This window comes from Rhodococcus sp. 15-649-2-2, from assembly GCF_002258645.1.
GTDB lineage: Bacteria > Actinomycetota > Actinomycetes > Mycobacteriales > Mycobacteriaceae > Rhodococcoides.
The window spans coordinates 1-115,343 of the sequence record NZ_NPFM01000030.1; the positions used below are offsets into that span (position 1 = coordinate 1).

Consider the following 115,343-nt stretch of genomic DNA (forward strand, 5'->3'; position numbering starts at 1 on the left):
TCACCTCAAAGAAGAGATGTTTCATCACATCCGATATCTCGACCTGGGCACCTTGCAGACCGCGATCGAGGACTACATCGACTGGTTCAACAACGACCGGATCTCGCTACGCCTAAAGGGCCTGAGCCCGGTGCGATACCGAGCTCAGGCCCTCGCGGCCTAGGCTTTGCATGAACAGTCCAACCCACGGGGTCCAGTGCAATTGAAGTACCTTGCCGTTCAATCGACCATCTGCTACCGATCGGCTGGAGTGGCTGACGTCAACAGGTGCTCTCATCTGGGTGTGGCGGCCGACGAAGCTGGCACCCTTCTTCAACACCACTCCTATTGTAATCGGAGTTTCCGCACGATCTGCTGCGCCCGGTGTTCGTCGGGCAGTCGGTCGCCTCTGTCGAAGAGCTTGTGGCGCAATGTGCCCGGCGTGTATTCGGTGCGATAGACACCCCGCCGCTGCAATTCGGGGACGACATACTGCACGACGTCTTCGAAGGTGCCCGGGGTGATGGCGTAGGCGAGATTGAAGCCGTCGACGTCGGTCTCGTCCACCCACTCCTGCAATTGGTCGGCGACATCGCCGGGGGAGCCGACGATGCGCGGACCGGCACCGCCGATGCCGCCCCACTCGGCGATATCGCGCACCGTCCATTCCTTGCCGTCGGCCCCGATCGACTGGAACGACGCGACGAACGACTGAATCGCGTTGCTCTCGACGTTGCCGAGCGGCTCGTCCAGTGCATACCGCGACAGGTCGACGCCCATCCAGCCCGACATGAACACCAACGCACCCTCGGCACTCGCATACGACCGATACTCGTCGTGCTTGGCATGGGCGAGTTCGGATGTCTCATCGGTGACGATGGTGAGCAGCTGATAGATCCGTGCCGAATACGGATCGCGGCCGGCATCGCGCAAGGCTCGACGGATACTCGAAACCGTCTGCGCCAGAATCTCCTTGGTGGGTGCGCCGACGAAGATCGCTTCGGCATTCTGCGCCGCGAACCGTACGCCACGCGGCGACGCGCCGGCCTGGAAGATCACCGGCGTCCGCTGCAGTGACGGCTCGGCCAGATGGATACCCGGCACCGTGAAGTGTTTGCCGCGGTGGCTGATTCGATGCACCTTGGCCGGATCGGTGAACACACCGGTCTCACGATCGCGGATCACCGCGTCGTCGTCCCACGATGCCTCCCACAACTTGTAGAGCACCTCGAGGTACTCGTCGGCGTGGTCGTAGCGATCGTCGTGTTTCAGCTGATCGTCGTGTCCCATGTTCTGCGCCGCTGACGGCAGGTAACCGGTGACGACGTTCCACCCGATGCGGCCGTTGGTCAGATGGTCGAGCGTGGAGAGCCGACGTGCGAACGGATACGGGTGCTCGAAACCGGTACCTGCAGTGATGCCGAAGCCCAGATGCTCGGTAACCGCGGCCTGGGCACTGACGAGCAGGAGTGGGTCCGACACCGGAATCTGCGCGCCGTGCCGAATGGCCGCGTCGTGGTTCCCGCCGTACACGTCGTACGTGCCGAGGACATCGGCGATGAACAAACCGTCGAACAGTCCTCGTTCCAACAGCTTCGCCAGATCGGTCCAGTAGCCGAGTTCCTTGTAGCGCCACGACTGATCGAGCGGATGACGCCACAGACCGGGGGACTGATGCGCGACGCAGTTCATGTCGAAGGCATTGAAACGAATCTCGCGTGACACGGGGGAACTCCTTCGGCAGGACGACCTGTCTTCGATATCGACAGCGGTGCGACGCTACCGACGGCCAAGGCCGGTGGGAACAGTTCGGATCGTGATGAGTCGATAGCTGGTCAGCAGCGCCCCGATACCTCAGTGTTGCGCCGTCACATCAGCGAAAAGAGCGTCGGAGCATGATCGAAATAGCGCAATTGACCAAGACGTACGGGACGGGGGAGAACACGACCGTCGTCCTCGACCGGCTGGATTTCACGGTGCAGTCCGGCGAGATCCTGGCCGTCGTCGGCCCCAGTGGTGCCGGCAAAAGCACGCTGGCCCAATGCATCAACCTCTTGACGCGTCCCACCTCGGGCTCGGTGATCGTCAACGGGGACGATCTCGCGCAGTTGAATGCCAAGCAGCTTCGAGTCGCGCGTCGCCGCATCGGCACGGTGTTTCAGTCGTCGAGCCTGCTCTCGCGTCGAACGGTGGCGGAGAACGTCGCCTTGCCGCTGGAGTTCCTCGGGGTCACGAAGGCTGAGACGGCCAGGCGTGTGGGAGAGCTTCTCGACCGAGTAGGTCTGTCCGACAAAGCCGCTCGGTATCCGTTTCAGCTCTCGGGCGGACAGCGTCAACGAGTGGGAATTGCGCGAGCGTTGGCGCTGCGGCCGTCGGTGCTGCTCTCCGACGAGGCAACCTCCGGCCTGGATCCGCAGACCACCGAATCGGTGGTCGAATTGCTGCGCGAACTTCGTCGCGACCTCGACCTCGCCATCGTGTTCATCACCCACGAGATGGATACCGTTCTGCGAGCCGCCGATTCGGTGGCCAGGCTCGATCACGGCCGCATCGTCGAATCCGGGAAGCTGGTCGATCTGTTGACCGACCACACGTCGGCGCTCGGCAACGAGCTGCGCCCCAGGCGAGACGACGCACAGGCGGCAGCCGGCGACGTGCAATGGAACGTCACCTACGACTCGCCCGATGTTCCGCAGGACTGGATCGGGCGGCTGGGCCAGGATCTCGGTGCGCCCGTCGCGCTGTTGGGAGCCTCCGTGCAGGTAGTGGCCGGAGTGGCTGTCGGCAGCGCGTCGATCGGCATAGGTGGCCACTTGAGTCCACGCGTCCCCGGTGCGCTCACGGCTCTCGGATTGTCCGGATCTACGAATACCGAGCAGCCGATCCTTGAGGTCGCGTCGTGATCGCGGTACTCGCGGCAGGCAACAAGGTTCCGGTAGACGAACTGCCGGCTCTGCTGTTGCCCGCGTTGGGCGACACCCTCACGATGGTCGGGATCGTGATGTTCATCGTGGTTCTCGTGGGTGTGCCCCTCGGTGCGGTGTTGTTCAACCTCGGCCCCGGCGGGTTGTTCGAGAACCCGGTACTCCATGCGCCGATCAGCTGGATCGTCAGTATCGGTCGGTCGTTGCCGTTTCTGATCTTGATGGCTGCACTGGTTCCGGTCACGCGGTGGATCACCGGAACCAACATCGGTATCGCGGCCGCTGTGGTGCCGATGTCGTTGGCGGGTATTGCATTCTTCACCCGCATAGTCGAGAACTCCCTGCGCTCGGTTCCGACGTCGGTGGTCGACGTTGCCCGGGCGTCGGGTGGCTCCACACTGCAGGTCACCACCACACAGTTGTCCGAGGCGGTGCCGTCGATCATCGGTGGACTGACCATCAACGTCATTGCCATGATCGAGTACTCGGCTATCGCCGGAACCATCGGTGCAGGCGGAATCGGTTATGTTGCAGTTACATACGGCTATCAACGATTCGATCACACCGTCATGATCGCCACGATCGTCATCCTGATTCTCACCGTCGCCGCCGTCCAGCTCGTCGGCGATGCACTTGTTCGCTACACCACACCTCATCAGCGTGCCTTGCGCACTGCCTGATCCGCATTCGAAAGGTCCCATCCATCATGACAACGTCCACCGAAGCGCACGGCTTCGAGCTGAAGAACCGTCGAAAAGCGCCCTGGATCATCGGTGCCGTCGTGGTGCTGATCGCACTCGCCGTGGTTGTCCGCATCGCGTTCTTCGGCGACACGGCATCGGCCAACGACACCGAGGGTGCAACGCTCGTCGTTGCCACGGCCGAGGGGAACGCGTCCGAGCAGGCCCTCGTGAATTTCGTTGCAGAGCAGGTCGCTCCAAAGTACGGCATCTCGGTCGAGTTCCGCGGACTCGCAGACAGCAACACCATCAACCGCGCCGTCAGCGAAGGGGAAGTCGCGGCAACCGTCTACCAGCACAAGCTGTGGCTCGGCCAGGTACTCGAATCCAACCCCGACTTTCAGGAAGAAGCCGCAACCCCGGTGTTTCGTTGGGGCTTCGGATTGTGGTCCGAAAAGTACTCGGACCCAGCTCAACTGCCGGACGGCGCAACGGTCTCGCTCTACTCCGATCCGGCCAACGAGGCGCAGGGTCTGTGGGTACTCGAACGGGCAGGTCTGATCACCCTCGACCCCGCCGTCGACAAGTCGACGGCCACGCAGAAGGACATCGTCGGGAACCCGAAGAACCTGAAGTTCACGCTGCTGGACTTCGCTGCGCAGTCACGGGCATTGCCGGATCTCGATGCAGCAGTGGGCTATACCGAGTACTACCTCGCGGCCGGCATCCCCGTCGAGAAGCAGATCTTTGCACCGCCGGCACCGGACGAGTTTGCCGGACAACTCACGATCGGTAGCCGTTGGGCAGATACCGACAACATCAAGAACCTCGTCGCTGCGTTCAAGGACCCTGCGGTGCAGGAATTTCTGGCGACCGACCCTCGGGTGAAGGACATCCTGCTTCCTCTGCAGTGAGCAGTGCCCGCCCGACGGTCCAGCGCATGACCGTCGGGCGTGGCCGTGGTGTTACCTTCGATCCGCACCCGACAGCACTGACACGAGGCGGACGACGTGACCCGGTACGAAGCGCTGACAGAATTACTCGACGAGAGATATTCGTGCCGGCAGTTCCTGCCGAAGCAGGTATCTCGGGAAGTGCTCGAGCAGTTGTTGGCGGCCGCTCAGCGCACTCCATCGTGGTCGAACACTCAGTCGTGGCAGGTCATCGTCACCGAGGGCGATGCCACCCGGAAGTTTTCCGAGGCACTGGTCGAGCACGTCGCATCCGGCGTCCCGCAACCGGACTTTCCGTTCCCGGCCAGCTACAACGCCCTGCACCGCGCGCGGCGACGCGAATGCGGCGGTGCACTGTACGAGAGCATCGGTGTGGTCAAGTCCGACACCGAGGCGACGACGCGTCAGTTCATTCGCAACTACGAGCTGTTCGACGCCCCGCACGCGGCCATCATCACCACCGATGCCGATCTCGGTGTCTACGGGGCTGTCGATTGCGGGTTGTATCTGCAGACCTTTCTGCTCGCGGCGCAGAGCCTGGGTCTCGGGGCGATCGCGCAGGCAGCATTGGCGGCCTACTCACCGTTTCTGCACGAGTGGTTCGACATCCCGGACACCAGGCGAGTGGTGGCCGGCATTTCCTTCGGCTACCCGGACGAGACCCACTCGATCAACGGATTTCGTACCAACCGAGCGCCTTTGGACGAGACGGTGAGATTCGTCAGCAGCTAGGGCGCAAGGTGTGGCCCGAACTTGACTTCGATCTCGGCGAAGTAGGCGTCGGCCAACTCAACGAACCGCTCCTCGTCGAGCGCGATTCGATCGCCGACGGCGTATCCCAGAATGCTCTTGGCAGGATCCAAGTTTATGGTCGGATCGCTGGTCATGATGTCCTCAGCTGCTGTCATCGAGGCGGCGAGCACGCGGACCTCGTTGAGCGGATTGCCGTTCTTCTTCTCCTGCCCACGCATCCGGTGCAAGAAATACACCTCGAGCGTCAGCACGAGATTGTTGAAGAATGCGACGTCGAACGCCTCGTCCGCGTCGGTGGTCGTCGTTCGATTCGATGCGACCGCACGATAGGCGGCAAGCTGAGAATCCAGGCGCGCACGGCAGGCGTCGATGTATTCGCGTGGGTACGACTTGACGGACAGCACGGGGGAGATGTTAATCGGCGTCGTAGGTGGACGCAGGGCAAAAGTCATCCCTGAAGGCGACGAACCAGCTCGGTACCGACATCCGTGCCCGAACGCCATGCGCTTTCCACCCGGGGCGCTCCGGATGCACACCATTGATCGCCGGCGAACCCGACGAGTCGTCCGTCGCGCTGCTCGAGCGCAAAGGTGGAATCGTGCTGCGACGCAGGCTTTGCGAACGTCCATCGATGGGCGTGCGTCCAGCTGGGTGCCGTAGAGACGACCGACAGTTCGCGCAGCGCGTCGAGAACCGGGGCAATCACCGCGTCGGGATCGGCGAGATGCTGCTGTGCACGCTCCGAGGTCGTGTGCACCACCAGCACGGGTGCAGCGTCACCCCGCCGGGCACCGTCGTCGACGACGAACGCGATATCGGGATGATCGTTGACGAAGGCCGCGTCGCGGAACGGCGCATTCAACCCCTCGAATCCGCACGCGACCGCGATGACCGGTTCGTACTCGACGGCGTCGGGGACCGCGGTCAGTCGCGTCGCCTGAGGATCGGGCATCGCCACCACGACGTGGCCGTCAGGTAGGTCGGTCAACTCGGAGGATCCCTCGATGTCGAAGTCTCCCAGCAAGTCTCGTACCAGAGAACGAAGCCCGTTCGGGGTGGCCCAACGAACCGGGCCGGTGGTGGTGCACGGTGCCGTCTCGGGCTTGAGAATGCCGAACGTATTGGCCCACTGGCGCGCCAGCCCCCTCGACTCCCAGTCGGCTACCACCGTCGAGAATTCCTGATCCCGAACGGTGAAGTAGCCGGCACCCAGATCGACGCGTCGTCCGTGCAACTCGGGGGAGGACATCCGTCCGCCGGGAGCGCGTCCTCTGTCGACGATGCGAAACGGCACTGCTGCGTCGTGGAGAACCCGGGCACATGCCGCGCCGGCCATTCCGGCACCGACGATGGTGATCGAGTTCGTGGAGCGCTCAGCGTCGACATTCATGTCGTCAGTATGCCCGGAGGCGGCTTTTCATAAGCTGACCGTATGTACCACTAACTGTCTGGACAATTCGGTCACCCGCTGCGGTATGCCGGACCTTGTGTTGGACTATCTGGATGGCAATTACCGATAAGCCAGATACCGGAGAGCACGGACTCGGCACCAGTCTCAAACCGCGGCACGTAACGATGATCTCGATAGCCGGAGTGATCGGCGCCGGATTGTTCGTCGGCTCCGCCAACGCCATCGCAACCGCAGGACCTGCGGTGCTGTTGGCCTACTTCTTCGCCGGACTCCTGGTGATCCTAGTGATGCGCATGCTCGGGGAAATGGCCACCGCCAACCCCGACACAGGATCGTTCTCCACGTATGCCACACGCGCACTGGGGCATTGGGCCGGCTTCTCCGTCGGCTGGCTGTACTGGTGGTTCTGGGTACTGGTGATCCCCGTCGAGGCGACCGCCGCAGCCGCCATCCTGACCAACTGGTTGGGCGGCGCGCAATGGATGTGGGCACTGATCATCGTCGTTGCCCTCACCGCGACCAATCTGATCAGCGTCGGCAACTACGGTGAATTCGAGTTCTGGTTCGCGCTGGTGAAGGTGGTGGCCATCATCGCCTTCATCGGCCTCGGCATCGCAGCCATCCTGGGATGGCTGCCGAACTCCGAAGTCAGTGGCGTGGACCAACTCTGGGCTTCGGGCGGCTTCATGCCGCTCGGCTTCGGCGCGGTGATAGCCGCAATGCTCACCACGATGTTCTCGTTCATGGGATCGGAGATCGTCACCATTGCCGCGGCAGAATCCAAGGACCCGGCGAAGGGAATCACCCGCGCGACGAACTCGGTGATCTGGCGTATCTCGATCTTCTACTTCGGGTCCATCTTCATCATCGTCGCGTTGGTGCCGTGGAACGAACTGGATCCAGCAACGGGCTCGTACCAGTACGTACTGTCCAAGATGGGAATTCCCCATGCAGAGACCATCATGGACATCGTCATCCTGACCGCCGTCGCGTCCTGCCTGAATTCGGCGCTCTACACCGCGTCGCGCATGTTGTATTCGCTCGGTGATCGAGGGGATGCACCTCGGGCGGTCAAGAAGATCACGTCCAACGGAGTGCCGTGGATCGCAGTGATTGCATCGATGGTGCTCGGGTTCCTCGCCGTTGTCGGTAACTACATCCTGCCCGAGAAGCTCTTCACCTATCTGCTGGCAACCACCGGTGCCGTCGCACTGTTCGTCTACCTCGCCATCGCCAGCAGTCAATTGGTGCTGCGACGTCAACTCGACCGCGACGGAGAACGCCCTGCCGTTCGAATGTGGCTGTACCCGTGGCTCACCTACTTGGCCATCGGGTTCATCGTCTTCGTCCTGGTCATGATGGTGGTGCGGCCGGAGCAGCGTTCTTCGATCCTGCTGTCGGCCGTGCTTGCAGCAGTGACGGTGATCGGTGGAGTCCTCGTTCAACGCCGAAACACGCGGCGCGACACTGTGGCCGCCCGCGTGCCCGGTGACTCGGCCTAGATCCCGGCGTACACCTGGCGGTACAGATCGACGATCTGCTCCGCCGTCGGGACGACCGGATTGTTACCTGGGCTGCCGGAGGCGAGAGCCTGCTCGGCCATCAGTGGCAACAGGTCGTCCCACTTCGACTTGTCGATCCCGAACGTTTCCGGTGTGGGAACCTCGACCTCACGGCACAGGGTGACGATCGCGTCCTGCAACTTGCCCCCGGCGACCTGATCCGAATCGCCTTCCGACGCCGCACCGAGCGCGCGAGCACAGTCGGCGTAGCGAGCCGGTGCCCCCGTGATCGAGAACGCCGTGACGGCGGGCAACAGCATTGCGTTCGACAGCCCGTGTGCCACATGAAAATGGGCACCGATCGGCCGGCTCATACCGTGCACCAGACAGACGCTTGCGTTGGAGAACGCCATGCCCGCTTGGGTCGAGGCGTGCATCATCGATTCCCGCGCTTGTCTGTCGTCACCGTCTCGATACGCCCGCAGCAACGACGTGCCGATCGTGCGAATCGCACTGAGCGCCAAACCGTCGGAGATGGGGTTGGCCTTCTTGCTGACGTATGCCTCGATGGCATGCGTCAGTGCGTCGACGCCGGTATCGGCGGTCAGGCGTGCCGGCATCGACATCGTCAGCTCGAAGTCGATGATCGATGCGATCGGCAGAAAGGACAGGCCTGGGCACAACATCTTCTCGTCCGAGGCGACATCGGTGATGATGGTGAACTGGGTTGCCTCCGAACCACTTCCGGCTGTGGTGGGAATGGCGATGATCGGCAGGGCCGGGCCGGTCGAGAGTACGGGGGCTTTGAAGTCCCGCATCGTCCCGCCCTGCACCGCGAGAATGGCCAGCGCCTTGGCTGTGTCCATGGGACTGCCACCACCGAACCCGATGATCGAGTCGGCCGAATGCTGCCGCACCGCCTCGAGGCCGGCGACCAACGAGTCGGTGGTCGGATCCGGGACGGTGCCCGAGAACAGTGCCGGCGTCTTCCCGGCCTCGGTCATGATCTGCATCAAGCGATCCGCCGATCCGTTGCCCGCCATGAACGCGTCGGTGACGAGCAGGGGCCGCGATACGGCGAGATCGCTCAGGACCGTGCCCAGCTCTTCGACTGCACCGCCGCCCAGCTTGAGAAACCGAGGAAACGAAATATTGGCAACCATGGTGTGCTCCTTCCGCTCAGCTGTTTTCAGGGCTCAGCTATTTTCAGGGAAACCGAGATTGATGCCGCCGTGGCTGGGGTCGAGCCAGCGGCTGGTGACGGCCTTTCCTCGGGTGAAGAAGTGCACTCCTTCGGTGCCGTGTGCGTGGCTGTCGCCGAAGAGGGAGTTCTTCCAACCACCGAAGCTGTAGTACGCCATGGGAACCGGGATCGGCACGTTGATGCCGACCATGCCGACCTCCACCTCGTTCTGGAAGCGTCGTGCTGCGCCGCCGTCGTTGGTGAAGATGGCGGTGCCGTTGCCGTAGGGATTGTCGTTGATCAGCTCGAGCGCGTCGGCGTAGGTGTCGACGCGGACGACCGAGAGAACCGGTCCGAAGATCTCGTCGGTGTAGACGCTCATCTCGGGGGTGACGTGGTCGATGAGCGTGGGGCCGAGCCAGAATCCGTTCTCTCCACCATCGGCCTTCACACCGCGGCCGTCGACGACGAGAGTAGCTCCGGCCGCTTCGCCTGCATCGACGTAGGAGGCGACCTTGTCTCGGTGGGCCTTGGTGACGAGCGGTCCCATGTCTGCCCCGCGGGTGCCGTCGCCGGTGACCAGCGGCGTGGTGCGTTCGGCGATCTTGGCTACGAGTTCGTCGGCAATGTTCCCGACGGCGACGAGTGCGGAGATGGCCATGCAGCGTTCGCCTGCGGAGCCGAAGCCGGCGTTGACCATGGCGTCGGCGGCGAGGTCGAGATCGGCATCGGGGAGGACGACGGCGTGGTTCTTGGCACCGCCGAGGGCCTGGACGCGCTTTCCGTTGGAGGTGCCGGTGGAGTACACGTACTGGGCGATGGGGGTCGAACCGACGAAAGAGATCGACTTGATCTTCTTGTTCTCGAGCAGCTCGTCGACGGCCACCTTGTCGCCCTGCAGCACGTTGAACACGCCGTCGGGCAGTCCCGCCTCGGCCCACAGCTTCGCCAACCAGATGCTGGCACTCGGATCCTTCTCGGAGGGCTTGAGGACCACGGTGTTACCGGCCGCGATGGCGATGGGGAAGAACCACATGGGGACCATGGCGGGGAAGTTGAAGGGCGAGATGATGCCGACGGGTCCGAGCGGCTGACGGATCGAGTAGACGTCGACCCCGGTCGACGCGTTCTCGGTGTATCCGCCCTTGAGTAGATGTGCCATGCCGCAAGCGAATTCGACGACTTCCTGGCCACGTGAGATCTCACCGAGGGCATCGGAGAGAACCTTTCCGTGCTCAGCGGTGATGATCTCGGCGAGCTCGTTCTTCTTGGCGTTCAGCAGCTCTCGGAACGAGAACAGGATGGAGGTTCGCTTGGCCAGAGAGGTGTCGCGCCACGCCGGGAATGCGGCGGCGGCAGCGTCGATGGCCGCCCGAGCGTCGCCGGTGTCGGCCAGGGCAAGTGTGCCGGTGACCTCGCCGGTCGCGGGGTTGGTGACGGGGGAAGTCCGGTCGGACTTGCCGGAGTAGGTCTTGCCATCGATCCAGTGCGCAATGACGTCGGTCAACGTTCGATCCTTCCATCGGTGTGTCTCGAGTCTCACTGGTATCGATGCACATGTCAAAGGCCAAAGTCGCAGATTGCCGTGCAGAAATGCACAGAGGGATAAGCTGGACGAGTGTTCAACCCAGACCACCTCCGCTACTTTCTCGAAGTGTCGAGGACGGGACGCCTGACCGACGCGTCTCGCACTCTCGGCGTGGACCACACCACCGTCGGCCGTCGTATCACGGCACTCGAAAAGTCGGCCGGACAGCGGCTTTTCGACCGAACCCCGTCGGGTTGGCGATTGACCGAGGCGGGGCGGCGGCTCGTCGGATACGCCGAAACCGTGGAGTCGACGCTCATCGCGGCGTTCGAGGATCAGACGTCCGACACCGGATCGCTGCGTGGCACCGTCCGTATCGCGGCTCCGGACGGCTTCGGAGCCTTCGTCCTGACACCGAAACTCGGCGTACTGCGAGACAAGCACCCTGATCTCGATATCGAATTGGTCACCGCCACTGAGCACAACTCCTTGGCGACAAGGGAATTCGATATCGCAATCACGCTGGAACGGCCGTCGCCGAGATTTGTCGTCACGCGCAGGTTGGCGACGTACTCGCTCGAGCTCTATGCCGCCGAGGAGTATCTTGCGGCGACGTCGCCGATCCACACCGTCGACGACCTCCGGGGCCACACGCTGATTTCGTACGTCGATGCGCTGCTCGATGTTGCGCCCCTGCGAATCCTGGACTCGATCCTGCCCGAGGGTCGCGCGCAGATTCAGACCAACAACATCACCGGGCAGTGGATCGCGGCGAGATCCGGTGTGGGAATTGCGCCGTTGCCCAGCTACATCGGCGAGCCGGACGTGGCGCTCACGTCGGTGCTGCCCGGCGTCGTCTCGGTCGAGCGGACGTATTGGACGGTGGTGCCGCGAGAGCTGACCGGTTTGGCGCGGGTGAAGGCCGTCGACGAATTTCTGCGCTCGGTCGTGACCGACGAGCAGCATCTCTTTCCTGTGCCGCAGTAACTACGGGAGAACTGCACAGCGCGAGATAGCCGGTGGCCGTTCGATTTTGGACGTTTCGATGAGACGGGCGTCTCGTGACGACCGACACACGTGACGGCCACCTCAAACGAGTAGGAATTGGCCTACTGGCGGGTAACAATCGGGTACAGCCAAGTCCGCACTGCGGATCCACTCGAGATTCTGGGGGAATCATGACAATGTTCGTAATGGCAGCCGTCGGCTTCGTAGGAATGGCAATCGCCCTGCTCAACGACGGAAGCGACATCGACTTCCGCAACCGTCAACTCGCGAGCGCATACCGCCAGCGCTGGGCCTGACACACCGGTTCTCTGCACCGGATGGGCAGTTGGCAAGATTCGTGGGATGTGGACACACCCCCGAGCGATCGGCTTACTGATCGGCTACGGTCTCGATCGCGTGTTCGCAGACCCGAAGCGCTGGCATCCGGTCGCAGGGTTCGGCACGACGGCACTGCACGTGGAACGAGTTCTCTACCGTGACAGCAGAACCGTCGGAGTCATACATGCGTCGACGCTGATCGGTTCGGCGGCCGCTATCGGTATCGCCTCGAGCCGCGCCGCCGCCCGCCTGGGTGCACCTGTCGAGACGGTTCTGGTCGCGGCTGCCACCTGGGCAGCGCTGGGTGGAACGTCGCTGTCCAGGGTGGGTGGGCAGATGGCCGATTGTCTCGACAGCGATGACCTGGCGGGTGCGCGCGCACTGTTGCCGTCGCTGTGCGGGCGCGATCCGGAATCACTCGACTCCGACGGGTTGGCGCGCGCCGCTCTCGAATCCATCGCAGAGAACACATCCGATGCCACCGTGGGTGTCCTGGTGTGGGGCGCGTGTGCCGGCGTGCCCGGTGTTCTGGCCTACCGCGCGAGCAACACGCTCGACGCCATGGTCGGCTATCGGTCCGAGAAGTATCTGCGCTTCGGTTGGGCCGCAGCGCGAATCGACGACGTCCTGAATTTGGTGCCCGCCCGGGCCACCGGACTGGCGACGGTACTGGCAGCACCTCTGGTACACGGCTCGCCCGTCGAGGCAGCAAAGATGTGGCGTCGCGACGCGTCGAAGCATCCCAGCCCCAATGCCGGTGTTGCCGAGGCCTCGGCTGCAGGTGCGCTGGGACTGCAACTCGGAGGCAGAACGCAGTATCGACACGGCGTCGAGAACCGCCCGACCCTGGGGGACGGGGCCTCGCCCACAGCGCGCGACCTTCGCCGTGCGGTCACGCTGTCGACCCGGGTGCAAGAACTGTCGGTGATCGCGTCAGCGATTCTTGCCGTAGCGATCGGCCAGGCGAGGATCCGACGGCACCGTCGGACGTGACGCAGCGCGCGCTCTGGCGCGCTTCTCGCGTCGGGTGGGAAGAGTGAATTCTTCTTCTTCGTCGGGTGCGGGCTCGTTGTCGGGAGCGGGATCCGGTTCGCTGGACATCGCGTCGGCCATCTCGGCACGAGACATGCGACGCTCCCTGATCTCGGCGCGAACGAAGTACGCCAGACCCAGCGGTGCCATGATGCCGAACGCCAGCCACTGCAGACCGTAGGAGAGGTAGGGCCCTGCATCGGTCTGAGGCAATTCGATCAGGCCCAGTCCGCCCGGTTGATCGTCGTCGAGCTGGAGGTACCCGTCGATCGCATCGACGCCGACCGCTGTGCCGATCTGCTCCGGATTGATGTTGTAGACCTGCAGGTGACCGTCTTCCTCGATCGGTTCCCGCGACGTGCCCTCGGCCTGGCGCACACGGGCATTGAGCGTTACCTGTCCCGTAGGTGCGGGCGCGAAGTCGGGTGGTCGTGTGCCCTCCACCGGCAGCACGTACCCGCGGTTGACCAGCACGGTGGGCCCACCGTCGATCTCGAACGGGGTGATGACCTCGTACGCGGGCTGTTCACGAATGCTGCGCAGCCGCACCAGTGCCTCGGAATCGACATCGTAGGAACCCGTCGCGATGACGCGGCGCCATTCGTCGTCGGCCGGGAAGCCGTTGGCGGTGAGGATGTCCGAGATGGGTACCGGATCAGCATCGACCGACCGGGTGATCAGGTCGTTGCGTGCAGAGGTCGAGGTGTTCTTGCCGAGCTGCCACGGAGCGAGCACGCTGAAGCACAGAAATGCGAACGCCAGCGCGACGGCGGCCAGCACCAACCACTTCGGACGCAGCAAGAACCCTAACTTCTCCACCCCACCACGGTAGCCGGGTCAGCCGGGGAGCTGAGACCGTGCCCAGTTCAACAGCCCGGGAACCGCACTTTCGATCTGCTCGCGCACCTCGGTGAACGCTGAGTCGGACGAGTAGTACGGGTCGGCGACCGACGAGTCGTCGGCGTCGGGATCGAACGATCGCAGCAGGGCCACTCGATCGGCCGGCGCGCCGAGCTGCAGCAGCGCCTTCGCGTGGCCGGTGTCGAGCGCGACGATCAGGTCTGCCTCCAGATGGTCCGGTCCGACCTGCGCGGCCTCGTGCTCACCGTCGTAGCCATGGGCAACGAGCTCGGCGACGGTGCGGGGATCGGCACCGTCGCCCACATGCCAGCCGCCGGTGCCCGCACTCGACACCCGCACTTCATCGGCGAGACCGGCATCGCGCAGATGCGCGGCGAAGACCTTTTCTGCCATCGGCGATCGGCAGATGTTGCCGGTGCACACGAATGTCACATGCAGTGGCTCGTTCACTGCCCTGCCACCGTGTTCTGCTCGAGCACCGCAGCCAACTCGTCCATGTTCGATGCGGTGAACGTAGCGTCGTCGCTTTCGCCGTCGATGCCGTAGCCCCACTCCACGTACACCGTGGGAATGCCGAATCGTGCTGCACCGTGCACGTCGTGGTCACGATCACCGATCATGATCACCCCGTCGGTGCCACCGTCCGCGTGTTCCACCGGATCGATGCCGAGATTGGACAACGAGTGCGCGATGACATCGGACTTCGCTCGTCGGGTGCCGTCGTTGCTGGCACCTCCGATGAACTCGAAGTATCGAGACAAACCGAAGTGGTCGAGAATGCGAACGGCGAAGCGCTCCGACTTCGACGTCGCCACACCGAGGCGCACTCCTCGGTCCTGCAATCGAGTCAGCACCGTCTCGATGCCGTCGAACGCGGTGTTCTCGGCCCAGCCCCGCTCGTCGTACCGCTCGAAGTACGCCGCCAACGCGCGCTGTGCGGCGTCCTCGTCCAGACCCAGCCCGCGCAAGGTGTCGATCAACGGCGGCCCGACAACCAGTGACAGCTGCTCTTCGGTCGGCTCGGGGGCGTCCACGGAGGCCAACGCATGGCGAAAACCGGCATGAATTCCCGGTGCGGAATCGGTCAACGTCCCATCGAGATCGAACAGGACAACGGACGCGGGGGTAACGGCAGACATGTTCGAAGCCTATCGGTGCGGCCTGCTCGGGAAAGCCTGCGGCTACGCTCGTCGCGATGTCCGATACAACTGCCGAACCCGACGCGCTCCTCCGTCACAGGCCGGATGAGCTCCTTCGTCACCATGGTGATGTGGAGGTCGAGTCCGGATTCGTCGACTTCGCCGTCAACGTGCGCGGCGACGGCCCGCCGGCATGGCTTCGGGACCGGCTGGCCACGGCACTGAGTTCGCTGGGTTCGTACCCGAGCGCTGCGGCCGAGTACGCCGCACGAGAGCAAGTGGCCGCACACCACGGCCGCTCCCCGGACGAGGTGCTGCTGCTCAGCGGCGGGGCCGAGGGCTTCTCGATGCTGCCGCGCTTGGAGCCCTCCCTCGCGGCAACGATTCATCCGTCCTTCACTGAGCCCGATTGGGTGCTGGAACAGGCGGGTGTACCGGTGCATCGGGTTGTCTTGCCGCCGCCTTTCGAGCTCGATCCGATGCTCGTGCCCGATGCAGCCGACATGGTGATCATCGGCAACCCCACCAATCCGACGTCGGTCCTGCACCCATGCGAAGCGGTCCTGAGCCTGCGTCGGCCCGGCCGAACGGTGGTGGTCGACGAGGCCTTCGCCGACGCAGTGCTCGGTGCCGGAGAATCGGTTTCGTCGCAGCGCTCGGACGACGTGGTGGTCCTGCGCAGCCTGACGAAGACGTGGGCGTTGGCGGGGTTGCGGTGCGGATATGCGCTGGGGCACCCTGACGTTCTCACGCGGATGCAGCACGGACGCGCGCACTGGCCGCTGGGGAGTCTGCAAATCGAAGCGATCCGCGCCTGCACAGAACCGTTTGCCATCGATCAGGCACGTGCCGAATCCGAACGAATCGACCGCGAACGATCTGCGATGATCGGCCGACTGGGCGCTCTCGGTTTGGACGTCACCGGCCCGGCCCGAGCGCCGTTTCTGCTGGTGCGCTTCGAGGGTGCCGATCTGGTTCGAGAACGCCTGCGCACTATGGGTATTGCGGTTCGGCGCGGCGACACCTTCCCAGGGCTGGATCGCCACTTTCTACGCGTGGCGGTACGGGACTCGCAGCAGGTCGACATACTGGTGAATGCGTTGAGCACCGTTCTGTGAGGAGAGCAACGAATATGGCAGTGACACTGGCGGATGTCATCGAGGTTCTCGACAATGCCTACCCACCACGGCTGGCCGAGAGCTGGGACTCGGTGGGTCTGGTGTGTGGAGACCCGAAAGCTGTTGTGCAGCAGGTTCTGTACACCGTCGACGTCACCGAGGCGGTGGTCGACGAGGCCATCGCATGGGGTGCCGATCTGATCGTGGCGCACCACCCGCTCCTGCTCAAAGGCGTCGACACAGTGGCGGCCGACACTGCAAAGGGTTCGGTGATTCATCGGTTGATCAAAGCCGACTGTGCACTGTTCACCGCCCACACCAATGCGGACTCCGCCGATCCGGGTGTATCCGACGCACTCGCAGCCGCGCTCGGCGTGATCGACACCAGACCACTGGACCCCATTCCCGCACCTGCACACGACAAATGGGTGGTCTTCGTACCGACCTCCGACTCGGCCGCGGTACGGCAGGCCCTGTTCGACGCCGGAGCCGGACAGATCGGCGACTACAGCGAAGCCAGCTGGCAGGCGACCGGTCTCGGCCAGTTCCGTCCCGGCCCGAATGCGCACCCGACACTGGGCGTTCTCGGCGAGGTGCACACGGAGACCGAGGATCGCATCGAGGTTGTAGCACCCAAAGTGCTACGCGCGCAGATGCTTTCGGCTCTACGTCACGCCCACCCCTACGAGGAGCCCGCGTTCGACGTCTTCGAGTCCGCGGCTCTGCCATCGTGTACAGGACTGGGGCGCATCGGAAAACTGTCGAGTCCGATGACACTCGCCGAGTTCACCGACGTCGTTCGGGACGCGTTGCCGGCTACCAGCTGGGGCGTGCGGGCCGCCGGTGACCCCGACGCCACGGTCTCGGTGGTCGCGATGTGCGGGGGAGCAGGCGATTCGTTCCTGTCTGCCGTCGCGCGAACCGACGCCGACGTGTACGTCACCTCGGATCTGCGGCACCACCCTGTCGACGAACATCTGCGCGCGGGTGGACCCGCGGTGATCGACACCGCGCACTGGGCGTCGGAGTTCCCGTGGTGTGAACAGGCGCGCACCATCGTCGACGCCGCGTTCGGTGACACGGACGGGTGGAGAAGCAGTGTCACCGATGTGCGCACCGACCCCTGGACGCTGTGATCGGTGACCATCGTGACTTGTGAACCCCTGGCGACAGGCGGTCGGAGTCGATCCGGCTTTCTCGGTTTCGAGCAGCCGGTAGGGTGATCTCTTACCAACTTCCATAGTCGCAGGAGTCATCAAGCGTGAACGTCGATCCCAAAGTCCAGGCCTCGCTGCTCGAATTGGCCGGTGTGGATACCGAACTCTCGCAGATCGCCCACCGCCGCAAAAGCCTCCCCGAGCAGCAGGAGGTGGACAAGCTCGAGACCGAGCGCATCACCCGCAAGGACGCGGCCGTGACGGTACAGATCTCGATGGACGACCTCGATCGGGACATTCGCAAACTCGAGGGCGAGGTCGACGCGGTTCGTCAACGCGAGGCTCGCGACAAGAAGATGCTCGAGAGTGGCACCATCGCACCGAAGCAGATGACGGAGTTGCAGCACGAGCTCGGCAGCCTCGAACGTCGCCAGGGCATCCTCGAGGAGGAATTGCTCGAGGTCATGGAGCAGCGTGAGGCCAGTGAGCGGGACTACGAGCACGCCGGTGCGCAGCTGACGCAGATCGAGGACGAACTCGTCGACGCCGGCCGTCGCCGCGACGACGCCGTTGCAGACCTCGACACCGCCGAGAAGCGAAGCGCCGAGCGCCGCGAGTCCTTGGCTTCGGGGTTGCCTGCGGATCTGCTTGCTGTTTACGAGAAGCAGCGAGCTCTCACCGGGCGCGGTGCGGCGTTGCTGCAGGCTCGCCGCTGCGGTGCTTGCCGGATCGAGCTCGACCGCAACGAGATCGCGAGCATTGCCAACAAGCCGGCAGACGCTCTGATTCGTTGCTCGGAATGCAACGCAATCCTGGTGCGCACCAAGGAATCCGGAATTTGAGCCAGATGTCGCGGGTTGTCGCCGAGGCCGACGGAGGATCGCGAGGGAACCCCGGGCCGGCTGGATACGGCGCAGTGGTGTTCAGCGCCGATCGCTCGCAGGTGCTCGCCGAGCGCCGGGCGTCGCTGGGCGTGGCCACCAACAACGTCGCCGAGTACAACGGCCTGATCGCCGCACTCAGTGCCGCACGTGACGTCGGGGCCCGCGAGGTTGCCGTCCGTATGGACTCCAAACTCGTCGTCGAGCAGATGTCCGGGCGCTGGAAAGTGAAGCACCCGGACATGATTCCGCTTCAGCGGAAAGCAGCCGAACTGGCTCGCGGCTTCGATTCCGTCACCTACGAGTGGATTCCGCGCGCGCAGAACTCGCACGCCGATGCGCTGGCCAACGAGGCGATGGACGCCGCGGCCGAGGGTGTGGACCTGTCGGAACTTCCCGATGCCGAGCCGGCCGCGAAGGAGGCCGAGTCGCCCGGGTGGACCGGTGCGATGGGGGAGCCCACGCGCGTGCTGCTGTTGCGGCACGGGCAGACCCCCATGTCGGTCGATCGACGATACTCCGGCCGCGGCAATCCTGACTTGACGGAACTGGGGCAACGCCAAGCAGCTTCTGCCGCAACGGTTCTCGGTTCACGGACAGACATCGACGCGATCGTGGCCTCGCCGCTCGCGCGCGCCCGACAGACGGCCTCAGCGACAGCCGACCGCCTGGGATTGCCCGTCACCACTGTCGACGGTCTCATCGAAACCGACTTCGGCGACTGGGAAGGACTGACGTTCACCGAGGCCATGGAACGTCACCCCGAGGTTCACAAGGCGTGGCGCGGCGACACCTCCGTGGCACCACCGAACGGGGAGAGTTTCGACGCCGTACGCGTACGCATCGAAGCGACCCGCGACCAGTTGCTCACCGAGTACGCCGGAAAGACCCTTCTGGTGGTCACCCATGTCACCCCGATCAAGATGCTGCTGCAACTTGCTCTCGACGTCGGCCCGTCGCTGCTGTATCGACTGCACCTCGATCTCGCGTCGCTGAGTATTGCCGAGTTCTACCCCGACGGCGGGGCCTCGGTGCGATTGGTGAACGACACCTCGCACCTGGCTTCGCCGGCCTGAACCGAGGCTCGGTTCCGTGCACGGGATCCGGGCGACAACAGTGACAACAGTCTGGACTCATCTCGTGAGCCGGGTGCTGCGGTGTAGACGATCACCCGCACGTCGGAGCCTGCCGGCTGGAACACGTCCCCATCGAGGAGCATCGACCCCACCAGGGGATGGTCGATGTTCTTGCGTGCTCCTCGGTAGACGGCAGGCCGAGCGTGGTGCCAACGATCGGAGAATTCGTCGCTGCGCGCTCGAAGGTCATGGACGAGGTTGTCGAGCTCGGCGTCGTCGGGATGCGAGATTTGTGCCACGCGGAGGTCGCCGACCAACGCGTCTCGATACTGTTCCCGTTGCCCGGGGTCGACCCACATGGTCGACGTGTCCTCGGTCATCTCGAACCAGACCTGGTTGCGTGAATGTCCGGACAGGTCCATCGGATTGCCCATCAGAGCGGACCATGCCGCGTTCCATCTCAGCAGCCACCAATCGGCCGCGTACACGGCCGTAGGCCAGTCGTCGGCTCGGGCCAGCAGCCGGTCGACGCTGTCCGGTACCGATCGATCGACGCCCGGCGACGGTGCCGCGAGTCCGGCAGCTCGATACAACACTCCGGCGTCGGCGAGGTCGAGGCTCAATGCCCGAACGAGAGCAGCGACCACCGCCGCCGACGGATTCGACGCGCGACCCTGCTCCAGCTGGACCAGGTAGTCCACCGAGATTCCGGCGAGTGTGGCGAGTTCCTCGCGGCGTAAGCCCGAAGACCTCCGAGTCCTGACGGCCGAGTCGGAGGGGACGGGTGCGCTGCGGTCACGCCAGCCGCGGAGCACCGACGAGAAACCCGCCGGCCGGCGTCCCTGCTGGTCTACGGTCATCTCACCACTGTGCCACCCCGGCCACGGGCGTCTTCTCGATGAGGACGTGGGTGGTACTGGCAGACCTACCGACAAGCGGCATCTTCTCGAGCGGGCCGCCGCGCCTTAGCGTCGACGTCATGAGCACAATCACGATGATCACCGGCGGCAACAAGGGAATCGGTCACGAGACGGCGCGGCGCTTACAGCGTGCCGGCCACACCGTGGTCATCGGTGCCCGCAACCGTGAGCTGGGTCGTGCTGCTGCCGCCGACCTCGGCGTCACGTTCGTTCAACTCGACGTGACCGATCAGGGCAGCGTCGACGCTGCTGCGCGCCAGGTGCGTGCGGACCATGGACGCCTCGACGTCCTGATCAACAACGCAGGCATCACCGGCGCGTTCGTTCCGCTCGAACAAGGATCGGCGGATGACGCCCGAGACGTCTTCGACACCAACGTCTTCGGCGTCATTCGAGTGACCAACGCATTCGTGCCACTGCTGAAGGTCTCGAACCATCCACGAATCGTCAACATCTCCTCGGGTGTCGGATCCATTCAGGACACCATCGAGCACGACTACTTCGACTGGCAGGTGGTGCCGCCGATCTACGCGTCGTCCAAGACCGCCCTCAACATGCTCACGGTGAAGTACGCGCGCGCCCTCCCGATGATGCGAGTCAATGCCGCCGACCCCGGCTACACCCGCACCGATCTCAACGCAGGCAAGGGTGCACACGACGTCACGCAGGGCACCGACGAAATAGTCCGACTCGCCACGATTGCCGACGACGGACCTACCGGCACCGTAGGAAACAAGCAGGGTCTGCTTCGCTGGTGAATCGTGTACCGAGAACACACAGTGCCGCGGCTCGCCATCACGGTCGTCACCGCGGTAGTGCTTCCGGCGTTGCGGACATCCGCTCTATGGTCGAGGTGTGGGAGATATCGAAATCCGGTTGGCGAGGTCCGACGAAAACGAGACGGTCTCGGCACTCGCACTTCGGTCGAAGGCCTATTGGGGATACTCCGAGGACTTCCTGCAGGCATGTCGTGTGGAGTTGACGTACGACTCGGCGGTGTGCGGATCGGGTCGGATGTGGGTGGCCGTCGTCGGCTCGTCCGAGCCTGAAAGCCCCGTCGTCGGTTTCAGCTTGCTCGGGGGTGAAGCCCCCGCCGGTGAACTGACGGCACTCTTCGTGGACGCGAGTTCCATCGGAACCGGCTGTGGTCGAAAATTGCTCGAGCACACGATCAGTGAGGCTCGTGCGCAGGGATTCGAGCGTCTGACGCTCGACGCGGATCCCGGAGCCGAATCGTTCTATCTCCACTTCGGTGCCGTCCGCATCGGTACTGCTGTGAGTGGGTCGATCCCCGGGCGAGAACTGCCACGGCTCGAGATTGTCTTGTGACGAGGAGCGTGCGGGCACCGTTGGCAACAGTCGAGAATCCTCGGCCGGTCGACAACTGAAGATGTAGGCACGGTGCCCCGGCTCGTTGGGGGCCGGTTCGGTCACATCAGCACACCACCGGGCACCTCGATGCGCTCACCCGTTGCCCAGCGGAACTCGTGGGATACCGAGGCCGAAATTGCGTCGTCGATGTCATCGGGTTGCCGACCCGCGCGAGCGCGGTGTGCTCGGACGACCTGTGCTCCCGGGGATGGCCGGATGGCACGACGAGGCTTAGATCTGCAACGCGAGCCACAGGCCCGCCACTGCGCCGACGATGGTCAGTGGAGTGGTGATGACGCCGAGAACGGTGAAGGTGCGCAGGTCTGCCGGCTCGTCGTTGGCCGATGCGACGCGTCGCCACAGCATGATCGCCAGCGACCCGACGTAGGTGAGGTTGGGGCCGAGGTTCACCCCGATCACCATGGCCAACAACAACGCTGGGGGAGCGTCGGCACCGAACGCGGCCAGTAGCAGCAGGGTCGCGGGCAGGTTGTTGACGATGTTCGACGCCACCGCCGCAATGGCAGCCGCGGCCAGCAGGGACACGAAGGTGGTGTCGGACGGCAGAATTCGCGCCAGCCAGTCGCCGATCGGGCCCGTCGTCACGCCGAGGACGACGATGCCGAGCAGAAAGACGAAGCCACAGAACGGCAGATCGGCACCGCGCAGAATGGCGCGAGGTGTGGTGTGCCGAGCTCGAAGTGCCGGGATCGCGAGCGCAATGGACCCCACCGCAGCCACCCAGAACGGTTCGATGTCGAACAGTCCCGCCACGGCGAAGCCGACGAGTGTCGCACCGAGGATGAGGAGCGTACTGCGAGGTGCGGGCACGTCGTCGGTGCTCTGCGCGGTCGGGGTGTCCGTCGGTGTCGCGGTGCCGGTCAGATCCTTGCGGAAGAAGATCAGGAACACCGCCAGTTCGATGGCGACCGCGAAGATCCACGGCAGTGCCATCAGGGCCGTGAAATGCAGGAAGGTCAGTCCGGTCGCAGCGAAGGCCAGCAGGTTGGTCAGATTGGACACCGGCAGCAGAGTCGACGCCGAATTGGACAGGTGCGCAGTGGCATAACTGTGCGGACGCGGCGACATCCCCAGGATGCGAGCGGCACCGATGATGGCCGGTGTCAGTAGAACCACGGTCGCGTCGAGGCTCAGTACGGCTGTGGTTGCCGCAGCAGCTGCGAACACGAGGGTGAGCAGTCTGCGGGGGCTGCCCTTGGATCCGCGTCGTAGCTTCGCGGCGATCCAGGTGAACACGCCGAGGGCATCCGACAGATGCGCCAGGATCAGGATGAACGCCAGAAAAACGACGGTGGGAGCGAGTTCGAGTACCTGCTCCCGAGCGGCGTCGAGGCTGACGAGCCCGACGAGAAGAACAACTGCTGCCGCTGGAAGTGCGGCGACGATTTCGGGGAGACCACGCGGGCGAACGATGGCGAAGACGAGAACGGCGGCGACCAGTGCCGCAGCGAGAACGGTCACGCGAGAATTTTCACGAGAGTGCGAACGTTCCGTGTGGTGGTCGTGGCCCTGTACTTCGCCTTCGCCGTGGCTTTCCCGAACGTGCTGTCGGTGGTGTTGCCCTTGCGCACCTCCCAGTAGAGCACGCTGTTCCCCTCGGCAATCCTCTCGAGCTCGGGGTCGAGTTTTCCTGCAAGAGCGGACAATTCGGTCAAATGGGTATCGTCGCTACCGAACACCACATAAGGATGCCAGCCTTCCCGTTCGGCGTCGAACGGGTATGACTCCACTATCGCCCCCAGCGCTGGGACGTCGAGTACGACAACCCAGGCTTGGTAGCCGAACACCTCGGCGAGCGTGCTCTCGACTTGTGCCTTCAAAGCGGCAGCGCTCAGCGGCGACTGCAGCAGTACATTGCCGGTCGCCAGAATCGTGCGGACATTCGTGAAGCCGGCCGAGGCCAAAGCAGCACAGAGATCGACCATCTTGATGTTGATACCGCCGACGTTGATGCCGCGCAGCAACACGACCCATTCACTCATGGACAGAACTGTAGTGATGCGCTCGAGAAAACCATTGAAGTCAGTAGTTAGTAACCAGTAACTTGAAGGCATGGCGCAGCGAGGACGGATGACAGGCCCGGACCGACGGCAGCAAATACTGCGGATAGCGGCAGACGAATTCGCTTCGTCCGGACTGCACGGCGGTTCGACCGACAGGATCGCCCGCGAAGCAGGGATCACCCAGGCCTACATCTTTCGAATATTCGGAACCAAGAAGGCACTGTTCTCAGAACTGGTCGTCGCGTCCTTCGATCGGTTGGCGGACGGAATGCGCGAAGCTGCGGGAACGGACACCGGGCAACAGGCGTTGGCCGCGATGGGGGAGCGCTATTACTCCATGCTCGAGGATCGAACCTCACTCCTGCTTCAGCTGCAGGGGATCGCCGCGTGTGGCGACTCCGAGGTGAGGGACGCCGTTCGAGAGGCATTCGGCCGGATGTGGAACACCGTCGTAGAGGTCACCGGTCTCGACGCAGTGACCGTCAAGGCATTTCTGGCGTTCGGCATGCTGCTCAACAGCGGCGCAGCCATGCAGATTCATGAGGTCGACCAACCCTGGGCGAACGGAGTGGGCACTCGCATCCACGCCGGATTGTTCGACCACATCACCAGCGATACGAACCGATGACCGCGGACGCCGACGGCCGCGGAGAGCGCCTGTTGGTACCCGCGCTGGTGTTCGTCGGAGTGGTCGTCGCTGCTGTCGGTAGCCTCGGTGCCCCGCTGATCACCAGTGTCGCAACCACATTCGATGTCTCGCTGTCGAGTGCACAGTGGACGTTGACGCTGGCCTTGTTGACAGGCGCCGTGACCACGCCGCTGCTCGGTCGGCTGGGTTCCGGTCCGTATCGACGTGCGGCCATCCTCGTCACGCTCGCCGTCGTGTCGGTCGGCGGAGTTCTGACTGCACTGCCGCTGTCCTTCGCTTGGTTGCTCCTCGGCCGCGCGGCCCAGGGAGTGGGGCTGGCACTGACCTCGATGCTGATGGGTGTTGCACGAGATCTTTTGTCCAGCAGTCGGTCTGGTTCCACCATCGCGCTGCTGTCGGTTGCATCGACCGCGGGTGTCGGTGTGGGCTACCCGATGTCCGGGTTTCTGACCGACCACGGTGGGATTCGCGCCGCCTACGGATTCGGTGCTGCACTGACGGTCATGGCGCTGGTGGTTGCTCTGAAGGTGATTCCACCCTCGCCGCAGAAGCGCTCGACTGGAATCGACGTTCCAGGTGCACTGCTGCTCGCGGTCGCCCTCTCCCTGGTGCTGATTCTTGTCAGTGAGACTGCGCTGTGGACGAGCCACCCATGGGCGGTGGGGACACTGGCCACAGTCGCGGTCGTCAGTGCGGGAATGTGGGTCCGCGTCGAACTCGAGAGCTCGGCACCGCTCGTCGATCTCCGGTTGCTCCGCCATCGAGCTGTGGTCGGTGCGAATGGAGCGATGTTTCTGGGCGGCATCGGCATGTATCTCCTGCTCACCATCGTGACGCGGTTCGCGCAGACGCCTGCCGGCGCCGGATACGGCTTCGGGCTCGACGCCTTCGCCGCCGGACTGGTCCTGGTTCCGTTCTCGGTGTTCGGGTTTCTCGCGGGCAAGCTGGTTCCCCGCGCATTACGTCGGGTGGGGTCTGCCCACGCTCTGACGTTCAGCGCGCTCGTCGTTGTGGGAGCCCTCGCCCTGTTCGCTGGAACCCGCACCAGCGTCCTGGAACTGTGTGCGGCGATGGCTGTTCTGGGCTTCGGCGTCGGTAGCTTCTCGGCTGCGCTGCCGGCCGTCGTTCTCTCCGTCGTACCTTCCGAGGAGACCTCGAGTGCCATGAGTACCACCCAGGTGGTGCGCAGTGTCGGATTCGCGTTCGGTAGTGCGATCGGTGGGCTCGTTTTGGGCACGGGGACCAGTGCAGGGTCCATCTTTCCCTCGGAGGGGGCCTACACGTCGGCGGCCTGGGTAGGCGCAGCTGTCACCGCTGCCGCGGCCGTCGTGAGTGCCACTGTTCTTCGTGGCCGGGCAGTCGCCGGACATCCGACGTGAGCCGGGTAGAGTACGCAACCGCGAACGAGTTGGCCGGACGGCTGCGGCTCGGAGGACCGGCGGATCAGTTCCGTCGCGCTTCGGGCCGAGGAAAGTCCGGACTCCACAGAGCAGGGCGGTTGTTAACGGCAACCCGAGGTGACTCGCGGGACAGTGCCACAGAAAACAGACCGCCTGCGGATCGGTTCTTCGGAATCGAACTGCAGGTCAGGGTGAAACGGTGCGGTAAGAGCGCACCAGCATCCCAGGTGACTGGGGTGGCTAGGTAAACCCCGCCCGGAGCAAGGTCGAAGGCTGCACCGCGCAAGGGGTGCAGCTGCGCAGGTGCTCGAGGGCTGCTCGCCCGAGCCTGCGGGTGGACTGCTCGAGGTACCCGGCAACGGTGTGCCCAGATGGATGGTCGTCGAAGTCGAACCTGCGAAAGCAGGAACGGCAGACAGGATCCGGCTTACAGGCCGACTCGTTCGCACTCACTTTTCTCGCAGTTCTCCTGCCGCGTCGCTCCATGGGGCACACTGGAAGTCATGACCGACGACGACACCTCCTGGTACTACGACATCAGCACCAAGCAGGTTGTGCAGGGCAAGGAGACCAACGCCCTCGACCGCATGGGCCCGTATCCGGACAAGGCCACTGCAGAGCAGGCGCTGAAGATCGCAGCCGCGCGCAACAAGGCCGCCGACTCCGACGACGACTGGAACAACTGACGGTGCTGCTCACCCGGCTGAGGGCTCCGAACTTCGATTTCGAGGCCATCAGATCCGAGTTCGGTCTGTCCGATGTCTTCGAGGCAGCGGTGTTGCGCGAAGCGCAGGACGCCCGAGATCTGCACGCCGACAACAGGATCGACCGCACCGATATTCCCTTCGTCACCATCGACCCGCCCGGCTCGAAAGACCTCGATCAAGCCGTCCACATCGAGAAGACGTCCAACGGATTGGTGGTGCACTACGCGATCGCCGACGTGGGTGCGCTGGTGATGCCGGGGGGAGCGCTCGACGTGGAAACCCGCCGACGTGGCCAGACGTTCTATCTGCCCGACGGATCTGTTCCGCTGCACCCACGCGAGCTGTCGGAGGGCTCCGGAAGCCTGTTGGAGGGACAGACTCGCTGCGCCGCGCTGTGGACCATCGAACTCGACGACGTCGGCGAAGCAGCTGCCTGGACGGTCACCCGCGCGCTGGTGCGATCTGTCGCCCGGCTGGACTACGCCGGAGTGCAAGCCGACGTCGACGCGGGAACTCCGCATCCCTCGATCGCCGCCTTGGCAGAATTCGGATCGCAACGGGCGAACGCGGCCAGACGCCGCGGAGCAATCGACATCACGCTGCCCGAGCAGGAAGTGGTGCCCGACGGGCCGGGCTGGCGGATCGTCCTGCAACCACGCACTGCGGTGGACGGTTGGAACGCCGAGGTATCGCTGTTGACGGGAATGTGCGCCGCCAGGATCATGCTCGACGCCGGAATCGGCATCGTTCGTACCCTTCCGCCTGCCTCGTCCGAACCCGTGGACACACTGAAGAAGACCGCCAAAGCACTCGGAATCGACTGGCCCTCAGGAGCATCCGCCGGATCTGTGCTGGCCGGCCTGCCCGCCGACGAGCCGTCGACACTGGCGATGATGACCCAGGCGACCGGGTTGCTGCGCGGGGCGGACTACCTCGCGTTCGACCGCTCGACGAACCCCGCCGACAGTGACGCATCGGTCGAGCATTCGGGAATCGGTGCGCCGTACGCCCACGTGACAGCACCGCTGCGACGGCTGTCCGATCGCTTCGCCACCGAGGTATGCCTGGCCGTCGTAGCCGGATCGGCGGTGCCGGAATGGGCGACGCAGGCCCTACCCGAGCTACCGGCGATCATGCGTGGATCCGATTCTGCAGCGTCGAAGGTCGACCGTGCATGCGTCGACCTCACCGAGGCACACGTACTGAAAGATCGAGTGGGCGAGACATTCGATGCGGTCGTACTTCGCGGTGCCGAGGGCAAGCGAGATGCCGAGGTACTCGTGTCGGATCCCATCGTCATCGGCAAGTGCGACGGCGAACCTCCTGCGGGGGAGTCGGTGACGGTCCGGTTGACCCAGGCCGACACCGACTCGCGCAGGATCGCTTTCGGCTACGCGCCCGTCACGGCCTGAAGCGGTCGGTCGCCTCGACGAGGTGGTGCACGATGCCTGGCTCGGCCGCTGAGTGCCCTGCGTCGTCGACGATCACCAGATCTGCACTGGGCCATGCTTTGTGCAGGGCCCACGCACTCGTTGCGGGGCACACGACGTCGTAGCGGCCCTGCACGATGACGCCCGGAATGTCGCCGAGCAGGTGCGCGTCGCGCAGCAATTGATCGTCGTCGAGAAAGGCATGGTTGCGGAAGTAGTGGTTCTCGATGCCGGCGAATGCGCGCGCAAATCGGGGGTCCGAATTGTCCTGCACTGCATCCGGTTTCGGCAGCAAGTAGCTGGTGGCTGCCTCCCAGGAGGACCACGCCACCGCGGCCCTCGTCGCTACCTCTGTGTCCTCGGACATCAGCTGTCGGTGATACGCCTCGACGAGATTGCCGTCGCGCTCGCTCTCCGGAATGGGCGCGAGGAACTGCTCCCACAGATCGGGGAAGATGTTGCCGGCACCGCCGCCGTAGTACCAGTCGATCTCCGACGGCCGTACGAGAAAGATTCCTCGGAGGATCAGTCCGCGCACGCGATCGCGGTGTGACTGGGCGTACGCCAGTGACAGAGTCGAGCCCCACGAACCGCCGAACACCAACCACGTGTCGATGCCCAGATGCTCCCGGAGCTTTTCCATGTCCGAGATCAACCGATCGGTGGTGTTGACCGACAGATCGGCACCGTCGGCGATGTGCGGGGTCGACTGCCCGCAGCCCCGCTGATCGAACAACACGATCCGATAGGCCTTCGGATCGAAGTAGCGCCGCTGCAACGGATTGGTGGCACCGCCCGGACCGCCGTGCACGAATACCACCGGCGCACCGTCGGGATTGCCAGAGGTTTCCCAGTAGATCCGTTGGCCGTCGCCGACATCGAGGTGGCCGGTCTCGGTGGGGTCGATCTCGGGGTAGAGAGAACGCATCCTAGAAGCCCACCAGACCCGACGCCAGGTCCGGAATGTCGAGCGAGCGGATGGCCTCGTCTCGAACGTCCGAACACGTTTCCTTCGTGACGTCGTCGACGATCGCTCGGTTCTGCACCACCTGCAGGTTGATGACGCCACTCTGCGCCGCCCACGTCTGCACCAGAATGTTCAACCCGCCGCGGCCGAGCGTGGGCCCCTGCACGCGCCAATTGGACAGCTGCGCTTCCAGATCGGTGCACAACTGCTGCTTCTGGGCATCGGTGATCACCGCTTCCGCGGGAGTCGTGGTGACCGTGGTGGTCGGCGCGACCGTCGTCGTCGGGGACGACGAACCGGTGTTGGTGGTATCGGTGCTGCAGGCGCCCACGAGAGTGAGCAGCGCAGCCGCACCGGCCAGTGCGACTGCGCTTCTACCTGCGATGGACGTAGTACCCCGTCTGGTTGTCATGGCCTCGAGTGTGCCATCCGAACCGGAAAGATCAGTAGCTGTGTTCGGGTCCGGGGAACACGCCCGAGCGCACCTCGGACAGGTACGTGGTTGCCGCAGTGCGCAGTGAGTCGCCGACGTCGGCGAACTTCTTGACGAACTTCGCGGTCTTGCCGTTGGTGTATCCGGCCATGTCCTGCCACACCAGGACCTGTGCGTCGCATTCGTTGCCCGCGCCGATGCCGACCGTGGGAATCGTCAGCTTTCGGGTGACCTGACCGGCGATGTCTGCGGGAACCATCTCCATGACGACGGCGAACGCACCGGCCTCCTGAACCGCGATTGCGTCGGCCACCAGCTGCTCGGACGCGTCGCCGCGGCCCTGCACCCGGAAGCCGCCGAGGGTGTTGACACTCTGCGGGGTGAAGCCCACGTGGGCCATCACCGGAATACCCGCAGCGGTGATGGCGGCGATCTGCCCGGCGACGCGCTCGCCGCCTTCGAGCTTGACCGCGCCTGCGAGGCCTTCCTTCATGAACCGAACTGCCGTCTCGAGAGCCTGCTGCGGTGAGGCCTCGTAGGTGCCGAAGGGCAGGTCGGCTACAACGAGAGCGTGCGGCGCACCGCGGACGACTCCGCGGACCAGCGGAAGCAGTTCGTCGACCGTGATCGGGACGGTGGTGTCGTAGCCGTAGACGACGTTCGCTGCGGAATCGCCGACGAGGAGCACCGGAACACCGGCTTCCTCGAAAATGCGCGCACTGGAGTAGTCGTACGCGGTGAGCATTCCCCAGCGCTCACCCTCTGCCTTCATCTGCAGCAGGTGATGGGTGCGGGTCTTGCGGGTCAAACCGGTGGCGGGTACGTCCTGAGAAGAGCCGCCGTACACAGCAGTTTCGGACATCTTTGTCCCTTTCTGGTCCTCGAGGCCCGCTCGGCGGGTCCCCGGGATGGGGTGTGATGACATCGAGAAGTCTGCCACCGCGCACGACCTGCCGGAGCGCTCCGGGCAGTGCAATTCGTCACACTCGATCGGCTTCCGCGTAGTCCCGCCATCCGTTGGTGATCGGCATCCGGCGATCGCGCCCGAAGGCGCGCGAGGTGACCTTGCTGCCGATCGGATACTGACGCCGCTTGTACTCCGACGCATCGACCTTGCGGAGAATGTCCGCGACCACCACCGCGTCGAAACCGGCCGCGACGATGTCGTCGAACCCCTGATCGTTGTCGACGTACCTGAACAGGATCGCGTCGAGTTCGTCGTAGTCGGGCAACGAGTCGGTGTCGAGCTGCCCCGGTCTGAGCTCGGCGGACGGCGGCTTGTCGATGCTCGATTCGGGGATCGGAGGAATGTCTCCGCGGTCGGCAGCGGACTTGTTCCGCCACCGCGCCAACTCCCACACGAGCGACTTCGGTACGTCCTTGATCGGCGCGAAGCCGCCGACCGCATCGCCGTAGATGGTCGAATAGCCAACGGCCAGTTCGGATTTGTTGCCGGTGGCCAGAACCAGATGGCCGAATGTGTTCGACAGTGCCATCAGTGTCATGCCGCGGCAGCGCGCCTGAATGTTCTCCTCGGCCAGTCCGGTCAGGTGCAGCTGGTCGACGAAGGAGGCGACCATGTCGGCAATGGGCTCGACGCTGAAGTGGATACCGGTGCGCGACGCAAGATCTTCTGCATCGGTGCGGGAGTGACCCGAGGAGTACGTCGACGGCATCGCGACGGCGTGCACTGCATCGCTACCGAGGGCGTCGACGGCGATGGCCGCAACCACCGCCGAATCGATTCCACCCGACAGTCCCAGAGTCACCGAACGAAAGCCGTTCTTGTGCACATAGTCTCGCAAGCCGGTCACCAGAGCGCCCCACACCTGTTCCTCCGCGCAGGCAACGTCGGAGAGGAACGGCTCGGCTCGCTGCCAGCCGGTGATCGCGACGTCGGGAAGCGGTACCCGATCGATGCTCCAACCGGGTACAGCTTCGGCGTTCGGACGTGGGTCGGTGGGCGCGTCCACGTCTACGATCAGCAGATGCTCGACGAATTGCGGGGAGCGTCCCCACGTGGAACCGTCGGGACCGATGACGAAGCTCGCCCCGTCGAACACCAGCTCGTCCTGTCCGCCGACCACGTTCACGTAGGCGATCGGGACGCCGATCTCGTTGGCCCGGCGCGCGGCGATGGAGTGCCGTACCTCGTTCTTGCCCTGTTCGAAGGGGCTGGCGTTGAGGCAGAGCAACATGTCGACACCCGCTGCCCCGTAGGCCGCTACCGACCCGCCTGACTGCCAGATATCCTCGCAGACAACAACTCCGAGCCTGAGCTCGTTCACCTCGACGATGCTCAAGCGCGATCCGGGAGCGAAATAGCGGGCCTCGTCGAACACTCGGTAGGTGGGGAGGGAGTGCTTGTCGTAGCGAGTTGTCACCCGTCCGTCGACGATCACCGCGGCGCTGTTCCGCGAGCCCTCGGCATCGCGATCGAGGTAGCCCACCACCACGATGCGGTCGCCGCATCCGGCGGCATCGAGCGCAGTGGCCAATTCGGTGAGTGCTCGGGCGGATGCGACGGCGAACGACGGCCGCAGAGCCAGATCCTCGACCGGGTATCCCGTCAGAGCCATCTCGGGAAACAGCACCACGTTGGCACCGTCGTGAGCGGCGCGGACCGTCCACTCGACGATTGCGGCGGAGTTCGCCGCGAGATCGCCGACGACGGAGTTCGTCTGGGCAAGGGCGAGTCGGAGGGCCTGCACCACGTAGACGCTAGTGCTCGGCGGCCGTCCCTGCCGGGCAGCGAGAATGGAGTGTGGTCGGAAAGACCTGGCACGATCGTGCCATGAGAACGCGCACCAGGAACACGGCCGTGGCGCTGTCCGCAGTTGCCGTGTTGCTCGCAGGCTGCTCCGGCTCCGGCTCCGAGCCCACCGCCGCACCGGAGTCCTCCGCCGGGCCCGAGGCATCATCGCCGGCATCGGTTGCCGGTCCGGTTCCCGCAGGTCTCGAGGCGTTCTACAACCAGACTCTCCAGTGGGAGTCCTGCGATCGGTACAACACCGACGGTAGCGAGCTGGGCGACTCCGTCGAGTGCGCGATGGTCACCGTGCCGCTCGACTACGCCGATCCCGCGGGCACGACCATCGAGGTCGCCATATCCCGGACCCGGGCGGGAGGCGAGAAGATCGGATCGATCCTGATGAACCCCGGCGGTCCAGGCTCATCGGGTTTGTATCTGGCCACGCAGGCAGACGGCACCGCCGTTGCGGACCGCTTCGATCGCGTCGGGTTCGATCCTCGCGGAATCGGGGCCTCCGAACCCGAAGTGCGCTGTCTGACGTCCGAGGAGGTCGACGAGGAACGCCGCGAGCCGGACGTCGACGTCAGCCCCGAGGGCATCGCGGCCACCGAGGCCGAGCATCGGGACTATGCGGCCCAGTGCGTCGACCGCACCGGAGCCGATGTGCTCGAGCACGTCGGCACCAGGGAAGTGGTGCGCGACATGGACGTCATCCGGGCAGTTCTGGGGGACGAGAAGCTGACCTACGTCGGCTACTCCTACGGCACCCGCATCGGCACCGCGTACGCCGAGGAATTCCCGTCGAACGTTCGGGCGATGGTGCTCGACGGTGCGCTCGACCCCGATCAGTCACCCGTCGACGAGGCAGTCGCCCAGGGCGCGGCGTTCCAGACCGCGTTCGATCAGTTCGCCGCCGACTGCGCACAGACCGACACCTGCCCGCTCGGAACCGATCCGGCTCGAGCTGTCGCACAGTTTCGATCCCTGGTCGACCCACTGATCGACCAGCCCGCCGAGACGACCGATCCACGTGGCCTCAGTTACGACGACGCGATCACCGGGGCTCAGCAGGCTCTGTACTCGCAGCAGCTGTGGCGGCTGCTGCGGGCGGGATTGAACGAACTACGCGACGGTCGAGGCGATACCTTGCTCCGTCTCGCCGACACATACTCCGGGCGGTTGGAGGACGGTAGCTACACCAACATCGACGACGCGTTCAATGCCGTCCGATGTGTGGACGGACCGCCGACCACGGACCGAGCAGCGGCCGACGAGGCCGACGCCAGGTTCCGCGCCGCCGCGCCGTATCTGGACGACGGCCGAGCCACGGGCAACGCGCCGCTCGACCTGTGCGCGTTCTGGCCGGTGCCGAATACGAGCGACCCGCACATCGTCGATGTCGAGGGCCTGCCGACGCTGGTGGTGGTGTCGACGACCAACGATCCGGCCACTCCGTATCAGGCCGGAGTGGAACTGGCTGCGCAGCTGCGAGGCAATCTCGTGACCTACGACGGCACCCAGCACACGGTGGCGTTCTCGGGCGTGGGCTGCATCGACGATCCGCTGGTGAATTACCTCGTCGATCTGGTCCCGCCGGGTGACGGATTGCGCTGCTGACCTGCTACCTCACCTGCCGCGATGTGGGCAGAGAGTTTCACGAAGTGAGACTGAATTCACGATGTAACACAGATTTAACTCCGTTTGCTTACTCTCGCGTTCATGGATCGTCAAAAGGAATTCGTGCTCCGGACTCTCGAAGAGCGCGACATTCGTTTCGTCCGCCTCTGGTTCACCGACGTCCTCGGGTATCTGAAATCGGTGGCCATCGCCCCAGCCGAGCTCGAAGGGGCGTTCGACGAGGGGATCGGCTTCGACGGTAGTGCCATCGAAGGGTTCGCTCGAGTCTCCGAGGCCGACACCGTCGCCAAGCCCGATCCGTCGACGTTCCAGATCCTGCCGTGGTCCACCAGCAAGGGCCACCAGCACTCGGCGCGGATGTTCTGCGACATCGCCATGCCCGACGGTTCGCCGTCCTGGGCCGACTCTCGCCACGTGCTGCGTCGCCAGTTGAGCAAAGCCGCAGACCTCGGATTCAGCTGCTACGTGCACCCCGAGATCGAGTTCTTTCTGCTCAAGGATGCCCCGCAGGACGGCTCACCGCCGACCCCTGCCGACAACGGCGGTTACTTCGACCAGGCCGTGCACGATTCGGCCCCGAACTTCCGCAGGCACGCCATCGATGCGCTCGAGTCGATGGGCATCTCGGTCGAATTCAGCCACCACGAGGCCGCGCCAGGACAGCAGGAGATCGATCTGCGGTACGCCGACGCGCTGTCGATGGCCGACAACATCATGACCTTCCGCTACGTGGTCAAGGAAGTCGCCATCGAGGAGGGTGTGCGTGCGACGTTCATGCCCAAGCCGTTCAGCGACCAGGCCGGCTCGGCGATGCACACACACATGAGCCTGTTCGAGGGCGACGCCAACGCCTTCCACAACCCGGACGACCCGATGCAGCTCTCGGAAACCGGCAAGTCTTTCATCGCCGGCATCCTCGAGCACGCCAACGAGATCAGCGCCGTGACCAACCAGTGGGTCAACTCCTACAAGCGGCTGGTGCGCGGCGGCGAGGCACCGACCGCCGCATCGTGGGGACCGGCCAACCGCTCGGCCTTGATCCGCGTGCCGATGTACACCCCGAACAAGGCGTCGTCTCGGCGCGTCGAGATTCGCAGCCCCGACTCGGCCTGCAACCCGTACCTCGCCTTCGCGGTGCTGCTCGCGGCCGGTCTTCGCGGAATCGAGAAGGGGTACACCCTGCCGCCCGAGGCCGAGGAAGACGTGTGGGCACTGACGTCCGCCGAGCGTCGCGCCATGGGATACAAGGAACTGCCGGGCAATCTCGATCAGGCGTTGAACGCGATGGAAGGGTCCGAACTGGTCGCAGAAGCGCTGGGCGAGCACGTGTTCGACTTCTTCCTGCGCAACAAGCGTCGTGAGTGGGAGGAATACCGCAGCCACGTCACGCCGTACGAGCTGAAGGCCTACCTGGGTCTGTAGAGCAGCGGGGTCTTTTGACAGACCGGCGTCGTCATGGGCTACGTTCTACTCGATCGTGAATGTAGTTCCGATGCCGGCGCGGGCACCCTCGCGTCGCATTACCGACGACGGGGTAAAACTGTGGCACGCCGAGGTGGACTGTAGATGGTGCGTCCTCCGACTTCCAGATCCGTCGTTCCTGGACCGGGCCGTCTCGGTTTGGTCGAAGAAACTGCGCCGTCCGATCTGCGCACTCTCGGTTGGACCGATGAGGACAGCCTCGAGCTGCTCTGGTCGCTGTCCCGCGCGCCCAATGCCGACCTTGCGCTCCGCACCCTGGTGCGCTTGTACGAGTCGCTCGGTGCCGGTTGGTCGGAGTTCGACACGGCGCTGCGCACGGACAAGGGATTTCGCGGGCGCATCCTCGGGCTCGTCGGCGCATCGAGTGCGCTCGCCGATCACCTCGTTGCAGACGACAGCACCTGGCGTTTGCTGCTGACCAAGGAAGGTCAGGGCACGGGGGTCTCGGCGAAGATCGAACTCCCCAGCAAGGCGACACTGGTTGCGGAGCTCCTCGAGGTGGTCGGGGCCGAGCCCGAGACCGGACCCCATGCCGCACCCGATCTGTACCGGGCGTCGATCACCGGACCGCCCGCCGTGATCGCTCTGCGCAAGAAGTACCGCGACCAGATCATGGTGTTGGCCGCGTACGACCTCGCCGCGACTGTCGAGAACGAGCCCGTCCTGCCGTACACGGTGGTCGGATCGCAGCTCTCCGACATGGCCGACGCGGCCCTCACCGCGGCACTTGCCGTCGCCGTCGCAACCGTGTGCCCCGATGCGCCGTGTCCGACGCGCTTGGCCGTCGTCGCGATGGGCAAATGTGGTGCGCGCGAACTCAATTACGTCTCCGACGTCGATGTCGTGTTCGTCGCCGAGCCGGCAGACTCGCAGGCGAGCCGCATCGCGGGTGAGATGATGCGCATCGGATCCTCGGCCTTCTTCGAGGTGGATGCCGCGCTGCGACCCGAGGGCAAGCGCGGCGAACTTGTCCGCACCTTGGATTCGCATGTGGCGTATTACAAGCGGTGGGCCAAGACCTGGGAGTTCCAGGCTCTGCTCAAGGCCAGGCCGATGACCGGTGACATCGCACTGGGCAACGATTACGTCGACGCGGTCAACCCGATGGTGTGGCTGGCGAGTCAGCGCGAGGACTTCGTTCCGGAAGTGCGCGCAATGCGTCGTCGCGTCGAAGAGATGGTGCCGCCGGAGCTCCGCGAACGCGAGATCAAACTCGGACGCGGCAGTCTGCGAGACGTCGAATTCGCCGTCCAGCTACTGCAATTGGTGCACGGTCGAACTGACGAGTCGCTGCGCGTGCTCGGTACGACCGACGCCCTGACCGCGCTCACCGAGGGCGGGTACGTCGGCCGCGACGATGCCGCGAATCTGACGGCGTCCTACGAGTTCCTCCGACTGATCGAGCACCGCCTGCAGATGCAGCGAATGCGGCGCACACACACCCTGCCTCCGCAGGACGACGAGGAAGCGCTGCGGTGGTTGGCCCGTTCGGCGCACATGCGACCCGACGGCAATCGCGACGCTCTCGGGGTGCTGAACGCCGAGATCAAGAGGAATGCCCAGCGCATCAGGCGGCTGCACGCCAAGCTCTTCTACCGGCCGCTGCTGGACTCGGTGGTCAAGTTCGACTCCGAGACAGTGCGTCTGACACCCGATGCGGCGACGCGTCAGCTCGCGGCCCTCGGCTACGCCACCCCGCAGAACGCACTGGGTCACTTGCGGGCGCTCGTCGGCTCGGGCACTCGTCGCGGCCAGATTCAGGCCGTGCTGCTGCCGACGCTGCTGGAGTGGCTCGCCGATACCCCCGATCCGGACGCCGGTCTCCTCAACTACCGCCGACTGTCGGAATCGGCAGGGGAGCAGACGTGGTTCCTGCGCGTGTTGCGCGACGAAGGCGCAGTTGCTCAGCGGCTGATGATCGTGCTCGGATCCTCGGCGTACGTACCGGATCTGTTGATCAAGGCCCCCGAGGTCATTCGGTTGTTCGCCGACGGCCCCACCGGCCCGCGCCTACTCGATGTCGAGCCCGAAGAGACCTATCGCGCCATCCTGTCTTCCTCGGCTCGCTACGAGGATCCGGTACGGGCGATCAACGCGGCTCGGGCGCTGCGACGCCACGAACTGGCCCGAGTGGCCTCGGCGGACATCCTCGGCATGCTCGACGTGCCTGCGGTGTGCCGGGCGCTGTCTTCGGTCTGGGCCGCCGTCATCAATGCCGCTCTCGCAGCTGCCATCCGGGCCAGCGAGATCGAGCGCGGCGAACCGGCACCGGCAACTCTGGCCGTCATCGGTATGGGAAGACTCGGCGGCGGCGAGCTCGGATACGGCAGCGACGCCGACGTGTTGTTCGTGTGCGAGCCGGTCGACGGGGTCGACGAGACCGTTGCGGTCAAGTGGGCCAACACCATTGCCGACCGCATCCGGAAACTGCTCGGCGCGCCCAGCACCGACCCGCCCCTCGAGGTCGACACCGGACTGCGACCGGAAGGCCGCAGCGGACCGGTGGTGCGCACCCTGTCGTCCTACGCCGCGTACTACTCGCAGTGGGCCCAGGCCTGGGAAGTTCAGGCCCTGCTGCGGGCGCACCAGGTGGCCGGCGACCAGGATCTCGGCATTCGGTTCCTGCTGATGGCAGACAAGGTGCGGTACCCCGAGGGTGGGGTGTCCGCCGACGCGGTCCGCGAGATCAGACGCATCAAGGCGCGCATCGACTCCGAGCGTCTGCCCAAGGGCGCCGACCCCGCCACCCACACCAAGCTCGGGCGCGGGGGATTGGCCGACATCGAGTGGACCGTCCAGCTGATTCAGCTCCGGTATGCGCACAAGGTTCTTTCGCTGCACAACACCTCGACCCTGCAGTCGCTGGACGCGATCGGTGCGGCCGAGCTCATGAGCGAAACCGACGTGGAGTTGCTGCGCGAGGCGTGGATCCTCGCGACGAAGGCCCGCAACGCACTGGTTCTGGTGCGCGGCAAGCCGACCGACCAGCTACCGGCACCGGGCGCGGTGCTCTCCGCCGTGGCGCAGGTCGCGGGCTGGGAAGACGGCGACGCCGGTGCGTTCCTCGACAACTACCTGCGTGTCACGCGTCGGGCAAAGGCAGTGGTGGAGCGGACCTTCGGCGGCAGCTGATCGCTGTCTCACTCTAATCACTTCCGACGGTGACGAATCCCTGCTTCACCATCCAGTCGCGCGCGACATCCGCCGGCTCGCGTCCGTCGATGTCCACCTGCCGGTTGAGCTCGGTGATCTCGTCGTTGGTCAAGGCCGCGGAGATCGGAGCGGTGACCTCGGCGATCTCCGGGTATTGCTCGGCAACGGGCGTGCGAATCACGACCGTGGCGTTGTAGCGGGGAAAGAAGCTCTTGTCATCTTCGATCACGACCAGGTTCAGACCTTTGATACGGCCGTCGGTGGTGAACACCTCACCGAATGTGCATTGCGAACCGTCGGCCGTTGCTTGATAGATGATGCCGCCCTGCAACACCTGCCGCGGAACGACGTTGGGGTCGAAGCCATAGGCAGCGGCCATACCCGGAAACCCGTCCTGTCGTGAATTGAACTCGGTCTCCACGCAGGTCTGTGCCGCTGCCGGGTCGGTCGTGGCGAGCGTGGCGTAGTCCGAGAGCGTCTTGATGCCGGTCGCGTCTGCCGTCGCCTGATTCACCGCGAGTGCGTACGTGTTGTCCATCGGTGCAGGGTTGACCCAGGTGAGTCCGTTGGCTGCGTCCTGGTCGCGCAAGGCTTCGAACTGCCCGGTGGCGTCCGGGATGGCTGTTTCGTTTCCCAGGAAGTTGATCCAGGCCGTACCCGTGTATTCGTAGGTGACGTCCACCTGGCCGGAGACCATGGCTTGGCGGGTGCTGTTCGACCCCGAAATGTTGGTGAGGTCTCGGACGTCCGCTCCGGCCGCCACCAGCCCGAATTCGAGTATGTAACCCAGGATCACCTGCTCGGTGAATTCCTTCGAGCCGACGATCAATTGTGCGCCTTCGAGACCCGGTACAGGTTGGATGCTGCCGGGTCCCACGGACAGCGGCACCGCACTGCCCGACTGCAGACCGCAACTCGTCACTGCCGTCATCATGACGGCGCACAGGGCAATCAACCCTCGTGTCGTCTGCCGCATCAGCTTCGGTCCTCACGGCTCGGTGGAAGAGACGGCTAATCCGCGCCTGCGGTGACGAAACCCTCTTTGACCATCCAGTCACGTGCGACGTCGGCCGGTTCGCGCCCGTCGACGTCGACCTGTTTGTTCAGTTCGGTGATCTCGTCGTTGGTCAGCTTTGCCGAAATCGGCGCCGTCACCTCGGCAATTTCCGGATACTGCTCGGCGACCGACGAGCGGATCACGACGGTGGCGTTGTACCGGGGGAAGAAGCTCTTGTCGTCCTCGAGTACGGCGAGATTCAGACCCTTGATTCGGCCGTCGGTTGTGAACACCTCACCGAACTTGCATTGCGAACCCTCGGCCGTCGCCTGATAGATGATCCCGGTCTGCAGAATCTGACGGGGAACGGCATTGGGGTCGAAACCGTACGTTGCCGCCAGGCCGGGGAATCCGTCCTGCCGAGAATTGAACTCGGTCTCCACGCACAACGCCGACGCGGCCGGGTCGCGGGCCACGAGAGCTGCGTAGTCCGACAGTGTCTTCACTCCGGTCTGGTCCGCAGTCGCCTGGTTCATCGCCAGGGCGTACGTATTGTCCATCGGTGCGGGATTGACCCACGTCAGCCCATTGGCGACATCGGCGTCGCGGACCGCATCGAACTGCTCGGTGGCGTCCGTGATGGGACTTTCGTTGCCCTGGTAGTTGATCCAGCCGGTCCCGGTGTATTCGTAGGTGAGATCGACCTGCCCTGAGACCATGGCTTGACGCGTGCTGTTGGACCCCGAAATGTTCGTCAGGTCGCGAACGTCTGCGCCTGCAGCCGACAACGCGAATTCGAGGATGTAGCCCAATACGATCTGCTCGGTGAAGTCTTTGGAGCCGACGGTCAGTTCCGCGCCCTCGAGACCTGGCATCGCTTCGATGCTGCCGGGCTCCACCGACAGCGGCACTGCGCTGCCCGATTGCAAACCGCAACCTGCCAATGCGATCGTGCTGATCGCGCACAGAGCTATGAGTTGTTGTGTCGAGCGCCGCATCAGCGGAGTCCTTTCGGGCCGAGATAGGCCTCGGCGAGTGCCCCGAGCCAGTCCACGAACAACGCGAGGGCTACGGCGAGAACGCCTCCGACGACGAGGATGAGTGGCTGGTAGAGCTTGTATCCGGTATCGATCAGAACTCCGAGACCGCCCGCTCCCACGAGGAAGCTCAAGGTGGCGGTACCGACGGCGAGCACCAGCGACGTTCGTAGACCGGCCAACATGTACGGCACGGCGAGTGGAAACTCGATACGCCAGAGGATGCCGCTACTCGACATGCCTTGTCCACGTGCAGCATCGATGTAGCTCGGGTCGACCTGCTGGAAGCCGAGCATCGTGTTTCGGAGAACGGGAAGCAGCGAGTAGAACGCGATGGGCAGTACGCCGATCCAGAAACCTGTCTTGCCGGTCGCGAGGAACAGCAACACCAACAGGCCTACCGCCGGAGCGGCCTGACCGATGTTGGCGATACCGATGAAGATCGGTGCCAACCTTCGGTAGCCGTTGCGGGTCAACAGGATTCCCAGAGGAACCGCTATGGCAAGCACGAGCGCCGTGACGACGATCGTGATCAAGACGTGCTCTTTCAACGCCTGGAACAGCGTGGCCGCGTTCAACGTCTCCGCTTGTGTAGCAGTCAGATCGCGGGTGAACGTATAGGCAAGAAGCGCGACAACCACTATCGCGATGAGGGCCGGTTGCACCAGTAGCCGAACACGTTCCGCTCGCTTGGCAGCCTGCTTCGCCGCCTGCACGCCGCTGTCGTCCCCTGCTGCATCGACGACCGAGGAATCCGCAGCGGTCGTCACGACGGACTTCCTGCAGTCACGTCTTCCGCTGAGGTGTCCTTGTCGTGGTCGTGAGCATGCTGCGAACGGATGGTCTTGATGGTGTCGATCAGTTGCTCGATGGTGATCGTGCCGGCGTATTCGCCGCGCTGACCGGTAACTGTGGCGGTCGCGTTGCCCTCGGCGAGAAGCGCTTCGAGTGCGTCCTGCAGCGTCGACTGAGTCGAGACCATTTCGCCCATCGGAACACCGACATCGCGCAGGCTGCCTACCCCCGCGAGATGACGGCGATCGGTCCAACGAATGGGCCGCTTACGCGCATCGAGAATGATTCCCCATGCCTCCGGGTCGTTTCCGAGAGCCGCGTTCATCGACTCGACCGGCTGGTCTTCGCCCATGACAGGAACATCGGACAACTCGATGTCGCGCACTCTCATCAGTGTCAGTTGCTTGAGAGCTGCACCGGCACCGACGAATCCGGCGACCGTCTCGTCGGCTGGGTTGGCCAGCACCGCTTCGGGGGTATCGAACTGCAGGATTCGGGACTGATTGCCCAGCACGGCGATTCGATCACCGAGTTTGACGGCTTCGTCGAAGTCGTGCGTGACGAAGACAATCGTCTTGCCCAGTTCGGCCTGCAGACGCATCAATTCGTCCTGAAGCAAACCGCGTGTGATGGGGTCGACGGCACCGAAAGGCTCGTCCATCAACAGAACCGGCGGATCGGCGGCCAGGGCACGCGCAACACCGACACGTTGCTGCTGACCTCCGGACAGCTGGCGTGGGTAGCGTTCGCGGTACAACGCTGGATCGAGACCGACGAGATCGAGCATTTCGTCCGTGCGGTCCGAGATCCTCTTCTTCTTCCAGCCGATCAGCCCTGGAACCATGCCGACGTTCTCGGCAATGGTCATGTGCGGGAACAGCCCTGCTTGCTGGATGGAGTATCCGATGGTGCGGCGGAGCTCGTTCGGGTTGATCGACAATGCGTCCTTGCCGCCGATGGTGATGCGGCCCGACGTCGGTTCGATCAATCGGTTGATCATTCGCATGGTCGTCGTCTTGCCGCAGCCCGACGGTCCGACCAATACGACCACTTCGCCGGCCGGGATAGTCATCGACACGTTGTCGACGGCGGCGTCCTTCTGGCCCGAGTAACTCTTGGTCACGTTCTCCAGCACGATTTCTGCACCGGATACGGTCGTTTTCTCACTCACGGATACCCCTCGAGGTGGTCAGTTTGCCGATCACGACGTAGATCCCATCGAGGATCAACGCCAGCAGGACGATGAGGATGGTGCCGGTCAGTGCCTGTGGAACGGCGGTGGGGCTGCCGACCCGTGCGAGCCCGGAGAACAGAAGATTGCCCAGGCCAGGGCCTTTGGCGTAAGCAGCGATGGCCAGGATGCCCATGGCCAGCTGTGTACTGACTCGCATCCCGGTCAGAATGGAGGGCCACGCAAGTGGAATCTCGATGCGCCGCAACACGAGAATGCGGCTCATGCCGATTCCGCGGGCGGCATCGGTTACTGCCGGATTGACCGCGTCCAGGCCGACCACCGTGTTTCGGATGATCGGGAGCAGTGAGTACAGGACCAGAGCGGTGACTGTCGGTCGAACACCCAGCCCCAGGATGGGGATCAGCAGACCCAACAGTGCAAACGACGGAATCGTGAGGACGGTGCTCGCCAGGGCCGTGGCGATAGCGGAGCCGGCCGGACTGCGATAGACGAGCACACCGATGGCGACGCCGATGACGGTAGCGATGACGACGCATTGGATGACGGCCGACACGTGTAGATAGGAGTCGATTGCCAACTGCCTTCGCCGTCCGACGATGAATTCCCACAGTGCATCCATGCAGTTGTCGTCCTCTGTTCGCCGGTAGCGGATAAATATCTTTACCCCGCCTACCACTTATCAAACGCCGACCGGTCTGAATTCTTTGCGGATTGCCGCAAAAGTTGCCGATCGGAAACCATGGAGAACGCACAAACGCCCGGCCGAAAAGATTCGGCCGGGCGTTTTGGGTGTGAAATTTATCGACTCACACGTCGTAGTACAGCGAGAACTCGTACGGGTGCGGACGCAGGTTCACCGGAGCGATTTCCTGCTCACGCTTGAGCGAGATCCAGGTCTCGATCAGGTCGGTCGTGAACACGCCACCCTCGGTGAGGTAGTCGTGATCGGCCTCGAGACGGTCGATGACCGCGTTGAGCGAGGTGGGTGCCTGAGGAATGTTCTTGGCTTCCTCGGGCGGCAACTCGTAGAGATCCTTGTCGACCGGAGCCATCGGCTCGATCTTGTTCTTGATTCCGTCCAGGCCCGCCATCATCTGAGCAGCGAAGTTCAGGTACGGGTTGCCCGAGGAGTCCGGCGCGCGGAACTCGAGGCGCTTGGCCTTCGGGTTGTTGCCGGTGATCGGGATGCGCACCGCCGCGGAGCGGTTGCGCTGGCTGTAGACCAGGTTGATGGGGGCTTCGTAGCCCGGCACCAAGCGGTGGTACGAGTTGATCGTCGGGTTGGTGAAGGCCAACAGCGACGGCGCGTGGTGCAGGATGCCGCCGATGTAGTGGCGTGCCAGATCCGACAGTCCGGCGTATCCGGCCTCGTCGTGGAAGAGGGGCTTTCCGTCCTTCCACAGCGACTGGTGCACGTGCATGCCCGAGCCATTGTCGCCGAAGAGCGGCTTCGGCATGAAGGTTGCCGACTTGCCGTTCTGCCATGCGGTGTTCTTGACGATGTACTTGAACAGCTGCAGATCGTCGGCCGCGCGGAGCAGCGTGTTGAACTTGTAGTTGATCTCCTGCTGCCCGCCGGTGCCGACCTCGTGGTGGGCACGCTCGAGCTCGAAGCCCGCGTTCTGCAGGTTGGTGGAGATCTGGTCGCGCAGGTCCACGTAGTGGTCGTACGGAGCGACGGGGAAGTAGCCACCCTTGAATCGAACCTTGTAGCCGAGGTTCGGGCTGCCGTCTGCCTCGGTCTCGGCTCCGGTGTTCCACCAACCCGAGGACGAGTCGACCTCGTAGAACGCGCCGTTGGCCTGCGAATCGAAGCGGACGGAATCGAAGATGTAGAACTCGGCCTCGGCACCGAAGTAAGCGGTGTCGGCGATGCCGGTGCTGGCCAAGTACTCCTCGGCCTTGCGAGCGACGTTGCGCGGATCGCGGCTGTATGCCTCACGCGTGAACGGATCGTGGACGAAGAAGTCGATGTTCAGCGTCTTGGCGTTGCGGAACGGGTCGACCTGAGCGGTGGCGTAGTCCGGAAGCAAGATCATGTCGGACTCGTGGATGGACTGGAAGCCGCGGACGGACGAGCCGTCGAACGCGAGACCGTCTTCCAGGGTATCCGCCGTGAACGCCTTCGCGGCGATCGAGAAGTGCTGCTGTGCACCCGGCAGATCCGTGAATCGGATGTCGACGTATTCGATTCCTTCATCTGCGATGAACTTGATGACCTCTTGGGCCGTGGAAAACGCCACGCTTTTGCTCCTTTGTTGAGTCCGTCGAACTGACGGTATGGACTTGGTGTTGCCCGCCCGTCAAGGTCGTGTTTCGCCCGTGTTACGCGTCCTGGTTCACGAGTGGCACGAACAACAGTACGTCCGCGTGTTTTCCCGTGTGTCCGGTCGCGCCTATCCTGGAAATCATGGCACGAATGACAGGGTCCTGGTTGTCCGGACCGGCGGCCGCGAACCCACGACAACCACAGAACTTTCGCGGCGAAGAACTGGGCCTGCCTCAGCAGGGGGTCGGCGCACTGGCAGGTGCAGGCCGCAGAATTCTGGCCCTGATTCTGGACTGGACCATGGCGACCGGCGTCGCGTCGCTGATACTCGGCGGTTACACCACGAGTGGGTTGATCTCGACGATCGTGCTTGCGGTGTGGTTCGCAGTTGGACTGGTGACCGTCTCGCTGTTCTCGTTCACCCCGGGGCAGTTCGTGGTCGGTATCCAGGTCGGTCGCATCGACGCCCATGCCCGAGTCGGCTTCGTCCGGGCGCTGGTTCGTCAGCTGATTCTGCTGTTCGTCGTGCCGGCCGTCATCACCGACATGGACGGACGCGGAATGCACGACCGCGCAACGGGAACAGCCCTGCTGCGGACCCGCTGAGGGCGCGCACCAGGGCTGCTGCTGTGGAGTGTCGATCGGGATCTAGCGGCGCTTCATGGTCCGCTGGACGCCCTTCATCTTGGCCCCGCCGGGAACGGGTCCCTTCGGCATTGCCGGGCCGCCCTTCGTGCCGAGCGCGGAGAGCCGTGACTCGATGGTGTCCATGCGCTTGCCGTCGATGTTCTTGGGCAACTTCGACAGATACTTCTGGAGACCCGACAGAGGAATCTGGTTCTCTTCGTTTCCGACGATGACGTCGTAGATGGGGGTGTCACCCACCAGGCGGGCGGTCTTCTTCTTCTCTTGTGCCAGCAGTGCTTTCACGCGCTGCGGTGCACCCTCGGCAACGAGGATGACCCCGGGCTTTCCGATCACCCGGTGCACGGCGTCGAGGTGAGTGGTGCCGGCGATCGCGTTGGTCACCCGCCACGAACCCTGCAGGTTGTCCAGGGCCCAAGCTGCAGCACCGGCCTGGCCGTCGGCCTTTTTGTACACCGACTTCTGCACCCGGCGACCGAAGATGATGAAGGCGACCAACACGCCGAGCAGCAAGCCGATGGGGAGCAAGAACCACTGGAAGCCGAAGGCGAGGCCGATGAGGAAGCCGACGAGCCCGAGCCCGACCACCGCCCCGATCATCAGCGGAAGGAGAGCCTTGTCGTCCTTGCGCTGCATCTGGAACGCCTGCCACAGCTGACTGCGGCGTTCCTTCGATGCCTTCTTGCGGGCCGCTTTCGCGGCTGCTTTTGCTTCCTTGCTGGGCTTCCCTGCTTTGCCAGCCTTACTGCCGTTCGCCATACCTCACAGGATACGTCCTGTGCCGACGCTCACGTGCACCCCTCCGGATTGGGAACGAGGATCAGCGAGCGGCCAGACGTGCCATCAACGAACTGGCCTCCTGTGAGGCTTCGCCGCCGTCGGTCAGATGGCTCATGCTCTCGGGCAGTTCGCGACCGTGGTGCGCCATGGCCTGCGCGTACAGGCGCCCGGCACGGTAGGACGAGCGGACCAACGGGCCAGCCAGCACACCGGCGAATCCGACCTCGGTGGCGTAGTCGGAGTGCTCGACGAACTCCTCCGGCTTCACCCACCGCTCGACGGGGTGGTGCCGCGGTGAAGGCCGCAGGTACTGGGTGATGGTCAGGATGTCGCAGCCCGCCTCGTGCAGGTCGCGAATCGCTTCCTGCACCTCTTCGGGCGTCTCGCCCATACCGAGGATGAGGTTGGACTTGGTGACCAAGCCGTCATCGCGCGCCGCAGTGATGACGTCCATCGACCGCTGGTATCGGAACGCAGGACGAATGCGCTTGAAGATGCGCGGCACGGTCTCGACGTTGTGGGCCAGCACCTCCGGTCGCGAGGAGAAGACCTCGGCCAGCTGATCGGGCTTGGCGTTGAAATCGGGGATGAGCAGCTCGACACCGGTGTTCGGGTTCAGCTTCTTGATGAAGCGCACCGTCTCGGCGTACAGCCATGCTCCGCCGTCCTCGAGATCGTCACGGGCGACGCCGGTGATCGTGGAGTAGCGCAGACCCATGGCCTGCACGGACTCCGCCACACGGCGCGGCTCGTCTCGATCGAGGTCGTCCGGCTTGCCGGTGTCGATCTGGCAGAAATCGCAACGGCGGGTGCATTGCTCACCGCCGATGAGGAAGGTCGCTTCGCGATCTTCCCAGCATTCGTAGATATTCGGGCAGCCGGCTTCCTCGCACACCGTGTGCAGACCCTCACGCTTCACAAGACCTTTGAGCTCGGTGTATTCCGGGCCCATCTTGGCTTTGGTCTTGATCCAGTTGGGTTTGCGTTCGATGGGGGTCTCCGCGTTTCGGATCTCGAGGCGGAGCAGCTTGCGTCCTTCTGGGGCCACAGTCACAGATTCGATGCTACGCGCCGAACCGAACGGTGGTGAACTGCGGGTTGAACGACGCGCCGACCGTCGCCGGATGCTCTATGTCGTGGTCCTGCACCGGCATCGAACCGTCGAGGGCAGCCAGTATCGCGGAGGTGACGGCGGCGATGACGTCATCGGTCGTCACGTCACGTCCGAGCTCGAGCGACAGTGACGTGACGCCCGCATCGGCGATACCGCACGGCACGATCGCATCGAACCCGGTCATGGCTGCATTGCAGTTGAGCGAGAAGCCGTGCAGTGTCACCCCGCGCTGGACTCGGACCCCGATCGCGGCGATCTTGCGCTCGGGAAGCCAGATGCCGTCGCGCATTTCGGCTGCAAGCCACACCCCTGAGCGGCCGTCGACGCGTCCGCACACGATGCCGTATCCGGATACGACGGAGATCAGCGCTTCTTCGATACGGCGCACGTACTTGACGACGTCGATGGGCTGCGCGAGCTTCACGATGGGATATCCGACCAATTGGCCAGGACCGTGCCAGGTGATCTTGCCGCCGCGGTCCACCTCGACGACGGGAGTGCCGTCCCGGGGCATGTCTTCCTCGGCGGTGCGCCGTCCCGCGGTGTAGACGGACGGATGCTCGAGCAGCAGCAGTGTGTCGGAGCCGACGCCGTCGGCCCGGGCACCCGCAAGATCGCGCTGCAGAGCCCATGCCTCGGTGTACTCGACGGTGCCCAACTGGCGCACCACGACAGGCTCGGTGCTCGCGCGTGCCGATGCTCGGACCGACGAAGAGTTCGCGTCACTCATGATTCGGAACGGTACGCCGCGTCAGCTACCCACAGCTACTCGCAGTGCCTCTCCCACGGTGTTGTGCTCGAACGAGTACCCCGCGTCCTCCAGAGCCTTCGGAATGGCGCGCGGACCGGTGAGAATGGCTTCCTCGGCGAATTCGCCGATCACGGCCTTGAGGGCGAAGCCGGGGACGACCCACGGGGCTGGGCGGTGCACCGCACGGGACATCGCACTGTTGAACTGCGCGTTCGTCACCGGGGTCGGACCCACCATGTTGACCGGTCCACGCAAGGAATTGCTCTCGATGCCGTGGACGATGGCACCGATCTCGTCCTCCAGAGAAATCCACGGGAAGTACTGACGTCCACTGCCGAGCCGCCCGCCGAGGGCGAACAAATACAGCGGACGAAGCTTGCCCAGCATTCCGCCGCGCTGCGACAGCACGACGCCGCTGCGCAGCATGATCGTGCGTACACCCGCATCGGACGCCGCAGACGTGGCGTTCTCCCAATCACGACACACCTCGGCCAGAAAACCCTCACCGACTTCAGCGGTCTCGTCGACCACTCGGTCGCCCGTGTCGCCGTAGAAGTTGACGCCGCTGGCGTTGATCAATGTCGGTACTCCCGCATCGGCGGCAGCGCCTGCGAGCACCTCGGTGGGAGCGATTCGACTGTCGCGCACCAACTGCTTGTAGGCACCGGACCATCTCTTGTCGCCGATTCCGACACCACACAGGTTGACGATCGCGTCGGCACCGTCGAGGGTGGCCGCGTCGATGCTCCCGCGCGACGGGTCCCACTGCGACTCGTCCGGGCCTGCCGGTGAACGCCGTACGAGGCGGGTGACGTCGTGGCTCCGACCCCGCAGTGCTGCGACCAGGGCTGTGCCGATCAATCCCGATGAACCTGCAATGACTACGCGCATATGAACGAAAGCCTCCTTGACGCAGTCCGGGGCATCATTCGCGAACGAATGATGCCCCGGATGCTCGGTTCGTGCCCCACTTGTCGAGACTCCGATGCGAATGTGTCGCGCTCCTACGAGAATACGTGAGGCGCGAAACTCGCCGGTTGTCTACAGGCCGAGATCGGCCTCGAACGACGCTACTTCGAGACGCTGCTTGATCGTCGTCAGGAAGCGCCCTGCGTCGGCTCCGTCCACCAACCGGTGGTCGTAGGTGAGCGGCAGGTAGCACATCGAGCGAACACCGATCGACTCGTTGCCCGAGTCGTCCTTGACGACCACGGGACGCTTGACGATCGCACCCGTACCCAGCATGGCCGCCTGCGGCGGAACCAGGATCGGGGTGTCGAACAGCGCACCCTGGCTGCCGATGTTGGTGATCGTGAACGTGCCACCGGACAGCTCGTCCGGCTTCAGCCCACCCGAACGTGCGCGGGTCGCGATGTCGTTGATCGCCCGAGCCAACCCGGCCAGCGACAGGTCACCGGCGTTGTGGATGACGGGGGAGAGCAGACCCTGCTCGGTGTCCACGGCAATGCCGAGGTGGACATCGGCGTGGTAGGTGATCTCCTTGGCGTCCTCGTTGATGCTCGCATTGACGTTGGGGTGCGCCTTGAGGGCCTCCACGACGGCCTTCGCGAAGAACGGCAGGTACGTCAGATTGACGCCCTCGTTCTCGGCGAACTTCGCCTTCGCCTTCGTCCGCAGACCGGCGATCTTGGTGACATCCACCTCGAAGGTCTGCGTGAGCTGAGCAGAGGTCTGCAGCGACTCGCGCGTCTTCTTCGCGGTGATCTGACGGATCCGGTTGATCTTCTGCGTGGTGCCACGCAGATGTGCGAGCTCCGGGCGAACACCGGCAGTAGCCGGCGCAGCAGGCTTGGCGGCAGCTGCGGTCGCAGCCTCGGCGGCCGGAGCTGCCGGAGCCTTCTTGGCCTCGGCAGCCGCGAGCACGTCCTGCTTGCGGATGCGTCCACCGACACCGGTGCCCTTGACCGTGGAGAGATCGACGTCGTTGTCCGACGCCAGCTTCCGGACGAGCGGTGTGACGTACGGGCTGGAATCACCCGACGGTGCCGACTCCTTGGCCGGAGCGGCCTTGGGAGCCTCCTGCTTCGGCTCGGGCTTGGGCTCGGCCTTCGGGGCTTCCTGCTTGGGAGCCTCCTTCTTCGGCTCTTCCTTCTTCGGCTCTTCGGCCTTCGGGGCCTCGGGCTCCGGGGTGGCCTCGGGCTCGGGAGCCTTCTCGGCGGGCGATCCGGATCCGATGACGGCGAGCTGGCCACCGACGGCAACCGTGTCGTCTTCCTCGGCGGAGATTTCGAGCAGAGTTCCGGCGACCGGAGACGGGATCTCGGTATCGACCTTGTCGGTGGAGACCTCGAGCAGCGGCTCGTCGACTGCAACCTCGTCGCCGACGGCCTTGAGCCATCGGGTCACGGTGCCCTCGGTGACGGACTCACCCAACTCGGGCATCGTCACGGGCGTACCGGATCCTGACGAGTCGGACGATGCACTCGCTGCGGGTGCCTCCTCCTCTGCCTGGGGCTCGGGCTCGGCTGCGGGAGTGGGCTCCTCGGCAGCTTCCTCGGGTGCCGATTCCTCGGCGGGGGCAGCGTCCTCGGCCGGTGCGTCGGACGAGGGGGCCTCGCCTGCGTCACCGATCTGGGCGAGCTCGCCACCGATCTCGACGGTGTCGTCTTCCTGAGCGACGATCTTGGTGAGAACACCGGCAGCAGGCGACGGGATCTCGGTATCGACCTTGTCCGTGGAGACTTCGAGCAATGGCTCGTCGACTTCGACGGTGTCGCCTTCTTGTTTGAGCCACCTCGTGACAGTTCCCTCGGTGACACTCTCACCGAGAGCTGGCATCTGGACGGAGAAGGCCATGTCTGTTGACTCCTCGACAGTTGTATGCGGGTGATGTAGTTCTTACGACTTGTGGTCGCAGACCATTGTGCTGGCGGAACAGGGTTCATGGACGAGAGTTGGGTGATTCGATTCGACGGAGGCACCGGTGCGATCGACACTCACCGAGCATGTTCGGCTCGATCCAGCGCCCACGTCGACACTCCCTCTCGGCAACTCACTTACTCACTTCACGAGCCTTGGTTCACTATCAAGAGAGCTGAACCCTCTACAGTCATCCTTCCATTGTTGTCGCCTCGCCGTTCCCCTAGGGCGCACAACACGCCTGGCAAACTGGCGGGTAACAACATTTCCGGCATCCGTGCCGGCGATCCATAGGCCGTACGAAAAGGATGTTCTCGTGGGATTGTTCGATCGACTCAAACGAAGCGGCGGGGCCGCCAAACGTGGCCCCGAAGGGTCGGTCGCCCAGTACCTGGCCGATTGGACCGCCGCGCGAATCGGTGTCGAGGCCTACGTCGAGCCCAAGACGACGGTGACCCCGCTGACCGTCGTACTGGTCGCGAACGACGGCGAATGGACCCGGCGGCCGCTGGATGAAAAATATGCACGAAAGATCGGACCCGACCTGAAGATCCCGGTGTACGACGTCCGCAAGACCGGGTATCCCCAGCGAATGCGCGACCACGACGCGCGCCAGAAGATCATCAAGAAGCGCGAACAGCAGCAGCGCGACGTGTGATCGAAGTCCGTGCGCGAGGACGTTGCTCCTCGCGCACGGACGGTCCGAATCAGCCGTTCTCGACTATGTCTTCGAGAACCGCGAACATGGTCCGCACGGGAACTCCGGTGCCGCCCTTGCCGGTGTAGCCGAAGGGGCCTCCGGTGTTGTAGGCCGGGCCCGCGACATCGATGTGTGCCCATTCGACGCCGTCGGCCACGAATTCCTTCAGGAACAGAGCTGCTGCCAGCATTCCTCCGGCCCGGCCGTTGGTGACGTTCGCCAGATCGGCCACCTTGGAGTCGAGTTCGCGTCGAATCTCCTTCGGAAGCGGCATGGCCCAGCCGTTCTCGCCGATGGCCTGGGAGATTTCGGCAACCCGGTCGCGGAAGTTGTCGGTACCCATCACGCCCGGCGTTCTGTTGCCGAGCGCTACGACCTGAGCCCCGGTGAGCGTTGCTGTGTCGATGAGGTAATCCGGATCGTCCTCGCAGGCACGCACTATCGCGTCGGCCAGCACCAGTCGACCTTCGGCGTCGGTGTTGATCACTTCGACGGTGATGCCGCCGTACTGCGTCAACACATCGCCGGGACGCTGCGCGGTGCCCGACGGCATGTTCTCGGCCATCGGCACCGTCGCGATGACATCGAGTGGCAGGCCGACCTTCGCGGCGAGGATCACCGTCGCGATGACCGCAGCCGCGCCGCCCATGTCCGAGGTCATGTTCTCCATGCCCGCAGCGGGTTTGATGGAGATGCCGCCGGTGTCGAACGTGATTCCCTTGCCCACCAGGGCAACCTTCTTGGTGCCACGCTTGCCGCCGGCGTGGGTCAGGCGAACCAATCGCGGCAACCGCGAGGATCCCTTACCGACTCCGTGAATGCCGCCGTAACCACCCTTTTCCAAGGCCTTGTCGTCGAGGATCTCGACTTTCAGTCCTGCTGCGGTGCCGAGCGATTTGGCTCGGTCCGCGAATTCCTCCGGATAGAGGTGGCTCGGTGGGGTGTTCACGAAATCACGTGCCACCGCCACGGATTCGGCAATGGCGACCGAGCGCGCCAGCTCGTTCTTGGCATCCTTCGAGCGAGAGTCGGCAACGAGCAATTCGACGCGGGCGAGGGGAAGACCGTCGGCCTTCGGTGCCGACAGTGCGGACTTGAATTCGGTGAACTGATACGCGCCGAGGAAGAACCCCTCTGCGGCCGCTCCGAGATCGAGTGCGGACAACGTCGTCGCGACCGTATCGACACCCTTGAGCGAGCGTGCCGCGGTACCGGCCGACTGACGAATGCGTTCGCTGTCGATGTCGGCAGCGTTGCCAAGGCCAACTGCCAGGACACTGGAGACGGGCAGTCCGGACGGAGCCGGTATCCGAACGAGCTCGTCGGCTTTGCCGGTGGCACCGACGGATTCGAAGGCGTCGAGGAGTTCGGAAGCAACGGCGTCATCCGAAATGTCGTCGGTGATGGCGAGCTCGAGGCCGTCGTCACTGGTACTCAGCGCGACGACGAGAACGTCGACTTTCTTGCCGAGCTTGCCCGCGAGGACCAGGTCGGGTCCGAGAGTGCGGGATAGCGTCGAAGGGGAAGGCACGTGGCTGCTCCTGTAGGGGTTGACGTGTAGGTACCTCGATCCTAATGACGATCGATGGCGCAGCGGACCGAGGGACGAACTCGGTCCGCAGGGCCCGCACGAGCCGTGATGTGAGCTAGCGTGACCGCCATGACCGACACCGACCTGATCGAGGGACCGCTGCACGCCGTACACACCGAATTGGGTGCGACATTCGCGCCTTTCGGCGGTTGGACCATGCCGGTGTCGTACGCCGGTGTGGTCGTCGAGCACACCGCGGTGCGGGAAACCGTAGGTCTGTTCGACGTCGGCCACCTGGGCAAAGCGTCGGTCACCGGACCCGGCGCTGCCGCCTTCGTCAACTCTGTTCTGACCAACGATCTCGGCCGCATCGAGCCGGGTAAAGCGCAGTACACCCTGTGCTGCACGGAATCCGGCGGGGTGGTCGACGACCTCATCGCGTATTACGTCTCCGACGGCGACGTCTTCCTGGTGCCGAACGCGGCCAACACGGCCGAGGTCGTCGCCGCGATGGCGGCGCAGGCACCCGACGGCGTGTCGGTGGTGAATCAGCACCGCGAGTTCGGAGTGCTGGCCGTGCAGGGGCCGAAAGCGGCCGAGGTGCTGCAGGAACTGGGCCTGCCGACCGACATGGACTACATGGCGTTCGAGGACGCAACCTGGAATTCGGTGGCAGTGCGGGTGTGCCGAACCGGTTACACCGGCGAGCACGGCTACGAACTCGTTCCACCGGCGGGCGATGTGGAACCGCTCTTCCGCGCACTGCTGGCCGCCGTGCGGTCTCGTGGGGGACAGGTGTGCGGGCTCGGAGCACGCGACACTCTGCGCACCGAGATGGGATACCCGCTGCACGGACACGAACTGTCACTGGACATTTCGCCCCTGCAAGCCCGGTGCGGTTGGGCGATCGGCTGGAAGAAGGACGCGTTCTGGGGCAAGGAGGCACTGACCGCGGAGAAGGCCGATGGGCCGGCGCGAACACTGCGCGGACTGAAAGCTCTCGACCGCGGCGTACTCCGCCCCGGTCTCACCGTGCGGGCGTCGGGTCAGGACATCGGGACGACGACCTCTGGAACTTTCTCACCGTCGCTCAAGGTGGGTATCGCCCTGGCCCTGCTCGACGCCGAGGCAGCTCCGGCGGTCGGTTCGGAGGTCGAGGTCGATGTTCGCGGGCGTGCGTTGCGCTGCGAAGTGGTCGCGCCACCGTTCGTCGCTGCCAAGACCAGGTGACCGCGCGAGAGCGGGTGACCTCCACGATAGGATCTCGGGCATGACAGGTGTTTCCGAATTCGCGTACGTGCAGCATCCCTCGCCCGCTACACCGGCGGAGCGCGACGCCGTGCTTGCCGCACCAGGATTCGGAAAGCACTTCACAGATCACATGGTGTACATCGACTACACCCGAGACCGTGGCTGGCACGACGCGACGATCGCTCCGTACGGCCCGATCGAGCTCGACCCGGCGGCGATGGTGCTGCATTACGGACAGGCCATCTTCGAGGGCCTCAAGATCTACCGTCAGCCGAACGGTGACCTCTCGACGTTCCGGGTGGAGTCCAACGCCGAGCGGTTCCGGTCCTCGGCTCGCCGGCTCGCGATGCCGGAACTCTCGGACGAGCTCTTCGTCGGATCGATCGAGAAGCTGCTCGAACTCGACCACGAGTGGGTGCCCGCGGCCGGCGGTGAGGACGCGTTGTACGTCCGTCCGTACATGTTCTCCACCGAAGCCGGCCTGGGCGTGCGCCCCGCCGACTCGTACCGGTACATGCTGATCGCCTCGCCCGCGGGCGCGTACTTCCCCAGGGGAGTCAAGCCGGTGAGCGTCTGGCTGTCCACCGAGTACGTCCGGGCGGCACCGGGCGGTACTGGAGCTGCGAAGTTCGCAGGCAACTATGCCGCGTCACTCCTCGCCCAGGCGCAGGCCAGCGACGAAGGATGCGATCAGGTGGTCTGGCTCGACGCCACCGAGCGCCGCTACGTCGAGGAGATGGGCGGGATGAACCTGTTCTTCGTCTTCGGCTCGGGCTCCGATGCGCGACTGGTGACGCCATCGCTGTCCGGATCGCTCCTCCCCGGCATCACGCGTGACTCGCTGCTGGCGCTGGCGACGGACGCCGGCATCCCCGTCGAAGAACGCCGAATCTCCACCGAGGAGTGGCGCAAGGGTGCCGACTCGGGCGAGATCACCGAGGTGTTCGCCTGTGGCACCGCAGCCGTCATCACCCCAGTGGGCAGCGTCAAGTCCACCGAGGGCGCATTCGAGATCGCAGGCGGCGAGCCCGGCGAGATCACGCTCGCACTGCGAGACACGCTCACCGGCATCCAGCGCGGCACGTTCGCCGATACCCACGGTTGGATGACCACACTCCGCTAGCTCCCGACGAGAATGCCGATCGCGGCCAGGGCGGTGGTGGTCTCGATTCCGGCCCCGAGCACGTCGCCGGAGAGACCGCCGAAGCGTCGGACGCAGTGCCGAGTCAGAACCACGGCAAGGGCGAGCACAACGACGACCACCAGAGGGCCGTGCCACGGGCGGTCGGGCCTGATGTATACGGACATGGCCGTTGCCACGCCTGTCCACAACGCCACGAGTGCGGTCGACTGAGTGCCTGCCACCAGCGCGCCGAAGCCGGTCGGTGCCGCCGCGTCGATCCCTCGGCGGCACGCGAGCACCACCGACACACGTCCGATGACCGAGACGAACACGATGGCCCACCACATGTGCAACTGAGCGAGCTGGCCCACGCTTGCAGCCTGTATCCCCAACACCAGAGCAAGCGCTGCCACTCCGAACGGGCCTGCGCTGCCGGACTTCATGACTTCTCTCGCGCGCTCGGGCGGGCCGTAGCAACCGAGTCCGTCTGCGGTGTCGGCCAGGCCGTCCAGGTGCATCCCCCTGGTCAGCAATGCAGCAGCCGCGACGCCGACCAGTCCGCTGAGCAGCGGCGACAGTCCGACGGTGATCGATGCCCACACCAGCGCCGCGCAGGTGCCGCCGAGAGCGAGACCGACGATCGGAGCACGAGCTATCGCCCGTCCGGCCGCGTGTCGATCGACGTTCTCGGGGCCGCGTACGGGCAGTACGGTCAGCCAGGAGAACGCGAGCAACAGTCCATCGGCTCGCCCGCGCACCGTCAGTGGTCTTCGGTAGTGCTGTCGGCTTCGTTGTCGCCGGTGCTGACACCGGAGTCGGCGAAAGTCGCCATCGAGTTCAACGTGCCGACGCCCGCACGAACCAGAGGCAGTGCCGCGAGGGCACCGGACCCTTCACCCAGTCTCATGGCCAGCTCGACGATCGGTTCGAGACGCAAATGACGCAACGCAAGTGTGTGAGCGGGCTCGGCCGAGCGGTGCCCGGCAACCCACCAGTCCCGTGCCCCGGCCGCGCCGTCCTCTGCCACCAACGCGGCCGCGGTCACCACGAGGCCGTCGAGAATCACCGGGGTGCGACGATGCGCGGCCTGTGCGAGAAATCCGGCCAGCGCCGCGAAGTCGGCACCGCCCGCTACCCGGAGCAGATCGGTCGGGTTCTTGGCGACCGGTCGCGCTCGACGCATGGCGTCCCGGATTGCGGCGGTCTTCCTGATCCACCCGGCGTCGTCGATTCCGGTGCCTCGGCCCACGGCCGCAACAGGTTCGGTGTCGGTAAGGATCGCGGTCAATACTGTTGCGGGAGTGGTGTTTCCGATACCCAGATCGCCCGCGATGAGCAGATCCGCCCCACCGTCGACCTCCTCGTCTGCGATGGCTGCTCCCGCGGCGAGCGCTGCTCGAACCTCGGCTTCGCTCAGTGCATCCTCGCGGTCGATCGATCCGCTGGAACGTCGTATCTTGAACGCCGACACCGACGAATCGGTCTCGGCGTCCACCGCGATATCGACCACCCGCACCGTGGCGCCGGCGATGTCGGCGAGCACATTGACTGCCGCCCCGCCGCCGCGAATGTTCTCGACCATCTGAGCTGTCACCTCCGGCGGGTACGCAGAAACTCCATGCGCTGCGATCCCGTGATCGCCGGCGAAGACGACGACGCGCACCCGATCGAGCGAGCGTGGAGGGCAGCTGTCCTGGCACGCCGCGATCCATTCACCGAGCTTCTCCAGGCGGCCGAGGCTGCCGGCGGGCTTGGTGAGTTCACGTTGGCGATCCTCGGCGGCCGAGCGAGCCGAATCGGACGGAGCGGTCACCGGACGAAACGGCGACGACGCCGAATCTTCTGCCGAAAGAGTTGTCACACTTCGCCTTTCGCGGTGATGAAGTCTGCCGGTGGTTCCTTGAGGGTCATCGCGAGTCCCGCGACGACCAGCAGAACCCTGTCACACACTGCGGCGAGTCGAGAGTTCAGCAGTCCGAGCTCGTCTCGGAAGAGGCGTCCGGAATGCGATTCGGGAACCACGGACAGACCTACCTCGGGACTGACCAGCACAAGGGTGGACGTGCAGTCCGCAACCGCCCCGACAAGATCGTCGACGGCCGGCGTGATCGTGCCGCGCGGTCGCTCCCACGCCCGAGCGTCGTCGAGCATCCCCGTCAGCCATGTTCCGAGGTCGTCGACCAGGGTGGTGCCGTCCCAGGGCTCCGAAATCGATGAGGCCAGCGCGGTCACCGTCTCGACGGTGGACCAATGCTGCGGTCTCGACGCCCGATGGAGGTCGATGCGACGCTGCCAATCATCGTCGGTGTGGTCGCGCCTACCGGTAGCGAGGTAGCGAACCGGCTCCGTGACGGCACACGACTCGGCGTGCGCGGACTTACCGGAGCGGGCACCACCGAGTACGAGGGTTCGAGTCGGTTCACCCACCGACGTCAGACAGCCGCGCCGGCGCTGACTCGCGGCTTGGGTGCGCGCATCTTGCGAATCTGGGACGCGCGGACGAATGCGTACCACCCGATCTTGAAGCCGCCGTCCGTGGTCTCGGGGAATCGGACTCGGATCTTGTTGTTGATCATCTTGCCGAGGTAGATGCCCTCGCCGACCATGAACAGCATCATCACGAACATGCCGAGAGTGACGTACTGCTGCACCGCAGGCTGCAGGAACAGTGCGAAGATCAGGATCAGTGCGAGCGGCATGAACAGTCCGACGAGATTGCGCCGCGCATCGACGATGTCGCGAACGTACGCGCGAACCGGACCCTTGTCGCGGGGGAGTAGGTACTTGTCGTCACCGGCCAGCATGCGCGCACGGCGCTCGGCTGCAGCGGCGCGGCGCTCGTTGGACGCGGCCTTGCGGTCTTCCTTGCTGCCCTTGTTCGCCTTGCGGCGCTCGCGAGCCTCTTTGCTCGTCAGGGGAGCCGGAGCGACCGGACCACGCCGACGGGACTCGGCGTCACGGCGCTTGGGTGTCGGCCGGCCCTTGCCGAGGGACACCGGAGATGCGGCCTCGTTCCCGGACGCAGTCGACTCGGATTCGTTCGAGTTCTGTTCGTCCGAATTGTCGGAGTTTCCACGGCGTAGCAGCTTCACGCATCCAGAGTATGGGATGACGTATCGATCTCGAACACCGGCCAGGTCAGCTAGCAGATCAGCAGATGCCGTTCGCATGGTGCGGCCCTAGACTTTCCACGATGCGAGTGATGATTGCGCCCGATTCCTTCGGAGACACCCTGACCGCCGCGGACGCGGCCCATGCAATCGCGAAGGGATGGGCGTCGGTTCGACAGCAGGACCAACTCGAGCTCGCCCCCCAATCCGACGGCGGGCCCGGATTCGTCGAGGTGCTGGCCTCGCGCATCGGCACTGTGCAGGTCGCCGACGTCGACGGACCGCTCGGCACCCCGGTTCGGGCCCGCTGGCTGCTCGACGGCCAAGCGGCATACATCGAATCAGCGCAGGCGTGCGGGCTGCATCTGCTCGACGGTCCGCCGAGCCCCCTGTCCGCACTGAAAGCCAGCAGTTACGGCGTCGGGCAACTGATCGATGCAGCGATCGGCAGCGGGGCTCGAACGATCTTCGTCGGGCTCGGCGGCAGCAGTTGCACCGACGGCGGCCGTGCGCTGATACGCGCGCTGGGCGGACTGGGATCGGCGGTCGCTCGATTGTCGGGGATCGACCTTGTCGCTGCATCGGATGTGGAAAATCCGCTGTTGGGCGAGTGGGGTGCGGCTCGGGTGTTCGGCCCGCAGAAGGGTGCCGACATCGAGACGGTCGAAAGACTCGAGGAGCTGAACACCGACTGGGCCGCAGTTCTGTCCGCAGCGGGTCACGACGTGGCGAAGCGGCCGGGTGCAGGAGCCGCGGGCGGCCTCGGTGCCGCCTTGTTCGCACTCGGCGGCACCCAGCAGTCGGGGGCCGTCGTGGTGGCCGAGCGAACCGGACAGCAAGAACTGCTCGAGACCGTCGATCTGGTGTTGACGGGTGAGGGAAAGTTCGATTCACAATCGCTGCGCGGCAAGCTGGTGACCAGAATCGCGGCCGCCGGTGGCGCGACCGGGGTGGAGACGATCGTGCTCGCGGGACAGGTCACGTTGACCGAGGACGACCTGGCCTCGGCCGGTATCGAGGCCGCACATTCGATCAGCGAGTTCGCGGGATCGGTGGAGTTGGCGATGTCCGATGCAGCCAACCAGCTCGAACTGCTGGCCGCACGTATCGCCGGCGAGGTTGCCGACTCTGCCGTGAATCCGAGGCGGCGAGCGTGAGGAATAGAGGCACCGAGAGTACGGTTGAGTAGTTCACGGGTTTTGTACGACTGATAGGGAGAGCCCATGACCGTTTCAAGCGAGACCACAACAACCGAAACCACGGCGCACAAGGTCACCATGACCGACACCGCGTCGGCCAAGGCCAAGGCGTTGCTGGATCAAGAAGGCCGCGACGACCTCGCGCTGCGCATCGCGGTGCAGCCGGGTGGTTGTGCAGGATTGCGTTACCAGCTCTTCTTCGACGATCGAAGCCTCGACGGAGACCTCGCGGTCGACTTCAACGGCGTCACCCTCGCAGTGGACCGGATGAGCGCCCCCTACGTCGAGGGTGCATCCATCGACTTCGTGGACACGATCGAGAAGCAGGGCTTCACGATCGACAACCCGAACGCCACGGGTTCGTGCGCGTGCGGCGACTCGTTCAACTGAGCTGACCCGTTTTCGACTGTGACCGATACACGCATGCGTGTATCGGTCACAGTCGTGTCTGCCTGTCAGCAAACCAGCACCTCCATTCGAAAGGCTCTCCTTCGTGACTCTCGCGGTATCCGGCTCGATAGCGACCGACCATCTGATGCGATTCTCCGGACGGTTCGCCGAGCAGATCGTCGCCGACCAGATCTCGAACATCTCGTTGAGCTTTCTGGTCGACGACCTGGTCATCCGCAAAGGAGGAGTAGGCGGCAACATCGCTTACGCGCTCGGGGTCCTCGGCGGCTCACCGCTGCTCGTGGGGGCTGTGGGACCGGACTTCGCCGAATACCGCGGCTGGCTCGAAGAACACGGCGTCGACTGCAGTGGCGTGAGCATCTCCGCAACCGCCCACACTGCGCGTTTCGTCTGCACCACGGACCAGGACATGGCCCAGATCGCATCGTTCTACCCCGGGGCCATGAGTGAGGCTCGCGATATTTCCATCGAAGCGCTGGCGACCCAGCACGACCTGGATCTGGTTCTGATCGGTGCCAACGACCCCGATGCGATGACAGCGCACACCGCCCAGTGCCGCGCTGCGGGCATCCCGTTCGCGGCCGACCCGTCTCAGCAGCTCGCTCGCCTCGATGCTGCACAGGCAATGGAGATGATCGACGGCGCCGCGTATCTGTTCACCAACGAGTACGAATGGGCTCTGCTCAAGCAGAAGACCGGCATGTCCGACGAAGACATCGCCGCGAAGGTGGATCTGCGTGTCACCACATTGGGCAAGCGCGGCGTGGACATCGTCACCAAGGACGGTGCGCATACCCACATCGGTGTCGTACCGGAAACCAGCAAGGTCGATCCGACCGGCGTCGGCGACGGCTTCCGCGCCGGTTTCCTCACCGCGCATCTGGCCGGAGCAAGCATCGAACGTGCAGCGCAACTCGGCTCGCTCGTCGCAGTTCTGGTTCTCGAAACCACCGGAACGCAGGAGTGGAGCCTGAACCGCGACGAAGCGATCAAGCGTCTGAGCGCGGCCTACGGCACCGAGGCAGGCGAGGAGATCGGCGGGCTGCTGCCGGCCTGAGATCGGCCTCCCTCAGCGGGATCAATGCGGCTTTGTTGCAATCTGAGCGACTGGAATCCACATTGATCCCGGGGGAGACGGGTGTACCGGTCAGATATTGACCGGGTATTCCGGTTCGGCGATCTGCGGCACGATGCGCTTCTCGACGAAGATGCCGTGCCACACCATGAAGATCAGCAGCGTCCACAGACGTCGGCTGTGATCGGATTTTCCGGCGCGATGGTCGTTGAGCATCGCGACTATGGCGGGCTTGTTCAGCAGGTGATCGGTCTGCGAATCGGCGATCTGCTGGTGCGCCCAGTCGAAGAGTTCCGTGCCGCGCAGCCAATGGCGCAGTGGCACAGGGAATCCCAGTTTGGCGCGATGCAGTACGTGACCGGGAACGATCCCCTCGAGCGCCTGGCGCAAGGCGTATTTGGTGGTGTCCTTGGTGATCTTCTGCTCGAGCGGCAGCTTCTCGGCGACCCTGTAGACCTCCGAGTCCAGGAACGGGACTCGGAGTTCGAGCGAATTCGCCATGGTGATCTTGTCGGCTTTGACCAGGATGTCGCCGCGCAACCACGTGAACAGGTCCAGGTGCTGCATGCGAGCCACCGGATCCCAGCCCTGCGACTGCGCGTAGATCGGCGCAGTGACGTCCTGGTGGGTCCATTCCGGTCGGAATTCGCGCAGTACGGACCGCAGTTGTGCGTCGTTGAAGCTGCGAGCGTTTCCGTAATACCGCTCTTCGAGAGTCATCGATCCACGGTTCAGCAGACTTTTTCCGCGGGTACCTTCCGGAATCCGCTCGCTCAACGACCCGGCAGCGCGTCTGAGGAATGCCGGAAGCGACTCGAACGGCTTCAGTGACAGCGGCTCACGATAGATTGTGTACCCGCCGAACAATTCGTCCGCGCCCTCGCCGGACAGCACGACCTTCACGTGCTTGCGCGCCTCCTTGGCGACGAAGTACAGCGGTACGAGGGCCGGATCCGCCACCGGGTCGTCCAGGTACCAGACGATCTCGGGGATGGATGCCGCGAACTCTTCCGGCCCGACGACCTTGACGATGTGGCGAGCACCGATGGCAGCCGCCGACTCCGCGGCGACGTCGACCTCGGAGTACCCATCACGCTCGAAACCGGTGGTGAAGGTGATCAGATCAGGATTGTGGCGGATTGCCAGCGCCGCGATGGCCGTCGAATCGATGCCGCCCGACAGGAAGGACCCGACTGTCACATCGGCGCGCATGTGCTTGGCGACCGAATCTTCGAGCGCCTCGGCGATCTCCTGGTAACGAGCCTTCTCGCTGCCGGGCGCGAAAGGTTGGACCGGAAACTTCGGCGTGAAGTATCGGGTGACCTTCGGCGCGGTACCGGGGGAGAGGGTGGCGTAGCAGCCGGATTCGAGCCGACGGATCCCCGCGTGGAGGGTCTCGGGCTCGGGGACGTACTGAAGCACGGTGTAGTGCTCGATGGCGCGCTGATCGAGATCGTCGTCGACCCCGACCAGGTCCATCAACTCGAGCACGCTCTTCTTCTCACTGCCGAATGCGGTGCCTCCCGGGCCGGTGGCCAGGAACAACGGCTTGATGCCGAAGGGATCGCGTGCAATGAACATCTGGCGGGTCTCGGTGTCCCAGACCGCGAACGCGAACATGCCCCGCAGTCGCTGCACTGCGGCAGGACCCCAGTAGTGGAATGCGGCGACGATCGATTCGCTGTCGCCCTCTGTGGCGAACTCTGCTCCATGATCATGCGCCAACTCCGCGCGCAACTCGAGGTAGTTGTAGATCTCGCCGTTGAAGACGAGTGCGTACCGGTTCGGCGACTCGGGCGGACCCCATCGCATCGGCTGATGCGAGTGTTCGATGTCGATGAACGACAACCGGTTGAAGCCGTAGACGACGTCGTCGTCGTGCCACGTGCCGCCGGGCTCGTCCGGGCCTCGGTGTCGCATGCAGTGGGTTGCCGAGCTCACCAGCTCGACTCCGGCGGCGGTCGTTCCGTGAGACGTGAGTACTCCGAGCAGTCCACACACAGCGTCTGCTACCTCTTCTCGCAGTTGGGGACAATGCAGCGGTCCGAGTCTCCGCGAGCGGCGTCAGCGGGACGGCAGATCAGGAACCGAGTATGCCGCAGACACGCGCGAGCGTAGGTAACGACCCAAGGATGGCTATCCGTCGGCTTTGGTCTACGCTGCGTAGTACTCGGGCATCTCCATGTGGAAGCCCTTATTCTTCAGTGGTGGGCAATCAGGAAGGCGTGAACGTGGCGCATAGTCGGATCCTTCGGCGAGCGGGGCTGACAGCATTTCTCGGTGTAGCCGCGTTGATGCTGTCGGGCTGTTCCATCAGCAGCGACAACGTACTCAATTTCGGTTTCGCCTCTGGCGTCACTCCTCAGGGGCGACGCATCGGCGACCTGTGGACCTGGTCGGTTATTGCCGCCTTGGTCATGGGCATCGTCGTGTGGGTCCTGATCTTCTGGGTGGTGCTCTTCCACCGTAAGAAGAAGAGCTCACCGGAGTTCCCCCGCCAGACGGCGTACAACGTTCCGCTCGAGCTGTTCTACACGGCCGTGCCGTTCGTCATCATCGCCGTCCTGTTCTACTTCACCGTCGTGGTGCAGAACTACGTCGACGAGAAGCAGGCCGACCCCGACGTGCAGGTCGACGTCACTGCGTACCAGTGGAACTGGAAGTTCGGCTACCGGACTATCGACCTCAAGGACGGTGCTGCCAAGTACGAGGGCACCGACGAAGAGCAGCAGGCCGCAGCGGAAGCCGCCGCTACTCCCGGCGAAGGTGCCGAGGGAAGCGAGGACGGCGAATTCGTTCCAGGAGCGATCCATGGAGCGATCCCGCAGGACCTGTCCTACCTGCACTACAACAAGATCGAAACGGTCGGATCCAGCGACGAGATCCCGGTACTGGTTCTCCCGACCGGTAAGCGCATCGAGTTCGTGCTCGCGTCCTCGGACGTCATCCACGGCTTCTGGGTACCGGAATTCCTGTTCAAGCGTGACGTTCTTCCTAACCCCGAGGAGAACCACTCCGACAACGTGTTCCAGATCAGCGAGATCGAACGCGAAGGATCGTTCGTCGGTCGGTGCACCGAAATGTGTGGCACCTTCCACTCGATGATGAACTTCGAGGTTCGCGCTGTGTCACCGGACAAGTTCGAGCAGTACATCGAGCTGCGCAAGCCGGTGTCCGAGGGCGGCGAAGCGCTCACCAATGCGCAGGCGCTCGACGCCATCGGTGAGAGCCCGCTCGCAACGAGTACCTCGCCGTTCGAGACCGATCGCACCGTCCGTACCGCCACTGTCGCCGAAGGCAACTGACCAAGGAAGCATGCTGATATGAAAATCGAAGCCAAGATCTTCGAGATCCTCACTGTCTTCTTCCTCCTGGTCGGCATCGTGTACGCGTTGTTCACGGGCCTGAGCCGCACCGGAGTGGAATGGGCCGGCGTCACCGCGATCTTCCTGTCGGTAGGTTTGACGTTGATCGTCGGTACGTACTTCCGGTTCGTCGCCCGACGCCTCGACACCCGCCCCGAAGACTTCGACGATGCCGAGGTCAGTGACGGCGCAGGCGATCTGGGCTTCTTCAGCCCCGGCAGCTTCTGGCCGATCGTGCTCGCCGGCGCTGCGTCCATCACGGCTCTCGGATTCGCTTTCTTCCAGCCGTGGCTCATCGCTGTGGGCGTCGTCTGCGTCATCGCAGCGGCCGCTGGTTTGGTGTTCGAGTACCACGTCGGAGCCGAGCGCCACTGATTGCCTTCGTCAGAAAAGGGCCCCGATCGTTCGCGAGAACGATCGGGGCCCTTTTTTGTACCCGTGTGAGTTCAAGAGCCTCCGCGACGGCACGTGTAGCGATGACGGCCCAAGAAAGGTGCGCGACGAGGGGTGGGGGGCGACCAGGAGTGGGCGTCCGTGACGTCAGGAGGCGTCGGCCTCGGAGTGTCTCGCTATCGAGTCCGAGGTCGAGTCCGCCAAGGCGTCCAACGAGATGCTCAGCGCCTCGCACAGGGCCGCGACGGTAAAGAATGCTGGAGTCGGTATGCGTCCGGTCTCGATCTTTCTGAGCGTCTCGACCGAGATGCCGGCGGCGTCGGCGACATCGGTCATGGTGCGGCTGCCTCGGTAACGACGCAGTGTTGCGCCGAGCCTGGCACCGCGAGCGAGTTCGCCGGGGGTGAGGGGGATTCGGACCATGTGCCGATAGTAATACCGGTGAGGCCGATCTGTTGCGACCCAGTGGTGCGCTCGCACTGAGACGGTCCGCCGACTGTTCGAGCTCGGCGTGTGGGGACGCCGGAGGCCGGGGGAGGGGAGAGGCACGAAGGTCCCTGTCCGTCGGTGTGGACGCTTCGTCTTGTCCAAGTGCAGTGGACGCAAAGAAGGGCGGCACCGTTGCCGGTGCCGCCCTTCTTTCGTGCTGTGTCAGATATCAGTGATCGCTGTCGCTGTCCTGACGACCCGACGTGATCGCCGCGTCTTCGTGCCCGTTGCCATTCGCGTGGCCGTTGCCGTTCCCGTTCGAGTGGCCGTTGCCATTTGCGTGGCCGTTGCCGTTCCCGTTCCCGTTCGAGTGGCCGTTCGAGCCGTTGCCGAGAATTCCCGCCTGGTAGTTGCGGAGCATCGCGAGCTGCTCGTGTTCGCCCTTGTGCAGTGCATCTTCGAGTGCCTTGCTCTGAGCCACAGGGTCCGGGGTGAACAACGATCCCGAGCCGGGCTTACCGGCCGAGCCGAGCTTGTTCATCTTCTTGGGTACCGGTGCGCCCTGGTAGTCGAGAGGAACCGGATGTCCGTGATCGTCGACCGGTCCGAGCGGCTGGTGGATTTCCACGTACTGGCCGTGCGGGAGGCGCTTGATGATTCCGGTTTCGATTCCGTGCTCGAGTACCGCCCGGTCGCTGCGCTGCAGACCGATGCAGAACCGGTAGGCAACGAAGTAGGCGATCGGAGGCAGGATCAGTACGCCGATTCGACCGATCCAGGTCATGGCGTTGAGCGAGATGTCGAACTTGTACGCGATCAGGTCGTTGACGCAGGAGAGCGTCAGGACGACGTAGAACGCGATGGACATCGCGCCGATGGCCGTGCGGACCGGCACATCGCGAGGACGCTGCAGCAGGTTGTGGTGTGCAGTGTCACCGGTGAGGCGCTTCTCGATCCACGGGTAGGCGATCATGACCGTGAATACGAGACCCATGATCACTGCCACCCAGAACACGGCCGGGATGGTGTAGCGACCGGCGATGTAGATGTCCCATGCGGGCCAGAGTCGAGCCAGGCCGTCGGTCCACATCATGTAGAAGTCGGGCTGCGAACCTGCCGAGACCTGCGACGGGTTGTACGGACCCAGATTCCAGATGGGGTTGACCTGAAGCAGACCACCCATTGCTGCGAGGACACCGAACGTCACGGCGAAGAATGCGCCGGACTTGACCGCGAAGACCGGGAGAATACGAACGCCGACGACGTTCTTCTCGGTACGTCCCGGTCCGGGGAACTGCGTGTGCTTCTGGTACCAGACCAGGGCGAGGTGAGCTGCGATCAACGCCAGGATGATTGCCGGCAGCAGCAGGACGTGAGCCACGTACAGGCGAGGAATGATGATGGTGCCCGGGAAGTCGCCGTCGAAGATCAGCCAGTGCATCCACGTTCCGACAATCGGGATGCTCATCGTGATGCCGGAGAAGGCGGCGCGAAGACCGGTGCCCGAGAGCAGGTCGTCGGGAAGGGAGTATCCGAAGAAGCCCTCGAACATCGCCAGGATCAGTAGCAGGCAGCCGATGACCCAGTTGGCCTCGCGGGGGCGACGGAACGCACCCGTGAAGAAGATGCGGGCCATGTGCACGATGATCGACGCGGCGAACATCAGTGCAGCCCAGTGGTGGATCTGTCGCATGAACAGACCACCGCGGACCTCGAACGATATGTCGAGGGCAGTGGCGTACGCACGAGACATCGTCACACCGTTGAGTGGGAGGTACGAACCGTCGTAGACGACCTCGCTGAGCGACGGATCGAAGAACAGGGTGAGGAAAACGCCGGAGATCAGCAGGATCACGAAGCTGTAGAGCGCGATCTCACCGAGCAGGAACGACCAGTGGGTGGGGAACACCTTGTTGATCTGACGGCGCAGTCCCGGCGCCAAGTGGTAACGACTGTCTACGTCGTCGGCCTGCTTGGCTGCGAGAGTTTGCAGTGAAGGACTCATGAATCACGCTCCGGTCGACGTTCCCAGAAGGCGGGGCCCAGTGCTTCGTGGAAATCGGCTTGTGCCACTAGGTATCCCTCCTCGTTGACTGTGATGGGAAGCTGGGGCAGCGCGCGCGCGGCCGGTCCGAAGATCGGCTTGGCGTACTCGAGCGCGTTGAACTGCGACTGATGGCAAGGGCAGAGAATGCGGTTTGTCTGCTGCTCGAACAACGATGTCGGGCAACCCAAGTGCGTGCAGATCTTGGAGTAGGCGTAGTAGTCGCCGTAGTTGTAGCTTTCCTGGCCCTTGCGCTTGACGACCGTGCTCGCATCGTCGGGACGCAGGCGGATGAGCATGACGGCGTTGCGAATTCCGCGTAGAGACACGAGGAGTTCGTGCTCGCTCTCGCGGTCCGATTCGCGGAACGGGAATACAGTCTCCATGGCACCAGCGTCCAAGTCCTCGGGCCGAACGAGAACGACATCTTCCGGTCGCCCGGTGTCTCGTCGGAGGTAGATGGTCTCTCCATCGTAGCGAGGAGTCCAACCGGATACCCACAACGGAGAATCTTCGCCCTTGGCCCAAGGGTTCTTGATCAGGCCGCCGAGCGGGAGAAGTGCCATGATGCCGAGTGCGCCACCGCCGAAGAACAGGGAACGCTTGATCACCTTGCGGCGACCGATGGTCGACGTGTCGAGAGAGTCGCCCAGTTCGGCCACCAACGTCTTGCGGTCCGTCTCCGACGAACTTCCGTCGTGGCGATCCTGGATGGAGACCTCTTCGGGAATGAACTTCTTGGTGAACTGCACCGCACCGACGCCGACGGCGAGGATTGCCAGACCCATCGTGCCGCCGATCAACGGCGTGTACAGCGAGTAGAGGTGGTAGTTCTCGTCGCCGATTCCGGCGTACTGCCAGGGCCAGAACAGGTAGACACCGATGAACGCGACGGCCGAAAGACCGGCGATGGCGAACCAGATCGCCACACTGCGCTCAGCGCGCTTCTCTGCCCGGGTGCCCTCGACAGCCCAGCGGTTTCTGCGGAAAGCGACGTCGACGCCGTCGAGGTTGGTACCGAGCTCGACCAACTGGTCGCGGCTCAGTGAAGCCAGTTCCTCGTCGGTGTACTTCTTGTCGGCATCCACACCACTGGTGTTTGCCGCGTCCTTGCGGCCGGAATCGCCGTCGCTCATGACCTAGCTCCGATCCACAGTGTTGCGCCGACGACTGCGGCGATTCCGACAACCCAGAGTGCAACCATCTCGGTACCGGGACCGAAGCCCGCGAGACCCCAACCGCCCGCGGCCTTGGTTTCCTGAGCCGACTTGACGTACGCGATGATGTCCGACTTCTCCTCGATCGTCAGCTGACGGTCGGAGAACTTGGGCATGTTCTGGGGGCCGGTGACCATCGCGGTGTAGATCTCCTGCTCGTTCGCAGGACCGAGGTCGGGTGCGAACTTGCCTGAGGACAAGGCACCGCCCTGGCCGGTGAAGTTGTGGCAGGACGCACAGTTCAACCGGAACAGCTCACTGCCACGTGCGATGTCGTCGCCGCGCAGAGATTCCTGGGCAACCTCGCCGTTGTCGTCGAGGATGACCGTGGGTCCGCCGCCGTTGGCCTGAATGTAGGCACCGAGGGCGTCGATCTGCTTGTCGTCGAACTTCGGTGGCTTGCGGAGTGCCTGCGCCTCGTTACGCACAGCAGGCATACGGCCACTGGACACCTGGAAGTAGACAGCCGCTTCGCCGACGCCGATGAGGCTCGGTCCGCGATCCTGAACGCCCTGCAGGTTGGCACCGTGGCACGTCACGCACGACGTGTCGTACAGCTGCTTGCCTTCGCGAATGAGCGCAGCCGAGTCGGTGTCGGCGGTAGCGACCTGCGGAGTCGGTGTGAGGGCCGAAGCGAGGAAACCCGCGCTCAGAAGGCCCATCATCAGAACGAGAGCACCTGTGATGCGTCGGCGCGTCTTACGCTGCCGTCGCGTCTTGGCGGCGGCCTTGTCGACGGATGCTGCTGGGGGAGATGTACTCATCTTCTATCCCTTGTCGTGTCGGGACGGACCGAACGTCGGGGGCTGAATCCGTTCGTTCGTTATCTTTGGCGTGCTGACTGTCACTAGCGGATGAAGTAGATAGTCGCGAAGAGGGCAATCCAGACGATGTCGACGAAGTGCCAGTAATACGAGACGACGATGGCGGCGGTGGCCTGCGCCGGAGTGAACTTACTGACCAGGGTTCTGGTGATCAGGAAGACGAACGCGATGAGTCCGCCTATCACGTGCAGTCCGTGGAAGCCGGTCGTGATGTAGAAGACCGATCCGTACACGCTGCTCGACAACGTCGTGCCCTCGTGCACCAGGTGGTAGTACTCGTACGCCTGGCCGGACACGAAGAACGCGCCCATGGCCAGCGTGATGATGTACCACCGTCGAAGGCCGAAGACGTCTCCGCGCTCAGCGGCGAACACGCCCAGCTGGCACGTGAACGACGACGCGATCAGCACGGCCGTCACCGGTACGGCCAGAGTGAGGTTCAACTCGGTCGGTTCCGGCGGCCAATTTCCGTTCGCCTGGGCTCGCGCGACGAAGTACATCGCAAACAGCCCGGCGAAGAACATGAGTTCACTCGACAGCCACACGATCGTGCCGACGCTGACCATATTGGGACGGTTCAGCGAGTGCACGCGTTGGGTGATTGCCGATCCTTGAGTCCCTACAGCGCTCGTCACAGAAAGAAGTATGACCCGTCGTAGTACGGAAGGCATATCCGGGTCCGCTCTGGGCGCGTCGCAACACAACGAATCCAGGAGCGTCCTTGTTCCCACGCTGGTCAGGAGGGCTGTACGGGCCGGTAGGGTCCAGTCGTGCAAGGCTGGCCTCATGGCAAAGAGCACCGAAGGTGGGTGGTTTCGGCGGCTGTTCTCGCGGTCGACCGCAGAACGTCTGGACCCCACGCGCGAGGATCTGGTGATAGTGGCGAGTTGCTTCGACGACGCACAGGCGTGTTCGGCTGTGCTCGAAGACGCAGCCCGAACTCCGCCGGTGTGGACGGCGGCGTCGGATGTGTTGCTTCGGCATCATCTGCTGCTGCCGGCACACGAAGTAGAGGACGCTGCCGCGGTCGCGGCCCAGGACGACTACGAAGTGGGGCCCGCGGCCGAATTGTCGGACATCGATGGATACCGCCCACACGTGGACGACGGCGTTCCTCTGGTTCTGCAGCGCGTGCAGGTGCTCGACGCGCTTCATTGTTCACAGGAGCGATCTCGAATGGCGGGCCTCGCCCAACGCCGGGGTGGCGCTGTGCTCGGGTGGGATGCGCTGCAGCCGGCGCAGGCCGACCCGGCGTCTGGCTAAGCTTCCACCGCACCAAGGCCGCGGCCACGGATCGACGAACGGAACCAGCCATGAACGCACCGACCGCAGACGAGCAGCCACGAACCTGGCGTCGAATTCTCGGCGCGTTGACGACTCGTACCGACCTTTCCAGCGCAGACACCGGCTGGGCGATGGACGAGATCATGGCCGACAACGCGACGGCGGCACAGATCGCAGCGTTCGGAGTGGCCCTCAGGATGAAGGGGCCGACTCCGGCGGAGGTGAGCGGTCTCGCCGAATCCATGCTTTCGCATGCGGTGTTGGTGGACACCGATACCGACGCCGTCGATGTCGTCGGAACCGGCGGTGACGGAGCCGACACCGTCAACATCTCCACCATGGCCGCCATCGTCGTAGCCGCCAGTGGCATCCGGGTGGTCAAGCACGGCAACCGCGCGGCGTCGTCCAAGAGCGGCACGACCGACGTGCTCGAAGCGCTGGGCGTCCGGGTGACTCTGGGAGCCGACGCAGTCGCGGCGAGCGTCGAGCAGGTCGGTATCGGGTTCTGCTTCGCGCCGATGCACCACCCCGCACTGCGCTTCGCCGCGGCACCGCGCAAGGAGATAGGCATCCCGACGGTCTTCAACGTGCTGGGGCCTCTCACCAATCCGGGCCGCCCGCGCGCAGGTCTGATCGGCTGCGCCTTCGAGAGTTTGGCTCCCGTGATGGCCGACGTGTTCGCCGGCCGTGGCAGCTCGGTGCTCGTCGTGCGCGGCGACGACGGACTGGACGAGATCACCCTGTCCACCACGACAACGGTGCACGTGGTGTCCGGCGGCTCGGTGACCATCGAGACGATCGATCCACTCGACTACGGAATCGACCGGGCACCCATCGAGGCCCTCGGAGGCGGCGATGCGGAGTTCAATGCCGCAGTGGCGCATCGTGTGTTCGCCGGCGAACACGGACCGGTCCGTGATGCCGTGCTGCTCAACGCCGCCGCGGCCATTGCCGCGCATCAGGGCGTCTCCGGGAACCTACACGAGCGCATCGAAGCCGGATTGGCAACTGCTGCAACGGTTGTCGACAACGGTTCCGCGTCGCGGCTACTCGCCGACTGGGCTCGCTGCACCACTGCATTGGCAGACTGACGAACTGTGCCCTACTCGCCGATCGAGAACCCTGCATCGACGTCGGCGCTCGAATAAGACTGGAACGCAATGTGAGTCGTGGTGCTCCGAACGCCACGCACACGATTGATGTGTCTGGTGACGACGTCGGCGATCGAGGCATGGTCGCGCACTTTGACGATGGCGATCAGATCGACATCCCCAGCGCACGAATAGACCTCCGTCACACCATCGACATCGGCAACGGCCTGCGCCGCCTCCGGAATCAAATCGGCCTCGGCGTCGATCAAGACGATGGCATTGATCATCTGTGCTCCTCATGCATCTCGAGCCCGATGTACGACGAGCTCCCACCCAACCCTAGTTCCACCGGTCGGTCCGCGGGCTCCACTCCTGCACTACCGGTCGTTCCGCTAGCTCCACTCCTGCACTACCGGTCGTTCCGCGGGCTCCACTCCTGCCGCGCGGCTTCTCTCGCCGTTCGGCACCAGTCCTCCCACGAACCCGCAGCGCGAGCCGGGCTGCAGTAACCACTGCTGGTGCGCACGATGCGAACCCCATCGGTGCGTAGCCAGGATGCGATGAGGCCGACCTCTTCCGGCGGCGCACCTCGCAGCGGTGTCGGATCGGGCATCACCGTCTCGGCGGACGCGGTGATGGCATCGACGACGGGCATCGGGTGCACTCCGCGGGGAGCCACCGCAGCACCGGCCAGACGGCCGAATCGCACCACGATCAACTCCCATCCTCCGTCCGCGGTCCGTCGCGCCGCCACGAGTTCCGCGATGGCGGCCACGGCCGCCGACCGATGCATCCGGCGTAGCGCCTCCACGGTGATCGCGATCCGGTCGCGCAGGCGCGCGGCAGTCTCGTAGAGCTCCCTGTCCGCGAGTTCGGCGACCCGCCGGCGCATGGAATAGAGGATCGCGTCGTCCTGGCCACACACGAGCGCAAGAAACTGCGCAGGTGCGCCGGAGTACTCGTCGGCCGTCATCGGCCCGGAGAGCGCCGCTGGGCAGCCGCCGACGTCGGTTGCCGGGCAGTCGTCACCGTGCCGAACCGAACGAGCCAGCCGGCGGGTGCACGTGCGCAGACGGCAGAACTCCGCCACGAGCGCCGAAGCCTCCGCGGCGTCACCGCGAACCGAGAACGGTCCGAGACTGTTGGGCGTCGGCGTCCGGACTATCGACAGTCGTGGGAACGCCTCGTCGGTGAGGGCGATCCACCAGCCCTTCTTGGGAAACTTCGAGCGGCGGTTGTACGGCGGGATGTGCGCCGAGAGCAGGCGCAGCTCTCTGACACCGGCTTCGAGTGCGTGCGCGCACTCGACGTGGTCGACACGCGTGGCGAGGGAGACCATCTCCTTCATCCGGCCCCTGGTCTCGGACCCGGTGAAGTAGTTGCGTACTCGGCGCTTGAGGTTGTTCGAGGTGCCGACGTACAAGACCTCATCGGACGGGCCGCGGAAGAGATAGACGCCGGGCGTGCCGGGCAGGTGAGCGGCCAGCCCGCGTTTGGCGCGCTGGCCGGCCGACACCGCGGGAAGGTAGTCGACCAACTCGGCATAACTGTGAACGCCCTGATTGCCCACTCGTTCGATGAGGCCGTGCAGAACGTCGACCGTTGCACGGGCGTCGTCGAGTGCCCGGTGAGTCGGCCGGGTGCCGGATCGGAACAGTGTGGACAGCGCGGAGAGTTTGACCGAGGGTGCCTCGTCGCGCGTGAGTACCCGTCGAGCCAGCTTGACGGTGCACAACACCTGGAACCGGGGCCACGCTATGTCGAGACGACTGGCGGCGGCCTTGAGGAACCCGGTGTCGAAGCCCGCGTTGTGGGCCACGAGCACCGAGCCGCGGGCGAACTCGAGGAAACCGGGCAGCACTCGTTCTATCCGAGGCGCGCCGATCAGCATCGCCGACGTGATTCCGGTGAGTTCGACGATGTACGGGGGAATGGACCTGCCCGGATCGACGAGGGTGGCGAATTCGCCGAGAATTTCGCCTCCTCGAACCTTGACCGCACCGATCTCGGTGATGGCCTCCGTGTCTGCGCTGCCGCCGGTGGTCTCGAGGTCGACGACGACGAACGTGGTCTCGTGCAGTGGGGTGTCCAGTTCGTCGAACGTCAGCTGGATGGGCAGGCTCACCGGGACGACGGTAGGTCCGACCTCCGACAAGAACGCGCATGGCGGCGTCGTCGGTGACCGTGTCGTCGCGCCCGGACCGTGAAGTGTCACGAAACCTGTCGGTGGCGCGCGCTACCTTTCGCTCGATCGGCTGATTCGGCCGCCTGAAACAGCAAAGAGACAAGGATCACAATGATCATCGACTGCAGTGACTGCCTGGTCCGTGACATCGCCTGCGCCGACTGCGTCGTGACGGTGCTTCTGGGGCCGCCGGGAATGCCATCGAGGTCGGACGGACGGTGGGTCGGACCACCCTCGCCGATAACGCTCGAGCAGGAGGAACTGGGTGCGATGGGTGTGCTCGCGGATGTCGGTCTCGTCCCTACGCTCAAGCTCGTGACGAACGCGGTCGAGACCGCCGAAGTTCCGTCGTTACCGACTCGTGACGCACCGGGGGATCAGCGCGCTGGTTAGCGAAATTCGGGTCGAATTCGGTTGCGTCGGCGCGTTGGGGTCGACACAGGGGTATGCCATTTCGTAACCTTCCTGAGACCTTGCGGAGTCTCGCCAGTCCAAACCGGAGTGGCGTCGCAAGTCACCGCCTAATCGATCACTCGCGAGAGTGTTCGTACCGGGAACCCGATATCTACTGGGGTGAATCCCGCTGAGCCACCCACGGTGGCCGGTGGGTAGGGCTGCTCTTCCCAGCCCGAACCCGTCAGCTAACTCGGTCGGCGGACGATAGGAAGAAACGGAGCACCATCTTTCGTGGCGTCACAACTTTCCAACCGATCATTGCGGCGAGTTCTCGTAGCCGGAGCGCTCACGGCAGGCGTGGTCATTCTTCCCGCTGCACCCGCGATGGCGGCCCCCCTCACCATCCCCGGCGTCGGAACCTTCGAGATTCCCGACATCCCGGGCCTCCCTCCCCTCAACATTCCGGGTATCCCCGCACCGGGCGCGCCGCTGGCTCCCCAGGTCACGCCCGCAGCGAAGGCCGTTCAGGCTGCTGAGTCCAAGATCGGCGCTCCGTACGTGTACGGCGCCTCGGGTCCGGATTCGTTCGACTGCTCGGGTCTGATCCAGTGGGCGTACAAGCAGGCCGGCGTCAGCCTGCCCCGCACGAGCTACGACCAGGCAGCCGCGGGCACTCCGGTTTCGCGTGACAGCCTGATGCCCGGCGACGTCGTCTCGTTCTACGGCGGCTCGCACTCGGGTATGTACATCGGCGACGGCAACGTCGTGCACGCATCCACGTCCGGCGTGCCGGTCAAGGTTGCTCCTGTGGACTCGATGCCGTTCGACGGTGCTCGTCGTTACTGATTCGAGCCGCAGACGTTCGCTGTGATCGACCGACAGGGTCGAGCCGTACCCCGGCTCGACCCTGTCGTCGTCTCCGGACACGGCATGCGACACGCCGGTCCGGTGGACAGCGGACGCCCCAGTTCGTAATCTGATCGAGACCTGGTCGATGTTTACTTTGTGACCTGTCACCGACGAACCCCATCGATTTCAGACGGTGTTCACCTCCGCGCCCGCAAGAGCATGGGTATGGTTCGTTTCCGGACTGCTAATCCAACCGTCGCCTCGTGTAGGCGACAGATGTAAGGACGGAGAGTCGCTTTCCGTGGCGATATCGAGATCGAACCGAGTGTGGCGGCTGGCCCGTAACTCGGTGGTTGCTGTCGCGTTGGCCGCAAGCATCGCCGTAGTGCCGACGCACACTGCGATCGCTCAACCGGGATTCGACTCGGCGTCCGACGCCCAGACCAAGCTTGCGGAGCTCTCCCGAGATTCCGAGCAGACGAACGAATCTCTGCACAACGCTCAGATCGACCTCGATGCCAAGACTGCGCAGCAGCTCGATGCCCAGGCCGCCGTCGATCGGAGCCGCGCCGCTCTCGACGCAGCGCAGGCGCAGCTGACTCAGCTCAAGCCGGCCATGGACAAGGTAGCCAACGTCAACTACCAGGGCGCGCGTACGAACCGCCTCTTCGCTGTCATGGTCAGCGACTCGCCTCAGCAACTGCTCGACCAGATGTCGGCTCTCGATGTGATCTCGGCCGAGACCGCAGGCCAGGTCGCCCAATTCCAACAGGCGAGTTCGGATGCCGCTGCGGCCGAACAAGCGGCAACGACGGCCGCGGACCAAGCTCGTGTCGCGGCCGAGCAGGCCAAAGCGGTCAGTGACGATCTCCAGGCCAAGCAGAGCGAACTGCAGGGCCAGATAGCCGAGGTGATGGCCGCCTACGGCGCGCTGTCGTCGTCCGAGCAGCTCTCGCTCGCTGGATCGGCATTGCCCGACGGTTTCGATCCCACGACAATTCTGCAGAATCTGACGCCAGGGTCGGGTACCAGCGCGTTGCAAGCCGGTCTGACGCAGATCGGCAAGCCGTACGTCTGGGGTGGAACAGGCCCGGACGGCTTCGACTGTTCGGGGCTGGTGGTGTGGGCGTACAAGCAGGTGGGAAAGACGCTCCCTCGGTCGAGTCAGGCTCAGGCCGAAGGCGGTACACCGGTGGATCAGAAGGATCTGCAGCCGGGAGATGTGGTGCTGTTCTATCCGGACGCCTCGCACGTCGGTATCTATGCAGGTAACGGCAACGTGTTGCACGCGTCGACATTCGGGGTCCCCGTCAAGGTGCAGTCGATGGCATCGTTCCCGTACTACGGGGCGCGTCGATACTGAGGTGTGCCTCGACGATCGACGCCTGCGCGTATGAGCGGGCCGAACCAGCCCGCGGGGATCCGCCTCCTGGTCCGATCGGCGCGGCTTCGGTGGACGGCACTTGTTCTCGTTGCTGCAGTAGCGCTCTCGGTGGTCGTCTTTCACAACGTCTACAGCACTGACGGTGAATCCCGAGCTACGTCGACCGACACGTCCGTCGGCCAGGCCCCGCCGACCTACGATCAGCAGCGCCGCGCCGATGTGACCGTCCTTCTCGACCGATGGGCCGGCGCAGTTCGCGCTGGAGACGTCGACGGTCTGCGGGAATTGATGGATCCGCGGGCCGATCCTGATTTCGTCGAGGCGCAGCTACGTCGGGCCGCGTCGGTTCCGGGCGTACCGTTCTCCGAATTCGGATACGTCCTGGGCGACGAGCCGGAGACACCGGTCCCTCCTTCGATCGCAGAGCCACTGGACGCCACCGACATCTGGGCACCGCCGGTGTATCTGCGCTACGCCGTGGCAGGGCCGGACGCGTCGCCGACGAGTCGCCCGGTCTCGCTCGTCGTAGCCGAGCGAGACGGTCGATGGCGGCTCGTCGACGATGCGGACCTGCCCGAGTATCGACGCCACACCTGGCGTGGGCCGTGGGACTTCGGATCGTTGACGACACGATCGGTTCCCACAACTTCGGGGACATCGGTGGTCATGGGGCATCCGGACCGGGAGCAGTTCGTCGATGCCCTGGCAGCCGAGCTCCCGTCGGCAATCGATGCCGTCACCGACTTCTGGGGAGACGACTGGGCGCGAGACGGTCTGGTATTCGTTGCATCCTCCGCGGAGGAGTTCGCCGAGCTGACCGGATCCGATCCGTCGACGGACGTGGCTGCGGTGACCGTGTCCGACGCGGTGGCGGGGGACGGTTCGCGTCCGACCGGCCAGCGGGTGGTGTTCGGTCCCGATGCCGCGGCCCGATTGACGCCGTTCACCGTTCGCTCGGTTCTGCGGCACGAGTTGACCCACGTGGCGGCCAGGGCGCGGACGGCGGACGGTACGGCCTTGTGGGTGGCGGAGGGGTTCGCCGACTACTCCGGGTACCGCAATTCCGGTGCCGATTTTTCGCAGCTCGCTCCTACCCTCGCCGCGATCGTGGCGTCGGGTGGACCGCCGACGGTGCTGCCGAAGGACGAGGATTTCGGTGCCGGAGGGGCACGGTCGAGTGTGGCCTACGAGTCGGCATGGTCGGTGTTCGCCTTCGTGGCCGATCGGTTCGGCGAGCCGACACTGCGCAGGCTGTACGAGGCGTTGGCGTCTGGACCTGCCTCGGACGGCTCCACCGATGCCGCCTTCGCGTCGGTACTGGGATTGGACCGCACCCAGTTCGTCGCCTCGTGGGGCAACTGGGTGGCTGATCGGGCGCGCTGACCTCGAGCGCTACGGTTGACGCCATGCGTCGTACTCTTCTCGTGACGAACGACTTTCCGCCTCGCCCGGGTGGAATCCAGTCATACCTGCACAGTTTCGCCTCGCAACTACCCGCAGACGAGCTCGTGGTCTATGCACCGCGGTGGCGCGGTGACTCGCACGAGAAGTTCGATGCCAAGCAGCCGTTCGAGGTGATCCGGCATCCGACGACACTGATGCTGCCGACTCCGCTCGTGGCGCGCCGGGCAGCTCGAATCCTGAAGTCGCATCGGTGCGACTCGGTGTGGTTCGGGGCGTCGGCCCCGTTGGCCGTGATGTCGTCGCACCTGCGCAAGGCTGGGGCAGAGCGCATCGTGGCCAGCACGCACGGTCACGAGGTCGGTTGGTCGATGGTGCCGGGCGGACGGGCGACCCTACGCACGATCGGCGAGAACACCGATGTGGTGACCTACGTCAGCAAGTACACCCGGGGTCGGTTCAGCTCGGCGTTCGGTCGGACCGCAGCCCTCGAGCACCTGCCGCCCGGTGTCGATACGGATCGTTTCGTTCCCGATGACGCCGCGCGAGCGGAACTTCGCGCGCGCTACGGCCTCGGCGACCGACCCACCGTTCTGTGTCTCTCGCGGCTCGTACCCCGTAAGGGACAGGACTTCCTGATCCGAGCGCTCCCGGGAATTCGGCGAGCCGTCGACGGTGCCGTTCTCGTGATCGTCGGAGGAGGGCCGTACGAGAAGACTCTGCGCGAGCTCGTTCGATCCACCGGAATGGAGCAGCACGTGGTGTTCACCGGCACGGTGCCGTCCGCGGAGCTTGCCGCCCACCACACCATCGCCGACGTGTTCGCCATGCCGAGCCGCACCCGTGGCGCGGGTCTCGACGTGGAGGGCCTCGGAATCGTCTACCTCGAAGCGTCTTCCTGCGGTGTGCCCGTCGTAGCCGGAACGTCCGGGGGTGCGCCGGAAGCTGTGCAGCACAACAAGACCGGGCTCGTGGTCGACGGAACTTCGGTCTCGTGCATCACCGATGCGATCGTGCGAATCCTGTCCGATCGCGCGCTGGCAACGCAGATGGGCAATGCCGGCCGTGCGTGGGTCGACGCCGAGTGGCGTTGGGACGTGCTGACGGAGAAGTTGCGATCGTTGATCTAGCGTCCGTAGTTAGAGGCCGTTGGCCTCACCGGGCGTAGATCGATTCGATCTCGTCGGCGTACGCCTTGGTGATGACGTTGCGCTTGAGCTTCATCGTCGGGGTCAGCTCGCCGCTTTCCTCCGAGAAATCATGGGGGAGCAGTCGATACTTCTTGATGGACTCCGCGTGCGAGACGGACTTGTTGGCGTCGGCGACGGCAGCATCGATCTCTGCGACGAGATCGGGGTCCTTCTGCAGATCCGCCGCCGTGGCGTCGGCGGCCTTGCCGTGCGCGGACTTCCACCGATCGAACGCCTCCGGGTCGAGAGTGATGAGCGCCCCGATGAACGGTTTCTGATCGCCTACGACAACAGCCTGGCTGATCAGAGCGCCCGCACGAAGTCGGTCCTCCAAACCGGCGGGCGAGACGTTCTTGCCGCCGGCCGTGACGATCAATTCCTTCTTGCGACCCGAAATCGTGATGTACCCGTCGTCGTCGACGCTGCCGAGATCTCCGGTGCGGAACCAACCGTCGTCCAGTGACTCGGCGGTTGCCTCCTCGTTGCGCCAGTAACCGTCGAACACCACCGGCCCGCGCAGTTGAATCTCTCCGTCTTCGGCGATGCGAACGGTGTTGCCGGGCAACGGACGCCCGACGCTGCCCACGCGTTGGAATCCGATGGTGTTGACGGCGAACGCCGCGGTGGTTTCGGTCAGCCCGTAGCCCTCGTAGATCGTCACACCGATGCCCCGGTAGAAGTGGCCGAGACGGGAACCGAGAGGCGCGCCGCCGGAGATGGCGAGTTCGCACTTGCCGCCGAGCGCTGCCCGCAGTTTGCCGTAGACCAACTTGTCGAACACGGTGTGCTTGGCGCGCAACACGATTCCCGGTCCGCCGGTGTCCTGTGCCTCGCTCCATTCCACCGCACATTCGGTGGCCAGATCGAAAATCTTGCCCTTGCCGTCGGCGTGCGCCTTCTGCTTCGCAGTGTTGAAGACCTTCTCGAACACTCGCGGCACCGAGAGGATGAAGTCCGGCTGGAACGTTCCGAACGTCGCGACGAGATTCGGGATGTCGTTGGTGTGACCGAGCGTGACCCCGGCGTCGAACGACGCGATACTCACTGCCCGTGCGAGTACATGGGCCAGGGGGAGGAACATCAGGGTGCTTCGACCCTGCGTCATCAGTGACTTCAGCGACGTCTCGCGAATACCGAGAGACTCCGCGAGCAGATTGGCGTGGGTCAGTTGGACGCCCTTGGGGCGACCGGTGGTGCCCGAGGTGTAGATCAACGTTGCCGGATCGGACGAGCTCGAGGCCGAAACCCGTCGGTGCACAGAGTCCTCGGTGACATCTGCGCCCCCGTCGATCAGTGCCTGCACCGCGGCGGTGTCGGTGTCGGCCGACTCGATCACGAACGTCCGACGCACGGACTGTGCCGCTGCCACAACATCTTTCGTTTCCTGCACGTGCGCGTCGTTCTCGAGCACGAGCAGTACCGGCTCGGCATCTTCGAGAATCCACTCGACCTGCCCGGCGGAGGATGTCTCGTAGATCGGCACGGTCACCCCGCCCGCGGCCCAAATCGCATAGTCGACGACAGACCACTCGAACCGCGTCGACGACATCAATGCAACGCGATCACCCTGTTCGATGCCTGCTGCAATCAGACCTCGCGCCACCCCGACGACCAGTCGCTCGAACTCGGCCGCGGTGACGTCGGTCCAGCTGCCGTCCACGAGCCGTCGGAACACAACGGCATCGGGCGTGTTGCGAGCACGGAGGAAGACGGTGTCGACAGCCGAGTCGGTGTCCTCGATGGCGTACTTTGCGGCGGCGGTGTACTCGCGCACGGGATTACCTCCGGATAGAACTGGGAGAACGAAAGTCGATAGCTCGGCTTCACAGATACTCTAGACCCGGCTCGAGGACGCTTGAATGCGCCTCGAGCGGAGCCTGCAGGAACGAGCCGTAAAAGAGGTGACGGGCGCGGCCTGCGACCCGATATGTGAAGCTCTGTCGATGAGCAGTATTCAAGTTGCGGATCAGACATTCGTGGCCGCCCCCGGGGAACGGGTGGCGCAGGCGTTCGCCTCACCCGAGCGGTGGCGTCGGTGGTGGCCGGATCTGAACCTGACCATCACCGAGGACCGGGGTGAGAAGGGGATCCGCTGGGCGGTGCGCGGCGGTGTGGTCGGAACGATGGAACTGTGGCTCGAGCCCGCGCTGGACGGAGTCGTCGTGCACTACTTCCTGCATGCGGAGCCCTCCGGTTCCGGCGAGATCGCGTCGCAGCAGCATGCTCGTCGGGTGGCGGGCCGCGCCATGACCTTCGAGCTCAAACGCGAGCTGGAGGCCGGTCGGTCTGCGGGTGAGGCACCGAGCCACGTAGCGTCGAGTTCAGCTCGCGATTGAACCGCGCGGTACGGTCGGCCGGTTCGCGATTGTGCGTCCGCGGATCGATCGTGTGAGATAGATCTGCCCCCTGTTCCACGGCTCAACAGCGAACGAATCGATCGAAGTACCCGAGAGGAAGCGGACGAGAAGTCATGGCGGAGAAAACCCAGAGATCGATCGTCGTCGAAGCCCCGCCGAACCAGGTCATGGACGTCATCGCCGATTTCGACGCGTACCCCACGTGGGTCTCGGCCGCGAAGTCCGTCGAGGTACTCGACGTCGATGCGGACGGACGCGGTAAGCGCGTGAAGTTCGTGCTGGACGCCGGGATGGTGAAGGACACCTACGAACTCGAGTACGACTGGGCCGCCGACGGCAGCTCCGTGTCGTGGAACCTCGTGTCGGGTGAAATGCAGAAGTCACAGAAGGGCTCGTACACGCTGCGCGCAACCGGTAGCGGCACCGACGTGACGTACGAGCTCACCGTGGACCTGAACATCCCGATGATCGGCCTGTTCAAGCGCAAGGCAGAGAAGGTCATCACCGACACTGCACTCAAGGAATTGAAGAAGCGGGTCGAAGGCTGAGCGAAGCTCGCACCGAACCCCGCACCACGGTGATGCTGTTCCTCGGCAAAGGTGGTGCGGGGAAAACCACGCTGGCGGCGGCGTCGGGCCTGCGACTGGCGAAGGCCGGACAGCGGGTGTTGATTGCCTCCGTGGATCAGGCACAGTCGCTCGTCGACGCGTTTTCGGGGCTGCCCGACGGCGCTGTCGACGACGAGTCCGTGGAGCTGTCCCGAGTCCGACCCGTCACGGCGGGCCTGGACATCGTCGAGATCGACACGCTGAGACTGCTCGAGGCGCGGTATCGAGGACTCGGTTCCGTGGTGGCCATGGCGTCGGCGGGCCACGAGCACGGGGTGAGCTTCGGGGCGATAGAGCCGGAGGAACTACTGGGCTTTCCGGGAATCGAAGAGTTGCTGGGGATGCACGAGATCTGTCGTCTGGTGGACGAAGGTCGCTGGGACACAGTGATAGTGGACATGCCTGCATCGGCTGATGCGTTGAAGACTCTGCAGTTGCCCGACACCGTGGCCGCGTATGTGGAGCGGATCTGGCCGCACCACGATCGGATGGTGGCCGGCACCGGTTCCGACGTGCGGCTCACGCTCGTGGTGGCGATGATCGAGCGAGTGCTCGCCCAGGTCGACTCGGTTCGATCGCTGATCACCGACCCTGCGCGCACCGGCGCAACCGTGGTCGTCACTGCCGAACAGCTCTCGGTCGTCGATGCCGAGCGAACACTGTCGGCCGCGGCACTGCTCGGAATCAGAATCGATCGGGTTCTCGTCAACAAGATTCTGCCGGGGCTCAACTCCTCGTCGATCGGTCTGGTCGGTGCCCATCCGGCGGTGTTCTGGTTCGAGAGCTGGCGGGCAACGCAGCTCGCCGCCGTCGCCGAGCTGCGACGACGTATCGGCACCGTACCGATAGTGGAGGTGGAGCGAGTTCCTGGTGAACCGGTAGGGTTGGGGCCCTTGCAGGACGTGGCCGATCGCCTTGAACCGAGCTTGCTCGAACGGCGCGCGCCGGAGCGGGGTGAGCAGCCCTCCGTGGTACTCGAGTCCGGGAGCGGACTCGAATCCGTATATGCGATGAGAATGCTGCTGCCGGTAGTGGATTCGACGACCTTGGGTGTGGGGCGAGTGGAGGACGACTTGATAGTCACTGCCGACGGGAGGCGACGACGCATCAGGTTGGCGTCGGTGCTTCGTCGGTGCATCGCAGACTCCGCCGAGCTCGACGGGCCCTGCCTGGTGGTGCGCTTCCGCCCGAATCCCGACGTGTGGCCACTGTGACAGAACGTGTAGCCACGGTGACAGAACGTGCGGCCACGGTAACGACTCCGCTCACTACGTTCGGGGTGCAGCGATGACCTCCGGGCATTCCGAGCTGGGGGCCGATCTGTTGGCCCTGGCCGACACCGTGCTCACTCGGCTCGACCCCATCCTGCGCCGGGTTGCAGAGACTCAGCAGGAACGTGATCAACAAGGCTGCAGTTGGTGTCCGGTATGTGCACTTGCTGCACTGGTGCGCGGCGAGCGGCACGATCTGGTCGAACTCGTGGCCTCCGAGGGCACGGTGATCATCGCGTTGCTGCGTCAACTGCTCGCCGACCACACGAACACCGGAACCGGTCACACCGCCGCGGCTCCCGCGGAAGCCTCTCCGCCAGAGCCCGGGCCGGAGCCAGCGTCGACCGAACCGGTCGACCTCTCGAACGTGTCGGTCGACACGAATATCCCGGGCGAACGTCGGGCGGCGTTCGTTCCGATTACCGTTCGAGTGAAGAATTCACGATCGGACACGCAGGATCGTCCGTGACGGGTGAGCGCGCGGATCGATCGGTGACAGCCGTGTGGGGGACGGCGGAGAAAGGCATCAACGAATGAAACGACACCAGCAGCGACTGACGGTCGGCATCGACGTGGGCGGGACGAGCCTGCGGGCCTCCGTCGTCGACGCCGAGGGGCAAGTGCTGGATTCGACGGCTGCTCCTACTCCGCACACCGCGCGGGCACTCGAGCGCGGGCTCGACCGTGCCGTGCAGGAGCTGGCCGGGCGACACGACATCGCCGCCGTCGGGCTCGCGGTTGCAGGATTCATCGATTCCGAGCGCACGACAGTGCGGTTCGCTCCGCATCTGCCGTGGGTGAACACCCCCGTCGCAACCGAGATGAGCAAGCGCATCGGACTGCCGGTGCTGCTCGAACACGACGCCAACTCGGCGGCGTGGGCCGAATATCGATTCGGAGCCGCATCCGGTGGTCGAAACGTGGTGATGGTGGCCATAGGTACCGGAATCGGCGCGGCGCTGCTGATCGACGGCAGGATCTACCGCGGCAGCCACGGCGTGGCACCCGAGCTCGGCCACATTCAGGTGGTTCCGGACGGCCGGGCGTGCCCCTGCGGCAAGCGTGGCTGCTGGGAGCGGTACTGCAGTGGCACTGCGCTGGTGGATACCGCAGTCGAGTTTCTCGCCGCCGACCCGTCGTCGTCTACGACTCTGGCCCGTGAGGTGTTCCTCGATCCAGGCTCGTTGACAGGTCGTCGGATCGCCACTGCCGCGCAGGACGGTGATTCGATCGCCCGCCGGACGATGGAGGATTTCGCGCAGTGGCTCGGGGTCGGCCTGTCGATGGTCAGTGACGTGTACGACCCCGATCTGATCGTGCTGGCCGGGGGAGTGGCCACGTCGTCGAGCCAGTTTCTCGCCCGTGCGACCGACAAGTACGCGGAGCTGGTGACCGGCACCGGCCATCGACCGTTGGCTCGTATTCGAAGTACGCAACTGGGCGAAGCGGCGGGCATGATCGGGGCAGCGGAGCTTGCCCGGGCCCAGTTCGTCACCGGCGTGCGCTGACCGTATCGACCCATATCGTGTGAGCTCGGTCCCGGAGTCGCAGATGATGTGGCTGGTGTCATAAACCGTGGGTACAGTTCACTACGCGGCACGGTTCCAGGACGCACGGCCGCGGTCGATTCTCGCTCGCGGGAGCAGGCACCAAATGATTTCCGGACCATCATCAGGGAGCGCGTCAATGTGGTACTGGCTGTTCAAATTCGTCATCGTCGGGCCCCTGCTCATCGCCTTGGGTCGGCCCACGATCGAGGGTGCGGAGAACATTCCGACGCACGGTCCGGTCATTCTGGCGAGTAACCACAAAGCCGTTCTCGATTCTTTCTACCTCCCGCTGAAAACGCCTCGCCGCATCACCTTTCTCGCCAAGAGCGAATACTTCACCGGTCCCGGACTCAAAGGTGCCTTCCAGAAGTGGTTCTTCACTGCGGTGGGGCAGGTGCCGATCGATCGCACCGGAGCCGACGCGGCACAAGACGCTCTCAACGCCGGTGTTCGCGTGATCGAAGCGGGCAAGGTTCTCGGCATCTACCCCGAGGGCACGCGCTCTCCCGACGGCCGGTTGTACAAGGGCAAGACCGGCATGGCGCGTCTGGCACTGCAGACCGGAGTCCAGGTCGTACCGGTCGCGATGGTCGGTACCGAGAAGATGAACCCCATCGGTTCGCGCGTCTGGCGGCCGGCCAAGGTCACCATCCGCGTCGGGAAGCCCATCGACTTCTCACGGTTCGAGGGAATGGCAGGCAATCGGTTCGTCGAGCGCGCCGTCACCGATGAGGTGATGTACGACCTGATGCTGCTGTCCGGTCAGGAATACGTGGACGTGTACGCCGCGTCTCTGAAGAAGGCTGCACCGGTGGAAGATTCGGCTCCCGCGGCGCGCCGTATCCCCGACTCCAAGGCCAGCTGAACCCGCTATCGCTGAACCGCAGCGGCTTCGTTCGATGTGTTCGAGCGGTCGGAGAAGCTGATCGCGGCCAGGGCAACGATCGAAGCCAGAGCCCACCACACGTAGGCGGAGGCCGCGAATTGGTCCAGCAACGGCCAGCCGAGCCCGCTCCATCGTCCCTCGCCGAGCTTCCAATGTGGCGGATACACCATCAGCGCCAGTCCGACCGCAACCAGAGTCAGTAGCAATGCACTGCGGCGGCGATAGCCGAGGACGGCCAGCACGATGGTGAACGGAACCGCCCACACCCAGTGATGCGACCAGGATACCGGTGAGACCAGCAGGCCGAACATGGCGTTGATCGTCAGGGCCAGCGCAATCTGCCCGGCCCCGAACGCCTTTCGCATTGCGACCGCCGCTATGCCGAGTACCACCACCGACAATGCGATCCACAGGATCGACCGGGGCAGCTCGTCCAATCCCAGGCGCGCGAGTACGCCCGTGATCGACTGGTTCGGCGGGTAGGCCGGGCCACCGATCCGGTCGGAATCGACGATGGTCTCGGTCCAGTACTTCACCGAGTCCGACCACGTCAGCGCGAAGCCGATTGCGGTGAACACGGCAAAACTCAGAACCGAGATCACAGCGGCGCGAAAGTCTTTGCGCAACAGAAAGAACAACACGAACACGGCGGGAGTGAGCTTGACGGCGGCCACGAGACCGATCAGAACCCCTCGCGGCCACGGAGTCTTCTTCGGCAGGCAGTCGAGTGCCACGAACGCCATCAGCACGATGTTGATCTGTCCGTAGTTCAGGGTCGAGGTGACCGGCTCCAGTACGAGCACCGACAACGCGAACACTGCTCCGGCAGTCCACCACACGAGCGTGCGAGGACGAAGTCCGAGCGAAGTGAGGGTGACTACGACGGTGACCAGCAGCAGCAGCATGGACAGCACCGTGACCGCGATCGACGCGGCGTACAGCGACACCGACGACAACGGGCTGAAGATCGCCGCGGCGATCGGGGGATAAGTGAACGGCAGGGTCGTACCGGTCGCGATCGGCGGCAACTGCCCGTAGAGGTCCCCGCCCTCGGCGAACACCTGACCACCGAGTCGATACACGTCCAGATCGAGTCGGTAGTGCTCGCCGAGAGCCCGCAGACCGGGAAAGCCGTTCAGGTGGAACAAGACGCCGACCGCGGCGGCGATCAGGACCACGATCCTGCTCGACGCGGTAGCCCACCACGGCCACCGACGTGGCGTCGGCCCGGCCGGCTCCGATGCCTCGGCGATCGGACGGTTGGTGTCGGGCGATGTCACAACGTGGGCCTTTCGGGGCTGTTCGGATTCGGACTACCGGTACGTGGGGAGGTGTCGGGGCACGCGCTAGGGTGAGCCGCGTGCGCTACTTCTACGACACAGAGTTCATCGAGGATGGTCGCACAATCGAGTTGGTCTCGATCGGTGTGGTTTCGGAGGACGGTCGCGAATTCTATGCGGTGTCCTCCGAGTTCGATCCCGAGCGCGCAGGCCGCTGGGTTCGGCGCAACGTGCTGCCCAAGCTGCCACCGTACTCGTCACCGCTGTGGATGAGTCGGTCTCGAATCCGGGACGAACTACTCGAGTTCCTGGTGCCGCACTACGGTGCCGAGGTCGAATTGTGGGCGTGGGTGGCTGCGTACGATCACGTAGCGCTGTGTCAGCTGTGGGGTTCGATGACCGAGCTGCCCCGTTCTCTGCCGCGGTTCACCCGGGAGTTGCGCCAGCACTGGGAGGATCGAGGCAGCCCCGAGCTGCCGTCGGTTCCCGACGATGCGCACGATGCACTGGCCGATGCACGGCACAATCTGGCGAAGTTCCAGGCGATCGAGGAGTACTCGCACCGCGGGTGAACACCCGTTGTCCTGCGATGACAGTGGTGCGAATATCCTGTACCCGTGAACTGGACTGTCGACGTACCCATCGATCGCTTGCCCGACCTGCCGCCGTTGTCGCCGACGATGCGCACTCGATTGGACGATGCGTTGGCCAAGCCGGCTGCGCAGCAGCCGCAATGGGACCCCGAGCACGCAGCGGACATGCGCAAGGTGCTCGAGAGCGTTCCGCCCATCACCGTCGCCGGTGAAGTGGAGGCGTTGTCGGACAAGCTTGCTGCCGTTGCGCGCGGTGAGGCCTTCCTGCTGCAGGGCGGCGACTGCGCCGAGACGTTCGTGGACAACACCGAACCTCACATCAAGGGCAACATCCGCACGCTGTTGCAGATGGCAGTGGTGCTCACCTACGGAGCGAGCATGCCGGTGGTGAAGGTGGCGCGGATCGCCGGACAGTACGCCAAGCCGCGCTCGTCGAACATCGATGCGCTCGGTCTCCAGTCCTACCGCGGCGACATGATCAACTCGCTGGTGGCCGACGAGAGCGTCCGCGGCCACGACCCGTCGCGACTGGTGCGCGCCTACGCCAACGCCAGTGCCGCGATGAACCTGGTTCGCGCACTCACCGGCGCGGGCATGGCGGATCTGCACAAGGTGCACGATTGGAACCGAGAGTTCGTCGCGCAATCGCCTGCCGGTGCGCGCTACGAGGCGCTCGCGGGTGAGATCGATCGCGGGCTGCGGTTCATGGATGCCTGCGGCGTCTCCGACCCCAACCTGCACACAGCGCAGATCTTCGCGAGCCACGAAGCGCTCGTTCTCGACTACGAGCGGGCAATGCTGCGCCTGGACAACACCGACGATCACCCCAAGCTGTACGACCTGTCGGCTCACTTCCTGTGGATCGGCGACCGCACCCGCCAGCTCGACGGGGCGCACATTGCCCTGGCCGAGCTGATCTCGAACCCGATCGGTCTCAAGATCGGACCTACGACGACCCCCGAGATGGCCGTCGAGTACGTCGAGCGCCTCGACCCGACCAACAAGCCGGGCCGTCTGACGCTGATCTCGCGCATGGGCAACGGCAAGGTCCGCGACATCCTGCCTGCCATCATCGAAAAGGTGCAGGCCACCGGACACCAGGTCATCTGGCAGTGCGACCCGATGCACGGCAACACCCACGAGGCGTCGACCGGATACAAGACGCGGCACTTCGATCGCATCGTCGACGAGGTGCAGGGCTTCTTCGAGGTACACAACGGTCTCGGTACGCATCCGGGCGGAATCCACGTCGAGCTGACCGGCGACGACGTCACCGAGTGCCTCGGCGGCGCGCAGGACATCTCCGATCTGGACCTCGCCGGCCGCTACGAAACGGCCTGCGACCCGCGGCTGAACACGCAGCAGAGCATCGAACTGGCCTTCCTCGTAGCCGAGATGCTCCGCGACTGATTCGGTCGCTACATCCGGCTCAGGGCAGCGAGACGACCATCACCTCGGAGCCCGGTTCCACGTGGGAACCGGCTCCGGGGCTCTGGGTGATCACCAGCGAGCCGTCCGTGTCGACCACCTGACGGACGTCGATGGTCAGGCCGAGGGCTGCGAGCGTGGTACGCGCCGAACCGACCGAACGCCCGAGCAGCGAAGGCACGGTGACGGCGTTGGACACCTCGAGCACGGCGGTGGTTCCCGATCTGACCGTCTGCCCGGCTTCCGGAGTCGTTCCGATTGCCTTGCCGCCGTCGGTCTCGTCGTCGAACGTCTCCCGAACCTCGCCGACGGTGATTCCCACCGATTCGAGCGTTGTGCGGGCCTGGTCGACGCTCTGGCCGCGCACGTCGGGCACCTCGACCGGCGGTGCGCCTTTGCTGCGCAGTACCGTCACCGAGCTTCCGGTGGTCAGAACAGTGCCCGGTGGTGGGTCCAGTGCTGCGACCCCGCCGATGGGAGCGGTGGTGCTGAAGGCCTCGCCGCCGTCGACGGGAGTGAAGGTCCGGTCGCGGAGTTGCTGTTCCATATCGTCGACGGACGCGCTCGCGTCGATCGAGGGGACACTCGGGCTACCCAATGAAACCAGCAGAAACACTGTGTCGCCCTTGGCGATTCGTGATCCACCGGTGGGGTCGGTGCCGATGAGAAGGTCGGTGTCCACCGAGTCGGAGTAGGTTCCGCGCACCGCCGCCTCCAGTCCGGCGGCCTCGACGGCGCTGGTGGCACCGGTGGTGTCGAGCCCGTCGACCATCGGGACGGCGGTGTAACGACCTGATCCCATCCACCAGCCGCCGAAGCCGACGAGCACGGCGAGCAGGGCGACGACGAGCAGCCAGATGACGATCGCACGGCGCGAGCGCTGTCGATCCGCCTCGAAGTCCGGGAAACGGTACTGCCCTCGGCCCGTCGCAGGTGGCTCGGCGGGCGTCGCATCGTCGTCTTCCGGGGCGTACTCGACACCGCGGGAGGTCGGTGACGTCACCACACGGGTGTGCTGTACCCCGTGTTGCGGGGGCGGGGGCGGGGAATCCTGGACCACCTGGGTGCGAGCGGACGGCGCACGATCACCGGCCACCGTCGTCGGTGCTCCTGCGGCCGCGGAGCTCAGATGCTCGGCCGACCGCTTCGGCGCGGGTACTCGGTAGTCGGGCAGCGCCAGCGCCGACGCGGCCCCGCGCAGCGCGCGCGCCATGTCGTCGGCGTTGCGATACCGGTGTTCCGGGGCGCGGACGGTCGCGTGCTGGACCACCTCGTCGAACTGCGGCGGAACGCCCGCGATGAAGGTGGAGGGAAGCGGTACGTCGTTGTCGATGCGCTGATAAGCGATGGACAGCGAGGTGTCGCCGGTGAACGGGGTGCGTCCGGTCAGCAGCTCGAAGAGCACGATTCCGACGCCGTAGACGTCGCTGCTCGCGGACGCCGAGCCGGTGGTGACCTGTTCGGGAGACAGGTACGCGGCGGTGCCCAGAATCACACTGCTGGACGTGACCGTCGAGGCTGCGATGGCACGCACGAGTCCGAAATCGGCGATCTTCACGTCGCCGTCGTCGCTGATCAGAATGTTCTCGGGTTTGATGTCGCGGTGCACCAATCCTGCTCGGTGGGCGACCGCGAGCGCCTCGAGAACCGGCCGAACGACGGCGACTGCCGCGTGTGGTGGCATGGGGCCACGCTCACGCAGGAGCTCGCGTAGGGTTCCGCCCTCGACGAGTTCCATGACCAGGAAGGCGTGCTCGCCGTCCCGCCCGTGGTCGTAGACGGCGACGAGGCCTGGATGGCTGAGCCTGGCCACGGCCCGTGCCTCGAACTCGAATCGCTGGACGAACTGCGGATCCTCGGCGAACTTCGGATCCATGATCTTCACCGCGACCGGGCGATCGAGCCTGGTGTCGAGGCCGCGATAGACCGTCGACATACCGCCCCGTGCGATCGGTCCGTCGATACGGTATCGACGATCGAGCATCGAACCCGGTATCACCGAACCTCCTCTCGTCGTCCACTGCTCTGGCTGCTGTGCTGTCCGCTTCGGTGCCGGACCTCTTCTGTGCGGAACTACGACGCCGATCGTATCGGTGCGTCGACCGGCCATCGGCGATCGTGTCGTGCTGTCCCTGCCGGGTCTGCCGTTTTTGAAGTCTGGACGCCGGACCCGTTAACGTTACCTGCGTGAGTGCCATTCCCTATGCCGACGACGTGCTCGATCCGTCGGTGTCTTTGCTGCAGTTCGCCGACGTCGCGAAGATCCTCGACGTCCCCAAGACCCGCGTCGAGCAGCTCGTTCGAGACCGCCAGCTGCTGGCTCTGAAGCGTTCGCGTGTGCCCGGCGTTCCCGAGCAGTTCCTCGACGCGAGGACGGGCTCCATCGTCAAGGGTCTGCCCGGCTTGTTGGCCGTGCTGCACGACGGCGGCTACGAGGACGAAGAAATCCTGCGGTGGCTGTTCACCGAAGACGAGAGCTTGCCCGGTGCTCCCGTGGCCGCACTGCACGGTGATCTGATGCGCGAAGTGATCAGGCGCGCACAGGCCATGGCCTTCTAGCGAACGGTCGCACGCTTGAAGCCGGTGACCGCGAACTGTGGAAGTGCGATTCGAGCTCGAGTCCACTGCGGCACCGTCGCCCGCTGAGAAAGCACGCGGTAGCCCTGCGACTCGACCTCGTCCAGAATCCGGCCGTAGAGAATCGACGCCGTACGCATCGACGGACGCACTCGCGGGTCGAGCATGTCGATACCGGCATCGGACGTGCGATAGATCGAGCGGGTGACGGCGATCAGGTGCGCGAGAGCTCGGGTGACCCGGGCATCGACAGTGCCCTTCGTGCGACACCACCGGAGCAGTTCTTCGTCGACTCCGAAGGCAGCCAGCTCGTCGGTGGGGAGATAGATTCGATCGCGATCGAGGTCCTCGCCCATGTCCCGAATGAAGTTCGTCAGCTGGAATGCCTCGCCCAGGGCTGCGGCAGGAGGCTCGGCCTCGGACCGTTCGACGACGGTTCCCAGGATCGGCAACATCTGCAGTCCGATGACCGCAGCGGAGCCGTACATGTACTCGCGCAGTTGCTCCATCGTTCGGTAGCGCGAGACGAACACATCGCTGCCAGGAATGTCCATGCGCATCGAGTGCATGAACGCGAAGAAGTAGTCGTGCGGAATGTCGTACCGCAACACGGTGTCGCACAGTGCGCTCAGTACCTGGTCGGTCACGCTGTGCGGCAACGGCTTTCCGGTCAAGGCGTCGCGTACTCGGGATTCGATCGCGTCGAGCTCGACGATGCGGCGAGCGTTGAGCTCGTCCGATCCGACGGCGATGTCGGTGCCTTCGAGGTCGACGATGTCGTCGACCATGCGGGCGAATCCGTACAGCGCGTGCACTGCTGCGCGCTTGTCCGTCGGCAGCAGGCGGGTGGCGAGGAAATAGGTCTTACCGTGCTGGGCGTTGAGCTCGCGACAGATTCGGTACGCCTCGTGCAGCGCCGGATCGATGCCGTCCAGTTCCTTCATCGCGGGAGTCTCATGACGTGGACTCGTCTCCGGATGGTTCGGGTGCGGTGTTCTTGGGCGCGTTCGGCACGGCACGGTGTTCCCTGGATCGGTCCGATCGTAAACGCAGCGGGTCGACGCGCGTCAACGCGAGGGCGGCAACCACGGCCGCGATGACGGCCAGTGCCACGTGCACGATGTTGTACAGGCCGATGGCGCCGTCGGGTTGGAAGACGAGCATGAGCCATGTCGACAGCCCGGTCAGGACCATGAGCGTCGTTCGAGACAGTGCGAAGCCGGCGGCGATCGCCAGCGGCCACGAGTAGTACCAGGGCAGGGCAGCGGGGGAGAGAACGACCGTGGCGACGAGGGCGATCAGAATGCCCTTGACGGCGTTTCGCTCGGACTTGCGGCCCCACCACCAGGCTGCAGCGAGGATGACCACCAGGGCGATCGAGCACAGCAGCCGCATGACGTAGAGAACCGGGTCCAGTCGAAGATCGAGGAACCAGGAGGTACCGACGGTCACCAGGTGCGCGAGAATCGTGGGAAGCGAAAGCCAGTTGATGATCTTCGCCGATCCCGAGAGCGCTGTCAGCCACCCGATTCCCACTCCGGCGACCAGCGAAGAGACCGCGAACACCGCAACGAAGACCGAGGCTCCGATACCCGCGGTCTTCGTGAACACCAGCACCGGCGAGGGCGGCGTTCGACCTTCGGCGCGGGCCTTGTCCCGTACGTGCAACATCCAGATCCAGACCAGGAAGGGCAGTGCCAGGCCGGCGGTCGCCTTGATCGCCACCGCGATCGCCACCAGTGCGATGCCTGCCACGTGGCGATGTTCGAGGGCCAACACGATGCCGGCCGTCATCAGGCCGACCATGAGCAGCTCGTTGTGCACCCCGCCGATCAGGTGGATCAGGACCAAGGGGTTGAGCACTGCGAGCCACACAGCCGTGGTCGCTCGGCCGCCGAGGTGCTTTGCCAGCCGCGGAACCGCCCACATCATCAGTGCCAGACCGGGCAACATGGTCAGGCGCAGGAGCATGGTCCCCGCGATGACGTTGTCGCCCGTCAACGTGGTGATACCGCGCCCGAGTAGCAGGAACAGGGGGCCGTAGGGGGCCGTCGTCGTGGTCCAGACATTGCTGACGTTGTCGAGCAGAACCCCCGGATTGGCAACGGGGCCAACGCCGTACGGATCGAAACCGTCACGGAGCAGGGCACCCTGAGCCAGGTAGGAGTAGGCGTCGCGGCTGAACATCGGTACCGACAGCAACAGCGGTGCCGTCCATGCCGGAACGATCCACCTGAGCTCGCCGACCGTGGTGCGACCGTGCAGGGTCGCTCGCCCGAGCCGGACCCAGGCGGTGATCATCAGCAGTACGCCGACCCAGACGATGATGGTCGACAGTACGAATCCGTGGCCGAATCGCAGCCACGACAGGTGCATCTCCTCGAGCAGTGGATCGCGTCGGCGCACGCTACCTGCGCCGAACCCGCCGAACGTGATGCAGACGGCCCCGACAACACCGAGGATTGCCGCTTTGCCCTCCGGGCTGCGGAGAAAGTTTCCCGTGGCGGTCATTCTCGACGGTCGTGGTGAGGTCGACGACGCGGAGGCGTCGTCCGACGATCGATCCTCGGAGGTGGAGTGCGACGAAATCGAAGACATTGCCGCCTACTCCTCCTCTGCAACGAATTTGTTGTTCGCGATCCACATCTGAAGCCGATGCGTTTTCGCCCGACGCCGAACGATCATGGTCGCAGCAATGAACGCGACCGGCAAACGATCGCGTTCAGCTTAGTTGGTCCGTGCAGTGAATCGAACGAAGCTACCGCCCCGAGCGTCCTGTCACCCGTTCGGCGGCGAGCTTTCCCGACACCAGAACCGTCGGAACGCCCACACCCGGCGTCGTACCGGAGCCGGCGAGAACCACGTTGTCGAGTCCGGCGACCATGTTCTTGCGTCGGAACGGTCCGGTCTGCCGGAACACGTGAGCGGACGAGAACGGCGATCCTTCGATCATGCCCTTCTGCGCCCAGGTCTCGGGTGTGTCGATGTGGTCGAGAACGAATCCGTCCAGAAGTCCCGTGTACCCGCGACCCTCCATCGTCGTCAGTATTTCGCGGAGATAGGGGTGCGCCAATTCCGCCCACGCCAGCGGGGCGCTGTCCAGATTGGGACACGGTGCCAATATCGACACCGGCTCACTGCGAACACCGCCGCGCACCACTTCGAGGTTCGGATCGCTCACCGAAGGCCGGGTGATGAGCAACGAGGGATCGGCCATCAACGATCCCTTGCCCGCTTTGGCGGTGATCCTCCGGAACGTCTCGGCCCATTCGTCGCCGAAGTCGATGGTGTGATGCGCGCGAGCGGGCCACTTCGCGGTCTGTTCGACGGGAACGGTTCCGTGCGCGACGACCGCCGACGGTGAGACGACGCCGTAGCCGTTGTGCCTGCCCTTCTTCGACACCGACGCCCGGTCCAGGAGTCGATCGACCACGGGCAGGTCTGCGGTGAGAACGAGTGCGTCGCAGGCGATTCGATGGCCGGTTGCGGTCAGCACGGAGTCGGCACGCCCGCGGTCGACGGTGATGTCGACGATCTCGGTGCCGAGGTCGAGTGTTCCGCCCGCGGTGACGAACGCGTCGGCCATGGCCCTGGCGATGGCCGCCATGCCGCCCTCGGGGAAGAAGACGCCGAGCGAGGTGTCCATGTGTGCGATGGCCCCGTAGACCGCAAGAGCCTTCTGCGGTGCCATGCCTGCGTAGAGCGCTTGAAAGGTGAAGACGCGGCGCAGCCGGGTGTCTTCGAGGAAGCTGTCGACACGCGGTCCGAGTCTGCCGAAGCCGCCCAGCTTGATCAGCGTGGCGGTGTCGCGAACGGCGGCCTTCGAACCCACGAGATCGAGCGGGGAATCGAAGTTCGAGTCGATGTACCGGTCGAACTCGGCATCGAAGATGTCGGCCAGCCACCGACGCAGGTTGCGGTATCCCTGCGCCTCGGCGGGCCCGCAGGTCCGTTCGACCTCGGCCGCCATCGCCTCCGGGTCCGAGTAGACATCGATCGACGTACCGTCGGCGTACCGCGTGTGATAAGACGGCGACAGCGCCCTGAGCCGGATCTGCGGAGTCGTCGACTCGAAATCGGCACCTACCGCGGCCAGAGCCTCGAGCACCAGGTTCGGCATGGTCAACACGCTTGCGCCGTTGTCGATGTCGTACAGATGCGAGCCGTCGGTGTCGGACACCGGATACACCCCGACTCGGCCGCCCACGGTCTCGTCTCGTTCGACGATGGTGACCTTCTTGCCTGCTCCGAGCAGATGCAGACCGGCAGCCAATCCAGCCAATCCGGCTCCCACCACGACGACCCGGTCGGTGGGTCCGGCGACCGTGCGAATCGAAGACATGACGCTCACTTTCAGTACTGCCGCTTGATTGCGGCGGTTGCCATGGCGCGCAGGTGCGCGGCAGCGGCCGGCTCGATCGAACTGTTGTCGAGGGTCGCAACCGCCCGAGCGCCGAGCTCGTCGATCTGCCGTTCGACGGCGTCGACTGCTCCGAGTTCGACCAGAATCGAACGAATATCGGCCACTGCCTCGGCGTCCAGTTCGGTGCCGAGGCTGGCCCGGATCGTGGCTGCAAGGTCGGGCCGGTTCTCGTCGGCGTGCTTCAGTGCCGACGCGATGAGCACGGTGCGCTTGCCCTCGGTGATGTCGTCGCCCGACGGCTTGCCGGTCACCTCGGGATCGCCGAACACTCCGAGCAGGTCGTCGCGCAACTGGAACGCGATCCCGATATCGGCCCCGAAGCTGCGATAGGCAGCGATCAGGTCTTCGTCGGCATCCGCAAGAACTGCGCCGAGGTGCAGCGGTCGTTCCACCGTGTACGCGGCGGTCTTGAAACGATTGACCCGCATTGCAGCCGCCACCCCCTCGTCGGTGCCTGCTTCGGCCTCGATGTCGAGGAGTTGGCCACCCAGGACCTCGGTGCGCATGGCCGACCACACCGGCTGGACCCGGCGTGCCGCGTCGTTGTCGATGCCCGATTCGCGGAGTAGATCGTCGGCCCAGCACAGGGCGAGATCACCGACGAGAATGGCCGCCGACTCGCCGAAGTGGTTCGAGGAGCCGGACCAGCCCGCGTCCCGATGTCGTTGGGCAAAGCCGACGTGCACGGTCGGAAAGCCTCGCCGTGTGTTGGACGAATCGATGATGTCGTCGTGGATCAGGGCACAGGCCTGAATCAGTTCGAGCGCCGAGCAGGCGCGAAGCACTGCGTCGGATCGCGGACCGGTGGGTTCGCCACCCGCACCGAGCCACGCCGTCCAGGCGAACGCGGGGCGCATGCGCTTGCCGCCGCGCAGCACGAACGCTTCGAGATCTGCCACGGCTGCGGGGTAGCCACCGCCGACGGTGTCGACGACCTCGCGGCGCGTGGCGAAGAACTCGGCGAGCTTCGCGTCCACGGCAGCACGCAGCGCCTCCGGTCCTATTGCAGCGGTGGGGGTGTCGACGACGGGCGAGGACAAGTCTCCGGACAGGACGATCCTCCAAGGTGTGCGGTGGGTGCGTCGGAATATGGTTCCCAGACTAGTAGCCGCCCACACCCGTGCGCCGACGTGCAGCGAACACCGACGCCCGGGAGGCCCGACAGGCTGTCCGACGCGCAACCTATGATCTTCGGGTGAGCGAAGAACCAGTCCGGGGGCGGGCGAGCCGAGGGTTCGTGACGAACACGCCGTCCATCGTCGACCGACTGCGCACTGAACCGGACGCCAGAATCCCGTTTTCCGTCGAGTTCTCGCCGCCGCGCGATGCTGCAGCCGAGGCCAGGTTGTGGCGTGCAGTCCGTGAGTTCGAGCAGCTTGCCCCCGCCTTCGTATCGATGACGTACGGTGCCGGAGGCTCGACGCGTGACCGGACGGTGCGCGTCACCGGGCAGATTGCGGAAGAGACCACGCTGCTCCCTGTGGCGCATCTCACTGCCGTTTCGCACAGTGTCGACGAGTTGCGGTCGATGGTCGGGTCATACGCCGACCGCGGCATCACCAACATCCTCGTGCTGCGCGGAGATCCGCCGGGAGATCCGCTCGGTGACTGGGAGAAGCATCCGGACGGCGTCGAGTACGCGGAGGAACTCGTTCGGTTGGTGCGCGATCTCGGCGACTTCCACGTCGGAGTGGCGTCGTTCCCCGAAGGACACCACCGCGCCGACGACCTCGAACAGGACACCAGGTGCCTGGTCGGCAAGCTCCGTGCCGGGGCCGAGTACTCGATCACCCAGATGTTCTTCGATGTGGACGACTATCTGCGTCTGCGCGATCGGGTGTCTGCGTACGACGCCGAGCAGGGTGCAAAGCCGATCATCCCCGAGATCATGCCCATCACCTCACTCCGGTCGGTTCGCCGGATGCTCGAGCTCTCGGGCACCACGCTGCCGTCCTCCCTGGACGAGAAGTTCACTCGCGCAGCCGGATCCGGGCCCGAAGAGGATCGCGCCGCCGTCCGAGAGGTGGGCATCGAACTCGCCACGAACATCGGCGAGCGGCTGATCTCCGAAGGTGCACCCGGTTTGCACTTCATCACGTTGAACTTTGCCCGCGCCACCCGTGAGGTGTTGTGCAACCTGGGTCTCGCGCCCGCGCGGGTGTAGCCGCGTCAGTGCTGCGGTGAGGGCGAGGGGCGAGACTTCCACGTCAACGATCCGCGTTGCCTGCGAACGTGCGATTCCGCGACGAGCCCGGTGAAGGCGAGAATCGACACCGGATGCAGCGCAGCGTCCACCACGTCGTCGACGCCGAACCGCGGTCCCGATTCGCGTCGACGCGCGGCCATTCGAGACACGGTGCCCGCGAGGTATCCGGCCCAGCCGAGGCGACGCACCGATCCCGAAGCCGTGAGTGCCGCTATCGGCGGCACCAGGTAGATCGCGGCCGACGCCACTGTGGCGGTGGCCGAACCGACCGGGCCGCCGAACTCGTTCCACAGCCACCGGCTGTACCCGGACCGCAGGTCGACAACCGACTGGTACATCCGGCAGCTGACGAACCCCGCTCCCGACACCACCACCGTCGACATGCCTTGCCGGCGCAGGGTGCGTGCCAGATCGAGATCCTCCGTTGCGCTGGCCGCGACGCAGCCGTGGCCCCCGATGGCGCGATAAGCGGCGGCGTCGAATGCCATGAACTGACCACACGCCACTGCCATCGAGGGCAGCAGCATCGAGTTGGCCAACGGCACGGGAAGAGTGGACATCCAGGACCAGGCGAGCAGCGGTTGAACGAGTCGCTCGGCGACACTGCCGACCAGCTGTTCGGGCCACGGGCACAGCAGCGCCGCAGCCTGCTGTCGTAGCGTCCCCGCAGCGGCCGCCACGGCATCGGGCGCGAGCCGCACGTCGGCGTCGACGAACATGATCAGCGACGCCTGTGCGTCGCCTTCGTCGGCCAGTCTCGCCAGCTCGGCGCAGGCGGCGGCCTTGCCGGTCCAGCCGACCGGGGGAGCGGCATCGGAGGTCACGACGCGAATTCTCGGGTCACCGGCGGCCGCCGTGCGGGCAGCCGACGCTGTTCCATCGCTCGAGTCGTCGTCGAGGACGATGACGTGCAGATCGGTGCACGATCGCTGACGGGTGAGATCGCCGATCAACGAGGGCAGTGTCGTTACCTCGTTACGGGCGGGAATGCAGACGACGATCCGTTCGGTGATGTCCCGATCCGGAGTTCGCAAGCCGGGCGTGAAGCGCGCATTGAGCAGCGACACTGCGGCCGACGCCGTTGCCAGGACGGCGGCGGTCGCCGTCGTTCGTGCGAGGAGTCGGTCGGTCACACCGACGTTCTGTCGGTCGGACTGTCCGCCTCGGGTCCTCGAGGCTGCCGATTGCGCAGCGGTGGGTTGCGCGAGACCCAGGCCATGGCTCCGATGATGGCCGCGACGCCGACGGTCACACCACCGACGATGCCCGCCCAGCCGGCGAAGCTTCTGGTGTTGGGATCGGGGTAGTTGACCTCGGCGCGCACCGACGTCACTTCGCCTGCTGGCAACTTCCAGGAGATGGAGTTGTCGCTCTCGCGGGTGCCGTTCGTGGTTCCGATGCGGGCAGGGAATGCAATGGTGAACTGCACGTCCGAACCCTGAGCCGGAACCGAGGACAGGTCCGCGTTGCCCGCCAGGGTGACGGTGTCACCCGAGCGCTGCAGCTCCAGCTGGAACGATCCGGCAGCGTTCTGGAAGATGGACCCGAGCGTCTGCACATCGCCGAACGAGAGATCGTCGAAAATGGCCTGTGAGCCGACGTATCCGTCCTGGTTGTACGGCTCGACGCGCACCTTGTCCTCGATCGAGGACGGAACCACCAGCTCCGGGCCGGTATCGGAGTCCGATGTCGGCACGCTGGCCGCCACGATCTGGCCCGCCACCCGGTCGTTCGCCGACACCCCCATCGTGACCTGTACCCGCAGGCACCCGGCCAGCAGCGGCGCGACCAGCAGCGCCAGTGCGACCACCGAGAGAATTCTTCGGCGGTGGGTTCGGTGAGATGTTCGCGATGTCGACTGCACAGCGACATCGTGCCAGGGCATCGAGCCGATGTCAGTCGGCAGGGGTTGTCAGCGAGGCGTGTCGGTACCGAGACCGGAGACTGCTGCGCGTGATCGTGGGCGACGCTCGCTGCCACCGATCCACACCAGCGGTACGCCGACCGCGCCCATCACCAGGAACCCGTACACCGCCGAGAATCGAAGTTCCGGACCGTCGAGGAATACGGCATGCGCGAGCGCCGACCCCAGCCACGTCCACAGGAACAGCCCGATCGGTACCGCATCGTCGAACGGTTGCAGCCGGGTGTCGGACGGGCGAACGCCTCCGATGGCACGGTCGAGCGACTCCACTACCGCCGCCATCAGCGTGGCCACCACGAGCCAGCCGAGGTAGTTGGTCAGCGGGATGGACGGCACCCCTGGCAGGCCGACGGCACCGGCCGTCCACGTCCATTGGCCGTCGGTGACCATCTGCGGATCGAGATAGAGGTCCCAGCCGACCATGCCCACCGCTACCGCCGCGATCCGGAGGCCGGCGGCGCGGACCTGTGTCGTGCCGAGACGGCGAACGACGTAGGTCACCGCGCACCAGATCGGGTAGAAACCGGCCGTCCAGGCCAGCGGGACCACCACGGGAACCTCGAACAGACTGGGACCCAAGCGATTCTGTGCGTAGAAGTATTCGCCGAAAGGGATGCCGGTGGCGGTGCCCACCAGTTCGGATGCGAAACCGGTGCCTGCCGTCACGAGGACCAGAACGGTGGCCCACACCGCTCCTCGGTGCAGCACGGCGTGCAGGATCGACGCGAGTGCCAGCAAGGCGACCACAGCAACCGTCACCGCGTCTCGGGTCGTGCCCGACACCAGTGGGTAGACGATCTGGCAGCCGACAGCAGCGACCGCCACGACGATCGGTGCGATCCTCATACTCGCCTCCTCCGGAAGAACTCGCGACGGCGTCCGGCGCGGCCGTCGGCGATCGCGATTCGTGCTGCCGATCGACCACTGGCTGCGGTGACCCCGCCACCGGGGTGGGTGGATGCGCCGGTGAGATACAGCCCGTCCGCCCCCGGGACTCGATGACCCGCCAGTTGTGGGTGCGGCCGCCACATCATCATCTGGTCGAGTGACATGTCCAGGTGCATGATGTTGCCTCCGATCAGCCCGAGCTCACGTTCGATGTCGAGCGGAGACTGGACGTGTCGATCCAGCACTGCACCGGCGAACCCGGGTGCGTACCGATCCATTTCGGCCACGATCCGGTCCGCCTCGAACTCGGCCAACGAGCGTTCGCCCGGGACGTCCGAACGCCATTTTCTGCCGTCGGCGAGAGTGTGCGGATGCCACTGCGACCACAGCGAGATCTGATGCTGTCCTGGCGGCGCGATGGTGGGGTCGATGGCACTGAACGACATTCCCAGCACGGCCGGAGTCGGCGGCAGATCACCGGCGAGTGCATGGCCGTGCGCCAGGCGCAGCTGGCTGCGATCGCGCACCAGCAGCGCAAGGCCGTGGGTGCCGTCCTCGATTCGGTCGGCGCTGGGATACACCGGAAGAGCGTCGGTGGCCAACCGGACCGCAGTACCGAGTCCCGGACCCACCCGAATCGTGCTGCGCCACCGAGCGATCTGCGTCGCGTCGTGCCCACCGTCGGCGAGCAGGTCGAGCGTGGTCAGGATATGACAACCGGCAACGACGACACGGCTGTCGATCTCCCGACCCGACGCGGTCCTGGTGGTCCAGCCGTGCGGCCGGCGTACGAGCGAGGTCACGGCGTCGCCGAGAGTGAGTTCGGCCCCGTCCCGGTGCAGGCGGGCGATCATCGCCTCGGTCAGCGCACCACTGCCACCGACGGCGCGGCCGGGCGGAAGGGTGTGCATGAGAGCGGCAAAACCGACCATCGGTGCGGTACCCGGCTCGGACATGGGCGGACCCGACTGAGCACCGAACCATGCCAGTGCGGCCTTGAGGCGTTCGCTCGAGAACATCTCGTCCAGCAACGAATCACCGGTGGCGAGAAATTCGCGGGAGAGCATGCTGCCCCCGTCCGGAGCCCCGAGACCCCAGAAGGAGCGGAGCAGCTTCGCCCCGGTCGGCGGCCCGCCGAACGCGCGCATGGTTCGTTCACTACGGGGACCCCAGACCGAGACGAACGTGCGGTAGGCGTTGGCGTCCGCGGCCCCGCACGCGGCGGCGATGGAGTCGCAGGTGCGATCGAGGTCGCGATGGAAGACGAGGGCGCGCTCGTCGGTGTCGACGGCTCCCGGTGCGAACGCCCAGGGATCGCAGTCGATGTAGCGCAGGCCGAACTCTGCGAGGTCGAGTTCCTCGACGATGCCGGTGTGGCGAATCATGATGTGTGCCGACGAACCGCGATCCACTCGATGTCCGGGAAAGCGCTCCACGGTGGATACTGCGCCACCGGCAACGGTGTCGCGTTCGAGAACCTCGACAGACCACCCGGCATCGGTCAGGTAGCAGGCGGAGGTCAGGGCGTTGTGGCCGGAGCCCACCACCACAGCGTCGATCACATCTTTCAGGCTACTGGCCCGTCCAGCGGCAACCGGCGACCCAGGACGGCGAAGGGCCGTCGATCGCCCGCGAACCTGAAGTCCCGCAGCACGTCCGCAAAGCCCAGCCGCCGATAGAGCCGCCAGGCTCGATTGTCCTCTCGCGCCACCTCGGGTGTGGACAACATCACGTTGTCCGCGCTCACACCGTCGAGCAACCGACGGCACAGTTGCCCGCCGAGGCCATATCCCTGAGCGCTCGGGAGGACGTGGAGCTCGGTCAGCTCGAAGTAGTTCCCCAACGCGTTCTCGACGCTGTGCGGAGGGTGTCCCGAGCGGCGCAACCCGTCACGAACCTGTTGATGCCACCACTGATGGGGTGCACCGTGGTAGCCGTAGGCAACTGCGACCAGTGAATCGGGCTGGTTCGGGTCGGAGTTCGGGAGCAGCGCTCCGACCGCTCGCCAGCCCGGACGATGCAGATGTTCGCTCCACATCGGTGCCCGGCTCTGCTCGGTTCCGCGTGGGTAACCCATGGCTTCGACGTAGATCGACAGTGCTTCGAGCAGCCGCAGGCGGAATTCCGGGGGCGTCAGATCGACCAGGTACGGCGTTGTCCGCGCATCGGTGACGACTGTCCTCAACCTTTCTTCGGAAACTTGTCGGTGGGCACAGCTATATTGAAAAGCGTCGAACGGGTGTTCGATGATCGGGGCCGAGTGCGCCGGTGGCTTCGACTCGAACTAGGGGTCGAATACTCCGGAGTTCGACTGTAAGGCTTCGTCACGGTTCCGGGCGCGTCAGGTACGCACCGGAGATTCGAACTGGAGGTGTTCGAGTATGACGATCACGAAGGCATTCGATGCCGGCGTGCGGTCGCCGGTGCCGCGTCAGGCCCGGGTTCTGCTCGGTCGGGCCGATGCTCTGTTGTCCGAGTCCATCGGGGAGAGCGATGCGGGTGATCGGTTTCTCGGAAGCTACGCCGCGGCGCTCAAAGGGGCGGCGGCAGTACTGGCGTCGTTGCCGAACTCGATCGGTGCGCGCCCGCGCTCGCGCAACGCGTGGGTGCTGATGGCGAAGGCGGCACCCGAACTCGCAGTCTGGTCGGAGTACTTCGCATCGTTCTCGGCCACCCGCGCCGCGGTCGAAGCGGGCGCGTCGAGCACGATCGCCGATCTCGATGCCGACGATTTCTATCGGCACGTGAGTCGTTTCTTGAACTCGGTCGACGATCGACTCGGCGGTCAGTCACGGTTCGCCTCCGTCGATCCGATGGCCACACCGTTGTCGGCGTAGCTCACCGAGCTGGTCGACGGGTGTGAACTGCCACGTCACGCGGTGTTCGGTCGTAGTTTCCGGGACGCCCGTCTCGAAAACTTCGGCGTTTCTCAGGAACACATCGTGCGAGTAGGTGGTAAGCAGCGGATTCAGCTCGTATCATCGTCACTAGGTAGCCGCCAAGGTCAGCTTCCCGTCGTTTCGCAACAGAAACGACCTTCAATATCAGTGCAGGGGGAGGTACCGTGCCACTCTCCGAGCACGAGCAGCGCATGCTCGATCAGATCGAGAGCGCTCTCTACGCCGAGGATCCCAAGTTCGCGTCTCATGTGAGAGGCGGTCGCGTTCGCGCGGCGTCGAGCAGGAGGCGCTTTCAGGCTGCCGCGCTGTTCGTCGTGGGACTCGTGTTGCTCGTCGCCGGTGTTGCTTTGTCGACGAACAGCTTGGCTTTTCTCGTCGTCAGTCTCATCGGCTTTTTGTTCATGTTCGGTGCCGGGGCACTGTTCCTGTTCGGTGGCTCCAAGAAGGGAGCCGCAGCGACGCCGGACGAAGGTGGCACAACCAACAGTGCTGCCGAAGCCTCCGGTCGTGGTTCCGGACAGAAGTCGAAGGGTGGCCGCAAAGGCGGCAGCTTCACCTCTCGCATGGAAGATCGGTTCCGTAAGAGGTTCGAGCAGGACTGAGTCGTCCGGGTTCCGAACAACCCGCCCGATATCGGTTCGCTCCCACAACTTCACGCGTCACGCACAGCAGCACCTCACCTTCGGGTGGGGTGCTGTTGTCGTTTCCGCCGCTATCGGACCACGTTCCGCGGCCGCCTCTGCCGACCGGCGTCGGAGGCCGGGTGGGGATGGTCGTAGCCGGCGCATGTCGAGCCGCCTCCCCACTTCGCCCCACGATCAGCAAAAGTCCCCACTTTTCCCCACCTGAGCCCCACTTGGTGCATCGAAGCGATGCTTCTCGGCCGCCGGTGGCGTGAAATGCCTGGTCGTACCGCTGGATCGGAGGGGTCTGGGTGCCCGCCGTCGGTTCGTGGCTACTTTCCATGGTCGGGTGCTGACCGGTAATTCCAGCAGTCTTACTGTCGCTGAGCTGCGGATATGTGCATTTGCCCAAAGTTTTCACGCTGCGAATGGTTCGAAGTGGGGGAGAGTGGGGTAAAGTGGTCCGCAGCGGAGAGTCGAGGCTGGAGGTGGCGAGTGTTTCTCGGTACCTACACGCCGAAGCTCGACGACAAGGGTCGACTGACGTTGCCGGCCAAATTTCGGGACGCGCTTGCAGGAGGTGTCATGGTGAGCAAGGGGCAGGATTTCAGCCTCGCGGTCTACACCGCGGCAGACTTCGCGGAGCGTTCTCGGAAGCTGACGGCGGCGTCTCGTGCCAACCCGAAAGCCCGCGCCTACGTTCGTCAGTTCTTTTCGGGAACCGACGAGCAGCGGCCGGACGGACAGGGACGCATCACCATCAGCCCAGAGCACCGTCGCTACGCGGGACTCGAACGTAACTGCGTCGTGATCGGTTCGATGGACTTCATCGAAATCTGGAACGACGAAGCATGGGCCCGTTACTCCGCTGAAAACGAGCAGGACTTCTCCGACGCATTCGACGAATCCCTCGGAGGAATCTTGTAGCCCGCCCCGGTCGCCTGCGAGTGCAGCGAGGCCTCTGCCCGATCAGAACCCTGACGTTCTTCCCCAACGCCAGGTTTCGCAGATCAGGACCCTGACGTTCTTCCCCAACGCCAGGTTCCCTATCGGACAGGGACCTCGAAGCATTCGCACCGGCGTCCGTGGGCAACCCGCACGGCCCGGACCCGGGCGAGACGTACGTACGCACGACCGGGAGGAACCATGACGGAGGGCGACGGGCAGGACGAGAGCGCATCGTCCACCGACCGACCCGATCGTCGATCCGCAGGTCCGTTGCACGTACCGGTTCGACTCGACCGCGCCGACGAATTGCTCGGCCCCGCAATCGATTCCGCGGACGGCACCCGCGTCATGATCGACGCGACCCTGGGACTCGGCGGTCATGCCGAACACTTCCTCCGAACCTATCCACATCTGCACCTCATCGGACTCGATCGCGATCCCGATGCACTCCGACTCGCCGGATCTCGGTTGGCTCCGTTCGCCGATCGAATCACGTTGGTACACACAACGTACGACGGTATCGCCGAGGCACTCGACGAAGCCGGTCTGCCGGCACTCGATTCCGTGCACGCCATTCTGTTCGATCTCGGAGTGTCGTCGATGCAGCTTGACGAGTCCGATCGCGGGTTCGCCTATTCCGTCGATGCGCCACTGGACATGCGGATGAATCCGACGGTGGGCATCACTGCTGCCGACGTGCTCAATACCTACTCGCACGGTGACATCGCGCGGGTGCTCAGTACCTACGGCGAGGAGCGGTTCGCCGGCAAGATCGCCTCCGCTGTTCTGCGACGACGTGAGCACACACCGTTCACCACGAGTGGTCCGTTGGTCGAGTTGCTCTACGCCGCAATCCCGGCCGCAACGCGGCGAACCGGTGGGCACCCGGCCAAGCGCACCTTTCAGGCCCTGCGTATCGAGGTCAACGGCGAGCTGGACTCGTTGAAGTCTGCGGTGCCTGCCGGGCTCGAGGCCTTGGCTGTGGGTGGCCGGGTGGTCTTCATGTCGTATCAGTCGCTCGAAGACCGAGTAGTCAAGCAGGAGTTGGCCCCTCGGATCAAGTCCCGTAGCCCCGAGGGGCTGCCGGTCGAGCTTCCCGGAATGGGTCCGGAGTTTCGGCTCCTGACCAGAGGTGCCGAGCGTGCCTCGGATGCAGAAATCGACGTCAACCCACGCTCGGCTCCGGTGAGATTGCGCGCCGCCGAACGGATTGCAAGGAGAGCGGAATGACGGTTCCAGGCACAATCGTTGGAACACAACGCAATCGGGTTCCCGCGACGCGCCCTGAACGTACGGGTAAGGGCGGTGGACGATCGGGCGCCGCGCTTCGTGCGTACGAGCGCAGGCAGCAGCGCGCCTCGATTCACACGTCGGACTCCGCTCGTGGTTCCGGCTCTCGTCGGTCGATCGACGGAGGTGCCATCGCTGCGCGAATTCCGTTCGTTGCCTTGATCATCGGCTTGCTCGCCCTCGGGCTCGGCTTGACGTTGTTGCTCACCACGCGGTCTGCCGGCGACTCCTACGACCTCAGCGCCGCCAAGGCCGTCAACACCGAGCTTGCTCAGCAGCGAGCAGCATTGCAGCGCGATGTCGAGTTGGCGGAGTCGGCTCCCGAATTGGCACGCAAAGCCGCCGGGCTCGGAATGGTTCCGGCCAAGAATCCTGCGCGCCTGATCGTCGCCCCCGACGGCGGCGTACAGGTCGTCGGTACCCCGGCTCCGGCCGACGGTGCGCCGGTTGCTCCGCTCGATCCGGTCGCTCCCGCCGCTGCAGGCGAGGGCACCGTCCCCACGTCGGGATCACAGTCGCAGCAACAGACGCCGCGCAGCGCGTCGCAGCCCAACCGGACCTCGGGCACGGTCGATACTCGTGCCGCCACGCCGAGCGCAAGCAATGGCGCTGGAAACACTGCGCTTGCTGAACAATTCATTCCCATGAGCATCCCCTCGCTCGAGACACCGTCGGACGAAACTCCGTCGTCCGCTACCCCTGCGGCTCCGGCCACTCAAGAAGCCGCGGGTGACGGGCAGTGACCAGGCCTACGCCTGCTCCGAGTCGACGGCCACCGAGCCGAAAGCGTCTCGACTCGTCCACTTTTCGGTTCCGTCACGGCACCGGCAGAGTTCTGATGTACGTGGCGCTGGCCGTCGCGGCAGCGCAGTTGCTGTGGATTCAGGGTTTCGACGGTCCCAGACTGTCGGCCGAGTCGGCGTCGCAGCGCACCACCACCCTTGTCGATCCCGCGATGCGCGGGTCGATTCTCGATCGCAACGGAAATCCGATCGCCTTCACGATGGAGGCGAAAGCGCTGACGTTTCAGCCGGTTCGGGTTCGTAAGGAACTCGACGAGGCCAGGGCGAAGGATCCCACTGCGCCGGAGACCGAGCAGTACCTCGAGGACATCGCCGCGCGCATTCACAACGATCTCGGTGACGTGATCAGCGAGAAGGATCTGCTCGCGAAACTGAAGAGCAACGACGAATTCACCTACCTGGCACGGGGTGTGGATGCCACCGTGGCGTCGAAGATCAGTGCGGATTTCAAGCAGGTAGGGCTGGAGCGTCAGGACATTCGGGAGTATCCCGGCGGATCTCTGGCCGCCAACATCGTCGGTGCCACCGGCTGGGACGGACACGGTCTGCTCGGCCTGGAGGATTCACTCGACGCGACTTTGGCCGGAACCGACGGTTCGCAGACCTACGACCGTGGGTCCGACGGTGCTGTCATTCCCGGCAGCTGGCGTGACAAGCAGCCTGCAGTCAACGGTTCCAGCGTCGAACTGACCATCGACGCAGACCTTCAGTACTACGTGCAGCAGCAGGTGCAGTTGGCGAAGGACCTGTCCGGAGCCAAGAATGCGTCTGCCTACGTGCAGGATTCACGCACCGGTGAAGTGCTGGCGATGTCGAACGACAACACCTTCAATGCCGGGATCGGTGTCGGTAACAACGAGCGCACCAAGGAGATGGGCAATCTCCCCGTCACCACCCCGTTCGAGCCGGGTTCGGTGAACAAGATCATCACGGCGGCTGCGGCCATCGAATACGGACTCACCACCCCGGACGAGGTGTTGCAGGTTCCGGGCAGCATCTTCATGTCCGGTGTGTCGGTCAAGGATGCGTGGGACCACGGTGTCGCGCCGTACACCACGACCGGTGTGTTCGGTAAGTCTTCCAACGTCGGCACGCTGATGCTGGCGCAACGCGTCGGCGAGGACCGATACGCCGACATGCTCAGCAGGTTCGGCCTGGGCCAGCGCAGTGATGTCGGTCTGCCCAACGAGAGCGCCGGAAGCGTGCCCAGTCGGGATCAATGGTCGGGCGGCACGTTCGCCAACCTTCCCATCGGTCAGGGCCTGTCGATGACGCTGCTGCAGATGACCGGGATGTACCAGGCGATCGCCAACGACGGCGTGCGCATCCCCCCGCGCATCGTCGAGGCGACGGTGGACGCGAACGGTCAGCGGACCGAGACCCAGCGGCCGGACGGGGTGTACGTCGTCAGCCCCGATACCGCGAAGACGGTTCGCAACATGTTCCGTTCCGTCACCCAGGACGACACGGGTAACCAGCGCGGGACTGGTGTGGCCGCAGGCGTCGAGGGCTACCAGATCAGTGGCAAGACCGGTACGGCGCAGCAGGTCGATCCGGAATGCAAGTGCTACTCCAACTCGAACTACTGGATCACGTTCGCGGGTATCGCACCCGCCGACGATCCTCGCTACGTGATCGGCATCATGCTCGACGCCCCGACACGCAGCGCCGACGGCTCGGGCGGTCAGTCGGCAGCCCCTCTGTTCCACAACATCGCCAGCTGGATGCTGCAACGGGACAGTGTGCCCATGTCGGCAGACCCCGGACCCAAGCTGGTTCTGCAGGCAGACTGAGTTCCGAACCCGCCGGTTCTTCGAGTCGGGGCGGCAACATCGCGATCCCGGTCGCCGGTAATCTGACACATCGGTTCGGGCGCGTTCGTTCGGCCGCCGCCGCGGCGTGATCGAGCCGGGGCAGGCGCGCGCCCTGCAGTAGAGAGGAAGGGAGCAGGAGTGACTGTCTCAGCGGATTCACAACCGGCTCCGGGTTCACGTCCGGCGCATCCACCGCACACCGAGGTCTCCGAGGTGGCGACCGCGGCCGGAGCCACGATCGGTGCCGGAGACCCCGCAGGCGTGCGTGTGACCGGCATCGATCTGCGAGCACAGTCCGTCCTGTCCGGCGATCTCTTCGCCGCGCTGCCCGGTTCGACTCGCCACGGAGCCGAATTCGCAGCGGACGCGGTCGGTCGCGGTGCCGTGGCGGTTCTCACCGACCCCGCCGGACTCGACATCGTGGTGCGCGCCCTCGCCGACGTCGACCGACAGGTTCCGGTGCTCGTGCACGATTCTCCGCGTCAGGTGTTGGGTGCGGTATCCGCGCTGATCTACGGCAATCCCTCGTCGAAGATGACCGTCGTCGGGATCACCGGTACATCGGGAAAGACGACGACGTCGTATCTGGTCGAGGCAGGCCTGACGGCTGCCGGTCGTCGGTGCGGGTTGATCGGCACCATCGAGACACGCGTCGCAGGTCGGTACGTACCGAGCGCCCTCACCACGCCCGAGGCACCGCAGTTGCACGCGCTCTTCGCGGTGATGGTGGAGGAGGGCGTCGACACGGTGGTGATGGAAGTGTCCTCGCACGCGTTGTCTCTCGGCCGCGTCGACGGAACCCGCTTCGCGGTCGGAGCGTTCACCAATCTTTCTCAGGACCATCTCGATTTCCATGATTCGCTCGAGGATTACTTTCTGGCCAAGAGTCGGCTGTTCGCGGCCGACTCTGCTGTCCGCGCCGACACCGCGGTCGTCTGTGTCGACGATGCGTGGGGTGTGCGGATGGCCGACATCGCTCGCGCTGCCGGTTCGACGGTCGTGACCGCATCGACCGGTGACGATTCGCAATGGACGGTGTCGGACTGGGCCAAGCACCACGACGGCACGCAGTCGTTCGTCGTCGCGGATCCGAACGGTCTGTCGCTGCCGGTCTCGGTCCGACTGCCGGGCCGCTACAACGTGGCCAATGCCGTGCTTGCGCTGGCGACCTGCGCGGCGGCCGGTGTGGACGCGCCGACAGCGGCGGCTGGGCTCGCGACGGTCGATGTGCCGGGACGTGTACAGCGCATCGATCGAGGTCAGAACTTCCTGGCCGTGGTGGACTACGCGCACAAGCCCGCGGCCGTCGAGGCCGTGCTGGCGACGTTGCGTGAATCCTCCCGTGGCCGGATTGCGGTGGTGCTCGGGGCGGGTGGAGACCGCGACACCGCCAAGCGCCCGCTGATGGGTGCAGCCGGGGCGCGGGGAGCCGATCTCCTCGTGGTGACCGACGACAACCCGCGCAGCGAGGACCCGGCCGCCATTCGGCGGGCCGTGGAAGACGGAGCGCTGTCGGTGCCGGACGATGTTCGTGGTGAAGTGAGAAATGTGGCAGGCCGCGCGGCGGCGATCGAACAGGCCGTGGTGTGGGCGCGCGAAGGGGACGTTGTGTTGATCGCAGGAAAAGGACACGAGACAGGCCAGGAGATCGCAGGGGTGAAACACCCGTTCGACGACAGAGTGGTACTCGCCTCGGCTATCGACGCGCGGTTGGTCGGCACGAGCGCGGGCGCACGGTGATTCCGCTGACGATGGGCCGTATCGCCGAGATCGTCGGAGGCACTCTGCACGACGTGTCGGATCCGACGGTCGTGGTGCCAGGGCCGGTGGAGTTCGATTCCCGCAAGGTGACCCCCGGCAGTATCTTCCTCGCCCTCCCCGGAGCCAAGGTGGACGGGCACGACCACGCCGCCGACGCGGTTGCCGCAGGTGCGGCACTGGTGCTGGCCGCGCGTCCGGTGGGCGTACCGGCCGTGGTCGTCCGTCCGGTCCCGCACGACAGTCGTGCGATGGCGCTCGAGAACGACCCTGACGGTTCCGGTTCGGCCGTGTTGACCGCACTCGGAGCTCTGGCCCGGGCCTCGGTGCTCGAGTTGACCGCCGAGCACGGCCTGACCGTCGTCGGCGTGACGGGATCGTCGGGAAAGACCTCCACCAAGGATCTGATCTCCGCGGTTCTCGAACCGCTCGGCTCGGTGGTGGCCCCTCCCGGATCGTTCAACAACGAACTCGGCCACCCGTGGACGGCTCTGCGGGCCGACGCCGATACCGACTTCCTGTGTCTCGAGTTGTCGGCCAGGGGAATCGGCCACATCGCCGAACTCGCCGAGCTCGCGCCTCCGCGGATCGGGGTGGTGCTCAACGTGGGGACAGCGCACCTGGGCGAGTTCGGGTCGCGTGCCGCCATCGCGTTGGCGAAGGGCGAACTCGTCGAAGCGCTGCCCAGTGCCGCCGACGGGGGAGTGGCGATTCTCAACATCGACGATCGTCTGGTTGCCGAGATGGCAACGCGCACAACGGCATCCGTCGTGACGGTAGGGCGCAGTGCCGATGCGGACGTCAGGGCGGTCGACGTGCAGGTCGATACCGACGCTCGCGCGTCGTTCACGCTCGAATGCGCGTCGGGCACGGTAGCGATCACCCTCGCGGTGCACGGTGAGCATCAGGTCGGCAACGCGCTCGCGGCAGCGGCCGTCGCGCTCGAATGCGGAGCAACGTTGGCGCAGGTGGCCGACGCATTGTCGACCGCTGCTCCGACGTCCATCAGGAGGATGGACGTGCGTACTCGTGCCGACGGGGTCACGGTCGTCAACGATTCCTACAACGCCAATCCCGATTCGATGCGCGCCGCACTCAAGGCCCTGGTGTCGATGTCGCGCCGTGACGACGGGCCCAAGCGTCGCAGCTGGGCGGTTCTCGGAGAGATGGGCGAACTGGGTGCCGACTCGGTGGTCGAGCACGACGCGATCGGCAGGCTGGCCGTACGACTCGATGTCGATCGGTTGATCATCGTCGACTCGGGGCGTCCCACTCGGGCGCTGCATCAAGGTGCGGTCATGGAAGGTTCGTGGGGCGAGGAGTCGATGCTCGTACCCGACCGCGAGTCGGCGATCGCGGTGCTCCTCGACGAGGTGCGTCCCGGCGACATCGTTCTGGTGAAGGCGTCACAGTCCGGGGCCATGTGGACAGTTGCCGACGCCGTCCTGGCCGAGTCGAACGCCGTCACGGAGGGCGAGCAGTGAGGCAGATCCTGTTCGCCGGTGGTATCGCGCTCGCCGTCGCAATTCTGCTGACCCCGATACTGATCAAGACCTTCTCGAAACAGGGCTTCGGTCAAGAGATTCGAGTGGAAGGTCCGGCGAGTCACCAGTCCAAGCGTGGTACGCCCACGATGGGCGGCGTGGCGATTCTGGTCGGAATCTGGGCCGGTTACTGGGGGTCCCACCTGATCGGGATCGGGTACGACGCCGACGGTCCGTCGGCCTCTGCTCTGCTGGTCCTCGGACTGACGACGGTGCTCGGGCTCGTCGGTTTCCTCGACGACTTCATCAAGATCCGCAAGCAACGCAACCTGGGCCTGAACGCCACCGGGAAGTACGTCGGTCAGATAACGGCGGCCGTGCTGTTCGCGATTCTGGTACTGCAGTTTCGCAGCGACAGTGGTCTCACTCCCGGCAGTACTCAACTTTCCTACGTCCGAGACATCGCCACCTGGTCGATGTCGGCTGTCGTGTTCGTGTTCTTCGTCTGCCTACTGGTGATCGCGTGGTCCAATTCGGTCAACCTCACCGACGGCCTCGACGGCCTTGCCGCCGGGTCGATGACGCTGGTGCTCGGTGCCTACACCGTCATCACGTTCTGGCAGTATCGGCAAGCCTGCGCAGGCCCCGCCGGGCCTGCCCCCGGATGCTACGACGTTCGAGACCCACTCGACCTGGCTCTGGTCTGCGCCTCCGCTGCGGGCGCATGCATCGGTTTCCTGTGGTGGAACGCGGCCCCGGCCAAGATCTTCATGGGGGACACCGGATCTCTCGCCCTCGGCGGCCTGATCGCAGGTCTGTCGGTGGTCACCAAGACCGAACTGATCATGGTCGTCATCGGTGCGCTGTTCGTCGCCGAGGCTGCATCGGTCGTCATTCAGGTCGCGGTGTTCCGCTCCAGTCGTCGACGCGTGTTCCGCATGGCCCCGTTCCATCATCACTTCGAGTTGGCGGGATGGGCCGAGACGACGGTGATCATCCGGTTCTGGTTGCTGGCCGCCATCGCGTCGGCCGTCGGACTCGCCCTGTTCTACAGCGAATACCTCGCTGCCGTCGGCGGATAGGGCATGAACGAATCTTGGACCGACCTGACGTGGTTGCGCGGCAAGTCGGTGCTGGTGACCGGTGCCCGCGTGTCCGGCCTCGCCGTGGTGCGCCCATTGCTGGATCTCGGGGCCGTCGTCACCGTCACCGACTCCGATCGCGGTGCGCTCGACGGGGCGTCGAGCATCGGTGCCGCGGTGGTGCTGCAGGACGACCTGCTCGGCAATCCCGCGGCGTTGGCAGCGTTTTCGCTCGTCGTCACCAGTCCCGGCTTCCGTCCCGATTCTCCGGTGTTGGCCGCTGCCGCAGAACTGGGCATTCCGGTGTGGGGCGATGTCGAGTTGTCCTGGCACGTGGACCGGGCCGAGCTGTACGGCCCCAGAACTCGCTGGCTGGTGGTCACCGGAACCAACGGGAAGACGACCACCACCTCGATGCTGGCGTCGATTCTGGAGGCGGCCGCCATCGAGTCGGTGGCCTGCGGAAACATCGGACTCCCCATCGCCGACGCGTTGCGTCGCACCCCACATCCGAGTGTTCTCGCCGTCGAACTGTCGTCGTTTCAGTTGTTCTGGGCTCCGTCGGTGCATCCGGCAGCCGGGGTGGTGCTCAACATTGCCGAGGATCACCTCGATTGGCACGGCGGCATGGACGGATATGTCCACGCCAAGGCTCGAGCGCTGTCCGGTGACGTCGCTGTCGTCGGGCTCGACGATGCGCGAGCGGCGAGTCTGGCCGCGGGCTCGCCTGCGGTCGACGTCGTCGGTTTCCGGTTGGGTGAACCCGCCTCGGGCGAGCTGGGAGTGCGGTCCGGCGTACTCGTGGACAACGCCTTCGGTGAGAACGTCGAACTCCTCGCAGCCGAGGACGTCGAGCCGAGTGGACCCTCCGGCATTCTCGACGCGCTGGCGGCCGCCGCGCTGGCTCGCTCGATAGGGGTGCACGCAGACGCGGTTCGTACCGGTCTGCAGAGCTATCGGGTGGGACCGCATCGCGCGGCGGTGGTGCGTGAGCTCGGCGGAGTGACGTTCATCGACGATTCGAAGGCGACGAATCCTCATGCCGCGCGTTCGTCGATCCTGGCGCACGAGCGCGTCGTGTGGATCGCGGGCGGGTTGCTCAAGGGTGCCGTGATCGACGATCTGGTCGTGGAGATCGCCGATCGACTCGTTGCTGCGGTGGTGCTCGGCCGCGATGGGATGCAGATCGCACAGGCTTTGGCGCGACACGCGCCCGATGTTCCGGTCGTCAGGCTCCCTTCGGGAGACGATGCTGGTGTGACTCATGGTGCTGAAGATGCTGATGCGGTGATGCGGGCGGTTGTCG

110 protein-coding genes, 1 other RNA gene and 1 riboswitch (1 of these 112 running past the window's edge) are annotated in these 115,343 nt (G+C 64.8%); of the genes, 60 read left to right on the forward strand and 51 right to left on the reverse strand.

Annotated elements, in window-relative coordinates:
- Positions 1-163: IS3 family transposase (locus tag CH305_RS19570; protein ID WP_143545322.1), on the forward strand; the 163-nt coding region annotated here is incomplete at its 5' end.
- Positions 164-324: 161 nt separating this feature from the next.
- On the opposite strand, the gene CH305_RS19575 is transcribed toward CH305_RS19570, so the two are convergent.
- Entirely contained in the window at positions 325-1,704 is a 1,380-nt protein-coding gene (locus tag CH305_RS19575) for an LLM class flavin-dependent oxidoreductase (RefSeq protein WP_094704676.1), read from the reverse strand.
- A gap of 170 nt (positions 1,705-1,874) precedes the next feature.
- Between CH305_RS19575 and CH305_RS19580 the strand changes: the two genes are divergently transcribed.
- The 4 genes from CH305_RS19580 (at position 1,875) to CH305_RS19595 (ending at position 5,268) form a co-directional block, all read left to right on the forward strand.
- Complete coding sequence (locus CH305_RS19580; RefSeq protein ID WP_094704677.1) at positions 1,875-2,882, forward strand: methionine ABC transporter ATP-binding protein; 1,008 nt, start codon at positions 1,875-1,877, stop codon at positions 2,880-2,882.
- A gap of 83 nt (positions 2,883-2,965) precedes the next feature.
- The gene (locus CH305_RS19585; protein ID WP_207309329.1) at positions 2,966-3,583 is read left to right on the forward strand and encodes a methionine ABC transporter permease; all 618 of its coding nucleotides are present in this window, start codon (positions 2,966-2,968) and stop codon (positions 3,581-3,583) included.
- Between the two features lie 26 nt (positions 3,584-3,609).
- Positions 3,610-4,497 (forward strand): MetQ/NlpA family ABC transporter substrate-binding protein, encoded by an 888-nt coding sequence (locus CH305_RS19590; protein ID WP_094704678.1) that lies wholly within the window; start codon positions 3,610-3,612, stop codon positions 4,495-4,497.
- A 96-nt stretch (positions 4,498-4,593) separates the two neighbouring features.
- Positions 4,594-5,268 carry a nitroreductase gene (locus CH305_RS19595; RefSeq protein WP_037150945.1) on the forward strand — a complete coding sequence of 225 codons (675 nt, stop codon included), beginning with the start codon at positions 4,594-4,596 and terminating at the stop codon, positions 5,266-5,268.
- On the opposite strand, the gene CH305_RS19600 is transcribed toward CH305_RS19595, so the two are convergent.
- Positions 5,265-5,693 carry a hypothetical protein gene (locus tag CH305_RS19600; RefSeq protein ID WP_094704679.1) on the reverse strand — a complete coding sequence of 143 codons (429 nt, stop codon included), beginning with the start codon at positions 5,691-5,693 and terminating at the stop codon, positions 5,265-5,267. The two genes, CH305_RS19595 and CH305_RS19600, sit on opposite strands and share 4 nt — an antisense overlap.
- Positions 5,694-5,737: 44 nt before the next feature.
- Positions 5,738-6,679 (reverse strand): NAD(P)/FAD-dependent oxidoreductase, encoded by a 942-nt coding sequence (locus tag CH305_RS19605; RefSeq protein ID WP_094704680.1) that lies wholly within the window; start codon positions 6,677-6,679, stop codon positions 5,738-5,740.
- A 113-nt stretch (positions 6,680-6,792) separates the two neighbouring features.
- Here CH305_RS19605 and CH305_RS19610 point away from each other — a divergent pair, with 113 nt between their 5' ends.
- Entirely contained in the window at positions 6,793-8,202 is a 1,410-nt protein-coding gene (locus tag CH305_RS19610) for an amino acid permease (protein WP_032379118.1), read from the forward strand.
- Here the strand turns inward: CH305_RS19610 and CH305_RS19615 are convergent.
- Together CH305_RS19615 and CH305_RS19620 are read right to left on the reverse strand one after the other, a co-directional pair.
- Complete coding sequence (locus CH305_RS19615; RefSeq protein WP_032403893.1) at positions 8,199-9,365, reverse strand: iron-containing alcohol dehydrogenase; 1,167 nt, start codon at positions 9,363-9,365, stop codon at positions 8,199-8,201. The two genes, CH305_RS19610 and CH305_RS19615, sit on opposite strands and share 4 nt — an antisense overlap.
- Before the next feature lie 33 nt (positions 9,366-9,398).
- Positions 9,399-10,892: a CoA-acylating methylmalonate-semialdehyde dehydrogenase gene (locus tag CH305_RS19620; RefSeq protein ID WP_094704786.1), complete on the reverse strand. Its 1,494-nt coding sequence runs from the start codon at positions 10,890-10,892 to the stop codon at positions 9,399-9,401.
- Between the two features lie 111 nt (positions 10,893-11,003).
- On the opposite strand from CH305_RS19620, the gene CH305_RS19625 reads away from it, so the two are divergent.
- The 3 genes from CH305_RS19625 to CH305_RS19630 all read left to right on the forward strand — a co-directional run bounded on the left by CH305_RS19625 (position 11,004) and on the right by CH305_RS19630 (position 13,232).
- Complete coding sequence (locus CH305_RS19625; RefSeq protein WP_032403895.1) at positions 11,004-11,900, forward strand: LysR family transcriptional regulator; 897 nt, start codon at positions 11,004-11,006, stop codon at positions 11,898-11,900.
- Positions 11,901-12,091: 191 nt separating this feature from the next.
- Entirely contained in the window at positions 12,092-12,217 is a 126-nt protein-coding gene (locus tag CH305_RS29540) for a hypothetical protein (protein ID WP_254925408.1), read from the forward strand.
- A 46-nt stretch (positions 12,218-12,263) separates the two neighbouring features.
- The gene (locus CH305_RS19630; RefSeq protein ID WP_094610143.1) at positions 12,264-13,232 is read left to right on the forward strand and encodes a cobalamin biosynthesis protein; all 969 of its coding nucleotides are present in this window, start codon (positions 12,264-12,266) and stop codon (positions 13,230-13,232) included.
- Here CH305_RS19630 and CH305_RS19635 read toward each other — a convergent pair.
- From CH305_RS19635 to CH305_RS19645, 3 genes are read right to left on the reverse strand one after another with little or no spacing between them, the layout of a single operon-like run.
- Positions 13,173-14,090: an SURF1 family protein gene (locus tag CH305_RS19635; protein ID WP_037150938.1), complete on the reverse strand. Its 918-nt coding sequence runs from the start codon at positions 14,088-14,090 to the stop codon at positions 13,173-13,175. The genes CH305_RS19630 and CH305_RS19635 overlap by 60 nt on opposite strands.
- Before the next feature lie 18 nt (positions 14,091-14,108).
- Positions 14,109-14,582, reverse strand: a complete 474-nt coding sequence (locus CH305_RS19640; protein WP_170944794.1) for a low molecular weight protein-tyrosine-phosphatase — start codon at positions 14,580-14,582, stop codon at positions 14,109-14,111.
- Positions 14,579-15,271 carry an HAD-IA family hydrolase gene (locus CH305_RS19645; RefSeq protein ID WP_094704681.1) on the reverse strand — a complete coding sequence of 231 codons (693 nt, stop codon included), beginning with the start codon at positions 15,269-15,271 and terminating at the stop codon, positions 14,579-14,581. Before CH305_RS19645 ends, CH305_RS19640 begins: the two co-directional genes overlap by 4 nt.
- Before the next feature lie 56 nt (positions 15,272-15,327).
- On the opposite strand from CH305_RS19645, the gene cobC reads away from it, so the two are divergent.
- The 4 genes from cobC (at position 15,328) to CH305_RS19665 (ending at position 19,503) form a co-directional block, all read left to right on the forward strand.
- Complete coding sequence (gene cobC, locus CH305_RS19650) at positions 15,328-16,389, forward strand: Rv2231c family pyridoxal phosphate-dependent protein CobC (protein ID WP_052058427.1); 1,062 nt, start codon at positions 15,328-15,330, stop codon at positions 16,387-16,389.
- A 14-nt stretch (positions 16,390-16,403) separates the two neighbouring features.
- On the forward strand, positions 16,404-17,525 hold the full coding sequence (locus CH305_RS19655; protein ID WP_094704682.1) for a Nif3-like dinuclear metal center hexameric protein: 1,122 nt from the start codon (positions 16,404-16,406) through the stop codon (positions 17,523-17,525).
- Positions 17,526-17,650: 125 nt separating this feature from the next.
- The gene (locus tag CH305_RS19660; protein ID WP_032403901.1) at positions 17,651-18,388 is read left to right on the forward strand and encodes a zinc ribbon domain-containing protein; all 738 of its coding nucleotides are present in this window, start codon (positions 17,651-17,653) and stop codon (positions 18,386-18,388) included.
- A gap of 5 nt (positions 18,389-18,393) precedes the next feature.
- Complete coding sequence (locus tag CH305_RS19665) at positions 18,394-19,503, forward strand: bifunctional RNase H/acid phosphatase (RefSeq protein WP_094704683.1); 1,110 nt, start codon at positions 18,394-18,396, stop codon at positions 19,501-19,503.
- On the opposite strand, the gene CH305_RS19670 is transcribed toward CH305_RS19665, so the two are convergent.
- Positions 19,437-20,363: a helix-turn-helix domain-containing protein gene (locus tag CH305_RS19670; RefSeq protein WP_094704684.1), complete on the reverse strand. Its 927-nt coding sequence runs from the start codon at positions 20,361-20,363 to the stop codon at positions 19,437-19,439. The two genes, CH305_RS19665 and CH305_RS19670, sit on opposite strands and share 67 nt — an antisense overlap.
- A gap of 119 nt (positions 20,364-20,482) precedes the next feature.
- Between CH305_RS19670 and CH305_RS19675 the strand changes: the two genes are divergently transcribed.
- Both CH305_RS19675 and CH305_RS19680 read left to right on the forward strand, forming a co-directional pair.
- Positions 20,483-21,181 (forward strand): SDR family NAD(P)-dependent oxidoreductase, encoded by a 699-nt coding sequence (locus tag CH305_RS19675; RefSeq protein ID WP_179278357.1) that lies wholly within the window; start codon positions 20,483-20,485, stop codon positions 21,179-21,181.
- Between the two features lie 97 nt (positions 21,182-21,278).
- Positions 21,279-21,752 carry a GNAT family N-acetyltransferase gene (locus tag CH305_RS19680; protein ID WP_218828606.1) on the forward strand — a complete coding sequence of 158 codons (474 nt, stop codon included), beginning with the start codon at positions 21,279-21,281 and terminating at the stop codon, positions 21,750-21,752.
- Between the two features lie 273 nt (positions 21,753-22,025).
- Here the strand turns inward: CH305_RS19680 and CH305_RS19690 are convergent, their stop codons facing one another.
- Together CH305_RS19690 and CH305_RS19695 are read right to left on the reverse strand one after the other, a co-directional pair.
- On the reverse strand, positions 22,026-23,276 hold the full coding sequence (locus CH305_RS19690) for an SLC13 family permease (protein ID WP_037150920.1): 1,251 nt from the start codon (positions 23,274-23,276) through the stop codon (positions 22,026-22,028).
- Positions 23,273-23,797: a DUF1697 domain-containing protein gene (locus CH305_RS19695; protein ID WP_094704686.1), complete on the reverse strand. Its 525-nt coding sequence runs from the start codon at positions 23,795-23,797 to the stop codon at positions 23,273-23,275. The genes CH305_RS19690 and CH305_RS19695 overlap by 4 nt, the downstream gene beginning before the upstream one ends.
- An 88-nt stretch (positions 23,798-23,885) precedes the next feature.
- On the opposite strand from CH305_RS19695, the gene CH305_RS19700 reads away from it, so the two are divergent.
- The 5 genes from CH305_RS19700 (at position 23,886) to CH305_RS19720 (ending at position 27,986) form a co-directional block, all read left to right on the forward strand.
- Entirely contained in the window at positions 23,886-24,446 is a 561-nt protein-coding gene (locus CH305_RS19700; protein ID WP_037151251.1) for a TetR/AcrR family transcriptional regulator, read from the forward strand.
- Positions 24,443-25,846: an MFS transporter gene (locus CH305_RS19705; protein ID WP_094704687.1), complete on the forward strand. Its 1,404-nt coding sequence runs from the start codon at positions 24,443-24,445 to the stop codon at positions 25,844-25,846. Before CH305_RS19700 ends, CH305_RS19705 begins: the two co-directional genes overlap by 4 nt.
- Before the next feature lie 25 nt (positions 25,847-25,871).
- Positions 25,872-26,313, forward strand: an RNA gene (rnpB, locus tag CH305_RS19710) — RNase P RNA component class A.
- Positions 26,314-26,370: 57 nt separating this feature from the next.
- Positions 26,371-26,553, forward strand: a complete 183-nt coding sequence (locus CH305_RS19715; RefSeq protein ID WP_032379104.1) for a hypothetical protein — start codon at positions 26,371-26,373, stop codon at positions 26,551-26,553.
- A 2-nt stretch (positions 26,554-26,555) separates the two neighbouring features.
- Positions 26,556-27,986, forward strand: coding sequence for an RNB domain-containing ribonuclease (locus CH305_RS19720; protein WP_094704688.1), 1,431 nt, complete (start codon positions 26,556-26,558; stop codon positions 27,984-27,986).
- On the opposite strand, the gene pip is transcribed toward CH305_RS19720, so the two are convergent.
- The 4 genes from pip to CH305_RS19740 all read right to left on the reverse strand — a co-directional run bounded on the left by pip (position 27,976) and on the right by CH305_RS19740 (position 32,115).
- The gene (gene pip / locus CH305_RS19725) at positions 27,976-28,932 is read right to left on the reverse strand and encodes a prolyl aminopeptidase (protein WP_094704689.1); all 957 of its coding nucleotides are present in this window, start codon (positions 28,930-28,932) and stop codon (positions 27,976-27,978) included. The genes CH305_RS19720 and pip overlap by 11 nt on opposite strands.
- 1 nt (position 28,933) lies before the next feature.
- Positions 28,934-29,383: a hypothetical protein gene (locus tag CH305_RS19730; protein WP_094704690.1), complete on the reverse strand. Its 450-nt coding sequence runs from the start codon at positions 29,381-29,383 to the stop codon at positions 28,934-28,936.
- 31 nt (positions 29,384-29,414) lie between these two features.
- The gene (panB, locus tag CH305_RS19735; RefSeq protein WP_032379100.1) at positions 29,415-30,266 is read right to left on the reverse strand and encodes a 3-methyl-2-oxobutanoate hydroxymethyltransferase; all 852 of its coding nucleotides are present in this window, start codon (positions 30,264-30,266) and stop codon (positions 29,415-29,417) included.
- A gap of 118 nt (positions 30,267-30,384) precedes the next feature.
- On the reverse strand, positions 30,385-32,115 hold the full coding sequence (locus CH305_RS19740) for an NAD+ synthase (protein ID WP_094704788.1): 1,731 nt from the start codon (positions 32,113-32,115) through the stop codon (positions 30,385-30,387).
- An 83-nt stretch (positions 32,116-32,198) separates the two neighbouring features.
- Here CH305_RS19740 and CH305_RS19745 point away from each other — a divergent pair, with 83 nt between their 5' ends.
- From CH305_RS19745 to CH305_RS19755, 3 genes are all read left to right on the forward strand, one after another.
- The gene (locus CH305_RS19745) at positions 32,199-33,773 is read left to right on the forward strand and encodes an alpha/beta hydrolase (RefSeq protein WP_094704789.1); all 1,575 of its coding nucleotides are present in this window, start codon (positions 32,199-32,201) and stop codon (positions 33,771-33,773) included.
- Between the two features lie 102 nt (positions 33,774-33,875).
- Positions 33,876-35,216: a type I glutamate--ammonia ligase gene (gene glnA, locus CH305_RS19750; RefSeq protein ID WP_032379097.1), complete on the forward strand. Its 1,341-nt coding sequence runs from the start codon at positions 33,876-33,878 to the stop codon at positions 35,214-35,216.
- A 144-nt stretch (positions 35,217-35,360) separates the two neighbouring features.
- Complete coding sequence (locus CH305_RS19755; protein ID WP_032403910.1) at positions 35,361-38,408, forward strand: bifunctional [glutamine synthetase] adenylyltransferase/[glutamine synthetase]-adenylyl-L-tyrosine phosphorylase; 3,048 nt, start codon at positions 35,361-35,363, stop codon at positions 38,406-38,408.
- 13 nt (positions 38,409-38,421) lie between these two features.
- On the opposite strand, the gene CH305_RS19760 is transcribed toward CH305_RS19755, so the two are convergent.
- The 6 genes from CH305_RS19760 to glnA (CH305_RS19785) all read right to left on the reverse strand — a co-directional run bounded on the left by CH305_RS19760 (position 38,422) and on the right by glnA (CH305_RS19785) (position 44,696).
- Positions 38,422-39,405: a glycine betaine ABC transporter substrate-binding protein gene (locus CH305_RS19760; protein WP_094704691.1), complete on the reverse strand. Its 984-nt coding sequence runs from the start codon at positions 39,403-39,405 to the stop codon at positions 38,422-38,424.
- Positions 39,406-39,440: 35 nt separating this feature from the next.
- Positions 39,441-40,424, reverse strand: coding sequence for a glycine betaine ABC transporter substrate-binding protein (locus CH305_RS19765; RefSeq protein WP_032403912.1), 984 nt, complete (start codon positions 40,422-40,424; stop codon positions 39,441-39,443).
- A complete protein-coding gene (locus tag CH305_RS19770) occupies positions 40,424-41,179 on the reverse strand; it encodes an ABC transporter permease (RefSeq protein ID WP_094704790.1) in 756 nt (251 codons plus the stop codon). Before CH305_RS19770 ends, CH305_RS19765 begins: the two co-directional genes overlap by 1 nt.
- A gap of 50 nt (positions 41,180-41,229) precedes the next feature.
- Positions 41,230-42,429 (reverse strand): ABC transporter ATP-binding protein, encoded by a 1,200-nt coding sequence (locus CH305_RS19775; protein ID WP_032379093.1) that lies wholly within the window; start codon positions 42,427-42,429, stop codon positions 41,230-41,232.
- Positions 42,422-43,072, reverse strand: a complete 651-nt coding sequence (locus CH305_RS19780; RefSeq protein WP_032379092.1) for an ABC transporter permease — start codon at positions 43,070-43,072, stop codon at positions 42,422-42,424. The genes CH305_RS19775 and CH305_RS19780 overlap by 8 nt, the downstream gene beginning before the upstream one ends.
- Positions 43,073-43,259: 187 nt before the next feature.
- Positions 43,260-44,696, reverse strand: a complete 1,437-nt coding sequence (gene glnA / locus CH305_RS19785; RefSeq protein WP_032368128.1) for a type I glutamate--ammonia ligase — start codon at positions 44,694-44,696, stop codon at positions 43,260-43,262.
- Positions 44,697-44,863: 167 nt separating this feature from the next.
- Between glnA (CH305_RS19785) and CH305_RS19790 the strand changes: the two genes are divergently transcribed.
- Complete coding sequence (locus CH305_RS19790) at positions 44,864-45,328, forward strand: RDD family protein (RefSeq protein ID WP_032403913.1); 465 nt, start codon at positions 44,864-44,866, stop codon at positions 45,326-45,328.
- A gap of 42 nt (positions 45,329-45,370) precedes the next feature.
- Here CH305_RS19790 and CH305_RS19795 read toward each other — a convergent pair whose 3' ends face one another.
- From CH305_RS19795 to sucB, 5 genes are all read right to left on the reverse strand, one after another.
- Positions 45,371-46,126, reverse strand: a complete 756-nt coding sequence (locus CH305_RS19795) for a DUF4191 domain-containing protein (protein WP_032403914.1) — start codon at positions 46,124-46,126, stop codon at positions 45,371-45,373.
- Positions 46,127-46,187: 61 nt separating this feature from the next.
- On the reverse strand, positions 46,188-47,201 hold the full coding sequence (lipA, locus tag CH305_RS19800; RefSeq protein ID WP_170944795.1) for a lipoyl synthase: 1,014 nt from the start codon (positions 47,199-47,201) through the stop codon (positions 46,188-46,190).
- A 10-nt stretch (positions 47,202-47,211) separates the two neighbouring features.
- Positions 47,212-47,991, reverse strand: coding sequence for a lipoyl(octanoyl) transferase LipB (lipB, locus tag CH305_RS19805; protein ID WP_094704692.1), 780 nt, complete (start codon positions 47,989-47,991; stop codon positions 47,212-47,214).
- A gap of 21 nt (positions 47,992-48,012) precedes the next feature.
- Complete coding sequence (locus CH305_RS19810) at positions 48,013-48,903, reverse strand: TIGR01777 family oxidoreductase (RefSeq protein ID WP_037150907.1); 891 nt, start codon at positions 48,901-48,903, stop codon at positions 48,013-48,015.
- A 150-nt stretch (positions 48,904-49,053) separates the two neighbouring features.
- Entirely contained in the window at positions 49,054-50,829 is a 1,776-nt protein-coding gene (gene sucB, locus CH305_RS19815; protein WP_094704693.1) for a 2-oxoglutarate dehydrogenase, E2 component, dihydrolipoamide succinyltransferase, read from the reverse strand.
- A gap of 379 nt (positions 50,830-51,208) precedes the next feature.
- On the opposite strand from sucB, the gene CH305_RS19820 reads away from it, so the two are divergent.
- Positions 51,209-51,550, forward strand: coding sequence for a hypothetical protein (locus tag CH305_RS19820; RefSeq protein WP_032379085.1), 342 nt, complete (start codon positions 51,209-51,211; stop codon positions 51,548-51,550).
- Positions 51,551-51,599: 49 nt separating this feature from the next.
- Here CH305_RS19820 and CH305_RS19825 read toward each other — a convergent pair whose 3' ends face one another.
- A complete protein-coding gene (locus tag CH305_RS19825; RefSeq protein ID WP_037150903.1) occupies positions 51,600-53,123 on the reverse strand; it encodes a leucyl aminopeptidase in 1,524 nt (507 codons plus the stop codon).
- Positions 53,124-53,252: 129 nt separating this feature from the next.
- Between CH305_RS19825 and gcvT the strand changes: the two genes are divergently transcribed.
- Entirely contained in the window at positions 53,253-54,353 is a 1,101-nt protein-coding gene (gene gcvT, locus CH305_RS19830) for a glycine cleavage system aminomethyltransferase GcvT (protein WP_094704791.1), read from the forward strand.
- A 40-nt stretch (positions 54,354-54,393) separates the two neighbouring features.
- Positions 54,394-55,497, forward strand: a complete 1,104-nt coding sequence (locus CH305_RS19835; protein ID WP_032403920.1) for a branched-chain amino acid aminotransferase — start codon at positions 54,394-54,396, stop codon at positions 55,495-55,497.
- On the opposite strand, the gene CH305_RS19840 is transcribed toward CH305_RS19835, so the two are convergent.
- Genes CH305_RS19840 through CH305_RS19855 form a run of 4 tightly spaced genes read right to left on the reverse strand, consistent with a single transcriptional unit; the run spans position 55,494 to position 58,589 of the window.
- Positions 55,494-56,255 carry an adenosylcobinamide-GDP ribazoletransferase gene (locus CH305_RS19840; RefSeq protein WP_094704694.1) on the reverse strand — a complete coding sequence of 254 codons (762 nt, stop codon included), beginning with the start codon at positions 56,253-56,255 and terminating at the stop codon, positions 55,494-55,496. The two genes, CH305_RS19835 and CH305_RS19840, sit on opposite strands and share 4 nt — an antisense overlap.
- A gap of 2 nt (positions 56,256-56,257) precedes the next feature.
- Positions 56,258-57,358, reverse strand: a complete 1,101-nt coding sequence (gene cobT, locus CH305_RS19845; protein ID WP_094704695.1) for a nicotinate-nucleotide--dimethylbenzimidazole phosphoribosyltransferase — start codon at positions 57,356-57,358, stop codon at positions 56,258-56,260.
- Positions 57,355-57,924 (reverse strand): bifunctional adenosylcobinamide kinase/adenosylcobinamide-phosphate guanylyltransferase, encoded by a 570-nt coding sequence (gene cobU, locus CH305_RS19850; RefSeq protein WP_094704696.1) that lies wholly within the window; start codon positions 57,922-57,924, stop codon positions 57,355-57,357. The genes cobT and cobU overlap by 4 nt, the downstream gene beginning before the upstream one ends.
- A gap of 5 nt (positions 57,925-57,929) precedes the next feature.
- The gene (locus CH305_RS19855) at positions 57,930-58,589 is read right to left on the reverse strand and encodes a DUF3043 domain-containing protein (protein ID WP_032379080.1); all 660 of its coding nucleotides are present in this window, start codon (positions 58,587-58,589) and stop codon (positions 57,930-57,932) included.
- A gap of 101 nt (positions 58,590-58,690) precedes the next feature.
- On the opposite strand from CH305_RS19855, the gene CH305_RS19860 reads away from it, so the two are divergent.
- The 3 genes from CH305_RS19860 to CH305_RS19870 all read left to right on the forward strand — a co-directional run bounded on the left by CH305_RS19860 (position 58,691) and on the right by CH305_RS19870 (position 61,274).
- Entirely contained in the window at positions 58,691-59,764 is a 1,074-nt protein-coding gene (locus CH305_RS19860; protein ID WP_094704697.1) for a glycerate kinase, read from the forward strand.
- A 66-nt stretch (positions 59,765-59,830) separates the two neighbouring features.
- A complete protein-coding gene (locus CH305_RS19865; RefSeq protein ID WP_032403924.1) occupies positions 59,831-60,196 on the forward strand; it encodes an iron-sulfur cluster assembly accessory protein in 366 nt (121 codons plus the stop codon).
- Between the two features lie 103 nt (positions 60,197-60,299).
- Positions 60,300-61,274: a carbohydrate kinase family protein gene (locus CH305_RS19870; RefSeq protein ID WP_094704698.1), complete on the forward strand. Its 975-nt coding sequence runs from the start codon at positions 60,300-60,302 to the stop codon at positions 61,272-61,274.
- A 90-nt stretch (positions 61,275-61,364) separates the two neighbouring features.
- On the opposite strand, the gene asnB is transcribed toward CH305_RS19870, so the two are convergent.
- Positions 61,365-63,293, reverse strand: a complete 1,929-nt coding sequence (gene asnB / locus CH305_RS19875) for an asparagine synthase (glutamine-hydrolyzing) (protein ID WP_094704699.1) — start codon at positions 63,291-63,293, stop codon at positions 61,365-61,367.
- 224 nt (positions 63,294-63,517) lie between these two features.
- On the opposite strand from asnB, the gene CH305_RS19880 reads away from it, so the two are divergent.
- Together CH305_RS19880 and CH305_RS19885 are read left to right on the forward strand one after the other, a co-directional pair.
- Entirely contained in the window at positions 63,518-64,597 is a 1,080-nt protein-coding gene (locus CH305_RS19880; protein ID WP_032379552.1) for a cytochrome c oxidase subunit II, read from the forward strand.
- 18 nt (positions 64,598-64,615) lie between these two features.
- On the forward strand, positions 64,616-65,032 hold the full coding sequence (locus tag CH305_RS19885; protein ID WP_032379075.1) for a cytochrome c oxidase subunit 4: 417 nt from the start codon (positions 64,616-64,618) through the stop codon (positions 65,030-65,032).
- A gap of 165 nt (positions 65,033-65,197) precedes the next feature.
- Here the strand turns inward: CH305_RS19885 and CH305_RS19890 are convergent, their stop codons facing one another.
- The 5 genes from CH305_RS19890 to CH305_RS19910 all read right to left on the reverse strand — a co-directional run bounded on the left by CH305_RS19890 (position 65,198) and on the right by CH305_RS19910 (position 70,199).
- On the reverse strand, positions 65,198-65,473 hold the full coding sequence (locus tag CH305_RS19890) for a helix-turn-helix domain-containing protein (protein ID WP_032379074.1): 276 nt from the start codon (positions 65,471-65,473) through the stop codon (positions 65,198-65,200).
- 235 nt (positions 65,474-65,708) lie between these two features.
- The gene (locus CH305_RS19895) at positions 65,709-67,484 is read right to left on the reverse strand and encodes a cytochrome bc complex cytochrome b subunit (RefSeq protein ID WP_037150888.1); all 1,776 of its coding nucleotides are present in this window, start codon (positions 67,482-67,484) and stop codon (positions 65,709-65,711) included.
- Entirely contained in the window at positions 67,481-68,659 is a 1,179-nt protein-coding gene (locus CH305_RS19900) for a ubiquinol-cytochrome c reductase iron-sulfur subunit (RefSeq protein ID WP_052065861.1), read from the reverse strand. The genes CH305_RS19895 and CH305_RS19900 overlap by 4 nt, the downstream gene beginning before the upstream one ends.
- The gene (locus CH305_RS19905) at positions 68,656-69,504 is read right to left on the reverse strand and encodes a c-type cytochrome (RefSeq protein ID WP_052058424.1); all 849 of its coding nucleotides are present in this window, start codon (positions 69,502-69,504) and stop codon (positions 68,656-68,658) included. Before CH305_RS19905 ends, CH305_RS19900 begins: the two co-directional genes overlap by 4 nt.
- 83 nt (positions 69,505-69,587) lie before the next feature.
- The gene (locus CH305_RS19910; RefSeq protein ID WP_032379071.1) at positions 69,588-70,199 is read right to left on the reverse strand and encodes a heme-copper oxidase subunit III; all 612 of its coding nucleotides are present in this window, start codon (positions 70,197-70,199) and stop codon (positions 69,588-69,590) included.
- 151 nt (positions 70,200-70,350) lie between these two features.
- Between CH305_RS19910 and CH305_RS19915 the strand changes: the two genes are divergently transcribed.
- Both CH305_RS19915 and trpD read left to right on the forward strand, forming a co-directional pair.
- Entirely contained in the window at positions 70,351-70,827 is a 477-nt protein-coding gene (locus tag CH305_RS19915) for a hypothetical protein (protein WP_094704700.1), read from the forward strand.
- Positions 70,828-70,877: 50 nt separating this feature from the next.
- On the forward strand, positions 70,878-71,939 hold the full coding sequence (trpD, locus tag CH305_RS19920) for an anthranilate phosphoribosyltransferase (RefSeq protein WP_032403929.1): 1,062 nt from the start codon (positions 70,878-70,880) through the stop codon (positions 71,937-71,939).
- An 11-nt stretch (positions 71,940-71,950) separates the two neighbouring features.
- On the opposite strand, the gene CH305_RS19925 is transcribed toward trpD, so the two are convergent.
- Both CH305_RS19925 and CH305_RS19930 read right to left on the reverse strand, forming a co-directional pair.
- The gene (locus tag CH305_RS19925) at positions 71,951-72,226 is read right to left on the reverse strand and encodes an Lrp/AsnC family transcriptional regulator (RefSeq protein WP_032379068.1); all 276 of its coding nucleotides are present in this window, start codon (positions 72,224-72,226) and stop codon (positions 71,951-71,953) included.
- A 122-nt stretch (positions 72,227-72,348) separates the two neighbouring features.
- Positions 72,349-74,064, reverse strand: coding sequence for a DEDD exonuclease domain-containing protein (locus CH305_RS19930; RefSeq protein ID WP_037151244.1), 1,716 nt, complete (start codon positions 74,062-74,064; stop codon positions 72,349-72,351).
- A gap of 171 nt (positions 74,065-74,235) precedes the next feature.
- Here CH305_RS19930 and CH305_RS19935 point away from each other — a divergent pair, with 171 nt between their 5' ends.
- The 5 genes from CH305_RS19935 to CH305_RS19955 all read left to right on the forward strand — a co-directional run bounded on the left by CH305_RS19935 (position 74,236) and on the right by CH305_RS19955 (position 79,284).
- The gene (locus CH305_RS19935; RefSeq protein ID WP_094704701.1) at positions 74,236-74,517 is read left to right on the forward strand and encodes a hypothetical protein; all 282 of its coding nucleotides are present in this window, start codon (positions 74,236-74,238) and stop codon (positions 74,515-74,517) included.
- Positions 74,518-74,632: 115 nt separating this feature from the next.
- Positions 74,633-74,793: riboswitch (cyclic di-AMP (ydaO/yuaA leader) on the forward strand.
- Positions 74,794-74,811: 18 nt separating this feature from the next.
- The gene (locus CH305_RS19940; RefSeq protein WP_032403931.1) at positions 74,812-75,366 is read left to right on the forward strand and encodes a C40 family peptidase; all 555 of its coding nucleotides are present in this window, start codon (positions 74,812-74,814) and stop codon (positions 75,364-75,366) included.
- A gap of 310 nt (positions 75,367-75,676) precedes the next feature.
- Positions 75,677-76,732, forward strand: a complete 1,056-nt coding sequence (locus tag CH305_RS19945; protein WP_373454575.1) for an NlpC/P60 family protein — start codon at positions 75,677-75,679, stop codon at positions 76,730-76,732.
- 30 nt (positions 76,733-76,762) lie between these two features.
- Complete coding sequence (locus CH305_RS19950; RefSeq protein ID WP_094704703.1) at positions 76,763-78,136, forward strand: hypothetical protein; 1,374 nt, start codon at positions 76,763-76,765, stop codon at positions 78,134-78,136.
- A 23-nt stretch (positions 78,137-78,159) separates the two neighbouring features.
- Positions 78,160-79,284, forward strand: coding sequence for a glycosyltransferase family 4 protein (locus CH305_RS19955; RefSeq protein WP_032403934.1), 1,125 nt, complete (start codon positions 78,160-78,162; stop codon positions 79,282-79,284).
- A gap of 25 nt (positions 79,285-79,309) precedes the next feature.
- On the opposite strand, the gene CH305_RS19960 is transcribed toward CH305_RS19955, so the two are convergent.
- Positions 79,310-81,118, reverse strand: coding sequence for a long-chain fatty acid--CoA ligase (locus tag CH305_RS19960; protein WP_094704704.1), 1,809 nt, complete (start codon positions 81,116-81,118; stop codon positions 79,310-79,312).
- Positions 81,119-81,287: 169 nt separating this feature from the next.
- Between CH305_RS19960 and CH305_RS19965 the strand changes: the two genes are divergently transcribed.
- The 6 genes from CH305_RS19965 (at position 81,288) to CH305_RS19990 (ending at position 85,995) form a co-directional block, all read left to right on the forward strand.
- On the forward strand, positions 81,288-81,680 hold the full coding sequence (locus CH305_RS19965; protein WP_032379061.1) for a hypothetical protein: 393 nt from the start codon (positions 81,288-81,290) through the stop codon (positions 81,678-81,680).
- Between the two features lie 134 nt (positions 81,681-81,814).
- On the forward strand, positions 81,815-82,249 hold the full coding sequence (locus CH305_RS19970; protein ID WP_094704705.1) for an SRPBCC family protein: 435 nt from the start codon (positions 81,815-81,817) through the stop codon (positions 82,247-82,249).
- A gap of 32 nt (positions 82,250-82,281) precedes the next feature.
- Entirely contained in the window at positions 82,282-83,523 is a 1,242-nt protein-coding gene (locus tag CH305_RS19975; RefSeq protein ID WP_256983920.1) for an ArsA family ATPase, read from the forward strand.
- A 73-nt stretch (positions 83,524-83,596) separates the two neighbouring features.
- Positions 83,597-84,049 (forward strand): hypothetical protein, encoded by a 453-nt coding sequence (locus CH305_RS19980; protein ID WP_094704707.1) that lies wholly within the window; start codon positions 83,597-83,599, stop codon positions 84,047-84,049.
- Positions 84,050-84,113: 64 nt separating this feature from the next.
- Positions 84,114-85,088 (forward strand): ROK family protein, encoded by a 975-nt coding sequence (locus CH305_RS19985; RefSeq protein ID WP_032404044.1) that lies wholly within the window; start codon positions 84,114-84,116, stop codon positions 85,086-85,088.
- 178 nt (positions 85,089-85,266) lie between these two features.
- The gene (locus CH305_RS19990) at positions 85,267-85,995 is read left to right on the forward strand and encodes a 1-acyl-sn-glycerol-3-phosphate acyltransferase (protein WP_032379058.1); all 729 of its coding nucleotides are present in this window, start codon (positions 85,267-85,269) and stop codon (positions 85,993-85,995) included.
- Positions 85,996-86,000: 5 nt separating this feature from the next.
- On the opposite strand, the gene CH305_RS19995 is transcribed toward CH305_RS19990, so the two are convergent.
- Positions 86,001-87,296 (reverse strand): glycosyltransferase 87 family protein, encoded by a 1,296-nt coding sequence (locus CH305_RS19995; protein ID WP_373454573.1) that lies wholly within the window; start codon positions 87,294-87,296, stop codon positions 86,001-86,003.
- Between the two features lie 80 nt (positions 87,297-87,376).
- Here CH305_RS19995 and CH305_RS20000 point away from each other — a divergent pair, with 80 nt between their 5' ends.
- Positions 87,377-87,868, forward strand: coding sequence for a polyadenylate-specific 3'-exoribonuclease AS (locus tag CH305_RS20000; protein WP_032379547.1), 492 nt, complete (start codon positions 87,377-87,379; stop codon positions 87,866-87,868).
- Between the two features lie 45 nt (positions 87,869-87,913).
- Positions 87,914-89,299, forward strand: coding sequence for a class II 3-deoxy-7-phosphoheptulonate synthase (locus CH305_RS20005; protein ID WP_032379057.1), 1,386 nt, complete (start codon positions 87,914-87,916; stop codon positions 89,297-89,299).
- A 19-nt stretch (positions 89,300-89,318) separates the two neighbouring features.
- On the opposite strand, the gene pknB is transcribed toward CH305_RS20005, so the two are convergent.
- Positions 89,319-91,301: a Stk1 family PASTA domain-containing Ser/Thr kinase gene (gene pknB / locus CH305_RS20010; RefSeq protein ID WP_094704708.1), complete on the reverse strand. Its 1,983-nt coding sequence runs from the start codon at positions 91,299-91,301 to the stop codon at positions 89,319-89,321.
- A gap of 203 nt (positions 91,302-91,504) precedes the next feature.
- On the opposite strand from pknB, the gene CH305_RS20015 reads away from it, so the two are divergent.
- On the forward strand, positions 91,505-91,876 hold the full coding sequence (locus tag CH305_RS20015; RefSeq protein ID WP_032403938.1) for an Rv2175c family DNA-binding protein: 372 nt from the start codon (positions 91,505-91,507) through the stop codon (positions 91,874-91,876).
- Here CH305_RS20015 and CH305_RS20020 read toward each other — a convergent pair.
- Together CH305_RS20020 and CH305_RS20025 are read right to left on the reverse strand one after the other, a co-directional pair.
- Entirely contained in the window at positions 91,873-92,838 is a 966-nt protein-coding gene (locus tag CH305_RS20020) for a phytoene/squalene synthase family protein (RefSeq protein WP_037150864.1), read from the reverse strand. The genes CH305_RS20015 and CH305_RS20020 overlap by 4 nt on opposite strands.
- Before the next feature lie 10 nt (positions 92,839-92,848).
- Positions 92,849-94,405 (reverse strand): alpha-(1->6)-mannopyranosyltransferase A, encoded by a 1,557-nt coding sequence (locus tag CH305_RS20025; RefSeq protein ID WP_242640170.1) that lies wholly within the window; start codon positions 94,403-94,405, stop codon positions 92,849-92,851.
- Between CH305_RS20025 and CH305_RS29545 the strand changes: the two genes are divergently transcribed.
- On the forward strand, positions 94,395-94,544 hold the full coding sequence (locus CH305_RS29545; RefSeq protein ID WP_254925410.1) for a hypothetical protein: 150 nt from the start codon (positions 94,395-94,397) through the stop codon (positions 94,542-94,544). The two genes, CH305_RS20025 and CH305_RS29545, sit on opposite strands and share 11 nt — an antisense overlap.
- 108 nt (positions 94,545-94,652) lie before the next feature.
- Here CH305_RS29545 and crtI read toward each other — a convergent pair whose 3' ends face one another.
- Together crtI and CH305_RS20035 are read right to left on the reverse strand one after the other, a co-directional pair.
- A complete protein-coding gene (crtI, locus tag CH305_RS20030; RefSeq protein WP_242640168.1) occupies positions 94,653-96,236 on the reverse strand; it encodes a phytoene desaturase family protein in 1,584 nt (527 codons plus the stop codon).
- Positions 96,237-96,247: 11 nt separating this feature from the next.
- A complete protein-coding gene (locus CH305_RS20035; RefSeq protein WP_032403940.1) occupies positions 96,248-97,357 on the reverse strand; it encodes a polyprenyl synthetase family protein in 1,110 nt (369 codons plus the stop codon).
- 197 nt (positions 97,358-97,554) lie between these two features.
- Here CH305_RS20035 and metF point away from each other — a divergent pair, with 197 nt between their 5' ends.
- Positions 97,555-98,481: a methylenetetrahydrofolate reductase [NAD(P)H] gene (gene metF, locus CH305_RS20040; protein ID WP_032403941.1), complete on the forward strand. Its 927-nt coding sequence runs from the start codon at positions 97,555-97,557 to the stop codon at positions 98,479-98,481.
- 5 nt (positions 98,482-98,486) lie between these two features.
- Here metF and CH305_RS20045 read toward each other — a convergent pair whose 3' ends face one another.
- Genes CH305_RS20045 through CH305_RS20065 form a run of 5 tightly spaced genes read right to left on the reverse strand, consistent with a single transcriptional unit; the run spans position 98,487 to position 103,520 of the window.
- Complete coding sequence (locus CH305_RS20045) at positions 98,487-99,656, reverse strand: glycosyltransferase family 2 protein (protein WP_094704710.1); 1,170 nt, start codon at positions 99,654-99,656, stop codon at positions 98,487-98,489.
- Entirely contained in the window at positions 99,653-100,408 is a 756-nt protein-coding gene (locus tag CH305_RS20050; protein WP_179278358.1) for a DUF3153 domain-containing protein, read from the reverse strand. Before CH305_RS20050 ends, CH305_RS20045 begins: the two co-directional genes overlap by 4 nt.
- Before the next feature lie 27 nt (positions 100,409-100,435).
- Positions 100,436-101,293, reverse strand: coding sequence for a carotenoid biosynthesis protein (locus CH305_RS20055; protein WP_094704711.1), 858 nt, complete (start codon positions 101,291-101,293; stop codon positions 100,436-100,438).
- Positions 101,290-102,897: an NAD(P)/FAD-dependent oxidoreductase gene (locus tag CH305_RS20060; protein WP_094704712.1), complete on the reverse strand. Its 1,608-nt coding sequence runs from the start codon at positions 102,895-102,897 to the stop codon at positions 101,290-101,292. The genes CH305_RS20055 and CH305_RS20060 overlap by 4 nt, the downstream gene beginning before the upstream one ends.
- Positions 102,898-102,902: 5 nt before the next feature.
- On the reverse strand, positions 102,903-103,520 hold the full coding sequence (locus CH305_RS20065) for an N-acetyltransferase (protein ID WP_032403944.1): 618 nt from the start codon (positions 103,518-103,520) through the stop codon (positions 102,903-102,905).
- A 196-nt stretch (positions 103,521-103,716) separates the two neighbouring features.
- On the opposite strand from CH305_RS20065, the gene CH305_RS20070 reads away from it, so the two are divergent.
- From CH305_RS20070 to murD, 10 genes are all read left to right on the forward strand, one after another.
- Positions 103,717-104,172, forward strand: coding sequence for an SAV_6107 family HEPN domain-containing protein (locus CH305_RS20070; protein WP_094704713.1), 456 nt, complete (start codon positions 103,717-103,719; stop codon positions 104,170-104,172).
- A gap of 227 nt (positions 104,173-104,399) precedes the next feature.
- Positions 104,400-104,837, forward strand: coding sequence for a DUF3040 domain-containing protein (locus CH305_RS20075; RefSeq protein WP_032379047.1), 438 nt, complete (start codon positions 104,400-104,402; stop codon positions 104,835-104,837).
- Positions 104,838-105,353: 516 nt separating this feature from the next.
- Complete coding sequence (mraZ, locus tag CH305_RS20080; RefSeq protein WP_027497352.1) at positions 105,354-105,785, forward strand: division/cell wall cluster transcriptional repressor MraZ; 432 nt, start codon at positions 105,354-105,356, stop codon at positions 105,783-105,785.
- Between the two features lie 219 nt (positions 105,786-106,004).
- Entirely contained in the window at positions 106,005-107,036 is a 1,032-nt protein-coding gene (gene rsmH, locus CH305_RS20085; protein WP_094704714.1) for a 16S rRNA (cytosine(1402)-N(4))-methyltransferase RsmH, read from the forward strand.
- A complete protein-coding gene (locus tag CH305_RS20090; protein WP_052077715.1) occupies positions 107,033-107,839 on the forward strand; it encodes a hypothetical protein in 807 nt (268 codons plus the stop codon). Before rsmH ends, CH305_RS20090 begins: the two co-directional genes overlap by 4 nt.
- On the forward strand, positions 107,836-109,692 hold the full coding sequence (locus CH305_RS20095; protein ID WP_032403947.1) for a penicillin-binding protein 2: 1,857 nt from the start codon (positions 107,836-107,838) through the stop codon (positions 109,690-109,692). The genes CH305_RS20090 and CH305_RS20095 overlap by 4 nt, the downstream gene beginning before the upstream one ends.
- A 159-nt stretch (positions 109,693-109,851) precedes the next feature.
- Positions 109,852-111,453 (forward strand): UDP-N-acetylmuramoyl-L-alanyl-D-glutamate--2,6-diaminopimelate ligase, encoded by a 1,602-nt coding sequence (locus tag CH305_RS20100; RefSeq protein ID WP_094704715.1) that lies wholly within the window; start codon positions 109,852-109,854, stop codon positions 111,451-111,453.
- The gene (gene murF, locus CH305_RS20105) at positions 111,450-112,955 is read left to right on the forward strand and encodes a UDP-N-acetylmuramoyl-tripeptide--D-alanyl-D-alanine ligase (RefSeq protein ID WP_094704716.1); all 1,506 of its coding nucleotides are present in this window, start codon (positions 111,450-111,452) and stop codon (positions 112,953-112,955) included. Before CH305_RS20100 ends, murF begins: the two co-directional genes overlap by 4 nt.
- Positions 112,952-114,037 (forward strand): phospho-N-acetylmuramoyl-pentapeptide-transferase, encoded by a 1,086-nt coding sequence (gene mraY, locus CH305_RS20110; RefSeq protein WP_032379042.1) that lies wholly within the window; start codon positions 112,952-112,954, stop codon positions 114,035-114,037. The genes murF and mraY overlap by 4 nt, the downstream gene beginning before the upstream one ends.
- Positions 114,038-114,040: 3 nt before the next feature.
- Positions 114,041-115,343: the 5' portion of a UDP-N-acetylmuramoyl-L-alanine--D-glutamate ligase gene (murD, locus tag CH305_RS20115; RefSeq protein ID WP_094704717.1), read on the forward strand. 158 nt of this gene lie beyond the right edge of the window; the window shows 1,303 of its 1,461 coding nt (coding positions 1-1,303); the start codon lies at positions 114,041-114,043; its stop codon lies beyond the right edge, outside the window.

Bases quoted from the DNA above. Each gene is read 5' to 3' on its own strand.
- CH305_RS29540 (WP_254925408.1), top strand. From the start codon at position 12,092: ATGACAATGTTCGTAATGGCAGCCGTCGGCTTCGTAGGAATGGCAATC.
- rsmH (WP_094704714.1), top strand. From the start codon at position 106,005: ATGACGGAGGGCGACGGGCAGGACGAGAGCGCATCGTCCACCGACCGA.
- CH305_RS19835 (WP_032403920.1), top strand. From the start codon at position 54,394: ATGACAGGTGTTTCCGAATTCGCGTACGTGCAGCATCCCTCGCCCGCT.
- glnA (WP_032379097.1), top strand. From the start codon at position 33,876: ATGGATCGTCAAAAGGAATTCGTGCTCCGGACTCTCGAAGAGCGCGAC.
- CH305_RS19885 (WP_032379075.1), top strand. From the start codon at position 64,616: ATGAAAATCGAAGCCAAGATCTTCGAGATCCTCACTGTCTTCTTCCTC.
- CH305_RS20050 (WP_179278358.1), bottom strand. From the start codon at position 100,408: ATGCCCTGGCACGATGTCGCTGTGCAGTCGACATCGCGAACATCTCAC.
- CH305_RS19605 (WP_094704680.1), bottom strand. From the start codon at position 6,679: ATGAATGTCGACGCTGAGCGCTCCACGAACTCGATCACCATCGTCGGT.
- CH305_RS19670 (WP_094704684.1), bottom strand. From the start codon at position 20,363: ATGACCGTAGACCAGCAGGGACGCCGGCCGGCGGGTTTCTCGTCGGTG.
- CH305_RS19990 (WP_032379058.1), top strand. From the start codon at position 85,267: ATGTGGTACTGGCTGTTCAAATTCGTCATCGTCGGGCCCCTGCTCATC.
- lipB (WP_094704692.1), bottom strand. From the start codon at position 47,991: ATGAGTGACGCGAACTCTTCGTCGGTCCGAGCATCGGCACGCGCGAGC.
- CH305_RS20025 (WP_242640170.1), bottom strand. From the start codon at position 94,405: ATGACCGCCACGGGAAACTTTCTCCGCAGCCCGGAGGGCAAAGCGGCA.
- pip (WP_094704689.1), bottom strand. From the start codon at position 28,932: ATGCGTTCTCTCTACCCCGAGATCGACCCCACCGAGACCGGCCACCTC.
- CH305_RS19860 (WP_094704697.1), top strand. From the start codon at position 58,691: ATGCGAGTGATGATTGCGCCCGATTCCTTCGGAGACACCCTGACCGCC.
- CH305_RS19980 (WP_094704707.1), top strand. From the start codon at position 83,597: ATGACCTCCGGGCATTCCGAGCTGGGGGCCGATCTGTTGGCCCTGGCC.
- gcvT (WP_094704791.1), top strand. From the start codon at position 53,253: ATGACCGACACCGACCTGATCGAGGGACCGCTGCACGCCGTACACACC.
- CH305_RS19695 (WP_094704686.1), bottom strand. From the start codon at position 23,797: ATGAGTGAATGGGTCGTGTTGCTGCGCGGCATCAACGTCGGCGGTATC.
- CH305_RS19760 (WP_094704691.1), bottom strand. From the start codon at position 39,405: ATGCGGCAGACGACACGAGGGTTGATTGCCCTGTGCGCCGTCATGATG.
- CH305_RS19745 (WP_094704789.1), top strand. From the start codon at position 32,199: ATGAGAACGCGCACCAGGAACACGGCCGTGGCGCTGTCCGCAGTTGCC.
- CH305_RS19810 (WP_037150907.1), bottom strand. From the start codon at position 48,903: ATGCGCGTAGTCATTGCAGGTTCATCGGGATTGATCGGCACAGCCCTG.
- CH305_RS19935 (WP_094704701.1), top strand. From the start codon at position 74,236: ATGATCATCGACTGCAGTGACTGCCTGGTCCGTGACATCGCCTGCGCC.
- CH305_RS19630 (WP_094610143.1), top strand. From the start codon at position 12,264: ATGTGGACACACCCCCGAGCGATCGGCTTACTGATCGGCTACGGTCTC.
- CH305_RS19715 (WP_032379104.1), top strand. From the start codon at position 26,371: ATGACCGACGACGACACCTCCTGGTACTACGACATCAGCACCAAGCAG.
- CH305_RS19970 (WP_094704705.1), top strand. From the start codon at position 81,815: ATGGCGGAGAAAACCCAGAGATCGATCGTCGTCGAAGCCCCGCCGAAC.
- CH305_RS19795 (WP_032403914.1), bottom strand. From the start codon at position 46,126: ATGGCGAACGGCAGTAAGGCTGGCAAAGCAGGGAAGCCCAGCAAGGAA.
- CH305_RS19890 (WP_032379074.1), bottom strand. From the start codon at position 65,473: ATGGTCCGAATCCCCCTCACCCCCGGCGAACTCGCTCGCGGTGCCAGG.
- CH305_RS19580 (WP_094704677.1), top strand. From the start codon at position 1,875: ATGATCGAAATAGCGCAATTGACCAAGACGTACGGGACGGGGGAGAAC.
- CH305_RS19700 (WP_037151251.1), top strand. From the start codon at position 23,886: ATGACAGGCCCGGACCGACGGCAGCAAATACTGCGGATAGCGGCAGAC.
- CH305_RS20070 (WP_094704713.1), top strand. From the start codon at position 103,717: ATGACGATCACGAAGGCATTCGATGCCGGCGTGCGGTCGCCGGTGCCG.
- crtI (WP_242640168.1), bottom strand. From the start codon at position 96,236: ATGTCTTCGATTCGCACGGTCGCCGGACCCACCGACCGGGTCGTCGTG.
- CH305_RS19615 (WP_032403893.1), bottom strand. From the start codon at position 9,365: ATGGTTGCCAATATTTCGTTTCCTCGGTTTCTCAAGCTGGGCGGCGGT.
- panB (WP_032379100.1), bottom strand. From the start codon at position 30,266: ATGTCCGAAACTGCTGTGTACGGCGGCTCTTCTCAGGACGTACCCGCC.
- cobC (WP_052058427.1), top strand. From the start codon at position 15,328: ATGTCCGATACAACTGCCGAACCCGACGCGCTCCTCCGTCACAGGCCG.
- CH305_RS19895 (WP_037150888.1), bottom strand. From the start codon at position 67,484: ATGAGTCCTTCACTGCAAACTCTCGCAGCCAAGCAGGCCGACGACGTA.
- CH305_RS19585 (WP_207309329.1), top strand. From the start codon at position 2,966: ATGGTCGGGATCGTGATGTTCATCGTGGTTCTCGTGGGTGTGCCCCTC.
- CH305_RS20020 (WP_037150864.1), bottom strand. From the start codon at position 92,838: ATGAAGGAACTGGACGGCATCGATCCGGCGCTGCACGAGGCGTACCGA.
- CH305_RS19865 (WP_032403924.1), top strand. From the start codon at position 59,831: ATGACCGTTTCAAGCGAGACCACAACAACCGAAACCACGGCGCACAAG.
- CH305_RS19955 (WP_032403934.1), top strand. From the start codon at position 78,160: ATGCGTCGTACTCTTCTCGTGACGAACGACTTTCCGCCTCGCCCGGGT.
- CH305_RS19975 (WP_256983920.1), top strand. From the start codon at position 82,282: ATGCTGTTCCTCGGCAAAGGTGGTGCGGGGAAAACCACGCTGGCGGCG.
- CH305_RS19780 (WP_032379092.1), bottom strand. From the start codon at position 43,072: ATGGATGCACTGTGGGAATTCATCGTCGGACGGCGAAGGCAGTTGGCA.
- CH305_RS19705 (WP_094704687.1), top strand. From the start codon at position 24,443: ATGACCGCGGACGCCGACGGCCGCGGAGAGCGCCTGTTGGTACCCGCG.
- CH305_RS20090 (WP_052077715.1), top strand. From the start codon at position 107,033: ATGACGGTTCCAGGCACAATCGTTGGAACACAACGCAATCGGGTTCCC.
- CH305_RS19950 (WP_094704703.1), top strand. From the start codon at position 76,763: ATGAGCGGGCCGAACCAGCCCGCGGGGATCCGCCTCCTGGTCCGATCG.
- CH305_RS19900 (WP_052065861.1), bottom strand. From the start codon at position 68,659: ATGAGCGACGGCGATTCCGGCCGCAAGGACGCGGCAAACACCAGTGGT.
- CH305_RS20055 (WP_094704711.1), bottom strand. From the start codon at position 101,293: ATGAGGATCGCACCGATCGTCGTGGCGGTCGCTGCTGTCGGCTGCCAG.
- CH305_RS19755 (WP_032403910.1), top strand. From the start codon at position 35,361: ATGGTGCGTCCTCCGACTTCCAGATCCGTCGTTCCTGGACCGGGCCGT.
- pknB (WP_094704708.1), bottom strand. From the start codon at position 91,301: ATGCTCGATCGTCGATACCGTATCGACGGACCGATCGCACGGGGCGGT.
- CH305_RS19645 (WP_094704681.1), bottom strand. From the start codon at position 15,271: ATGTCTGCCGTTACCCCCGCGTCCGTTGTCCTGTTCGATCTCGATGGG.
- CH305_RS19790 (WP_032403913.1), top strand. From the start codon at position 44,864: ATGGCACGAATGACAGGGTCCTGGTTGTCCGGACCGGCGGCCGCGAAC.
- trpD (WP_032403929.1), top strand. From the start codon at position 70,878: ATGAACGCACCGACCGCAGACGAGCAGCCACGAACCTGGCGTCGAATT.
- sucB (WP_094704693.1), bottom strand. From the start codon at position 50,829: ATGGCCTTCTCCGTCCAGATGCCAGCTCTCGGTGAGAGTGTCACCGAG.
- CH305_RS19905 (WP_052058424.1), bottom strand. From the start codon at position 69,504: ATGAGTACATCTCCCCCAGCAGCATCCGTCGACAAGGCCGCCGCCAAG.
- CH305_RS19965 (WP_032379061.1), top strand. From the start codon at position 81,288: ATGAGCAGTATTCAAGTTGCGGATCAGACATTCGTGGCCGCCCCCGGG.
- CH305_RS19765 (WP_032403912.1), bottom strand. From the start codon at position 40,424: ATGCGGCGCTCGACACAACAACTCATAGCTCTGTGCGCGATCAGCACG.
- CH305_RS19925 (WP_032379068.1), bottom strand. From the start codon at position 72,226: ATGATCAATGCCATCGTCTTGATCGACGCCGAGGCCGATTTGATTCCG.
- CH305_RS19730 (WP_094704690.1), bottom strand. From the start codon at position 29,383: ATGACAACCAGACGGGGTACTACGTCCATCGCAGGTAGAAGCGCAGTC.
- CH305_RS19675 (WP_179278357.1), top strand. From the start codon at position 20,483: ATGAGCACAATCACGATGATCACCGGCGGCAACAAGGGAATCGGTCAC.
- CH305_RS19985 (WP_032404044.1), top strand. From the start codon at position 84,114: ATGAAACGACACCAGCAGCGACTGACGGTCGGCATCGACGTGGGCGGG.
- CH305_RS19665 (WP_094704683.1), top strand. From the start codon at position 18,394: ATGTCGCGGGTTGTCGCCGAGGCCGACGGAGGATCGCGAGGGAACCCC.
- CH305_RS19915 (WP_094704700.1), top strand. From the start codon at position 70,351: ATGGCAAAGAGCACCGAAGGTGGGTGGTTTCGGCGGCTGTTCTCGCGG.
- CH305_RS19590 (WP_094704678.1), top strand. From the start codon at position 3,610: ATGACAACGTCCACCGAAGCGCACGGCTTCGAGCTGAAGAACCGTCGA.
- CH305_RS19655 (WP_094704682.1), top strand. From the start codon at position 16,404: ATGGCAGTGACACTGGCGGATGTCATCGAGGTTCTCGACAATGCCTAC.
- CH305_RS19610 (WP_032379118.1), top strand. From the start codon at position 6,793: ATGGCAATTACCGATAAGCCAGATACCGGAGAGCACGGACTCGGCACC.